Raw genomic sequence first — 114,149 nt, 5'->3', positions numbered from 1 at the left:
CGGCACCTCGAACTGCTGGCGCGGGATGAGCTCTTTGAGCTTGGTGGTCATCTTGTTGCCGTAGGCCGCCGCGCCGTCCTTGTGCACGATCGCGCTGAACGCGTCGACGGGCTCACCCTGCAGCAGGATGTCCACCTTCACCAGGTCGGCCTCCTGCTCACCGGCCTCTTCGTAGTCCAGGCTGGCGTAGCCGCGGGTGCGGGATTTCAGTGAGTCGAAGAAGTCGAAGATGATCTCGCCGAGCGGCATGGTGTAGCGCAGCTCCACCCGCTCCGGGGACAGGTAGTCCATCCCGCCGAGCTCACCGCGGCGCGTCTGACACAGCTCCATGATGGTGCCGATGAACTCGCTGGGCGCGATGACGGTGGTCTTGACCACCGGCTCGTAGACGGCGCGCACCTTGCCTTCGGGCCAGATGGACGGATTCGTCACGATGAGCTCGGTGTTGTCCTCCTTGACCACCCGGTACACCACGTTGGGTGCGGTGGAGATGAGGTCCAGATTGAACTCGCGCTCCAGCCGTTCCCGGGTGATCTCCATGTGCAGCAACCCGAGGAAGCCACACCGGAATCCGAAACCCAGCGCGATCGAGGTCTCCGGCTCATAGGTCAGCGCGGCGTCGTTGAGTTGCAGCTTGTCCAGCGCTTCGCGCAACACCGGATAGTCCGATCCATCCACCGGGTAGAGGCCGGAGTACACCATCGGCCGCGGTTCGCGGTAGCCCGTGAGCGCCTGGGTGGCGCCGTGCCGGGCCGAGGTGACCGTGTCACCGACCTTGGACTGACGGACGTCCTTCACCCCGGTGATCAGGTAGCCCACCTCCCCGACGCCCAGACCGTCGGAGGCCTTGGGCTCGGGCGAGACGATGCCGACCTCCAGCAGCTCGTGGGTGGCGCCGGTGGACATCATCTTGATCTTCTCGCGGGGGCTGAGCTTGCCGTCCACCACGCGCACATAGGTCACCACGCCGCGGTAGATGTCGTAGACCGAGTCGAAGATCATCGCCCGCGCGGGTGCGTCGGCATCGCCCACGGGCGCGGGGATCAGCCGGACCACCTCGTCGAGGAGCTCGCGCACGCCTTCGCCGGTCTTGCCGGAGACGCGCAGCACGTCGGTAGGTTCGCAGCCGATGATGTGGGCGATCTCGCCGGCATAGCGGTCCGGGTCGGCGGCGGGCAGATCGATCTTGTTGAGCACCGGAATGATGGTCAGATCGCGGTCCAGCGCCAGGTAGAGGTTGGCCAGGGTCTGCGCCTCGATGCCCTGGGCGGCGTCGACCAGCAGCACCGCACCCTCACAGGCCTCCAGCGCACGCGACACCTCATAGGTGAAGTCGACGTGGCCGGGTGTGTCGATCAGGTGCAGAACGAATTCTTCCCCGTTGACCTCCCACGGCAGCCGCACGTTCTGCGCCTTGATGGTGATGCCGCGTTCCCGCTCGATGTCCATCCGGTCCAGGTACTGGGCCCGCATGTCGCGGTCTGCGACGACGCCGGTGATGCCCAGCATCCGATCCGCCAGCGTCGACTTTCCGTGGTCGATGTGGGCGATGATGCAGAAGTTCCGAATCTGCGCCGGCGCAGTGAACGTCTTGTCGGCGAAATTGCTGATTGGGTTTCTCCTGGTCGAGGCGCGTTGGGTATCCCCAGCGTATCGAGCAGAGGCCGTCGCGACACAATCGGGCCAGGCCGGCGCTGGCTATGCTTGACCCCTATGGCGTCCCAGTGGAAAGCCTTCCAAAGGTTCGCGGAGCATCTCGTCTTCAACGAGGCACCCAAGCTGATCCGGCAATTGCCCACTCCCGAACGCGTCCTGCAGCAGGGCATCAAGATCGGGTTGGACGTGCTGGCCGGAGCACCGGCCGCCAAGCAACCCCAGGCCATCACCGCGGGACGGCCCGTCACCAGCGCGAGCGTGCCCACCGCGCACCGCGCCCGGCGCGTGGTCTACGCCCCCGATCTGGACGGCCAGGCCGATCCCGGGGAGATCGTGTGGACCTGGGTGGTCTACGAGGACGACCCGACCCGCGGCAAGGACCGCCCGGTGCTGGTCGTGGGCCGGGACGGCAACGTGCTGCTCGGGCTGATGCTGTCCAGCCAGGACTATCACGCAGACAACCGGCAGTGGGTCTCGATCGGCACCGGCGGCTGGGACTACGACGGCCGGCCCAGTTGGGTGCGCCTCGATCGGGTGCTCGACGTTCCCGAGGACGGCATCCGGCGCGAGGGCGCCATCCTGGACCGGGAGCGCTTCGAGGTGATTGCGGCACGGTTGCGCGCCGACTTCTCCTGGTCCTGACTCCCCCGCTCTCACTACGCCCAAACTCACCTTTGGGCCCATTTGTGCGAGTCGTCGCCGGCACAACGTCGATCTCGGCGCGGGGCCGTATACCGGACGGTGGGACGGCCGTCGTCGACGGTGACGCGGCAATCCACCCGGTAGACATCGGCCACCAGACGTTCGGTCAGCACCCGGGCCGGCGTCCCGGCGGCCACCACCCGTCCCGACGACAGCACCACCAGCTGATCGCAGAACATCGCGGCCAGGTTGAGATCGTGCAGCGCAACCACCGTGGTGATGTCGAGATCGCGGATCAGCGTGAGCAGTTCGAGTTGATGGGCGATGTCCAGATGATTGGTCGGTTCGTCGAGCAGCAGCTCATCCGGTTGCTGCGCGAGCGCCCGGGCGATCTGCACCCGCTGGCGCTCGCCGCCGGACAGGGTGTGCCAGTGCCTGTCCGCCATCTCCGCCAGCCCGGTAGCGGCGAGCACCTCGGCCACCGCGCGGTCGGTTTCCCGGCCACCGCCGAGCAGCCCGGCACGGGGAATGCGGCCCAGCCGGACCACCTCTCGCACCGTGATGTGCAACTCGGTGTCGGCGTGCTGGCTGACCATCGCCACCCGGCGGGCCACCGCCCGGCGCGGCAGTCGCGCCATCACCGCGCCGTCGAGTTCGACCACACCCGCATCGGGCCGGTCCACCCCGGCCAGCAGACGCAACAGCGACGACTTCCCCGACCCATTGGGCCCCAACAGTCCCAGCGTGCTGCCGGGCTCGGGTTCCACCGTGACACCATCGAGCACCAAGCGCCCCGACCGGGACCACGAGACGTCCATCGCTCGCAGCGTCATCGGGTCACCCCCTTGCGGCGCAGCAGGATCACCGCGAAGGCGGGCACCCCCAGCAACGCGGTGACCACGCCGGTGGGCAGCTCCTGCGGCGCGAAAACGGTGCGGGCCAACGTGTCCACCCACACCATGAAGACCGCACCCAGCAGCGCCACGGTCGGCAGCAGGCGCAGATGTCCGGGACCGACGAAGAACCGGGCAGCATGCGGCAACACCAGGCCGACGAACCCGATGGCGCCGGCAGCACTGACCAGGGCCGCAGTGATCAGCGCGGTCACCACCAGCAAGACGATTCGTGCCCTGCGCACCGGGACACCGAGAGTGACGGCAGCGTCGTCGCCGAAGGTGAAGGCGTCGAGTGTGCGGCCCAAACCCAGGCAGCACGCCAGGCCGAGGGCAACCACCAGGCCGCATGTCGTCACATCCGACCAGTTCACCCCGGCCAGTGAGCCCAGCAGCCAGAACAGCACACCGCGGGTCTGCTCCGCGTCGGCGGACGACAGCACGATGAAAGAGGTGAGCGCCGAGAACAACTGAGTCGCCGCGACCCCCGCCAGCACCACCCGGTCCGTTCCGCCCCCGGCCGCGTAGGCCAGTACCAGCACCACCGCGAAGGCCAGCAGGGCACCGGCGAATGCGCCCCCGGACAACGACACCGCGCCTGCACCCGCGCCCAGCACGACGATCAGCACCGCGCCGGTCGACGCACCCGAGGAGACCCCGAGGACAAACGGGTCGGCCAGTGGGTTACGCAACAACGACTGCAGAATGGCACCGCACAGGGCCAGGCCGACACCGCAGATCGCGGCCAGCGCCACCCGCGGCAACCGCAACTGCCAGACGATGCCGTCCTGCAGGCGCGTCGCTCCCGACGCGCCCGCGCCCAGGTGCTCGGCGACGATCCGGTACACGTCGGTCACCGACAGCGCGGCCGGTCCGATCGTGATGGCCACCGCCGCCGACACCAGCAACAGCACCACCCCGGCAACCCACAACGCCACCAAAGCCGGCATCCGCAAGGTCAACTGCCCGCCGCCAGTCCGAGTTCACGCAGTCGCTGCGCCACCTTCTCGGCGCCGTCGACGGTGCGGATGGATGGGTTGAGGTCGGCGCCGTTGACCACGATGTAACGCTTCTCCCGAACCGCGGTCAGTCGTGACGTCACCGGATTCGATTCCAGGAAACGGATTTTCGCGTCCAGGGAGTCACCGTCGATGGTGCGCCGGCTCAGGTCGGCCAGCACCAGTGCGTCCGGGTCGCGGTCGGCCACCACCTCCCAGCTCACCTGCGGCCATTCGTCGGTGGTGTCGGCGAACACGTTGCGGGCCCCGACCGTTGCGGCGATGACGCCGGGGGCGCCGCAGCAGCCGGCGAAGTAGGGCGCCCGGATATCGGAGAACCAGAAAGCCAGGTCGACATCCGCGGTGCCGGCAACGGCCGACATCCGCCGGCGCAGTTCGCCGATCAGCTTGTCCCCACGATCGGTGACGTCGAAGATCCGGGCCAGGTCACCGATCTCGCCGTAGACCGCAGACATGTCCAGCGGTTGCGTGCGGGCGCCGTCCGCACTGCCGGCGACCTTGCCCACACAATCGCTTGGCGCCAGATACGTTGGCAAATTCATCTTTTCGAACTCACCACGGTCGGCGACACCACCCGGGCCCAGGGTTCCCGCGAACGAGGCAGAGACGAAATCGGGTTCAGTGTCCAGCACGGTTTCCAGCGACGGTGCGTTCGCCGCCAGTCGGGGCACGCGCGCATTGGCGGCCGCGAGGTCGGCCCGGACCGGGTCGGTCCACGTCGCGGTGCCCACCACCCGGTCGGCCAGGCCCAGCGACAGCAGAATTTCGGTGGAGCCCTGGTTGAGCGACACCGCCCGCGCCGGCGGCGCGTCGATCACCACGTCCCGGCCGCAGTTGTGCACCGTCAGAGGGAAACCCGGGACCGCTACGGGTCCGCTCACCGGCACCGCCTGACCACAACCGGCGACCAGCAACGCCGAGCACACGGCCAGCGACCGCAGGCCGATCATCGCACCGGTCCGACCGACGCGAACCCGGCGGCAAGCCGCTCGACCGCCTGCACCTGCCGAATACCGGGATCCAGTTCGGACCCGGTGAGCACGACGTAGCGCTTGTTGCGTACCGCCGTCAGGTTGCTGGTGACCGGATTGGATTCCAGGAAACGGAGTTTGGCATCCAGTGCGTCACCGTCCACCCGCCGGCGGTTCAGGTCGGCCAACACCAGCACGTCGGGATCGCGGTCGGCCAGTGACTCCCAGCTGACCTCCGGCCAATCCTCCCGCGCGTCGGCGAATACGTTGGTGACGCCGAGTTCCCGCGCGTACATCCCCGGCGCCGAGCAGCAGCCCGCCAGGTACGGCGTGCGCAGACCGGAGAACCAGAACGCCACCGTCGGATGGGGCGCCGTCACCGCGGGCACGGCCGCCACCCGCCGCCTGAGTTCGGCCACCAGTTCCGTCCCGCGTTGCGGCACGTCGAAAATGGCTGCCAGTTCCTCGATCTCACGGAACAATGTGTCCATCTCAAGCGGCGCGGTACGCGTCACGGTCTCACCGTCGACGGTGGTGCCGGTGCACACCGACGGAGACTGATAGGTGGGAATACCCAATTGGGCGAACCGGGTTCGCTCGGCCACCACCGCCGGGGTGAAGGTGTGCGCGCTGGCCGAGGTGACCAGATCCGGTTCGGTGGCCAGCACCGTCTCCAGGGACGGGTCGTTATCGGCGAGCCGGGGCACCCGTGCGTTGTCAGATGCCAGGTTCGGCAACACCGGGTCGAACCACGTGGAGGTACCGACCATCCGATCGGCCAGCCCGAGGGACAACAGGATCTCCGTCGAGGCCTGGTACAGCGACACGGCGCGCTGGGGTGGCTTGTCGAAAGTGACGCGGACGCCGCAGTTCTGCACCGTCAACGGGTAGGTGGTGTGGCCGGCGGCGGCGACCGACGCCGGGATGCGCTCGGCGGAGCCGGCCGGCTGACAGGCGGTGAGCAGAACGATTGCGCAGACAAGCACGGCGAGAAGACGCACGGCGGGATTCCTTCGATGCGGGGCCCGGTCGCGGGGCCGTCAACGGTCGGCGCCGACCGCAGGCATTCGGACTCGAGGCGTACGCCTCATACCGTTGCGCGTCAGCTCCGGATTCTCACCGGATTCCCCTGCTGGTCGACGCCCGCACTCTACCGGAGCCGGGCCTACCGCGGGTCTCTCCACATCGGCCACAGCGACGGTCCACCGTCGGGCAGCGTGATCTCCCCGGTCACCTCGAAGCCGAACCGTTGGTAATAGCCGATATTGGCGGGGTTGCTCGACTCGAGATAAGCCGGGGCATGCTCGTCGTCGCAGCGATCCAGCCGCGACCGCATCAGCGCCTGGCCCTGGCCGGTGCCCCGCACGTCGGGGTCGCTACCGATCACCGCCAGATACCAGTGCGGCTCCTCGGGGTGATGACGCTTCATCAGTTCGGTGACCTGCTGGCCACGGCGCAGGGCCGAACCGAACGTCAGCAGCAGACCCGGCGCGGCGCGCAACTCCTCGACGGCGGAGTGCTGCCACTGCCCCGGCGGATCCCACAGCGCTGAAGCGCCGATTGTCGGCCCCGCCGACGAAGCCCCGATTGTCGGCCCCGCCGACGAAGCCCCGATTGTCGGCCCCGCCGACGCCACCTCCACACCACCCCGGGACAGATGGTGATAGCGGGTCAACGCCGCGAACACGCGGTGCAGTTTGCGCCGCCGGGCGGCCGGGTCGGGCAGCATCCAGGCCATCACCGGGTCGTCGGAGAACGCGCGGCCCAGCACCTTCGACAGGTCGGCGATATCGGCACGGACAGCGGGACGAACCTCGACGTCGGTCACCGATTCAGGATATTCAGCCCTGCGTGATGTAGGCCTGCAGTTGCTCCTGCTGGGCCTCCAGCTCCTGCATCCGCGTCTTCACGACATCGCCGATGCTGACGATTCCGGCCAGCCTGCCGTCCTCGAGCACCGGGATGTGCCGGACCCGGTTGTGCGTCATGGCCGCGCTCAGACTGTCCACCGAGTCACCCGGCGAGCAGTACACGAGATGGGTGGTCATGATGTCGGCGACCGGGCGCTGCAGCAGATCGGCGCCCAGCTCATGGAGCATGCGCACCACATCCCGCTCCGACACGATGCCCACCGGGCCATCCGGTCCGACCACCACCATCGCGCCGATATTGCGCGCGACCAGACCCGCGAGCAGTACCGCAACGGTGGTCTCCGGGGAGATCGTGGCGACTGCGGATCCCTTGTTCTTCAGCACGTCGGAGATGCGCACCGGGCCTCCTGGTGATGTAGGTCACACCAGAGTAAGTCCGTTCGACCGTGCGCGGAAGGTCCCGGCTCAGTCCGAGGTCTGCGAGGCGACCTGCAGCGCGATCGCCGCGTCGTCGAACTGGGCGGCCTGAGCGCTGATCCGGCCGATCTCGCTGGGCCGCTTCAGCAGCCCCCGGACCGCGAATGTCGCCACCTGTTCGCCGACCCGGATCGCCTCCTCCGCGCGGTCGACGGGATCGGGGTGCAGGCGGGTCCGCTTCTGGGCACCCTCGTCGACGTTGAGCAGCAGTCCCGCGGTCTCGTCGCGATCGCAGTCGATGAACTTGCCTTCGCTGACCGCCGCGCCGATGAGGTCCACCACCCACTGCCGCAGCCGCTCGTAATCCGTCCAGAACTGATGGAATTCGCTGCGCTGTTCATGGGCGATGCGCTGGATCTCGTTGAAGTCGATCGGCGACATCGCCAACTGCATGGTGTCGAACCGCAGCAGCCGGTACAGCTTGACGGCGGGCGATCCCGAGCCGGCGCCGACCTCGGCGATGAACTTCAGCGGTGCCCGGTTGACCAGAAGAGTCTCCTGCAGCAGTTGCTCCTTGTTGCGGAACCAGTAGTACATCGACGACTGCTGCAGTCCCGCCGCGCGGGCGATATCGCTGATCGTGGTCTGGGCGTACCCGCGTTCGGAGAACAACTTGGTCGCGGCGTTGATGATGTCGGCGCGGGGCGTGGCCGTCGGTGCGGCGGCATTACGCGGCCGCCCGATGGCGCGGACCTTCGCATCCTGCTCTCGGCTCGGCACGGCATGGATCTTACGGCGCGGGTGCACGACGGTTAGCCCAACGGCGCCCGCTCGGCGTGCGCGCGCGCCACCACCCCTCTGGCCGCGTCGACCACATCTCCCCACAACTCCAGGCCCGCCGCCTTGGACGCCCGTGACGGCAGCCCGGTCACCCCGTTGGTCGAGACATGCTGCACGGCATACCTGAACACCAAACCGTCGGTACGGTCCGGGTCATCGGCCTCCTGAAGCTTGTCGACGTGCACCAACTCGGGTCGCAACGCGAGCATCAGGGAGGTTTCGGCGGCATTCGCGTGCCAGTCCACCGCATCCGCGGTCGCCCGCCGGGCGATATCCGGGGTGAGGTCCCACCACTGCATGACCCCGACACGGGCATCGGGCAGGGCACGCCGGAACTCGTCGCAGGCCATCCACAGCGCCGCGGCGTTGCCGACGTGGCCGTTGACGAACAGCACTCGGCGCAGGCCGGATTCGACACACGACCGAGCCACCCTGGTCGCCGTGCTCGCGACCTCCGCCCCGGCAAACGCGACGGTCCCTGCCAGCGCGGCACCGTGAAAGTAGCTCGCGCCGAATGCAATAGGCGGCAGAACGAGCGCATGCTCGGCGGCGGCCGCCTCGGCCAACGCACACGCGATGATGGTGTCGGTGCCGACCGGCAGGTGCGGCCCGTGCTGCTCGGTGGCACCCACCGGGATGAGCGCGACGCAGTCCGGATCGGCGGCCAACCGCTCTGCCAGCTGGGTGGACGTCAGCTCACTCCACCGGGTGCTCACCAGAACCTCAGATAGCGTTCGGTCTCCCACGCCGAGACGTGAGCGGTGAAGGATTCCCACTCCGCCCGCTTCTCGGTGACGAACGACTCGAACATGGCATCACCGAAGACCTTACGCACCAAGGGGTCCGATTCGAGTGCGTCGATCGCCTCGCCGAGCGAGCGCGGCAGCCAGCCGATACCGCGAGTGGCCAGCTCGAGCTCGGAGACGGAGTACAGGTTGTCGCGATTGGGTTCGCCGGGGTCCAGTCCCTCACGGATGCCCTCCAGGCCCGCCGCGAGCATCAGCGCCGCTCCGAGGTACGGGTTGTTGGCACTGTCGGCTGCGCGGCACTCGACCCGTCCGCCGCCCTTGGGTATCCGCATCATGTTGGTCCGGTTGTTGTCCCCGTAGCAGGCGAAGATCGGCGCCCAGGTCAGCCCGGACATGCTGCCCTGCTTGACTAGTCGTTTGTAGCTGTTGACGGTGGGGGCGATCACCGCGCAGATCGCCGACGCGTGACGCAGGATTCCGGCGGTGAACTGATACCCCAGCGTCGACAATCCGCAGCCGCGGGGGTCGTCGGTCGAGTCGAACAGGTTCGTCCCGTCGACATCGGCCAGCGACATGTTGTAGTGGGCGCCGCTGCCGGTGCGGTCGGCGAACGGCTTGGGCATCCACGACGCGAACAGGCCGTGTTTACGCGCGATCTCGCCGACCATCATCCGGAAGAACACCAGCCGGTCGGACATGGTGACGGCATCGGTGTAGGTGAAGTCCGTCTCGAATTGGCCGTTGCCGTCTTCGTGGTCGAAGGAGTACACGTCCCAGCCGAGATCGTTCATCGCGGTGACGATCTCGTCGACCACCGGATAGTTGTGCAGCAACCCACGCAGGTCGTAGCAGGGTTTGTCCAGATTGTCGTCGGCACTGGCGGGTGCGGGCGTGCCGCCCTCGTCGCTGAGCAGGAAGAACTCCGTCTCGATGCCGAGGTTGAAGGTGTAGCCAAGGGTCGCGGCATCGGCGGTGACCCGTTTGAGGATCTGGCGGCTGCAGGCCTCGAACGGGGTGTCCCCGATCCACAGGTCACCGGGGAACCAGGCCACCTGCTTGTTGAACGGCGCGATGATGGCGCCGCCCAGGTCGGGGTGGGGCGCCACCTCGTCGTCGTTGACGTCCTGCGGAACCCCGTCGAGTGCGGCTCCGGTGAACATCTCCGATCCGCGGGCGGCCTGGCCGAGGTGGTTCAGCGGAACCATCTTGGCTTTCGGCTTGCCGTGCATGTCGACGAAGCTGATCGCGGCGTACTTGACCCCGGCGGCGGCCAGTCGCTCGGCGACCTCGGTGGCAGCGCTGCGCTGGGCGTGTCCGTTCAGTGTGCTGGTCATGTGTGGCCCTTTCAGCCGGCGGAGGCGAGATCTGCGGTGTTACTGACGATTCCGAGCTCACGCCCGAGATAGCGGTAGAACTCCCACAGCGGTTGCTCCAAGTGGGAAAGCCGGCCGATGGAGGTGACCCCGGCGCGGACGGACTTCTGCACTGCGGCACACACGTCGAGGTCCTCGCGGTGGATGTCGCAGATGGACTTGACCAGTTGACTGCGCCGCCCGTCCAGATCGGGCGCCGCCAACGCGGCCGGTGACATCGCGATGTCGAGGTGGATCTCGACCTTGCCCGCGCCGACGGGCATGGTTTTGAGCCAGTACATGAAACCCGGGCCGAGCGAGATCTGCAGCAGCGGATAGGCGATGAAGATCAGCAGTTTGTGGCTGTGCTCGGGTGTCAGTGATGCGGCTCCCGGGGCCAGGAACGGCTCCTCTGCCGGGTATCCGTCGGCCTGCCGCGACCACATCGTGGTGAAGTACGGGCCACCGTCCCCGGCGGAACTGAGTTTGGCGGGGAACTCGTCTTCCAGGCTGCCGCGGTGCGGACCCATGTGGTGATAGCACTCCATGAAGTTGTCCACCATGATCTTCCAGTCCCAGTCGCAGACACCCCAGTCGGTGTGCTCGACGATCTGGTAATTCTCGAAGTCGTACGGGTCGACCATCGGTGACAGCCCGGCCAGCTGCTCGGCCACCGGGGCGGCCCGCCCGTCGAAGTTGACGAAGACAAAGCCCTTCCAGACTTCATGGCGGAACACCTTGAGTCCGTAGTCTTTGCGGTCGAAACCGGCTGACTGCTTCATCTCCGGCGCCCCGGCCAGATGCCCGTCCAACCCGAAGGACCACAGGTGATATGGGCACTGCAGGACCCCGGCCTCACCGGCGCCGCTGCAGACCTCCATCCAGCGATGGGTGCAGTTGCGTGACAGCACCCGGATGTCGTTCTTGCGGTCGCGCGTCACCACCAGCGGGGTACCGAGGATGTCGATGCTGTAATAGCTGCCCGGGTTGGGTAGTTGTTCGATGCGGCACAACGGGATCCAGCCGCGTTTGAAGACCCGGTCCACCTCGGCGGCATACAGCTCGTCGCTGCCGTAGGCCTCGGGTGGCAGGGTGATGGCGTTTTCCGGGGCGTCCACCGCACAGGTCGCGGCGAGCCGTGAGTAGTCGAATGCCATGATCGTTCCTTCCGGGGTCAGGCGGTCGCGGTTGCGGTTGCGATTGCGGTGATCGTCGCCGCGGGCAGGTCGGCATCCTGGGCGGCCGTCGACCGGTTGAGGACATAGTGCAGCGCACCTGCGACGAAAAGTCCGACCACCCAAGCGATGTCGACCCCGCCGAGCGCCGACGCCGCGGGTCCGGTGAACAATGCACAACTCATGAACGGGATCTGGGCCACGACCGCGACGGCGTAGGTGGCGATGACCTTCCAGTTGACCAGGCCGTAACGGCCGCGCATCGTCAGAATTGCCACGACGTCGTAGCGGCCGTGGTGGATCAGGTAGAAGTCCACCAGGTTGATCGCCGTCCATGGCACCAGCATGTACAGCAGCAGCATGATCAGGTTCTCCAGGTTGGCCAGGAAGTCACCCGACAGGAAGATCCCGATGCCGGTGCCCAGCAAGGCGAATGCGCCGGTGGCCGCGGCGCGCACCACCCGCGATACATGCGGTGGTCCACCGGCCTGGGTGACGGTGGACAGGCCCGCCATGTACGGCCCGTAGAGGTTGTCACAATTCGCCCCGATCATGCCGAGCACCAGGATGATCGCAATGACCGGACCGCCCAGCGGCAACAGCCCCGACAGGTAGACGATTGCGTCCCCGCTCAGGCTGTCCAGGGCGTACACACCGACGATCGCACCCAGTGCCATGAACAGGATCGAACCCGTGCAACTCCCGATCAGCGTGTACCAGAACGTCTTTGCCCCACCTTCGCTGGTCGGCAGATAGCGGGAGTAGTCCGACACGTACGGGGCGAAGGTGATCTGCCAACTCGCCGCGATCGACAGGATGAGGAAGAAGTTCGCGAAGCTGGGATGGCTGTCGGCCGGCGCCGCCGAGCCCAGGTGCGCGATCGCGGCGATGAAGAGCAGCACCATGACGATGACGGACACCACGGCCATGGCCCGATCGAAGGCGTGGATGACGCGGTACCCGGCAAAGGCGATGAACCAGGTGATCGCGTTGCAGATGAGGATGCCGGCGGCGGTCGGGATGTTGAAGATGCTGGAGATGGCCTGACCGCCGATGACGCCCGCGCCGGAGAAGTAGCCGATGTACATGATGATGGCCAGCAGGTTCGGCAAGGCCGCACCGAAGAAGCCGAACTGTGCACGGCTCTGGATCATCTGGGGCAGACCGAGCTGCGGGCCTTGCGCCGAGTGGTAGGCCATGAAGACCGATCCGATGAGATTGCCGATGACAATCGCGATCAGCGTCGGCACCAGCCCGGCGCCGACCGAGATGCCGATAGCCCCGGTGGTCGCCGCCATCACCGTGGCGTTGAGCGAGAACCACAGCGGCAGCAGATGCCAGGCACGCCCGTGGCGTTCCGCTTCCGGGATTGCGCCGATCGTCCGTTGTTCGATGAATGTAGCCATGTGAATTCCTGTGACTCGGAAGGCAGTTGGGCCGCCACAGACGTCGTGACCATCTCAAGGTAAGCAGGCTCTGTTGCCGGACTGTTTCGCAACAGTAAATGCCTCATAGAAAGATCTGCTCTCTCGATCCCTCTGAAGTGCCACTTCAATGGTCATTTTTGCGTCCACTATCAATGGATCATTGAAATCAATCCCGTCAGCCGTATCTCGCGATTCCGGTCCCCCGGCTGCGCAACTGGAGTTAGGTGGTGGCCATGATCGAGGTCACTCTGCTCGGCACCGGTAGCCCCATCCCCGACGCCGACCGCGCCGGGCCGTCGACCCTGGTGCGGGCCGGCTCGCAGACCTTCCTGGTGGATTGTGGGCGCGGTGTGCTGCAGCGCCTGGCCGCGGCAGGATCGAGCGCCGGCGCGCTCAGCGCACTGCTACTCACCCACCTGCACAGCGACCACATCGCCGACCTCGGCGATGTCCTCATCACGAGGTGGATCAGCACCTTCGACCCCGATGCGGCGCCACTGCAGATCATCGGCCCGCCGGGCACCGCCGACGTGGTGGAGGCGACGCTGACGGCATTCCGGCATGACATCGGGTACCGGATCGCCCATCACGCCGATATCACCGGGCCACCCCGGGTGCAGGTGCACGAGCACACCGAAGGCGTGGTGTGGCAGCACGACGAGGTGCGAATCCTGGTGGGGCCAACCGATCACCGCCCGGTGACTCCGACCATCGGGTTCCGGATCGAGCATGGCGGCGCGTCGGTGGTGCTGGCAGGCGACACCGTGCCGTGTGCCGGCCTGGACGCGCTGGCCGCCGGGGCCGGGGCGCTGGTGCACACCGCCATCCGGGCCGACCTGGTGGACCAGCTGCCGGTGCAGCGGTTCCGCGATATCTGTGACTACCACTCGTCGGTCGAGCAGGCCGCCGACACCGCCGCCCGCGCGGGGGTCGGCATCCTGATCCTCACCCACTACGTGCCTGCCCTCGTCCGCGGGCAGGAAGACGATTGGAGGGCAAGGGCCGCAGCCCACTTCGGCCGCCAGATCGAACTCGGCGACGATCTGCACCGCGTCGAGGTGCACCCGGGGGTGTGCGCCGCCGGTTAGGCCAGCCTGGTGATCTCCACGACGACGTCGAGGTCGGTCGACCCCTCACCGGAGTAGATCCCTTTCAGCGGTGTCACATCGGCGTAGTCGCGGCCCACACCCACCGTGATGTACTGCTCGTTGATCGACTTGTCGTTGGTGGGGTCGTAATTCCACCAGCCGCCGGTCCAGGACTGGATCCAGGCGTGACTCTGCCCGTCGATGGTGTCCCCGATGACGGCCTCGCGATGGGGATGCAGATAACCCGAGACGTACCGGGACGGAATTCCCATGCTGCGCAACAGAACCAAGGTCAGGTGCGCGAAGTCCTGGCACACGCCCTTGCCTTCCCGCAACGCGTCCAGGCCCGAGGAGTGCACACCCGTGGTGCCCGGCACATAGTCCAGTTCGCTGTGCGCCCAGTTCGCCGCCGCGATCACCGCTTCCTGCGGCGCATACTCCTTGGCGATGCGCTGGCCCACCCGCTGCACCCGCTTACTGGCCGGCGCATACCCGGTGGGGCTGAGCACCTCGTCGAATCGGTCGATCACCGCTTCCGACCGCAATTCGTCCCAACTGACCTTTTCCTCGGGCAGTGCGTCGGGTTCGGTCTCGACCACCGACGAGGAGGTCACCTCGAGTTCGGTGTGCGGGGCATGCAGGTCGAAGGACGTCACCGCGGTGCCCCAGTAGTCGACGTACCGGTAGGAACGGGTGGCCGGGGCGGTCTCGACCCTGTTGAGGATGACGTTCTGGCGGGAATCCGACCGCGGCGTCAACCTGGCTTCGTTGAAGGACGCGGTGACCGGCGACTTGTAGGCGTAACCCGTCGCGTGCACCACCCGCATTCGCCACATCACATTCTCCTGTTCGCGCGAGCACTCATCATCAGATCTCGCCTTCCTCGATCGCGACGGCGCCGTTGCGCCCCGCGTCGGTCCACGCCACCCACGGCGCGGAGTGGAAGAACTGCAAGGCCAGCGCCTCGCCGACCTCACCACAGGTCGCCTGCAGACCCGCGAGGTGTTCTTCCAGGGATTCCAGCAGCACGCCCGGGCGCAGGAACTCCAATTCGCTGCGGGCGCGGCCCAGCAGGCGCTGAGCCTCGACAGTCGAACCGACCCGGTTGTGCGGACGGTTGAGCAACTCGTCGAGGCTGTGCTCGGCCAGCCGCAGCGAGTGGAACACCGACCGCGGGAACAGCCGGTCCAGCAGCATGAACTCGACCACCCGGCCGGCATCCAGGACGCCGCGGTAGGTGCGCAGGTAGGTGTCATGGGCACCCGCCGAGCGCAGCACCGTCACCCAGGCCGGCGAGGAGGCGCTGTCGCCCACCCGGGACAGCAGCAGCCGCACCGTCATATCGACTCGCTCGACGGCCCGGCCCAGCAGCAGGAAGCGGTAGCCGTCGTCGCGGGACAGCGTGGAGTCCGCCAGCCCGGCGAACATCGCGGCGCGCGACTCGACGTAGCCGAGAAACTCATGCGGGCCAAGGCGTTTGGCCGCACGTTCCCGTTCCGGCAGCGCGTTGTAGGTGGTGTTCAGGCATTCCCACATCTCGGTCGAGGTGACCTCGCGTGCGCCGCGCGCGTTCTCACGGGCCGCCGAGATCGAGTCGACGATCGAACAACCGCCGGGCGTGTCGCGGCTGAATGCCACCAGATCGGTCAGCGACCACACATCCAGGGCATGTTTGGGCGAGTCGATCCCCAAGACCCGCAACAACGTTCGGGATTCCTGATCCGGGTCGACACTGGAATCCTCCAACAACTGGTGCACAGTCACATCGAGGATCCGGGCCGTGTCATCGGCTCGCTCGACATAGCGGCCGATCCAGTACAGCGATTCAGCGTTGCGTGCCAGCATCCTCGGTCACCCCCTGCTGCTGTTGCTGATTCTGTTGCTGTTGTTGCGAGGTGGTCGGCTCCGGAGCCCGCTCGGGTTTGGCGGCCTTACCGGCCCGGGCCGTCTTCGGCGGCGGCGCCTTCACCAATTCGGCGGCGGCCAGCTCACGGTCGGCGGCCGAGGTGCGCGACGCCAGCACCCAGGTGTCCTTGGAACCGCCACCCTGGCTGGAGTTCACCACCAGTGAGCCCTCCGGCAGCGCCACCCGCGTCAATCCGCCGGGCAGCACCCAGACGTCGTCGCCGTCGTTGACAGCGAACGGGCGCAGGTCGACGTGCCGAGGTACCAGTTTGTCGCCGATGCGGGTGGGCACGGTGGACAGCTGCACCACCGGCTGGGCGATCCAGCCGCGCGGATCGGTGCGGATCTTCTTGGAGATGGTGGCCAGTTCCTTGGGTGAAGCGTCCGGTCCGAAGACGATGCCGTACCCGCCGGAACCTTCGACCGGTTTGACCACCAATTCATCGACCCGGTCGAGCACCTCCTCGCGCTCGTCGTCCAGCCAGCACCGGAAGGTGTCGACGTTGGCAAGCAACGGCTTCTCACCGAGGTAGTACTCGATGATGGTCGGCACGTAGGTGTAGACGAGTTTGTCGTCACCGACCCCGTTGCCCACCGCACTGGAGATGACGACGTTGCCCGCCCGCGCGGCGTTCAGCACGCCCGCGATTCCCAGCACCGAGTCGGGCTGGAACTGCATCGGGTCCAGGAAGTCGTCGTCGATGCGGCGGTAGATGACGTCGACCTGCCGCTCGCCTTCGGTGGTTCGCATGTAGACGGTGTTGTCGCGACAGAACAGATCGCGCCCCTCGACCAGTTCGACGCCCATCTGACGGGCCAGCAGGGAATGCTCGAAGTACGCCGAGTTGTACACCCCCGGAGTGAGCACCACGACCGTCGGATCGGCTTCATTGGATGCGGCCGCCTTGCGCAGCGCCCGCAGCAGGTGTGACGAGTAGTCGCCCACCGCGCGCACCCGGTGGGTGGCGAAGAGGTTCGGGAACACCCGCGCCATGGTGCGGCGGTTCTCCATGACATAGGACACCCCGGACGGGGACCGCAGGTTGTCCTCGAGCACCCGGAAGGTGCCCTGGCCGTCACGGACCAGATCGATCCCTGCGACATGGATGCGCACCCCGTTGGGCGGGTTGATGCCGACGGCCTCGCGGTGGAAGTGCTCACACGAGGTGATGAGCCGGCGCGGGATGACGCCGTCACGCAGGATCTCCTGGTCGCCGTAGATGTCGTCGAGGTACATCTCCAGGGCTTTGACGCGCTGAGTGATGCCTTTCTCCAGCCGCGACCATTCGGCCGCCGAGATCACCCGGGGCACCAGGTCCAGCGGGAACGGCCGCTCCTGACCGGACAGCGAGAAGGTGATGCCCTGGTCGATGAAGGCACGCCCGAGCGCTTCGGTCCGCGCCTCCAACTCGGAGGCGTCCGAGGGCGAGAGTTCGGCGAAGATGCCCTTGTACGGCCCGCGCACGTTGCCCTGCGCATCGAACATCTCGTCGAACGCCTCGGAGTAACCACCCCGGCCGTTGTAACCGTCGAAGATCCCCACCTGGCGTTTCGCGCCGCCGTTGGGGCTGCGCGACGTCCGCGCCGATTCGTTGGGCAGTGTTCGTAGGGTCACGGTTGTCAATGCTGCACCAGATGTGCATTTTCGGCAGGCCAGTCGCTCTCGCTTTGGGAGTTCGGGCCATGCGCTGGTAACCTGAACAACCGCTGCCCAGCCACGTCACTCGGCCGGGCAATCAGACTTCGTAACCCAACCGACGTTCAGAAGGATTCACACGCGTGGCCAACATCAAGTCGCAGGAAAAGCGCATCAAGACCAACGAGCGCCGTCGTCTGCGCAACCAGTCCGTCAAGTCCGGACTGCGCACGGCTGTCCGCGGCCTGCGCGAGGCCATCGAGACCGGCGACAAGGACAAGGCCGGCGAGCTGCTGGCCGCCACCAACCGCAAGCTCGACAAGGCTGCCAGCGCCGGTGTGATCCACAAGAACCAGGCCGCGAACAAGAAGTCCGCCCTGTCGCTCGCCGTCAACAAGATCTGACGGCTCCTCCGACGCGATCGAATACGCGCGTGCGGCCCTTTGGCCGACGCGCGTTTCGTCGTCTTCGGGGCTATCGGTCCGTCGCGAGTTCGGCGACCCGGCGAACGGCGCGTTCCAGCGCGTAGTCGGCGTCCGCAGCGGCACCCTTCACGTCCGCGTTGAGCGCCGCGACCACCCGCATCGCCTGCGCCACCCTGTCCCGCGACCAGCGCCGCGACTGCTTCTGGGCTTTCTGCACCCGCCACGGCGGCATCCCGAGCTCACCGGCCAGCCGGTACGGGTCCCCCGACAGCGGGCCCACGCGCGCGATGGTGTGCACCGCCTCGGCGAGCGCGTCGGCCAGCACCACATGCGGCTCCCCGCTGAGCATGGCCCACCGCAACGCCTCGGCCGCGCCGGCCACGTCACCGAGCACCGCCTTGTCGGCGATGTCGAAGCCCTTCACCTCGGCCTTGCCGCTGTGATAGCGGCGCACCGCCGCGGCGGTGACCTGACCGTCGGTGTCAGCGACCAGTTGGGAGCAGGCCGCCGCCAGCTCGCGCAGATCCGAGCCGATCGCATCGATGATCGCGCTCACCGTGTCGTCATCGACCTTGACCTTCAGCGTGCGGAACTCGCGCCGGATGAAGTCGGCCCGGTCGGCGGGCTTGGTCAGACGCGCACATGGATGTACCCGGGCGCCGATCTTCTTCAGTTGATCGGCCATCGCCTTGGCACGCCCACCGCCCGAATGCACCACCACGAGCATGGTGCCCGGCGGCAGATCCCCGGCCGCCGTCACGATCAGGGTGACGGCGTCCTTACCCGCCTCGGCGGCCGCCTCCAGCACCACCACGCGCTCATCGGCGAACAGCGACGGACTGAGCAACTCGGCAAGCTCGCTGGTGCTCACCTCGCCGGCACGCAGCCGGTCGACCGGGACATCGGTGTTACCGGCCCGGGACCGGGCCACGCCCAGCACCTCGGCGACCGCGCGTTCCACGAGCAGTTCCTCATCACCGAGTACCAGGTGCAGTCCCGCGGTCTCATCGCTCACGCGACGATGGTGTCACGACGACCCGACAACGCCGGACACGGTCCACGCCGACAGGCCTGCGGCGGCCGCGGCCACCAGCAGACGCACCCAGCGCCAGCGCCACCCGAGCACCAGCGCAAGACACCCGAGCGCGACGACCACCGCACCGAGTGGGCCGGCGGGCACCGGCACCGAGGCACCGGGTACCGCGGCCACCCGGTGCGCTACCTGCAGCAACCACCACAGTTGCGGCCCGGTGAACCGGATGAGCAGCCCTGCGCCGGTCGGCCACCAGGCGGCCAGCACCGCCGCCGCCGTGCCGACCACCGTGATGGGTGGGATCACCGCCGCCACCGCCAGGTTCGCCAACACCGACAGCACGCTGAACCGCCCGGAGATCGCGGCGACCAGTGGCGCAGTCACCAGCTGGGCGGCCACCGCCACACTGACCGCGGCCGCCAGCGGCCGGGGCCAGCCCCGATCGGTCAGGCGCGTCGCCCACACCGGCGCGATCAACACCAGCGCGGTGGTGGCCACCACCGACAATGCAAATCCAACGTCGACGGCGAGCTGCGGAGCGCCCACCATCAGCGCGATGACGCTGGCCGCCAGCACGGGGATGGCGTGCCGGCGCCGGTGAGCCAGCACCGCCAGCAGCCCGATCCCGCCCATCACCGCGGCGCGCAGCACACTGGCCGACGGCTCCACCACGATGACGAACGCGATCAGCACGAGGAAGGCGAACACCGCGGCGATCCTCGGACCGATCAGCGCCGCCGACAGCAGCGCCACCCCGCACACGATCGTCACGTTGGCACCGGACACCGCGGTGAGATGGGTCAGGCCGGCCGTACGAAAATCTGAGGCGGCCGGTGCGGTCACCGCCGAGGTGTCCCCCAGTACCAGCGCCGGCAGCATTGCCGCCTGATCTGCGGGCAACACCAGCCGCGCCGTCGCGGCGAAGGCCGACCGGATGTGGCCGGCCAGCCGTTGCACGGCCGGCGTCTCACCCAGCGTCGGGTCGCCCGCCGCGGTGAGCACCGCGACGGTGAGATCCGGCCGGGTGGGCCGCCCGATGCGGGCCCGAAAGGTGATGCGGCGGCCCGCGGTCACTTGACCGGCACCCCAGCCGGGCGCGAACACCGTCACCGCACCGTCGGCCGGAACTCCGGCCACCTCGCGCAGCACAGCCCGGAACAGCAGCCGCCCGCCGGTGAGCACCCGCGGGCTCTCGGTGGGCGTGACCGTGGCCGTGACCGTTCGCCCTGCCAGTCCGCTGATCGGATGGTGGCGCACGTCGTGCACCCGCAGCCCGATCGACACCGCGAAAGCCAGACCCACCATCGCCACCGCCAGTACCGCGGCCGTCCCGAAGACCGGGCCGTCGCGATCGGTTGCCGCCGCGCGGATGGCCCACCACCGCAACAGAATCGATACCGCGACCGCAGCAACCGCAGCAAGGACCGCCCCACCGGACCAGATGATGCCGGCGCCCGTCACCGCCCAGCTGGTGAGGGCGGCCGGTACCAACCTCAGATCCAGCTGCGGTCGTTCGGTGCTCACACATGGACCAGGTCGCGCAGTTTCTCCAGGCGGGCCGGCCCGATACCGTCGACTTCACCCAGTTGGTCCACGGAGGTGAATCGCCCGTTGCCCTCGCGCCACGCGATGATGGCCGCCGCGGTCACCGGCCCCACTCCCGGCAGCGCGTCGAGATCCCCGGCGGTGGCGGTGTTGAGATCCACGGGGGCGGCGGCGCCGGCCCCCGCCGCCCCCGGCCGCGCCGGCGCCGCACTGGAGCTCGGGCTCACCGAACTACCCATCGGCGACGGCGCACCCGGCAAAGCGGTGATACCGACGATGATCTGCTCACCGTCGGTGACCCGCCGTGCCATGTTCAGTCCCACCAGGTCTGCTCCGTCCAGCGCGCCGCCTGCGGCTCCGAGGGCGTCGGCGATCCGGGCACCCGTGGTGAGCGTCACCAGACCCGGCTTGTGCACCAGGCCCACCACGCTGACCACCACCGGACCGTCGACCGGTGCCGGTGTCGACGGTGCCGACGAAACCATCTGCACCTCAGGAAGATTGGCCGAAGCGACCGGAGGAGTGCGATCACGCATCACGGTGAAGACCGTGACCAGTACCGCCAGCACCCCCACCACGATCAGGGCGATCACTCCGGCCCGGCCCGGGTCGGCGCGCAGCGCGGCGATCCAGTCACCCGAAGCACGCGATTGGTCGGGCAGCCATCGGGACAGCGAGGTGTCGGTCTCCTGCTCGGGTTCACCCTCCCGGTCGGCTTCCGGCGCCATGCCGATGCGCCGGGTCAGCCGCTGCGCCGGTGATTCGGTGTCCATGCCCCGACGGTAGGCAACGGCACCAACGGAATTGGGTGCGGCGGGGCCGCCGGAGCTTCACCTGTGGATGAATCCGGCACTGTGCATAACCGGTCAGTCACCGTGGGAGGCGAGTACCACGATCTGCACACCGTCGGAGCCATCTGCTACGAGGTAGGTGACCGCCACGCGGCCCAGCTCGGCACCGTCGGTGTCGTGCCGCACGAACGCTCCCCGGTACAGCGCCGAGGACGCGTTGAGCACCGTCACTTCCGCGTTGAGCAGCGAGCTGTGGTGATACCGCTGGGCCCGCAGGCTGTCGACCTGACCCTGGATCACCGATGCAACCTGGTCGGCGGTGGCCAGCGGCACCACCCCGTCATCGGTGGTGATGAGCAGCGGCACCGCGTACCGGCGCAGCAGGTCTGACAACTCCTGGTCACCGCGTACTGCCGCGGCGAAGACCGCGAGATAGTCGTCGAACCAGCGGCGCACCGCGGCGGAATCCATGGCCATCTCTGGATACTAGGGCGATTCCCAACCGTCGTTTCGCCAACATACCCAGTCGATCTCGACGCGCGCTCCCACGGCCAACCCGGTCACGCCCACACAGGTACGCGACGGCAGCCGGCCGGGAAACCACGCCGCGTAGGCGGAGTTGAACGCGTCGTATTCGGACCAGTCGGTGAGGTATGCCCGGACGGACACCACATCGGCCAATAGTCCGCCGCACAACTCGGTGACCTTGAGCAGGTTGGCCAGCACCTGATCGGTTTGGGCGGCGATGTCCTCGCTCACCACGGCGCAGGTCGTGTCGGTGGGCATCTGGCCGGTCACGTAGAGCGTCTGGCCTGCGGCGGTGGCGTGCGCGAACGGCGCGACCGACGGCGGCACCCCGTCGGCCGGAGTGAAGGTGAACCCGCGGATCCCGCACCATGCATCACCCGTCACGCCGCTCCCCATTCGCCTTCGAAACACCGTTTGTCGATCCGGGCGTGCACACCCTGGCGCTGATCGACGACCTGGGTGACGGTGAAGTCGACCGCCACCGACATCAATGAGTATGCGTCGGCGCGGGACAGACCGAAGAGCCGCTGCAGGAGGTCCAGTGTGCGCAGCGCCGCCGCCCGCATGGCGGCGTCGAGATCGTCACCGAAACCGTGCACCAGCAGCTCGGTCGCCGTCTCCAGCACCGGCACGGTGAACGGAAGGTCGCGGCGAACGGTCAGCCGCAGGATCCCGTTCAACGAGGCCTCCAGTGCGGTACCACTGATCTCACCGTCGCCCTGGGATACGTGCGGGTCACCGATCGACAGTAAGGCACCGGCGACGTGGATCGGGTAGAACATCCGCCCACCGGTTCCGATCCGCCAGTTGTCGATGTTTCCGCCGTGATCGCCCGGAGGCACCGAGGACACCCGTCCGGCACCGGCCGGAGCCACGCCCATGGTGCCGAAATGCGGCCGCAACGGGACGGTGACGCCGGGTAGCGCCGGCTGACGCGCCGCGGCGTCGGGGGTGACGATGGTGCCCGGCTGATCGGCCAGCGGGGTGGTCGTCCAGTCGTAGCCGAACACCGCCCGCCCGCGCAGCGCGTCCGCGTCCAGCTCGTAGATGGTGACGCGTTCGGAGCCGGTGATGTCGTAGAGATATCCCCAGTGCGCGGCCAGATTGGAGCCGTACCGCAGCCGCGGTGTCGCCTCCAGGATGTCGACCTGCAGCACATCACCCGGACGGGCGCCCTCGACCGCGATCGGCCCGGTGAGCAGGTGTGGGCCCGGTCCCCGGTCGGATACCTGCTCGAAAACGGCACGGATTCCGTTGTCCATCAGCAGGTCCGGCGCATCACCGGCGTGGTGGGTGAGCGCCTCGACGGCCACCAGGTCACCCGAGGCCACGGTAAGCACGGGACTCAGCGACGGGTCGAAGTAGCCCCAGTGCACGGTCGACGGGGTGGCCGGCAAGACGTGATACATCGGGTGATCATGCCAGCGCTTCGGGGTGCCCGCGCGCCGAGTCGTCACACGTTGGCGAACCCGGGGACAAGGTCTTTGATCTTCTGCGCCGCGGATTCGTCTGAGACACCCTGGAAGTCGTAACGCGGCGTGTACGGACGCTGCAGAGCGTCGCGCTCCGCGCGATCGAGGTCGACGTCCAACGAAGCCACCGCGTCATCGATCTGGGCGACGGTGTTCGCCCCGACGAGTGGCGCGGTCACCACCGGTTGACTTCGCAGCCAGGCCAGGGCGACCTGCGCTCTACTGATCCCGCGGTCGGCCGCGATCGCGCCGACGGCTTCGACGATCGCGCGATTGGCCGCTTCTTCCGCCGGCGTATAGAGCAGATCGGCGAAGACGCCGTCGGTCTCGGCACGTGTGGTCGACTTGGCGTCATCCCATCCCCGCGCGAGTCGTCCGCGCGCCAACGGACTCCAGACCAGGGTGCCGACACCCTCATCGAGGCACAGCGGGATCATCTCCCGCTCCTCCTCCCGGGCGAGCAGGTTGTAGTGATGCTGCATGGTGGCGAATCGGGCCCAGCCGTGCCTGGCCTGGATGTGCAGTGCCTTGGCGAATTCCCACGCGGGCATCGACGAGGCACCGAGGTAGCGGACTTTGCCGTCCTTGACCAGGTCGTGCAGCGCCTCCAGGGTTTCCGCCAAGGGCGTGCTGTGATCATTGCGGTGAATCTGATAGAGGTCGATGTAGTCGGTGCCCAACCGTCGTAGGCTGTGCTCGACCTCGCTGATGATCGCCTTGCGCGACAAGCCTTTTCCGTTCGGACCCGGCCGCATCTGGTGACGAAGCTTCGTGGCGATGACGATGTCGTCACGGTTGGCGAAGTCTTTGAGCGCACGGCCCAGGATCTCCTCGCTGGAGCCGTAGGAATACATGTTGGCGGTGTCGAAGAAATTGATACCGGCGTCCAGGGCGTGCTTGATCAGCGGGCGGCTGGCGTCCTCCGCCAGCGACCAGACCGGGTGTCCGCGGTTCGGGTCGCCGTAGGTCATCGCTCCGATCGCGATAGGCGAGACGTCCAGGCCCGTCGTGCCGAGCTTGATGTAGCGCATGATGCTCCTATAGGGTTTCCGGAGAGGTCTCCACATAAGGTAGTGGAGAGCTCTCCAGATAGCAAGGAAGACGCTCATGGTGCGTTCGGACGCGCGCGAGAACCGCGCAAGGATCATCGACGCGGCGCGTGCGGCATTCGCCGAGAGCGGCGATATCTCGATGAATCAGATCGCGCAGCGGGCCGGTGTCGGGCCGGGCACCTTGTACCGCAATTTCGCCACCCGCGAGGTGCTGGTGCTGGCCGTGTACCAAGCCGAGGTGGCGCGACTCGTCGACTCGGTGCCGGAGCTCCTGGACAGATTGCAGCCACTGGAAGCGTTGCGGCACTGGACCACCGACCTGGTCGAGGCGATGCGCAAGAAGCACGGGCTCGGCGACGCCTTGAGCGCCGGAGCCCATCAAGCGATGGCCGATCAGTCGTACGGCCCGGTCATCGGTGCCATCACACAGTTGCTCGGCGCCGGAAAGGAGAACGGCACCATCCGCACCGATGCGGATCCTGGCGATTTCCTGCAGCTGACCGGCGCGTTGTGGCGAGCCGCAGCCGGTCCGACGGACCGGTCCCAGGCCATGCTCGGTTTGATCCTGGACGGGCTGCGCACGCAGTGAAGATCTCGCCGCAACGCTGGTGTGCCATCGGCACTGCGTTGCTCGCCCTCGTCGTCCTGCCGTCATGTGGGCATGTCGCGCACAAGTGGGTCCCGGATACCGCCGAAGCCGTTGCGCCGACGGTGATTCCCGACGGCCCGTTCGCCTCGGTCATCCGATTGGTCAACGACGCGATTGCCGCGCACCGGATGCCGGGCGCGGTGGTGCAGATCGGCCACGCCGGCACCGTGGTGTTCGAGCAGGCCTTCGGCTGGCGCAAGCTGCCCGACGAACCCGGGCTGGACGGTCTGCCCGCACCCGGTGAGCCGATGACCGCGGACACGATCTTCGACCTGGCGTCGTTGACCAAGCCGCTGGCGACGACGGTGGCGCTGCTCCAACTCCACGAAAAGGGCTTGGTGCGCATCGACGATCCGGTTCAGGCGTATCTGCCGGAGTTCAACGCCGACAACGATCCGCGGCGGGCCCAGGTGACGCTGCGGATGATGCTCACCCACACCTCGGGCACCGGCGGCGACCTGAGCAGGCAGGGGCCATGGGGGTTGGCGGCGCCGGACAAGGCCGAGGGCCTTCGCCGCGCCCTGACCGCGCCGCTGGAGTTCGACCCCGGCCAGGGATTCCACTACTCCGACATCAACTTCCTGATTCTCGGAGCGCTCGTCGAGAAGCTCACCGGTCAGCCGTTGGACTCCTACGTGCAAGACCACGTGTTCGCACCGCTGGGGTTGACCGACACCCGCTACCTTCCGGTGGCCAAGGCCTGCGGACCGCACCAGATCCGGGGTACGGCAATCGTTTTCGACCCAAAGGCGGATCCGGCCGGCCGCTGCCCGCCCGGCACGTGGCGCACCGATCTGCTGGCCCGCGTCGCGCCGACCGCGCACGACGACGACACTGCGGGCATCAACCCCGACTTCGATCACCTGCTGCGCGGCACGGTGCACGACCCGACGGCGCGCCGGATGGGTGGCGGGGCCGGCAGTGCCGGAGTGTTCTCGACCGTGGCCGACATCGGTACCTACGCTCAGGCCCTGCTCGACCGGTTGGCCGGCCGGCCGAGCGCCTTCCCGCTGAACCGAGCGACCGCGCAGCTCATGACGACCCCGCAACAGCCTGGCCACGCTGCCGGGCAACTCGACGCGGCCCGAACCGCCGATCGGCAAGCCATCGAAAAGAACCCCAACACAACGGATCCGCTACTGGCACCCAATCATCCCGCCATCGCTGGACAGGACCTGCGAGGTTTCGGCTGGGATATCGACACCGAACTGTCCAAACCCCGCGGCATCGTCTTTCCCGTCGGCGGCTTCGGTCATACCGGCTTCACCGGCGTATCGCTGTGGATCGACCCCGGGTCGGACACCTACATCGCGGTGCTGGCCAACGTGATTCACCAGCGGGGCGGCCCGCCGATCGTCAGACTCAGCGGCGAACTGGCCACCCTGGCCGCGCGGGCGCTGCATCTGTACGGCACATAGCCGCGCGCCGGACGCACTCAGGGTAGGGCGCGCAGGCCGGGCGACACCTGGTCTGCCTCGTCGAGCGCAGCCAGTGATTCTGCCGACGGCGTCGACTCCAGATAGCAGACGATGCCGTCCAAGAGATCACTGACATGCAGTGCATAGCTGGGCATCGGGGTGCCGAACAGCCGCGCACGGTGACGGTCGGCGCAGACGTGCACGCACAGTGCAGACACCTGGTGAATCCGATGGTCTCGAAGTGGCTGCGGCACATGGGGAATGAGCGAACCAATGAGTTCGACGTAAGCCCGGTTGGCTTCCAGATGCGTGTCTGGAAGCGCGGCCAGCGGATTGGCGACAGGTGCGTGGCGCAGCAGCTGTTCGAGAAATGGCAGATAGAAGCAGGTTTCGTCTTCGGCCAATTCGATCAGCGGAAGCTGGTGAGCCTCGATCGCCGCACGCAGGTTTCCCGGGGTGGCCCGCGCTTCGAGCAGTTGACGCCGGCGCACCAGGACTTCGACGCGGTTCAGCAGAATCGCTTCGACAAGAGCTTGTTTGGAACCGAAGTGGTAGTGCACAGCAGATTTGTTGGCCATCCCGGCCTCGGTGCCGATCTGCCGCAACGAGACTCCATCGAGCCCGTGCAGGGCGAAAAGACGCTCAGCGGTCAGCACCAGCTGATGCTTGGCCGACAGACCCACGGGTGCATACGGCGGATTCGGCATGGCCATGGGAGCCTATCCTAGACCCATTAAGGCATGTACCTTAATATTGAGTCTCTCGACTTGATGGGAGCGCGCAGTGACCGAGCAGATCACGGATTTCGGCATCAGATCGACAGCGGAGTTGCCCTATGACCTGCTGGTGATCGGCCGAAACGTCACCGACGTGGTGCAGTCGGCGGGTGGCTGGATATCGGACCGGGTCCGAACGGGCTGGCGGGTTCAGGTCTTGGTGCCCGACGAATACGACGACATGCCGCTGAAGATTCTCGGGGCCACTCCCCTCCCGTGGAGCGACGGTTTCGCCGCTCTCGGCGCATCGACGAAAGCATTGGCCGTGGCATCGAGCGCGGTCGTGGAGTTCGACAAGGTGCATGACGATGTCCGACGGGCGCTTGCCGATGTCGATGCGGAGGTCACGCTCTGGGGCGAGGGGGCTCCTGTCGATGTCGACCAAGCCGTCGAGCCGGTCCGGCACGTCCTCAGCGAGTACGCCCGCGCCTTCAAGTCGCGGGCACTGTTCGCTCTGTCCTTGCCCGCCCGGGCGCTGCCGTATGAGTACTTCCGTAGCGCGTTGGTGGAGTACCCCGCCAACGCGATCACGGACTTGGCACCGATCGGTTGACCGCCCGTCAACTGACCGCGGCGGCGTGCGGGTAGGGCAGCTCGTTCAGCGTCAGTCCGCCGATGCCGGCGTCGCGGTCTCGTATCGTGATGGCTTGCATGTCGGTCCTCCGATGAGCAGTCGGTCAGCTCGGCCAGGGCGCGCCGATTATGCGATCCACGGTCGTCGTGCGCCGGTAACCGCCCAGGAAATGTTCGATGACGTCGGCATTCACCGTGCCGTTGGTCGTCTCCGGGCGGTCCTTCAATCCGTCGAAGTAGGCCTTGAGAAACTCGGTCTTGAAATCGCCCCGCGGATGGGCGGCCAGGATCTCGCTCACCTGATCGTCATGCAGCCCGTCGAGGCCGAAACCGACCACGTCGGTGAGCACACCGAAATGGGTGGATGCGATCTCCGGACCCATCCGGCCCGGGATTCCCGGTGTGGTGTGCAGCGCAATGGCCGTCCATACGATGTCGGCGGCCGCGACGGAGAAGCCGCGCGCGAGCAGAAACTTGCGTCCATGGTCGGCGCCGTCGACCTCGAATCGCTGTTCCTGCTCGGAGAACGGTGTCGTCAGCCCGCTGTCGTGAAACATGGCGGCCAGATAGAGCAGTTCGGGATCCGGTTGCATGCCCAGTCGGAGGGCGTGGATCTGGCCGAACACGAAGACCCGCCGCGAGTGGTGGTAGAGCAGCGGGCTCATCGTCTCCCTCAGCGCAGCAGTGGATTCGGCGACCGCAGCGGTCTCGGGAATCTGCACACCCGCGATGGTTTCTGACATGGCGTGAGCGCTTTCTGCTTGGTGATGCCGGACGGTGTCTGACATCCATGCTGGCCTCACCACACGTTTTGCGCCGCCATCTTTCGGACGGGAATCCCTCAGATGCGGACGTTCATCCCCGCAGGGTCGCCGCCGTCATTGCTGCGCCGCGTAGTGCTCGGGGCCGACGTCGGTTGCTTGGGGATCCATCCAGAAGATCTGCCAGGAGTGGCCGTCCAGGTCGTCGTAGCTGCGGCCGTACATGAAGCCGTGATCCTCGGTGTCGCCGGGGCTGCCGCCCACCGCGATGGCGCGATCCACCAGCGCGTCCACGGCGTCACGGCTGTCGGCGCTCAGGCAGAGCACACACTCCTTCGCCTTGCTGGCGTCGGTGGTCTCGGCCGGATGGAAGCTGTCGAACACATCGGTCTGGGTCAGCATGGCGAACTGGTTTTCGCCCAGCACCAATGCGAGAGCTCCTCCATCGCAGTACTTCTCACTGAACGTGTAGCCGAGATCGGCGAAGAACGTCCACGAGCGCTCGATGTCGGCGACGGGCAGGTGAACAAAAATTGTGGCGTGCATCGGTTGCTCCTGTGGTCCGCGGCGCCGGCTTCAGTACGCCGTCACACAGTCAGACCGGCCGGGTGACCGGAAGTCATCGGTTCCGGCTGGGCCATCGCGCAGTCATGGCGGGGCCGTCCTCATGAGCCGGGCAGTTTGATGGCCGACATGTACATCTCCAAGACCGGCCGGAACAGGTCGACGTCGTCGAGCTGGCTGCCCAACGCCACCGCATCGGTCGTCGCAATGAGCACTTGGGCGAAGGTCGCCGCGGGTATCACGAGTGTGGCGCCGAGGCGCGCCATGCCTTCTTCGATGAATTTCTCGAAGTCGGCCACCACCTCAGCTCTCTTGGCCGCGACCATCTCGCGCGCTTGCGGGTTGCGGATGAGATAGAGCGTGAACTCGTGCCCTAGCGCCGCGTGCTCCGCGCCGCGGTTGCGGCTGAGATCGCGCCAGCGTTTGGCGATCTCGTCCAGCTCGTAGGACCCGATCTGACTGGCCGTCGACATGATCTCCGCGAAATTGTCGAAATACCGTCGCCAGTACCGATCGGTCACCGCCAGGAACAGTCCCTCTTTGGTCGAGAAGTGCTGATAGATGGCGCCTTTCGTGTATCCGGCGGCACGGGCGATGTCGTCGAGGGACGCGGCCATGAAGCCGCGTTCGGCGAACACCTCCTCGGCCGCGTCGAGCAGCAGTGAACGCGTGCGTTCCAGCCGACGTTCCCGTGTCCACTGCTCGACCATGCCCGCGATTCTGCCACAGATTTTTGCATTCCTATTGGTTTGGCAGATACCGACTGGTATGTTCACACCGCAGGGGGACGGCCACAGTTGCGGCCACCCAGGCGACCACAGCCCGGCCGGCCCCGGAACGAGCTCGAACAGGTTCACCGTCGACGTCGCGTGCCCTACTGCCAAATCTCCCGGAGGAACCAGCGCAATGACTGAGCTGTCCAACAAGAAGAACGCTCCCTATACCGAATCACTGAGCGGCGCAGGCACTCTGGGCACGCATCCAACGAAGTCACCGAAGGCGATCAAGATCTGGGCCGCCGTGGGCGGCGTGATACTGGCCTTCCAGCTGTACGTGTGGATACGCTGGATCAGCGGCCCGAACTTCGAACGGGTACCCGCCGGCGCCACCGATCCACCGACCTTCATGAAGGCGATCCTGTTCACCTGGACCGCGGTCATCATCGTCGGATATCCGGTCGCCATCTACTACTTCATCATCAGGCCCTGGCGGCGCGAGCGGCGGATCACGCTGGACGGCATGCTGTTCGCCGCGTGCGGGCTGCTCTTCTTCCAAGACCCGCTGCTCAACTACTTCAACACCTGGAGCACGTACAACACCTGGATGTGGAACCGCGGCTCATGGGTCCAGGACATTCCGGGCTGGGTGTCATTCGGAAAACCGGGCGCCATGATGGCCGAGCCGTTCTTGATGAATGCCCCGGGATACTCGTTCGTCCTACTGTGCACCATGCTCGGCTGCTGGATCATGCGTAAGGCCAAGCAGCGCTGGCCGAGTATCAACACCCTCGGTCTGATCGGCATCGTCATTGCCTGGACCTTCTTCTTCGATCTGGTCATCGAAGGGTTGTTCCTCATGCCGATGGGCCTGTTCACCTATCCCGGTGCCATCCAGGCCCTGTCGATCAATGCCGGAACCTACTATCAGTGGCCCATCTACGAAGGACTGATGTGGGGCGGAGTGCAGGCAGGTCTGTGCTGTCTGCGGTACTTCACCGACGATCACGGCCGGACCTTCGTCGAACGCGGACTCGACAGTGTCCGTGGCGGATTCGTGACACAGCAGCTGGTCCGTTTCCTGGCCATCTTCGCCGCCTGCAGCGCGTTCTTCTTCGTGCTCTACAACCTTCCCGCGCAATGGTTTGCCATGCACCAAGATCCGTGGCCGGCGGACGTACTCAAGCGTTCATATTTCCTCATGGGCATCTGCGGCGAAGACACCGACCGGCCCTGCCCCGATCCGGCACTTCCCGTACCGCTGCGGAACTCCGGTTACATCAATCACGACGGCCAGCTGGTCCTGCCCAACGGCGTCAAACTTCCCACAATGGTCCCCCTGGAACGAGGAAACTGAGTGCTCGACAACCGATCTGCCGCGGACACCATCAACGGCGACCCCGCCGGCGGCCTGCACCTCGATCAGGCCGCATCGGCCCCACCGTTCTACCGCGCGGTGGGTACCGAGGTCGAAGTTTTCCGGGCGGCGGCCCGCCGTGGCCTTCCGGTTCTGCTTAAGGGACCGACCGGGTGCGGCAAGACCCGCTTCGTCGAGGCCATGGCGCATCAACTGGGTCGTGAACTCATCACCGTCGCCGGTCACGAGGACATGACCTCGGCCGACCTGGTCGGCCGATTTCTGCTCCAGGGCGGCGAGACGGTCTGGGTGGACGGACCGTTGACGCGGGCCGTCCGGGAGGGCGCCATCTGCTATCTCGACGAGATCGTGGAAGCCCGTCAGGACACCACGGTGGTGATCCATCCGCTCGCCGATCACCGTCGTCAGCTCCCGGTCGACCGGCTCGGCGTGACGTTGGCCGCAGCCCCGGGATTTCAGCTGGTGATCTCCTACAATCCCGGCTACCAGAGCGTGCTGAAGAACATCAAAGAGTCCACCCGACAACGCTTTGTGGCCATCGAGCTCGACTTCCCGCCACCCGAGGTCGAGACGGATGTCGTCGCGCACGAGGCGGGCGTCGACATCGACACGGCACGCACACTTGTCAAGCTGGGCAACGCCATTCGCCACCTGGAGGGATCACCACTGCGGGAGGCGTCCTCCACCAGGATGCTCATCCTGGCCGGTGGCCTGGCGGCCGAGGGCCTGAGCCTGCGCACCGCGGTGCAGTCCGCGATCGTCCAAGCCCTCACCGATGACCGCGATATCGTGCGCGCCCTCGGCGAATTGGTCGATGCCGTGCTGCCTCAGAAGTGAACGCTCCCGACACCGGCGGTCCCCAACGATTTCGGCTGCTCGCGACATTCGTGGCCGGCCGGGCGGTCGATATCGGCGAGGCGGCCGCCGGTGAAGCCGCCTTCACCACCGGCCAGGTCATCTTCGTTGCCACCGATCGATCAGCCGCCGATCAACAACGGGAGATATTGCTGCAGAGCGCCCTGCTCGGCGGGGGAAGCCTGGACAGCCAGTGGATCAAGGCACTGCGGGCCCGTCCGGCGGTCGCACAGCGCTATCTCGCGCTGGAGGGCCGACGGGTACTCACCGACCTCGCCGACCGACTGCCGCTGGCGGCCGACCTGGCCGCCGGCTTGACACCGGCAGGCGGGCAGGACACCGCGAATCCCCGAGAATCGCTGGATCGTGCGCGCAGCCGCGCCCGAATCATCGAACCGCCCGAATGGTTCGGCATCATCAAGCCGTCCAGGTTGACCACACCGAAAACCGAATCCGGCACGCCGGCGGCCGACAACGATCTCCGGTTGCAGTTCGATCCCGTCGACCTCGCCGATTCCGACGAAGACGATGACTCGGAAACCGAAGGTGAGAGCAAGATCCTGAAGTTGTTCGAAAGTCCGCTGTTCAGTTCGCAGTCGCTCTCGGACTACTTCCGCAAGGTGTTCGGCAGCTCGAAATCCCCCGGGGAGGGCGCTGCCGGCTCAGAGATGAAAGTCCGTTCCATGCGGCGGGCGCGGCAGGCCGGGCCGAACGCCCGCCCGTTGCCCACCCAGATCCGGTTCACCGATGACCGCCACCCCGGCGCCGCAATCGGCGTCAACGGCGCCCTCCATCCGGAATGGGACGTGCACAACAACCGGTACCGGCCGGACTGGTGCCGGGTGATCGACTTCCCGCTCAAGCCGGACCCACAGGTCACTGCCGCAGGTGTCCCCCGTGACGACGTGCTGCGGCGACGGCTGTCACGTATCGGATTGGGCCCCAAAGTGCTTCGCGGCCGGCCCGACGGTGATGACCTCGACACCGAAGCGCTCATCGACCTTTTCGTCGACCTTCGTTCCGGTTTCTCTCCTCCCGAGCACGTCTACCTCGAACACCGCAAGATCGCCCGCAATCTCGGCGTGCTCATCTTGGTGGACGCCTCCGGTTCGGCCACCGACGCGGACACCAGTGGCCTTGCCGTGCACGATCATCAGCGTCGGGCCGCCGCCACGATGGCCGCAACGCTCGAGGAGCTCGGTGACCGTGTCGCCGTGTACGGCTTCCGGTCTCAGGGCCGGCATGCAGTGCATCTGATGGCTATCAAGACGTTCGCCCAGCGTTTCGGTGCCGTCGGGCGGGCCGGACTGAATCAATTGCAGCCGTCCGGCTACACCAGGCTGGGCGCCGGGATTCGCGGCGCAGGCGAGATTCTGAAGACCGAGGCCGGCACACCCAACCGGCTGCTGGTGGTGCTGTCGGACGGCTTTCCCTACGACGACGGCTATGAAGGTCGATACGCCGAAGCCGATGCGCACAAGGCTCTTGAGGAGCTACGCATGGACGGTGTGGCCTGCCTGTGCCTGTCCATCGGAGCGGCCACGACGACCGAAGCCCTGCTGCGCGTGTTCGGATCCGCGGGCTGTGCCAGTGCACCCACGCTCTCGGAGCTGAGCCCGCAGATGGACGAACTGTTCATGACGTCCCTACGGGAGCTTGCCGCCCCGAGGTCGCGGTAGATCGGATCACGATGGCCGAAATCGTGGCAGACCCACCGCCGATCGCCTTACGTTTTCCAGACAGCGGCCGACGTGCCATCCCGCGGGTCGTCACGGGGCCGCGGCCCGACCTGCGCTTCGGCGGGTGTCCGGAAACGAAGGAAGGTCGACGTGACGACGGTAGCCGCCGACTCGCAGTCCCCGGCGACCGACGAGGTGGTCGCAGTCGAGGAACTGCGCCGGGTGCCGCGTCCCCATCCATGGCGGTGGGTGGTCAGTGTCGTCACGCTGCTCGTGGTGGCGCAGTTCATCCACGGATTGTTCACCAATCCGGGTTGGGGCTGGGCGACGTTCGCGCAGTACTTCACCGCCAAATCCGTGATCGCCGCGCTGTGGCTGACCATCCAGCTGACCTTCTGGGGCACGCTGATCGGCTTCACGCTCGGCATTCTGCTTGCCGCCGCGCGGCTTTCGCACAACCCTGTCCTACAGGTGATCTCGTGGTTCTACGTGTGGGCGTTCCGGTCGATACCGCTGATCGTGCAGCTGTTGTTCTGGTTCAACATCGGCTACCTGTACCAGACGTTGACCATCGGGGTCCCGTTCGGTCCCGCCGTCCACGAGTTCAACGTCAACAGCGTGATCAGCGGTTCGATGGCCGCGGTCATCGGGCTGGCACTGCACCAGGCCGCCTACTCGGCTGAGATAGTCCGGGCCGGCATCATCTCGATCGACGAGGGCCAGTCCGAAGCCGCAGCCGCGCTGGGCATCCCGAAGCGGCGGGAATTCGTCAAGATCATCCTCCCGCAAGCCATGCGCAGCATCCTGCCCAACGCCACCAACGAGGTCATCTCGCTGTTCAAGGGAACCTCGATCGTGTCGGTGATGGCGATCGCCGAACTGTTCTACCAGGTGCAGATCATCTACGGCCGCAGCGGACGCGTGGTGCCGATGCTCATGGTGGCGACCGTCTGGTACGTCGTGCTGACCGCCCTGCTCTCCGTCGTGCAGTACTACATCGAACGCCATTACGCCAAAGGCGCGCTCCGCAATCCGCCCCTGACACCACTACAACAGATACGTCGCAAGGTCTCGGACATCGCGCTCGCTCCCCGCGGTGCCACCCGGTGACCACCGTCGCCCCGCGCCGCCCGGCGATCGAAGCCCGAGGTGTCCGCAAGTCGTTCGGGCACCACGAAGTGCTCAAAGGTGTCGACCTGGTCGTCGCCCCAGGCGAGGTGGTGGCGATCCTCGGCCCCTCCGGCTCGGGCAAATCCACCCTGCTGCGCACGCTCAACCAGCTGGAGCGAATCGACGCCGGACTGGTCCGGGTGGACGGCGAGATCATCGGGTATCGCCTCAAGGGGCGTCGCCTGCAGGAACTCTCCAGCCGGGAAGTCCGGCGCCAACGCGCACACATCGGTTTCGTGTTCCAGAACTTCAACCTGTTCCCACACCTCACGGTGCTGGAGAACGTGATCGAGGCCCCGATTTCCGCACAGGGACGGGATCGCCGGGACGTGACCGCCGAGGCCCTGACGCTGCTCGACCGGGTAGGTGTCGGCGACAAAGCCCAGGAGTACCCGCGCCGTCTCTCCGGTGGGCAGCAGCAACGCGTCGCGATTGCCCGCGCACTGGCCCTGCACCCGAAGGTGATCCTCTTCGACGAACCCACCTCGGCGCTGGACCCGGAACTGGTCGGTGAGGTGCTCGACGTCATCCGCAGGCTCGCCGACGGCGGAACGACGTTGGTGATCGTCACCCATGAAGTCGGATTCGCCAGAGAAGTGGCTGACCGGGTCGTCTTCATGGACGACGGTGTGGTGGTCGAAGAAGGCACCCCGACAGACGTTTTCGACCACACCACGCATCCCCGCACCAGAGACTTCTTGTCCCACGTGCTCTGACCGAACGCGAGAAAGTAGCGCCGTGCACACCCGAACCCGACGACTGACCGCCGTGTCCCTGATCGCCGCCGCGCTGATGCTGACCTCGTGCAGCGAACCCGACTCCGGAAACTCGGTGACCGCCGACACCGGTCAGACCTTCGATCTCACCGCCCAGCAGTCGGGGCGGGTCAAGACCGAGAAGGTCGCCGAGATCGCCGCGCTGGTCCCCGAGGCCATCCGCGATCGCGGCACCATCCGGATCAGCGGATCGGTCGATTCGGTGCCGCCGCTGGACTTCTACGCCACCGACAACGCGACACCGATCGGCAGCGAAGTCGATTTCGCCTACCTCATCGGTGATGTGCTCGGCCTCAAGGTGGAGAGGTCGAGTTATGACTGGGCGCAGAACTTCGTCAAGATCGACTCCGGCGAGACCGACCTGTTCGTCTCCAACGTGACCGTCACCGAGGAGCGCAAAGAGAAGTACGACTTCGCCACCTACCGGCTGGACAACTTGGCGCTCGAGGTCCCGGTGACGTCGACCTGGCAGTACAAGGACCGTAAAGATCTGGCAGGCAAGCGGATCGGCGTGGACTCGGGCACCAACCAGGAACAGCTCCTCGTCGACTGGAACGCCCAGAACATCGCCGACGGGCTCAAGCCTGCCGACATCGCCTACTACCAGCACGCCTCCGATTACTACCTCGCGTTGTCCTCCGGACGGCTCGACGGTTACCTCGGGCCCAACCCCACCGCGGTCTACCACTCGGCGGCCTCCAAAGAGACAAAGATTCTGACCACCTTCTCCGGCGCCGGTGACAAACTGCAGGGTGAGATCGCCGTGCTCACCAAGAAGGACAACGGCTTGATCCGGGCCGTCGAGCAGGCCATCGACCACACCATCGAGAACGGGTCCTACCGCAAATGGCTGGACCGCTGGGGCCTCGGTGGCGAAGCGGTCAAGTCCTCTGTGATCAACCCTCCCGGTCTCCCGAAGACCTCCTGACTAGTCCAGGAGCTTCTCGAAGGGGTGCGGACCGATCTCTTCGGGCGGCAGGGACCGGTCGTAGAGCGCGGTGTATCCCGACGACAGATACAGCGCCACCGCCTCCGGCTGACGTGGCCCGGTGGTCAGATATATCCTGCGGTAACCACGTTCGCGCGCAATGCGTTCCAGCTCGGCCACCACGAGTTTTCCGTACCCGCGCTTGCGGTGCACCGATGACGTCCAGATCCGTTTCAGCTCGGCAGTGGTCTCGTCATAGCGGCGGAACGCGCCGCCGGCGACGGGTGTCTGACCGGACAGTGCGACGATCAACACACCGGCGGGTGGTGCGAACTCCTCGGCCGGATAGCCCCGCAGATCCCGATATTCGGCGCCGACCGACGTGCCATACCTGGTCCCGTACTCCCAGCCGAGCTCTTCGAGCAGCGGTACGGCCAGCGGGTCGTTCTGGTGCACGGCCGCGAACCTGATCGGCTCCAGTTGATCGCCTACCGCCGTCGTCATCTACCTACCCCTCGGTGTTCGGCAACGATCTCTCGGACGTTACAACGCACCTGGCCGCCGGATATTCGTCTAAAACCACCTTGGTTCAAACGCTTACGCCGGACCGCCATCGCCCGGGCGATACACACGGTCCAGTGAAATGGCGCGCTCCGCTTGTGGATACCAGCCCTGCGGAGCGTGTTGACCGGTGTGCAGATAGCACTGCACCCGCACCTGGCGGCTACCCGGAGTGAAGGTGAGTAGCCGGCTGACCGGCAACGTGGTGATCGGCATGTGGTGGCGACTCAGTGACGCCACGTTGAGGAACCAGGTCCCCCAGCGGTTTTCGATATGCGTCTTGCTGCCGTGATCATCGTCGGGGTGTGTGTGGGTGTGCCCGGCCAGCCAGAGCGCCACCCGCCCCGGGTTTTCGGCCAGGAACGACTCGAACAGGCCTGAATCCGGCCGGCTGTCCACCCAGTACAGGTAGGAAGCCGCGTTCGGGGTGCCGTGCTCGAACGGTCGGTGGTAGTGCTCGACCAGTTGCCCATCGGCGGTTCGGCGCACTCCTTCCCATTCACCCGAGGCCACCGTCGTGTCCTTGAGCACGTAATGGTGCACCGTGACGATGATGTCGTCCGGGTGATCGAGCACCATGTTCTTCCACCACCGGAACGTCTCGCCGGTGACGACTCCCCCCGGGTTGCCGCCCAGTGTTCCGCGGCCCAGACGCTGTGATGGCTCGTTTCGATCACTGAGCATCAGGAACAAGACATTTCCCACCCGGAACGCGTAATGCGACCAGACCCCCTGGACGGGGTACTGCCGGGCGGCGGGGTCGACACCGGAGAATTCGGTGTGCTCGCCGAGTGGGTCCACCCACTTTTGCCACCACCACGCCTCCGGCTCCCCCAAACCGCTGCGGTCATGGTTACCGCACACGCTGTAGACGTCTTCGCGCCGGTGCTTGCGCAGGCTCGCGAACTGGCTGCGCAGCTCCCGTCCCTCGGCGTCATCGGGTAGCTGATGGTGAGCGCCGGACATGTCACCGACATCGATCGCGATATCCCAATCGAATGCGGGTCCCCCTTCGGACCCACCGAACTCCGACTGCGAGATCGCCTCGGCGAGACTGCTTCTGCTGTACGCCCGGTCGGTACCGACGTGCGCGTCACCGAAGGCCCACAACCGCAGCGGGGGGTCCCGATCCTCGGTGCTCATAGATCGCCCTTCTGCGCCCGGGCGTCCACCAGCCCCCAACAGTCGCGGATACGCCGGTCGGCGAATCCGAAGACGGTGTCGACGACGACGCCGATCACCAAGATGACGATCATGATGGCGATCGCCGCGGGCATATCGGTCAGGTTCTGGGCATTCTCCAGCAGGATGCCGATCGATGCCGTGTCGGTCACCAGGACCACCAGCTCGCCGGCCATCAAACTCCGCCAGGCGAAGGCCCAACCTTGGCGCAGACCGCTGATGAACATCGGCAGTGACGCCGGCAGGATGACATGTCGATACAACGCAATACCGCGTAGTCCCATGGTCTGTGCCGCACGCATCAGCAGCGGCGGAATGTGGTCGATTCCGGCGATTACGCCAACAGCGATCGACGGCGCGGCACCGATCACGATGACGAACAGGATCGCCGAGGTCTGCAGGCCGAAGAAGATGATGGCGAACGGGAACCACGCGATGGCAGGCATGGTTTGCAAGCCGGTGATGATGGGTCCGAAAGCGCTGCGTGCCAGTGCACTGGCCGCGATGCACGCACCGACCAGGGCGCCGATCAACAGTGCCAGACCGAACCCCATGACGGCACGGCCCATGGTGGTCGAGATGGCCTCCCACAACAGCGGTTCGTTGAGCTGCTGCCAGAGGCTGGTGGCCACCGTCGCCGGGCTGGGCAAAACCACTGCCGACTTCCAGCCGCTGATATACAGCACCTGCCACACGCCGATCACCAGCGCAATCGCCAGCACCTTGGCGGCCAGTGATGCCAACGGGCCCCCGGGTCGGCGCCGATCCCGCAGTCGGCCCAATGGTCCACCGGCTCGGCTCGCCTCGGTGCCGACGGTGCTAGCGACCGCCATGGCCATCCCTTTCGTCCTGGAGAAAGGTGGTGATCCGCGCGGCGGCCGCGGCCACCGCGGCGGTGTTGATGTCTCGCGGACGGGGAATCGTCACCGGTACCTCCCGCTCGACGCGGCCGGGCCGGGAGCTGAGCACCACCACGCGGTCTGCCAGTCGCACCGCTTCTCGCACATTGTGCGTGACGAAGACGACGGTGATGCCCCGTGCCGCGACGATGGTCTCCAGTGCGTCATGCAGCCGGTCGCGGGTCATCGCGTCGAGCGCCCCGAAAGGCTCGTCCATCAGGAGGACATCGGCATCTTGAGCCAGCGCCCGGGCCAGGGCCACGCGCTGGCGCATACCACCGGACAGTTGATGTGGACGGGCACCGATGAATTCCGCCAAACCCACCGACGCCAGTAATTCTTCGGCGCGGGCGCGGCGCTGCCCCCTGGCCATCCCGCGGGCGCGCAGCGCCAGCTCGACGTTGCCGCCGGCCGTCAGCCACGGGAACAACGCCGGCTCCTGGAACATCAGCGCGACCCGGCCCTGTACGTCAAGGGCACCTGTGGAGGGCCGGTCGAGTCCGGCGATCATCGACAGCAGCGTGCTCTTGCCGCAGCCGGAAGTTCCGACGATGCAGACGAACTCGCCGCGCAGTACCGTCAGCGAAACCGCGTCCAGCGCGGTGATCACCGCATTGTCGGCTCGGTACTTTTTGGTGACATCGCGAAGCGACACTGCGCAGTCGTGCACCGGCGCCTCGTCAGGCACTGTCGTGGGCCCGAGCAGCTCGCCGGTCGCAGGTGACGGGCTCATGGCGCGATCGGTGATTTCCCTGCGGCCGCCAGCGCTCGGTTCAGCGGGCCGGGATCGAAGAGCCCGGTGATATCGAGCGGTTTGAGCAGGCCCACGGCGACGGCCTTGTCGACCTGATCGCGCAGCGACGCGACCCCGGGATCGTTGGTGAAGGTGGTCTCCTGGAACGAGGCGGTCAGGACGTCAGAATCGAGGCCCTTTCCCAGCGCCTTGGCCAAAGTAGTGTTGGCGGCCGCCGCGGCGGCGGCGGGATCGTCGGCGATCCGGTCGTTGGCGGCGACCTGCCCGGCCACCAATGCCGCGACCGTGTCGGGGTGGGCGTCGAGGAAGTCTCGGCGCACCACCAGCACGGTGATGGTGTTGGGATCGGACCACAGCCGGACGCCGCCGGCTTTGATCATCTGCACGTCAAAAGGCGCCGAGTCGATGGCACCGGCGATCTGGTCGGTGATGAACTGCTGCACGATCGCCGACTCCGGGCTGGTGGGCTTGATCGAAACATCCCCGCCGCCTTGGGTATTGGTTTTGAGCCCGGCACGGGCCAGCCAGTCCCGCAGGCTGACGTCCTGGGTGCCGCCGAGCGCAGGGTCAGCCACCGTTTTTCCGCGCAGGTCCTGAGCTGACCGGATGCCGGGTTTGACCACCAGCGAGGTGCCACCGCTGGCCGAACCCGACACGATCTTGATGGCATTGCCGCCGGATTTCTGCCAGGCGTTGAAGGCGGGATTCGGTCCCACATAGGCGGCGTCGAGTTGACCGGAGAGCAGCGCGGTGATCTCCTCGGTGCCCTGGCTGAACGGGTGGGTGACCAGGTTCACGCCCGGTCCGAGCTTCTGGGTGAACAGCCCGTCGTTGATGCCGACCAATGCGGAGGCATGCGTGATACGGGTGAGGTATCCCAAGCGCAACGGCAGTGCCGCCGTTGCGGCGCCGGTGTTCTGGTGGGAGCAGCCGGACAGCGCGACGGCGGTCACGGCGGCGGCAAGGGCGGCGGCCTTGACGATGAATCGGTGAGAGGGCACGGTTTTTCCTCGGTATCGAGCGGGGTGACGCCGGCAGGCGTCGGTGAGCGGGAGCGTCATTTGCGAACGACGCACGGCACGGTCGGGTCAGTTGTGCGATATCGCGCGGCAACCCGGACAGGCCGCACGGGTGGCCCGCTGCAGGTCGATGTGCAGACGCCGGGTCAGGTAGATGCCGCGGCGGCTCATCAGGTGGTGGCCCTTGTGCGAGTGACGAACAACGGGCTCGTCCACACCTGGTGGCCGTCGAACTGCCGGGCACGCAGATACGTGGCGCTGTCACCCTCGGGCAGCGCCAGATCGACGGTACCGGTGACGGTGGCCGGAAGGGCGTCCGGTTCTGCGATGCGCTCCAGTTGGATGCCGAGATTCAGGCCGCCGATGTGGTGGCGGGCATCCCCGTCAGCGATCAGCTGAGCCCCACTGACCGCGAACGTGGCGTGCAGACCGTCTTCTCGAACGGTCGTATCGATCTCGAAGAGCGCACCCGCGAGATCGCTGACCCGTACCACCACACCGATGTCCGAACCGTAGGTGGTGGTATCCCAGCGCACCCCCTGGCCTTCGGCGCGGATGCGCTGCTCGGGATGCGTTGCGGCCCAGGGTGTCACCGACTCCAGTGCCGATCCGGAGACCTGCAGGCCGCCGGACCAGCTGGCCCACCGATAGCGGTCGCGGTGGCGCGCCCCGCCCCACCGGATCCGCACCAGTTGTGCGGACAACCCCACCTCTGCGTGCAGATCACGGCGCCACACCTGACCGGAGCTGTCGTACAGCGCGACTTCGTCCCATCCGGTGGTCCCGTAAACGCCGTAGCCGGCCCGCAGTTCGGCCGCGGCGGTGTGGACGTCGTCGCCCATCCAGTGCTCGTCGCTGCGCAGCAGTGCAACGGCGCGGGCGCCGGTGGTGGCCCAGGTGCGGCGGGCGCGTAACCCACGGCCGACCTCGACCGCGCTGAGCGCCGGGGCCAGAACACCGGTCAGTCCCCCGACGCCGCCGAAGATGTTGGCGCCGGGGGCACCCGATCCGGGGCGACCACGATGTTCGTCACTGGCAGCGCTGACGCCGAGACGAAGTCCGCGAGCCAGCGCCTCTTCGAAGAACCACGGACTCGAACCCCAGCTGGAGTGGACTTCGATGAGCCGCTCCAGCTCGGGGTGATGCCAGTCCAGGATCGCCCGGCGGCCCCCTACGTGGGGGATGAGCAGATACGACTCCGGGTCCTGTTCGTGCGCCTCGTAGAGGCGGGTGATGGGCCACGTCTGCGGTACCGGGCTGGTACTGGCCATCCCCTGGTGCCACTGCAGGGAACGAGCAACGGTGGTGTCCGCACCGAGGAACACCACATTGTGGTCACCGCCCACCCCGGCCGTACCGCACCATTCCACGCCCGGGAAGCACACGAATTCGCCTTCCACAGACACCGCTCGGCAGGCGTCCACGACATCACCCCAGGCGTCGTCGGTGATCTGGAAATCGTTGGCGGTATAGCCCAGCACGTCCAGCCCGCCGATTTCGCGGCCGTATCGCAGGTTCCAGTCGGTGTCCTGAGTGCCCACCGTGTCGTTGGAGTGGACGTGCAGGTCGGCGAAACAGGCTCGGGCTCCCGGTAAGTCGTCGACCGTATCCAGAATCGCCCTGGCCCGGCCGAGCTCCCCCTGGTCGGTGTCGACGATCAGGTCGACGACGGCGGTCGACACCGGCACCGGCAACACCGCGGATGCCCAGCCGGTAGCCGGGGTGTACGCGCGGGCAACCTCGGCTCCCCCGATCACCGCGCGCACCGTCGCCGGGAGCTCGGTGCAGGTGTTGCCCCACCGATCGGCGATATGGGCACGCAGCGCCACGGCGCGGGTGTCGGCACGCACCACCCGCGGACCGTGCACCACGACGCTGTCGGGCCGGCCCGGCACCACGGCCATCCGCACCCCGGCAGCCCGCGCCATGCGCGACGTGCCCAGCGGGTCGACGAACAACAGCACTTCGAAGTCGTCTTCGACGAAGGTCTGCACGCGCGTCCCGGGGCCGCCGAACCGGCGATCACCGAACCGTATCTCGATGACGTCACCCGGACGCAGGAAACCGTCGGTGGCATGCACGAGCAGCGACTTCTGAAACGGCCGCTCGCCGCCTTTGACGTCGTAGCGTGTGGTCAATTTCTGGACCGTCGCCACGCCGTCTGGGGAGGCACCGCCGATCAGCGAGCGGCTGACCAACTCGGCCGTCGCATAGTCGCGTGCCCGGGGATCGGTGGTCTGCAGGTCCCAGTCGGAGTAGTACCGGAAACACAGCTTCAGCCATCCGCTGTCGGCGATCCCGGACGCGCCCACGGTGTAGGTGAACACCACCTCCGCGACCTCGCCGGCGACGAGTTCGGTGTGCGAGCAACGCAATTCGCCCAGGAACGGCAAGGCGTCCACTGCGGCGCTGACGGCATCACGAACACCGGGCACCGAACAGTCATTGGTGCGGAGGCCGGGCAGAGCGCGCACCGCTACGCGCGACGGCGCCACGGTGCCGGTCGGGTTCCCCGTCGGCGACATCCCACCATCTTCCAGGCTGCGTAACCTAGGAGTCCAGTACATAGATATGATGCGAACTATCACTTACAGTAATTAATGCAATGAATCTTCAGCAGCTGCGCTACGTCGTCGCCTTGGCCGACACCAGGAGCTTCACCCGTGCCGCCGAGGCGACCTTCGTCGTGCAGTCCGGATTGAGTCAGCAGGTACGGCGCCTCGAGGAAGAGTTGGGCGTGACGATGTTCGACCGGACCACCCGGTCGGTGACACCCACCCCGGCCGGAGAGGCCCTGCTACCACTGCTGCGGCAGGTCGTCGCCGGCGTCGATCGGATAAAGATCGACGCCCAGGCGCTCAGCGGCACCGTCACCGGGCGGCTCAATGTCGGGATGATGGAGATTCCGTCGCTGGGACTCGACGTCGCCACGTTGATGGCGACGTTTCACTCCCGGTACCCCGATGTCAGCGTCACCCTCCGCAGCGGCGGCAGCGACGTACTCGTCGACGCGGTCCGCGACCGCAAGCTCGACGTGGCGATCGTCGGCTCCTACAAGCCCGGCCCCGAAGAATCCTTGACCTACACCCACCTGTTCACCGAATCCCTGGTCGCGGTCATGCCTGCCGATCATCCCCTCGCCGCCAAAGCCTCGGTGTCCGTCACCGAATTGGCGGCCATACCGTTCATCGACTTCCCGGCGGGATACGGCCTGCGGCACGAGACCGATCGCGGATTCGCCGATGTCGAGCGACGGGTCGTCTTCGAAGTCACCCGCGTCGACGAGGTGATCCACTTCGTCCAGGCCAAGTTGGGCGTGGCGTTGCTCCCGGAATCGGTGGCACGAGGCCGTGCCGACACCGATCACCGCCTCGCGCTGCGGCCGGTCGATGGGAAGGACATGCATCGTCAGGTCCACCTCGTCACGCCGCGTCCACACCTGCGGTCGGCGGCCTGCCGAGCGTTCATCGGTTGTGTCGACGAGCACGTCGGCGCTGGAGCGTCACACCGTCCCTGACAGAACCGAGGACGGCCGTCGATCGCGGGTGAGCGGGTTCACGTCAGCAACGGCAGCCGCCACAACGACTGGCCCGGCTCCAGCATCCACAGTCGGCTGGCGTTGAACCGCACCAGACTCATCGACCCACCGATGAGCACCGCAGCCAATAGGGCACCGAGGGCCGCGGTCAGCAGCGACGCGGGCAACGCGCCGGGGTCCACAGTCGTGAGGTCGAACCAGGCGTCGCACAACAGCAGGACGCCGGTGGTGAAGGCGGGAAACACCAGCGCTTGCCGGTGCAGCCACGTCAGGACCGCGGTGGCCACCATGAACGCCACCAGTACGCTGTCGAAGCCGATCCAGGTCAGCGGCCAATTACGGACCGTGTAGTTCTGCGGCAGCGTGAATCCCAGATAGACGATCCAGGGAATCATGAAAACCGCGCCGCCGGTCATCAGGCCCAGGTGCGTCTGCCGCAGCGCCGACATGAAACCGCGCGGCCTGACCTCGGCCACCGGCCGCTCGAGACGGTGGATGAGCTCGCGGCGCTGCTGCGGTGTCAGCGCGCCGATCTGCGCATCCGAGAGCACGTCGTGTGTCGTCGCGTCCACGGGCAGATCACCTCCAGAATCACGTTCGTTCTCCGGTCGATAATGCCCTCAACCCCTGTGAGCTCGATGTGGCCAGAATTCGAAGGACAGCAGCACCACCAAAGAGCTCACCAGCCGTACCGCCGGGAACAACACGTAGCGGCGCGGACCCAGCGCATGGAACTTGCGCAGATACCGGTAGAGAGACTCCAGCTTGATCAGCGGGTCACCCAGCCTGATCAGCGAGTAGTACAGCCGCTGCAGTCCTGATCGGCTCTGCTCGTCGAACAGTTCAGGGAAAGCCGCGAACGCCAAGGACAACCGGCTCGCGCCGCGACCACGCCGGCCGGCCCGAGGGTCGCCAATCGGCGGCGATATGGTCGCGGGCGACCAAGTAAGCCACCGTTGCGTAGCCGACCGCCAGACCCACGGCCCCTACTCGGTGCGCCGCCCGATATGACGTGGCCACGAACAACTCCCGGCGATCGAGCGCCCCCTGCACACCGGTGCGTGCCGACGCTTGTGTGGGCATCGGTGCTCCCTTCCGTGGCTGCGCTCCGTTGACCGACGACATCGCCGCCACACCAGCAGGATGACGGAATCCCCGGTTTTGCCGACATGAAACTGGATTGCAATTCGGCACCAATCACGCGGGCACGACGAAGCCGACGCCGGCCGAGAAACTGGATCAACGGCCTAGGAAATCAGGCATCCTTGGGTGCGCTGGTGGTGCCAACACCCGCCCGGTATTTGCATCGCCAGCCCGGCCGGACCCGACTCACGAGGAGACACCATGCCCGACAGTCCGATCGATGTCGCTGAGACCTTCGTGGCACATTGGAACGCCAATCGTGTCGAAGAGGCCCTTGCCATGCTGTCCGAGGACATCCTGTACGACAACGTGCCATACCCCGACATCACCGGCCGAGAGGCCGTTCGCAATTTCCACCTCGACTTCGGAATGGGCACGACCTTCCGGGCGGACTGGAAGATCCTGAACATCTGCGCCGCCGGCAATGTCGTCCTCAATGAACGGGTCGACAATTTCCACCACTCCAGCGGCGCCGTGATCTCCCTGCCGGTCATGGGCACCCTGACCGTCGTCGACGGGAAGATCACCGTCTGGCGGGATTACTTCGACTCCGCTGCGATGGAGCGCCAGCTCGACCAGCTGCGAGGGTAGTCCCACGCCGGTGGTCCGTCGGCGCGCCAAGAATCAACCAAGCCATCGGGCGCATGCGTCAGCAGCCAGTGGCGCACGGTCAGGCGAGGCCTTCTCCGTGAGGGGCGTCGCCCTCTGAGCCGGTCGGCGCGGCGGGCGCCTTGACCGCCTCCACGCACACGGTGACGTCGACGGTGTCTCCGAGCATCGGGCCGCCTCCGGCCAGCACGGGAGTGTCGGTCAGGACGCCGAAATCACTACGCTTCAGTGTGATCACGCCTTCGAACCCGGCGACCTCACCGTGACCCATGCCGGCGCTCACGCCGAGAAATGAGAACGCCAGTGGTAGGCGTTTGGTGATTCCGCGCAGGGTGAAGTCGATCAGGAGCACCCTGTCGTTCTGCCCGGTGCCGTGCATGTCGACCGAAACGAGGGTCGCGGTGGGAAACTCGTCGGCGGCGAAGATGTCGGGTGCCCGCAGATGCTCGTCGCGGGTTGGGTTGCCGGTATCCACCGACCCGACCGCGATGGTGGCCGCAATGCTCGGAGTTCCGTTCTCGGGCATCGTGATAGCCCCGGAGAAGTCGCCGAACCGCCCACGTACCCTGCCGACCATCAGGTGGCGAACCGAGAACGTGATGGACGAGTGGACGGGGTCGATCGTCCACGTGCCGGGGGCGAGATCCCGTCCAACCGCCGCCGTCTGCTGAATGCTCTTCTCGAGCTCGGACGGAAGCTCGTAGAGTTCGCGCAGGACCAGGGCGTTGCGGGCTTGGATGAGCGCGCCGCCCTCATCGAGACGTCCGAGTTCGATTGGGGCGAAGCCGAGATCGGTGCACAGTTCGGCTACCGCCGCGCTTGCCGTGGCATCGTTGCTGGCCACGAAGACCACCCGTTTCCCGAATTCGGGCGGGCGCTTCTCGGCGAGCTGCCTGGCTGCGGTTTGGTTGAACGACTTGACCACCGAGGCGCCCGGAAACGCCTCGGCGTTGTATTCGGTCGACAGGCGCCCGCCGAGGATTTGCTCGGAATCGGGTACCAGAAACGCGTTCGTCGCGTCGACCACGATCTTGCCCGACCAGTCTGCCCGGCGCCCACCCAACTCGCGGACCCGGAGGAACGGAATGGCCAAGATGATCACGTCCGCATCCAGGGCCGTGTCGAGGGCGGCCGGCATGATCGAGGCGGACATTGCGGTGACGTCGATGGTCTCCGGACCTCGCGTGTTGGCCCAGAGTGCTGGGACCCGGTGCTCGGAGAACCGTTGCGCCAGAACCGTGCCAACGGCGCCGGTGCCCACGACGGCGTACTTCAGAGCGCTGCTCATCGCACAATCTCCGCGATCCGCGCGGCCGCGACGAAGATCGCCAGCGCCAGGAACACGGCGTTCACCGGCCACTGCTTGTACTCCGCGCGTCGACCGTGGAACACCGCGGCGCCCACCTGCAGAAGCGCAAGCCCCACGGCAGCGGCAGGCGTCAAAATCGGCGCAATGCCGGTGAGCCACGGCAGGATCAAACCGAGAGCGCCGGCCACCTCGACGCCGCCGATGAGCTTGATCGACGTCGCCGACAACGCCTCAGCGGCGCCGGCCGTGGAGGGGTTCTCCGCCAGGCGCTCCTTGGACTTCACCAGTTTCGCGCCACCGATGAAAAGATATGCGGCGGCGAGTAATCCGGACGCGATCCATACCGCGATGTTCACGTGAGCTCCTCGAAGACGTGTGCGTACGAACGGGTTGGCCCGACCGGTTGCGCGTGCGGATTGCACATCCACGCCGATAGGTCAATTGGTTGATGCTTCTACTAAGCTAGCTCGTATTAACGTGATGCGTCAACTAAATGATCGCACCAGATGCACTGCCCCGTGATGCGGAGTGCCACCACGGAGCCGACTCCGGCCGGCGGCTCACGTTCAATGGTCGACGATGGAACTATCCTTCAGACGCAGGAGGAGGTCCGGATGACAGCTGTGCGATGGGACACCGTCAGGTCGTCGCCATGACGCGCCCCAAGCGTGATCGTCGTCGACACGAAACGGTCTGGCTCGACGACGATCAGCAGCGTGCGTGGCGTCAGGTCCTGTCGATGATCATGGAGCTTCCGGCGGCCCTGGAAAGCGACCTGCAGCGCACCACCGGACTGACGACGTTCGAGTACCTGGTGTTGGCGAATCTGTCGGAAGCCGATGACAGGACACTGCGGATGTCGGAGCTCGCCGCCCGTGCCAACTCGTCGTTGTCGCGGTTATCGCACGTAGTCAGGCGCCTCGCGGCCGACGGGTTGGTGATCAAGCGTGTCTGCGCCGATGACGCCAGGGTGAGCGTGGTCGAGCTCACGAAGGCCGGAATGAGGCGGGTCGCCGCCGCGGCTCCGTTGCACGTCGCGAAGGTGCGCGAACTGGTGGTGGAACCGTTGACGAAGACGGACCTGATCAAGCTCGGCAGAGCGGCCCAGGCCATCACCGACCGGATCGCCGAGTCTGATTGATTGCGGCCAGGAATCACTCATCGGCGGACCACCGCGACAGGTCGCGACCGGCGTGCGCTTCCAACACATCGATTGCCCTGCGCCTCACGCAGACGACCCCGTGCTCCCCTACTCTCACTTTCATGTCATCTCTGACATCGCGACACTGAGACGACGACACTGCGTTCGAGAACTGACATTCATTGTCGATTCCCAGATCCGATGTCATATGGCACGCCCCCCAACCTGCGACTGAACTAGGCGTGTCTCACGGATGTCATACATGATCTGTCTCAAATCGGTGTCACTTTTCGATCGCGCTGCACTAACGTGTTTGGCGGCTCGTACGACCTTCCTTCACCGCACCACCGAGGTGTACGTGGAGGTTCGCCATTCGTTATGTGACACCAATTGGCGGTGTCGCTGCGGAGATTTCAGCCTCTTCACCGCCTTTTTCTTCTGCTCCAACAGGAGTGTGGGCAAGTTGATCGACTCCCGAAGGGAGTCACCACTCCCGGTGGCCGCGGCGGATTACGCCATGGTGTTGCGCTCAGCCGCCGCGGCGTTCGTTTCATTCGGGAACAGCCAGTTCAGGCCGCAAAAGTTCGTCCAAGCGTTATCACACAACGGGTTACACTTGCTCGACGGGTTGCGTCGGCGTGTACGGTGGCAGCACCGCCACGACGTCGTTCTTCGTCCTTCTGCAACGCTGCGTTGTTGCCCGGCGACGTTCTTCGGCAAGATCGCCCCGATCTAGTGCGAACTGCTCCGAGCACTCGTTCGCGACCGCGGCCTGAAAATCGCATGCCGCGAGTCAGCTGAACTCGGGGCACTCGCTGCATAACTCGCGCAAGTGTCACGGGCGTGGGCGCCGGATGTTGACTAGCATGAGCGAGATTGATCTCGGCGCTCAGTCGCCACGGGTGAATCGCAGTGAGGTGGGTGAGAGCGTGCCTTTACCGACAGGGACGGTGACGTTGCTGCTTGCCGACGTCGAGGGATCGACAGGCTTGTGGGAGATCCATTCCGATGAGATGGCGGCCGCGGCCGGGCTGCTGGAGCGCACGGTGCGTGAGGTGATCGGTCCCCGCGGCGGGGTAAGGCCGGTCGAACAGGGTGAAGGTGACGGCTTCGTGGTCGCCTTCGCCCGTGCCTCCGACGCTGTGGTGTGCGCGGTGGAGCTGCAGCGGGCTTCGTTGGCGCCGATCCGGCTGCGTATCGGCGTGCACACCGGTGAGGTGCAGTTGCGCGATGAGGGCAATTACATGGGTTCGACGATGAACCGGGCGGCGCGGCTGCGTGATCTCGCGCATGGTGGTCAGACGGTGTTATCGGGCACTGCCGGCGATCTGGTCTCCGACCGGCTCTCGCCCGACACGTGGTTGATCGATCTGGGCATCCACCGGCTTCATGGCCTGCCACGCCCCGAACGGGTGATGCAGTTATGTCATTCCGGGCTTCCCAACGAATTCCCGCCGCTGCGCACGACTGCCGGTGCCCTCCAGTACCTTCCGGTACAGCTCACCAGTTTCGTGGGCCGTGAAGCTGAGGTGGCCGAGGTGCGCCACATTGTGGCCGATAACCGGCTGGTAACCCTGACCGGGGCCGGCGGTGCGGGCAAGACACGCCTGGCGGTGCAGATCGCTGCCCGGACGGCCGGTGAGTACGGCGATGGTGTGTGGTTCGTCGACTTCGCGCCGATCACCGACCCCGAGGTGGTGCCCGTCACGCTGGCGCGCGCTCTGGGCTTGTCTGATCAGCCAGGCCGCTCGACGATGGACACCATCACCGGCTTCATCGCCGACCGCCGAATGTTGCTGGTGCTGGACAACTGTGAGCACCTGATCGATGCTTGCGCCGTCCTGGTTGTGGAGCTCTTGAGTACCTGCGGGGTGTTGACGCTGCTGGCCACCAGCCGTGAGCGGATCGGAGTGCCCGCCGAGGTGACCTGGCAGGTCCCTTCGTTGTCGCTGGCCGACGAGGCCATCGAGCTGTTCATTGACCGGGCCCATCGGGTTCGACCTGATTTCCGCCTCACCGACGACAATGCCGCCGCCGTGACCGAAATCTGCCGACGCCTTGATGGGATGCCGCTAGCGATCGAGCTTGCGGCAGCGCGGATGCGGGCTTTGTCTGCGACCGAACTTCTTGACAGCCTGCACGATCGCTTCCGGGTGTTGACCAGCGGTGGGCGTACCGCGGTGCATCGCCAGCAGACCCTGCGGGCCTCAGTCGATTGGTCACACGCACTGTTGACCGAGCCCGAACGCGTCTTGTTCCGCCGACTGGCAGTGTTCATGGGCAGCTTTGACCTCGACGCAGCGCAATTCGTGTGCGGCGACCACGAAGTGCAGCGCCATCAGGTGCTCGACCAGCTCACCCTGCTCATCGACAAATCACTCGTCGTGGCCGAAAACATCAGTGCCCGAACGCGATACCGCCTGCTGGAAACAGTACGACAATACGCACACGAAAGACTGAGCGAGTCCGACGAGGCCGACACCATCCGCACCCGCCACCGCAACCACTACTCGGCGATGGCCGCCCTGCTCGAGGGCGCAGCCCGAGCCGACCACGAACTGCGCCTGGCGCGCGCCGAAACCGAGATCGACAACCTGCGTGCCGCGTTCGCCTGGTGCCGGGAGAATTCCGACTTCGAGCTCGCACTGCAGCTCGTATCCTCGCTGCAGCCGTTGTGGCAAGAACGGAACCGCATCCAAGAAGGACTGGCGTGGTTCGACGCCCTCCTCGGCGACGAGACCGCACATCAGCCGGCCGTACCGGCTGAGCTGCGAGCGCGGGCGCTGGCCGACAAAACCATGCTCGATGGCCTTCTCGCCGCCGCCCACAGCATGAGTCAGGCCGAAGAAGCCGTGGCCATCGCACGGGGCACTGGCGACCCGGCCCTGCTGGCCCGGGCGCTGACCGCCTGCGGCATCGTCGCCGCCTACCACCCCGAACTTGCGGGGCGCTGCCTCGCCGAGGCGAATGCCCTCGCCCGGGCTCTAGGCGACCAAGCAATGTTGGGTCAGATCCTCAACTTTCAAGCCTACGGCGGGTACATCGTAGGTGACCCGATCGCGGCGCGCGCTGCCGGTGAAGAGGGACGCGACCTCGCCGAGGCGATCGGTGACCGACCAAGCTCGCGGCGCTGTCGCTGGACCATCAGCTTGGCCCAGTGGATGCAGGGCGAGCTCGCCGGAGCCCTCACGCAGCTGCGGGACGTGGTTGCTGAGGCCGATGCCGACAAAGACGAGCACGGGAGAACAATGGCCTTGCCCGTTCAAGCCCAGGTTCTGGCGTACTACGGTGACACGCCGGCGGCGCGTGCCGCAGCCAACGCGGCGATCGAGGCCTCCGCGCTCGGCGGATTCCTCGAGGGCTTTAGCCATGCGGCGCTGGCGACCGCGACGCTGGCCGCCGGGGACCTCACCGCTGCGGCCAAGGCCAGTGAGGCGGCCTCGCCGTGGCTCAATGCCCAGCAAGCGCTGGTGCAAGTGAACCCACGAGCGCAGATTGCGCTGGCCCGCGGCGACCTCGTCGCGGCCCGCCGCTGGGCCGACGATGCCGTCTCGACGATGAAAGGCTGGCACTTAGCGGTGGCACTGACGACACGTGCACGCGTTGCGCTCGCCCAAGGTGACTCAGAGCAGGCTGATCGCGACGCCCACCAGGCGCTTGCCTGCGCTACCGACGTCAAGGCGCATCAAGCTCTCCCCGATATTCTCGACTGCCTAGCCGCACTCGCCGGTGCCGCCGACAGCCATCGCGAAGCGGCGCGGTTATTCGGCGCGGCGAACACACTACGGGAACGCACCGGCGCAGTCCGATTCAAGATCTATGATGACGACTACGCAGACTCAGTCACGGCACTGCGTAATGCCTTGGGCGAAACCGACTTCGAGTCCGCATGGGCCGACGGCGCAGAACTGTCCACAGACGAAGCGATCGCCTACGCCCAGCGCGGTCGCGGCGAACGCAAACGACCCACCAACGGATGGGCATCGCTGACCCCCACCGAACGTGACGTCGTGCGGCTGGTCAGCGAAGGGCTCACCAACAAGGACATCGCCACACGGCTCTTCATCTCACCACGCACGGTGCAAACCCACCTAACCCACGTCTACACGAAGCTCGAGCTGACCTCGCGGGTACAACTGGCCCAAGAAGCAGCCCGCCACCCCTGACGAGCGCTGGGACCGTCGCCTTCACGCCGGACGACATACGGGTAGATGCCGACTTCGTCTCCGCCGCACGGCGCGGACGTAAACCCGAGGCACACTTCCGGTTCGCCGGTCCATGCCGCCGAGCAGCGTGTGCGCAGTGGAGTGGTGAACGCTGCGGAGTCATCGATACATTGATGAATCAAGTTAGCAGTACCGAGATCGCCACTAATCCCGCCTTGTCCGACTGCGCAATTCGCCCCCGTTGCCGCTGGTTTCATCAAGAGCGCGCAGACGCTTGTCGTCTTTGCAAATTCGTGGTCACGGCGGTCGACGACGACGCGCATTCGCCCTAAGGCCCCCGCCCAACCAGTGCTCTCGTTGGGTGAGCGAAAGCTGAGAACAACATGGTCAAGGCGATAGATTCTGCAAAGGGTTTGCGCGGACACAGTTCTGATGACTGATGAGACTTCGTAGACTGTGGCAGGTGGTGCCCCGCAATGCGCGGCGAGTCCGCATTTTTGAGTCCACCCGGTTCTAGCGTCGGACTGTCTTATCCCGGCGTTCAGTTGACTCACGGGGTGTGAACTTCAAGCCGTGGTTGTTGAACGCAAGACCAAAGTCAAGAAGCTGCTGCGGCTTCCTAGCCTCAGATAGTCCTTCAGTGTTGCATTGACTAGAACCCACCCAGTCCCGACTGGCCGGGTCTTCAACCGTCGTCGACATCTTCTCCTGCTCTGGGTCCGATTTAGGACCCTTCGTGCTCGAACGTACGACCCTTGCGCGTCGGATCTACGCGTTCTGGCTGACGATCTTGCACCCCGAGAACCAGATCCTGATTCAGGAGCATCGTGCCCTGGACGTCAAGTCGATGGCGAGATGCCCTCGTTGGCATCGAAAGCCCCTACGCAACAGAGTCAAAACCACGGCAGAGCATACGGAAGAAGGCGCTACACCATGAGAAAAGTCAGATTCGCCACGGCTACGGCGCTCGGCGCGGTCAGCTTCGGCATGTTCGCCAGTGTCGGCACCGCAGCCGCCGACGGCCACAATGTCGTGAACCCAGACGCAACCTGGGGATCAGCCGACGGCCCCGAGCAGCGTGGGCAAGACATCGTGCCCGCAATTCAATCCATCGACACCTCGGCTACGGTGCTCGGGAACAACACTCCAGTCTCGTCGTACCCGGCGGCCCCCAACAATCTGCCGGTCTCGTCGTATCCCGCCGACCCGTCGTGGCCAGGAGTCGGGTTCGGCGCTGCAGACGACTGACGGTCAAAACGAGATGGACGGGAATGAAGAACCGCATTAGGTCACCTTTGTCGGAGGTCCTGTCATTACCGGAACGTGTTGCTACGTCTCTGGGAGCCAGTCCATCTGCCACCCCACACACAAGGGACGGGACTGCCCCGGGTTCAGTTGACTCGCTGATGTGCCCTGGGGTTGGTGGTGTCGCCATGCTTGGTTTCAGGCCGCGGTTGCGACTGGTGTGTGGAGCAGTTCGCACTCTGTCGGGGTGAGTCGCTCGAGTGCGCGTTGCCGACTGCGTCGGTGGTAGGTCCGCTCGATCCAGGTCACGATTGCCAGGCATAGTTCGGCTCGGGTGGACCAGCGTCGCCGGTCCAGGACGTTGCGTTGCAGAAGCGCGAAGAATGATTCCATGGCTGCGTTCTCCCCGCATGCACCGGCGCGGCCCACTGATCCGTGTAGCCCGTTGTGCGACAGTGCGTGGAAGAACTTTCGGGACCGAAATTGATCGGATTCAACCGGTCTGAGTGAACGATCGTTGCGACAGGTCAGCGCAGGGCCACTGCGTGGTCCAGGGCGGCCACCGCGAACGTGGGCTTCATCCGCGAGTCGATCGGGTAGCCCAACGCATCGGCCCACTTCGCCAATGTGCTGCGGGGTATCCATCGACAGTGGCGGTGCACACGGTGGCACCGGGGTGGTGATGGACGCCGTGCTCAAGAATGCTGCTGACCGTCAAGTCGGCATCAGACATGGTGCTCTTCATGCCCGCTCCCTGGTGTGATCCCTGACGGCGGGCACCGTTCGGGGGTGCACGATTGCCAGGCCACCACGCCGTGGTGTGAACGCAACACCGCGGTTGTACTGTTTCTCTCCGGGCGAACTCGTCGTTTCCAGACGATACCGACCAAGAATGGTGCGCAAGACGATCATCATCTCGAGGTTGGCGAATGCTGCACCGAGACAGCGACGGTCACCCCCACCAAAAGGCACCCAGGCATACATGTCGGGAGTGTTTCCGAGGAATCGATGGGGGTTGAACCGATACGGATCGGCGTACACCGAGGATTGGTGATGGGTCATCGGCGCGTCGACGATCACCGTGTAGCCCTTCGGAATCACCCACGGCCCCAGTGTGATCGAGGGCACAAGCACTTTCCGGGCCGTCGAATCGATGACCGATCGGGTCCGTTGGGTCTCGAAGATGGTTGCCTGCAGCAACGCCGATTCGCGTGCATCGACCTGCGCGACCAGCTCCTGTAGTACATCCGGATGGCGGCGCAGACGTTCGATGGCCCAAGCCAGTGTCGTTGCCGTCGTCTCGTGCCCGGCAGCGATCAGCGTGAGTAGTTCGTCGGCCAGATCACCACGCGACATCGCAGAACCGTCGTCGTAGCGCGCCCGCAACATCAGCGACAGCACGTCATCGCGGTCATCGAGATGCGGGTCGGCCTCTATCCGGTCGATGAGCCTTCCGACCACTGTGTCGTAGGCGCGGCGCATCCTCTGGTATCGGCCCCACGGGCTGAACCTGCCCAGGTCGTGGTGCAGCCAGGGCATCAACGCCAACCGTGAACCTGACTCCACCATCGGCGGCATCAGCGCACGCAATTCATCCAATTCTGCACCCTCGGCGCCGAACACCGCCCGCAAGATGATGTTCAGGGTGATCCGCATGGTCGAGGGCATCACCGCGAACTCCCGTCCCTGCGGCCAGGCGCCGATCTCGGTCAGCGTTTCTTGTTCGATGAGGTCTTCGTAGGCACGCATCCGTTTACCGTGGAACGGCGGCACCAACAGTTTGCGGCGGCGGCGGTGAGCAGCACCGGTCAGCCCGAAGATCGAGCCCGTGCCGAGCACGAGTTCCAGACTGGGTTCGGAGTTGCCGACGGTATCGGCCGGGGCTAGGTAGAGCTGCTTGGCCCACACGGGGTCACTGATGACCACTGCTCGCCGGTAAAACGGGACGTTGATGGTGAACGCGGTTCCGTAGCGGCGGCCCAGCCCCTCCATGAATCCGCGCTGGTCGAGTAGGAACCATGCACCTTGGATCGCCTTGGGCAGCTTGGGTCCCGGTGGCACATGCACAGTTGTCGTCACGCTCATCGGTGCACTTCCGATGGGGCGCCGGCCGGGTTGGATCGCTTGCTCAGCCAGCCTTCGACCTTGCCCAGCACCGAGTAGTAGTGCGAGGGTGCCAGTCTGGTCACGATGTCGACGAGCACGGCGTCGGGGCCGACCAGGATCCGCGGTTTCCCACGCTCCACACCGCGGTGGATGATCTCTGCGGCCTTATGCGGTTGTGTCAACGTCATCGCCGCGAATTGGACAGCGACTTCGTCTTGGGTGCGGCCAAGTCCTTCGGGGTCGCTGTGGAATCGGGCGTTGCGCGCGATATTGGTGTTGATCCCGCCGGGGTGGACGGTGATCGCGGCGACCCCTGTGCCGGACAACTCCTGACGCAGGGACTCGGTGAAGCCGCGGACGGCGAACTTCGATGAACAGTAGGCGCTTTCGTTCGGCACGCCGGCCAGGCCGTACACACTCGACACGTTGACGATCGCGCCGCTGTTCTGCTGCACCAGTGTCGGCAGAAAGGCTCGGGTGCCGTTGACGACACCATGGAAGTTGATGTCCCACAACCATTGGTCATCCTCGGGGATGGCATCGAGAACGCTTGATGACACGGCCACCCCTGCGTTGTTGAAGACGGCGCCGACCGGCGTGGGCGCCCACTGGCGCACCTCCTCGGCCAGCTCGCGCCACGCCGCGGCGTCGCGGACGTCGAGCCGACGAGTCAACACCTGGCCACGCAGCGTGTCTGCGGTGGCCTCCAGACCCGTTGCGTCGATGTCGGTGATCACCACCGGGCATCGGTGTGCGGACAGTCGCTGTGCCAGCGACTTCCCGATCCCTGATGCGGCGCCACTGATGACGACGGTTTGTCCGACGAGTGAGCGGTGCTGGCGGGTCATAAATGCCTCTCCGATACGCGGTTCGTGTCTAGGTGTGTCACGAGAAGGTCGAGCAGTGCTGGGCGAGCACCGACGGCTAGGTCGTGTCCCATTCCGGTGATGGTCATCAGTCGAGCTGAACGGATTGCCGCGGCGGTGGCCGCGCCACCGCTGGGATGCACCATCCGGTCGCGGTCGCCGTGGATGACCAACGTAGGTGCCGCGATGGTGCGCAGTTCGGCGGTGCGATCTGCCGAGGCGAAGATGGCGGCCAGTTGGCGGGTGGCCCCTTCGGCGCTGCGATTGTCGCGGTCCCATTCGACAGCGGCGACACGTGCCGCATCACCGGCATCAAAGGGGTAGCCGTGCGATCCGATGTGACGGTTCATCGCCACTGCCTGAGCGACGGCTTCCTCGCGCGTGCGCGGCGGTCGGGTCGTGAGCATCCGCGCCCAGGTCGACCACGCGGGCCTGCCCAGGCGCGGTGCGCCCGTGGTCGACATGATCGAGGTGAGCGTGCGGGTACGCAGCGGGAAACGCGCCGCGACGGTTTGGGCGATCATCGCGCCCATCGACATTCCGACAAGATGAGCGGCACTCACATCGAGGGTGTCGAGTAGGCCGGCCACGTCTTGGGCCATGTCGGCGAGGCGATACTGCAGTCGGCGGTCCCCACCCCGGAACATGGCGATCGGGTTGGGCGGCGGGTATTCCATGTGGGTGGAACGCCCGGCGTCACGGTTGTCGAAGCGCACGACCGAGAACCTCCGGTCAGCGAGGACCTCAACCAATGGTGTCGGCCAGGAGTGCAGTTGCTGGCCGAGACCGGCAATGAGGACGACGGTGGGGTGGTGTGGGTCTCCGAAACGCTGATAGCACAGTCGAATACCCGCGCCGACGCTGGTGAATTGCTCCGCAGGTGTCATACGCGGCTGCCCCCGTCCCGAGAGGCGGTGGGGTGTTGCGCCGTGCCGTGGGTGGTGTCTGACGATGCTGGGTGGGCAGAGCTGACCGGGGTTGTCGTGTAGGTGACTTCGTCATCGAGTGGGCCCCTGCGCAGAACCTGTATGTCTTTGACATAGTTCTGGTGCAGCCGCCACGGTGGGCGCTCACCTTGCTTGGGCAGTTCGGCGGCGCTTCGCGTCACATACCCTGACGCGAGGTCGATGAACGGTGTCGTGCCGGTCGTCGCGGTCGGATCAGGCGTTACGGCACTGTAGCGATGTGCGTCCATGTGCTTCAGCAGGCGGCAGACGTATTCGGCGACGAGATCGGCCTTCAGCGTCCAGGACGCGTTGGTGTAGCCGACCGTCCAGACGAAGTTCGGCACCGCGGAGAGCATCATGCCTTTGTAGGACACCGTTTCTGAGAGGTCGACCTGACGGCCATCCACCGTCAGCGTGATGCCGCCAATGGCGGAGAGATTCAAACCCGTTGCGGTGACGATCACGTCGGCGTCCAGTACGGCCCCCGACCGTAGCTTGATGCCGGTACCGCTGACGTGATCGATGTGGTCGGTCATGATCGAAGCGCGGCCTTCGCGCAGGGCAGCGAACACGTCACCGTCGGGGGCCAGACATATGCGTTGGTCCCACGGGTTGTATCTGGGCGCGAAATGCGTATCCACGGGATATCCCGGTGGGAGTTGCTTTCGGACACCGGACCGCAGAAGGTGTTTCATCAAACCCGGATAGCGTCTGCTGAGGCGATACGTGACCAGGTCTTGCAACGCGTTCTTCCAACGCACGACGGCGTAAGCCATCTGCGACGGTAACCAAGCGCGTGCGCGGTCGGCGAACCGATTGCGCGATGGCGCGGAGGCTAGATAGGTCGGCGAGCGTTGCAGCATGGTCACGTGAGCCGCGGTCTTGGCTAGGTTGGGCACCAGGGTGATCGCTGTGGCCCCGCTACCGATGACCACGACCCGCTTATTGGCGTAGTCCAGGTCCTCGGGCCAGTGCTGTGGATGAACGACGGGGCCCGCGAACTGGTCGATCCCTGGCAATTGGGGCGTGAATCCCTCGTCGTAGCGGTAGTAGCCCGAACAGACGTACAGAAAGCCGCAACTTATTGTCGTGCAGTTTTTGCTGTCGCCAAGCTCCACCTCGACGCTCCACCGGGCCGTGGCACTGTCCCATTCCGCGGCCCGCACACGATGTTGGAACCGGATATGTTCCGACACGCCGAATTCGGTAGCGGTGTCATGAATGTACTGCAGGATGTCGGGCCCGTCCGCGATGGCCTTGGCCTCGGTCCAGGGTCGAAACCGATACCCCAGGGTGAACATGTCGGAGTCCGAGCGCACGCCAGGGTAGCGGAATAGATCCCAGGTGCCACCCAAGTCGTTGCGCGCTTCGAGGACCACCACCGACTTGCCCGGGCATTCGGTCAAAAGCTGGGCGGCCGCACCCACACCGGATAGCCCGGCACCAACGATGAGCACATCGCAGGTATCGGTTGAAGTACTCACCACGGAATCACCACTTTCTTGAGTCTGCCTGTACCTGGATGCGATCGGACGGGCGTCGCCCAACTTCGCGGCCCGGCCTGCGTGCGCAGCATTCAACTGCGTCGCTTCGGCTGCTCCACATCGGCCGACCATATCTAGACATTTGACTAAGTCGTATGAACAACTCGATGTTGCTATGTTCCGCTCAACCCATCGCCGTGTCAACCCCTCATAGGTATCGCCCCTCACCCGCACCTCCAGCGTCGCCGAATGTGCTTGAGGGGCCACCGATCAATACGCGCCAGGCGCCTACTTGACCGCCATCGACACAAGTAGCCAGCGACCCCTCCGGCTCGGAGCGCCGCGATAGGCGCCGAAAGGTGGCTGTTGGACGAACTCATCGCGGGCCGTGGTCACAACTACAGACGTGGAGCCATCCCGGCGCGCAGTCCTCGGCGCCGGGACGAGAGCGCCGTCACGGCGTCCGCGGCACCAGCAAGGCCTCCCGCGTCAGTGTTCTGCCGACTGCGTCGCCGGCCGAGGAGCCGACCCCGGCCGCCGCATAGCTGAAACACGTTTCCCTCAAGCATCTCTCACCTGGTGAGAACGCAGCGCTTGGCTGGCGCGAGGTCGCGGGCAAGTGAAGGCACGTGAGGGCACGCGACACTGCACTGATGGCGTTGGACGCACCGTCCGCGCGAACCCAATGTCGTCGAACTGGTTGACACGTTCGGCGACGCAGAGCACGATGAGCTCAATTCGAGATCTTTGTCACTTGACTCAGGCGAATGACCTAATCGGTGATATCCGCAGGACCCCTTCCCTTTTCGAGAGGACGCAACACATCATGAACCTCCGCCCCTCCTCGGTACCGCCTGCAGCCTGCGTGGCCGCCGCCGCGTGCCTGTTCGCAAGTACGCCCAGCGCAACTGCCGAACCGGTCGCGATGCCGCCACAGGTATATGAGAAAGTGTCTCGGGACGGATGGCACCTGACCATCAAGATCGATGACGAAACCGTCAACTCGGTGCCAAATCTTGCCGCTGCAGCCAACTCTCGTGAAGGATTCGTGACCGCGTCGGCAAGTGCTGAGGCCACGGGCGGATCCAGCCTCATCGTGGATAGCCTGTTCATCCTCGGCTATGAACTCGGGTGTCAGTCAGACGTATCGGCGGGCCTGAACATCGGCGGTGCAGGCGGCATCGCCCCACAAGCCGGTTTAGGAGTCGGCGTCGGAACGCCACCACAGGTCAGCGTCGGAGCTTCTGGTGGTGTCGCAGGATTTGTGCAGACTGTCATACAACCGGGCGTCATCGTCGATATCCCAATGACGAACATGACACTCAACGACAGCGGGCGGGCCATGCTTGATATCGACAACCTGCACATCAAGGCCGACGCTTGCGGCGGCGACGTGAGCGTGCGCTCCTATGCCTACTTGCGCATCTCCACAGCCGAAGCCCACACCCAGTTCGCCATCTACGGCGAACCCGCCAAGATCTGATGCCCGTCCTTGGATTGCGAGTCAACCTCATGCGCCGACGCCCATTGGGACAGCAGATCTACACGGTGATAGTCGCCACCGCATTGTTGGTAGCAACTCCAATGCCCTCCGCGACAGCCGATCCCATCGACATCCAGCCCTACCCCGCACCCTACGTTCCTGGCGAGTCGTTACTATTGCCCGGCGCCTATACCTACCTGCCCTACTATCCGTATCTCACCGCGCCGAAAACCACGGACACCCGTGGGGTACGCGCATCGACCAATGCCGACCCCGCGCAAACAGGCAGCGGCTTGCCCGGCAGCAAGCTCGGCCAGAGCTCGGGGCAGCCGAATATCCTCACCTCAGCCAGCGCCAGGTACGGCATCTCCGGGGGTATCACGCCGCCGGTACCGCCGATTCCGAGCGTCAACGCTCAGGCCGGACCCACCCCAGCCCAACTGGAGGACCCCACCGGCGCGCCACCGACAACCCCGTCACCGGCTGAAGCGTCAGCACCCGAACCAGTCATCCCGGTGATCATGGAAGACCCAGCGCCGGGGTATTCGGGGGCGCCGCAGAACCCGCAAGCGCCACCGGGGTGATCTCTCGGCGCACCCGGACCCCGTGTCATCGCTTCATGCAGCGACACAGCCGATCCCGGCATGCGGCCGGCCCTACCCTGTTTTCACCAGACGAGCCAGCGCGACTCGCGAGCACTTCGATGAACACGACAGTGACAAGCCGGGGTGCAGAGATCACAATGAAGCAATCACCGGCGCATCCAGCGCCCCGGCGCACTTCACAGGCGGACATCACATCGATTCTCTGCCTCCGTCGATGAAGCGAAGACAGCCCGGAAATCGAAACCGAGGAAGCAATGAGTACTACCGACGAATCGACACCCTGGGCGGGGCATGCCGCCGCCAGCAGCACACCTGAACCGACTGGGCCGGAACCACATCCGGTTTTCGTGATCGGGTGCGTACTGGCGACACTGGGTGTGTGGGTGGCAACGCTGACACCGAACGTGATGACCTTGGCGCTTCGCGTCGCACAGGTAGTCCCACACAATACGACGACGGCGTATTCGACGATCGCGGCCGCCGGTGCGGCGTTGTCGCTGCCGGCCGGGCCGGTGTTTGGCAGCCTCAGCGATCGGACGAAACGAACCAGGCTTGGACGCCGGCCGTGGCTCATGCTCAGCACCGCCGGACTCGCGGGCGGCTCGGTGATGATTGCCGAATTGAATTCCATCACCGGTCTATTCACCGGTTGGGCGGTCGTGTCGATCGCCAGCGCCATCGGCCTCAGCTCGCTGTGGGCGATGATCACCGACTACATCCCACCTTCGCGGCAGGGCTTCGTATCCGGACTGGCAGGCATGGCACAAGGTGCGGGCTTGCTCATCGGCGCGTTCCTCGCGCAGCTCACCACATCGATGACCGCGATGTTGTTGATACCTGCAGCATTGGGCTGCACGCTGCTACTGTGCTTCGCCCTCACCCCTCATGGCCGCCCTACATCAACAACGTCGCGCACCGCAACGAGTTTCGCCAGCAGCCTCTACTTCAACCCGAGAACGTCTCCCCAGTTCGCGTGGTGCCTGCTGGTCCTGTTCTCCGCCTATCTCGGTACCGCGGTCGTCGGCGCCTACACGGTGTACTTCATGGAGCACATGCTGCGAATAGCGCCGGCCGCCATGCCCGTGCTGATATTCAAGGTCATGCTGGTGGTCAACCTCATCGCGGTACTCAGTAGCCCACTAGCGGGAAAACTGTCCGATCGACTCGGCCGGCGGAAGCCGGTGTTCGCGGCCGGCTCGCTCATGGTCGGCGCCGGCATCGCCGTCATGGATATCTTCGTCACTCTACCTGGATTCTTCACCGGCGCAGTCATCTTCGGGGTAGGCTACGGGTTCATTCTGGGACAGACTATCGCCTTGGCGTCTGCGACGATGACCGACCCAGTCAACAGCGCTCGTGATCTGGGGCTGGTCACCCTGACACAGTCATTACCGGTGACGATCGTCCCGATCGTGGCCCCCCTGCTACTGGGAATCGGTGGTGGAGACAACTATCACGCGCTCTACACCATTGGCATCGTGGGAGCGGTTCTCGCCGTGTTCTTCATCCGCAAGATCCGCCCAGATTGCTGAATCCGGTGCCACGAATATTGCGAACGCTACCTACCGCTCAATGCGCTGCCGGCCATCTCAGTACCCGCCGACGACCTACACGCTATCCGCGACCAGCATCTGTTTCTGCTCAACGGATCTCGACGCAACTATTCATCGTTCTCGCAGAATATCCGCGGTGACTCACCCTCGAAAAGGCATCCACGTCAGCGATCCCCATCAATCGATGACTGGAGCACAACGCCGGTGCGGAGCGATACTTCGTTCGGGAATCACCACGGCCATCGCGTGCCCGCGTCCGCAAGCGACTGCGCGAGGCGAGAAAGTCCCCCCGTCATCCGAGCCGGCGCGGGCGGTGCACGGTCATGCCAGCCGCCGCAGGCGGTGACGCCTATCCCCGAGGTACGTAATCCCACGGGCACGAGACCAGGTCCGCGTCAGTGCGCGCTGAACGCGATCGTGAGTACGCCGGCGACGATGAACACCATGCCGATGCTCATCACCCAGGTCAGGGGTTCTTGGAAAAGCACGCGGGCCACCACGGCCACCAACGCCACGCCGCACGCCGTCCAGATACCGTATGCGATTCCCACAGGGATTCCGTGCCACAAAGAGACCCACAGAAGCAGGAACGACACGGCGTAGCCCGCGATTGCGACAGGTATCCATTTGCGGATCCGCAATCCGTTGGAGGCACGCATCGCCAAGGTGGCCAACACTTCGACCAGGATCGCGGATCCAAGTATCCCCCACATCAGCTGAACGTCCCCGCCGGTCGTGACCCGACTTCGACAAGGACGACACCGACGATGATCATGGCAATACCGGCGACGACGAGCCAGGTGAACGGGTCTCCGAAGAGGGCAGCGCCCAGCATCGCCGTGGCCGCAGTCCCGCAAGCCCCCCACAGTCCGTACACCACACTGACTGACATCCCGCCACGTAAAAGCAGAGTCAACAAGATGAAGCCGACGGTGTAGCCGGCGACGACCGCGATGATCCATGCCTGGTGATCCTGAGAGGCCCGCAGCGACAGTGTGGCACCCACTTCAGCGGCGATGGCAGCGGCCAACACCACGAATCGTCCGAGTGTCGTTGCCGCGAAGGACGTCTGGATGCCGTGGTCGGTCATCACGCACTCATCCTGGCCGTACTAGATTGGGTGAACGACGTCATGTGCCGCTCGGCGTCGCGCGCACGCAGGTAACCGACGGCAAAAACGTCGGAGACGTATTCGGCGACAGAGCAATGGCTTTGGCCATCAACGAGATCACGCAGTACGACAAATTGGATGACCGCGCAACCTAGGCCGCGCCGATCACGCACAATCGCTCCACGCAGACTCTGGCCGATAGGGCGATCCAGTGACGACGACTCCCGAGCAATCAGATCGTGATCACGGTCGGTCAGGGCATAGTGTGCGGGCCGCCATTGACTCCAGCCCGTTGGACCGTGCACTCGCCACATCACACGTGCGCCGTAGTCCAGAACCGGGTTGATGAGTCCGCTCAAGGCACTGATGACCGCCCCGAGCAACACCGCAGCCAGCACCAGGACGTCAAGTCCACTCGACATTGCTTCCTCCAACAGCTCTGGGCGTAGATGCGATGCGACGAGTGGCAAACGCTCTACCCGGAGCGCGTCACCCCAGCGCTCGTGGTCGACACTCGACAGTCGCCTCACCGTAGCGCACATTTGGTCATGCGACAATGTCGGTCGACCCGGCCAGTCCTGTCTGCGCCCTGCTTGCACGGAGGATGCGCACCAGGGGGCTTACGATGGCGGCGTGGCTCATGTTTCCGTCGCCGAGCGTCGACCGCAGCTGATTCGTGCAGCGATTGATCTGATGACGCGAGAGGGTGTCGCGGCAGGCACCACGCGCGCGATCGCCGCAGAAGCCGGGGTGGCGCAGGCCAACGTGCACTACGTGTTCGGAAGCAAGGAACAGTTATATCGGGCGGTGATCGAGCAACTGACCGACGAACTGATCGAGCACGTGCGTGGTGTGGCGCCGCAATCCACCGACTTCGCCACCACGGTCGGGGAACTCGTCGCCGACCTATGGAGGTCGGTCGAGGAAGAGCCCGATCGCCACCAGCTGCTCATCGAACTTCAGGTATACGGCCTTCGGGTTCCTCAGCTCAAACCCACCGTGGTGGACAACCAGGTGACCGTGATCGCGACCACGGCAACGATCATTCAGGATGCCGCCGACCGATGCGACTGCGTCCTGCTACGGCCAGCAACCACTCTGGCGCGTCATTTCCTCGCAGGTTTCGATGGGCTGACGCTCCAACACATCAGCGCTGCCGATGTCGACGCCGAGCAAGCTTACCTGGCCGAACTGGTGTCCGCGCTCGTCGCCTTGGCTACCGGGCAATTGGTGCCCGCTGGGCTGATAGGCATACCCGCGATCGGCGGCTGAGCTGCACGCGGGCGCGCCCGACCCCACGCCCCAAGCCCGCCCTGCAACGAGGTGACCCCGCCTCCCAACACCTTCGGCCGCCAAGCAGTCGAGGTTAGTGCGGCGTACCCTCCCCGCACGGTCAAACGCGAGCGAGGAATTCCATTGCCCGACTGGTCCGATACACGATTCAACCGCCCCTTGCCTTGCCTTCGAATGGCCACAGGGCCCGCCCATACCGACGCCATAGCCGCCTACCACACAAGCCGAAGGGTATGCTGCACGATCAGGTGACAGTTTAACCTGCCCTACCTGTTGGGTTCCAGTCGTGGTGGCTAACTGACGGCGGTGAGGGTGTCGTTGGTGAAGGATTGTTCGTACTCGATCGGGGTGCGGTAGTTGAGCGCCGAGTGGCGGCGGTGGCGGTTGTGGAAGATCTCCAGGTAGTCGAAGATGGCGTTGGCCAGCTCGACGCGCGTCTTCCACTTTCGGCGGTCGAGTAGCTCGATCTGCATGGAGGACCAGAAGCTTTCCATCATGGCGTTGTCCAGGCCGTCGCCGATTGAGCCGAACGACGGAAGCAGTCCTGCCGACCGGATCGTCTCCCCGAAAACCCAAGAGGTGAACTGAGTTCCGTGATCGGCATGCACAATGCCGCCAGAAGTGGGTCGGCGGTTGCGGATGGCCATATCCAACGCATTGACCACCAACGTCGCATCGGACTTCGAGTCCATCGACCAACCCACAATCCGGCGGCTGAACGCATCGAGCACCGCACAGCAGTACAGCCATCCTTCCCGAGTCCTATGTTGCGTGATATCAGTGACCCACAACTCATTTGGAGCCAGTCGGCGAAACTTGCGATGGACCAGATCATCAGCAGTGACCACCCCGCGCAGGCGTTTCACCCGTACTGGACCCGGCAAACCGTAGATGCCGGCCAGGGTCATCAGGACCGACACCGTGCGTGGGCAGACCGTGATTCCCATACCGAGGGTGAGTTCAGCGTGGACGCGGCGATAGCCGTAGGTGCCCCGTGAGGCGACGTGAATCTCTCGGATCAGTCCAGTCAACCATTGCCGACGCAACTGGGTGGCCGTGGTCGGTTTTCGCTTGTGCTTGTAGTAGTTCTGACGTGTCACACCAAGAATGACGCAGCAGCGATCCACACGCGCCCCGGCGCCGACCAGTCGGTCGATCACCGGGTAGATCCTTTTGGGCGGGGCTTGTCCTCACCGAGGAACGTGGCGGCCTGGCGCACGATGGCCAACTCGGTTTCCAGCTCGCGGATCCTTCGCCGCGCTGCTCGCAACTCTGTTGATTCGCTCGTCGGGACACCGGGACGCACCCCGAGGTCGATATCGTCCTGCTTGATCCACTTCGACAGCGTGACGGGATGGATGTCGAGGTCGTCGGCGGTCTGTTTCTGCGGCTTGCCGGCGCGCACGAGCGCGATCGCGCGGGCACGGAACTCGGCCGGATACGGTCGTGGCATGACGGTCAGCCTTTCGTACAGGCCGTCACTTAGTCACCGAATCTGGAACCCAAACGGTGGGTCAGGTCAAGATGTCACCTATGCGTGCAGCAGACCCCATCGATCGACGGACACGGGTAAGCCACGCGTCCAGAACATGCGACGGCTGCGCTAGCGCGATACCGCGAACACAAGAGAGTCGGTCGAGGAACCAGCCGAGGGCGATCGGCGCCCGCGCCCCCGGCGGTGTTCAAGTTGTTGACGACGTAAATGGGATGTGGCCTGATCATGCTTACATCAGCCAAAGTTGTTGGGGCGGGCAGCTATGCCCCGCCGCAAAGCATGTCCAATCACCAGCTCACCGAAACGTTGGACACCAACGACGAGTGGATCCCGACCCCCACCGGAATCCGTCACCGGCACATCGCCGCCGACGGGATGTCCACCATCGACCTGACCGTCATGGCCGGCGCCGGTCCGCTTGGAGGAACCGCTGGATCGATCCGGCCAGGACAACCCGCCGAACCATTGCGTGTCGGCAGTTCTGCTATGAATGGCACAAGGCGTTTGCCGGCCGAAGAGCTACAGTCATCCACGCTGGCGGCCGTCGGCGGTCGGGAGTGATACCGATGCGGCAATTACGACAGTTCCCGGGCAGTTTTGTCGTAACCGCCGCCACGTACCTGCTTTTGGAGCTGCGCGCGTACGACGCGTTGAATGACCCGTCCTCTGATCCGTCCGACTGTTCCTGGTGACCGGAGACGAGCGATGAGGCGGGAGCCCGACTGGCGCACTTGGTCTTTGATGTCGTCGATACTGTCGTCGATGAGCGTGTGATGGCGTTTGCGCCAGGTTCCGCCAATCATGACCGCTTCGATGTTGCCGGGGTGGGCGTGCAGTGCCGCGGCGATGGGGTCGTGTACTGGCCACAAGTTGAGCCCGCGGGCATCGATGACGATGAGATCGGCTTGCATGCCGGGCTTTAGTGACCCAATCTGGTCCGCCAAGCCAAGTGCGCGAGCGCCTTCGGTGGTCACCCACGACAAGGCCTGCTTCGCCGTGAGAGTAGTCCTTTCCTCGCCGAGGCCGCTGCGTTCAAAGGCTCGGTCGTGCACCGCACCGCGCTGCAGCGCCAGAGTCATCCTCGCTGCAACGAGTATGTCACCGGGTGAGACGATCTCGGTGTCGGTCCCCAATGATGGTGCACTTCCGACGTTCAGCAGTTGGCGGCTGACCTGCGTACAATGCCCTTGGCCGAGTTCGTTTTCCGGCGTGGAGGTAAAGCTGACTCCTGCATCGACAAGGCGTTTGATCCAGGTGTCGTCGAGGCCGGTGCCATGGACGATATTCGTCATCGGACCCCATAGACCAGCCCTACCGACGGCTTGCCAGCCCGGGCCCGGTGCTCCTGCGCTTTGATGCATCGAAGCCAGGACACCCCGTACGGCGGCCGCACGCAGATCGGCAATCACTATCTCAGGTTTAGAGAGCTGCGGCCCCTCGACGGCCATTCCCAACGACACCAACTCGTTCGCTGCGATCGGTCCGGCCAATAAGCGATCGATCTCGGCGGTGTCGTGTGGCCGGTCGCGGAGGCCGTGAGGTGTGCCGTGCAAGAACACCGCACGGACGCCTGCGCGGATTAGGGCATCGATGGCTGCATCCGCATGCTCGGGTGTCACACAGTTGTGGCACCAGTCCCCAATGGTCGTGACGCCGCCGTCGATCTGATTGAGGGCGCCGGCCAAGGTGCCTAGGTGCATGTCCTCTGGGCAGTAGCGGTGCGCCACCGCCCCGTGGACGCTAGCGAGGTATTGGGGCAATGACCAATCCGTCCCGGCGAACCTGAGCGCCGACTGCCAGGTGTGCAGATGGGCGTTGATCAGCCCAGGCACCACGATCCGCCCGCCGAGGTCGACGATGCCAACGCCTGCAGGATCCAGATGGTCCCCAACAGCGGCGATCCGGGCACCATCGATGAGGACGTCGACGATCTCGACGTCGTGACGACTCGGATCCATCGTCACGACGTGCGCTCCTCGCAGCAGGGTGCGGCTCACTGATTGCCATTCCGATCTCCCGTCGGCGACGGGCCAAGGTCCTGCGGTTGAATTAGATGCGCGAAGGGGTGCGCCCTGCTGGACAAGCACGGAACGACCCGGCCAAACGATGCGGCCAGCGGTCACCTCTGATGTGACATTTCCGCATCTATATACGGATACAGTGTGTCCGATAATATGCTGTCGGTCAACCGCCCGACAACGACGAACCGGCATCTCAGGGAGCACCCAGGCTGCAAGGATCAGCCAGAGGGCCCGCGCTCGATGACGTCAGTGGCGATTTAGCCGCCGCTCCAAGCCTGCGATGAGTAGCTCCAGACCGAAGGTAAACTCACTCTCCAGCGGGACCGGCGCGTACTTGGAGACGGCCACGCTCGCCGGGAACTGGGCCGGGTCGACCGTCACCCACGCAGCCGGCATCTCTGGGGTGCCACCGTCTGGGCCGAACTGACTTCCGAAACCCAGCACGAAGCGCGCCAGTGTCGCCCACGCCTGCAATGCCAATCGCGGGGGGAAGCCGGAGGCCAACAGTTGCGCGAGCGCCCGCTCGCGCAGGGCAAGCATGTTGGGACCCACGGGAATGCGGTCGATCATCACCAAGGCGATGTGCGGATGCTGGCCAAGCACGTCGAACATGCGTTGCGCCACCGTCTCACACGTTCGTTGCCAGGACAGATCGTGGAGGTCGTCGGCGGCGATGTCGACTTCGCCGATGGCGGCGTCGACCACGCGGGCTAGCAGGTGGTTACGGCTTGGGAAGTGTCTGTACAGCGTGGCGGTGCCCGAATCGAGCTTCTGGGCCAACGTTCGCATCGACAATGCGTCCGCGCCGTGCTCGTCCAGGATTGCCGTCGCCGCGTCGATGATGCGTTCTAGCGGGATCGGCGGGCGTCCACGGGACCGCGAAGGCGTGCTCACGGGCTCAGTATGACTGTCCTTGACAGCATCGCCCAATAATGGACACACTGTATCCATTATGACAACGCGACCCGATCCCGACATTCGACCCGACTCGCGGTTCGCCGCGGTGGACGGCATGAACGTGCACTACAAACGATCCGGGACGGGTCCGCCCGTGTTACTCCTGCACGGCAGCGCATCGTCGATCTACGGCGTGGAAGATGTGGCGCAACGGCTATGGGGTGGTTTCGACGTCATCCGCCCGGATCTGCCCGGCTTCGGCGTCACCGGCCCGCGCCCAGACCGCGACTACCGAGTGCAGACCTACGCCGTGACATTGTCGCGGTTCCTCGATGCGATCGATGTATCTCGATGCGTGGTTGCCGGAAACTCGTTGGGCGGCAACATCGCATGGAACATGGCAGTCACTGAGCCTGACCGGCTAGACGGCTTAGTGTTGATCAACGCCACTGGATACCCCGAGAAGGAACTGCCCGCCGGAATGGCCCTGGCCCGCAATCCCCTCGTAGGCCAAGTGCTTCGCAGGGTGATGCCGCGGCGCGGCGTCGAACGCAGCTTGCGCCAAGCCGCAGGCAAGAACGCCGCAGTGATCGACGACGCGACGATCGACCGGGCGCACCGGTTGTGGAACCGGCCCGGCAACCCGGCAGCATTCGTGGATTTTGTCAGCACCGACCAGCCCGACCGTAGCGCTAAGATCCCGGCCATCACGGTGCCCACACTTGTACTGCGCAGCGCTGGCATGCAAGGGCAACACTTCGCCCGCGACATTCCCGGCAGTATCGAGAAGACCCACCCTGAGGGCGGTCACCTACTCCCTCAGGAGGACGCACCGTGGGTCGCCGACGCGATGATCGGCTTCCTGAACGCCCTCGCCGGGAACGAACGTCGATGAGGTACTTCATAGCCTCCGCCGAAGACCGCCGGCTCGACGCGACCGCACGGATATCGTTGCGCGGGAACTATATCCGGCTATCGAAGGGCATCACGCACTACGAATTGTGCGGACCCGACACCGGTGATGTCGTGGTGCTGACCGGCGGCCTCACTGTTCCGCTCTTTTATTGGGACGCCACCGTGGAAGCTCTACACGACCACGGGTTTCGCACCCTAACCTACAGCGCCTACGGCCGCGGCTACTCCGACCGCATCCGTGGACGCTATGACGAAGCGCTCTTCGTCGGGCAACTCGCCGAACTCATCGATGCCCTCGACCTACCGCCTCGGCGTCACCTCACTGGCGCATCCATGGGCGCCCTGGTCGCGATGTCCTACCTCCGCCAGGGTGCATCGGCGAGCACGCTGACTTTGCTAGGCCCCGCTGGCCTGAGCCCCAGGCCGATCGCGCAGAAACTGTTGTTGGGCAACGATCTCACCGGCGGCGTCATCGCTCGCCACCTCGGACAGCAGATCTTCGATCGTCACCAGCGCCACAACGTCGCTGACCCTGAGCGGGCCGCCGACCTGGCCGCCATGGTCGGCGACTCCTACCGCTATGAAGGGTCGCTGTACGCATTCTTCGACACCTTGCAACATTTCGGTCTATTCGGTCGTGATGGTCTCTACCGGCAGACCGGCACCACTGCGCTGCCCACCCTCTTGATGTGGGGTACCGAGGACCAAGTCACCCCAATCAGCAGTCTAGGCCGAGTCCAGAGCCTGTTGGCGCCTAAGCGAACACATGTGGTCGACGACTGTGGCCACATGATCCCTTTCGAACGCCCCGCCCTCGTTGCCGAGAATTTGGCGGCGTTCACGAACTCTCACACAGATCGGTAACCAACCATATGATCGCGCAATCGACCACCGACGTCCTGATCGTCGGGGCCGGACCCACCGGCACAGCCCTGGCCATCGACCTGATCCGCCGCAAAGTCGCGGTCCGCCTCATCGATAAGGAACCCAACGCATTTCACGGCTCCCGCGCGAAGGGCTTGCAGCCACGCACCCTGGAAGTCTTCGAAGACCTCGGCGTCCTCCCCGATGTCCTCAATCAGGGCAGCCTGTATCCGAAGATGGGGATCCACCTTGGCCCGGTGACACTCCCGTGGCGGATGATAGACCAAGGCCAGCAGGGCCCCGACGTGCCGTACCCCGATACTTGGCTGATCCCGCAAAATGCCACGGTGCGCGCACTGCACGACCGGCTCGAGAGGTTAGGCGGGCGCGTTGAACTCGACATCGAACTCACCGAATTCAGCGTCGACCTCCCCGGGGTCACCGCACGCGTAGCCGGCCCAGACGGGGTCGAGCAGATCACCGCCCGTTACCTGGTCGGTGCTGATGGCGGTAGCAGCCAGGTCCGCAAAACCGTCGGTATCGACTTCGGAGGCTCCACCGATGAAGCCGACCGGATCCTCATCGTTGACGCAGCCGTCGACGGCGATCTGTCCCGCACATATTGGCACGTCTGGCCCGGGCCCGGTGGACGGTTCGCAGGCGCGTGCCCGCTGCCCTACTCACCCCTGTTTCAATGGATGATCCGACTGGCACCTGGCGAAGAACCTCCCACCACAGCGGCCGAGATCACCGCCAAGGTACGCTCACTGACCCGAAACAAGAAGCTGACGCTGCGAGACATTGTGTGGCAGTCGGTATTTCGACCCAATATCCGCTTGGCGCAACAGTATCGCCGAGGATCGGTTCTGCTGGCCGGGGATGCCGCCCACGTCCATACACCTGCTGGAGCGCAAGGCTTGAACACTGGTGTCGGTGACGCCTACAACCTCGGCTGGAAACTCGCGCAAGTGCTCGCCGGCGCCGACGATGCCCTGCTCGACTCCTACGAGTCCGAACGACAGCCCATAGCCGCCGGAGTGCTGGGACTGTCGACGAAGAAATACGACGGCCTGGGCAAACTCGATCCCAAGAGCGTGCGGCGCGGCAAGGATGAAAAACAGCTCACGTTGACCTACCACGGCGGACCGTTGGCACCGCTGTCGACGGACAAGACCGCGACCCTGCGAGTCGGCGACCGCGCCCCCGACGCCGATCTCGTCACAGGCGATGGGACACGGTTGCGGTTGTTCGAGGCCTACGCCGGCCCGCAGTTCACCGCGATCGCCTACGGAGAGCACGCCGCCTCGGCGCTTTCCGAACTTGACTGGCCCAGCACCGGCGCTGGCCTGACCCGTCTCACCGTCGACGCGGCAACTACCGAAACCACCAGCGATTCCGATACATTCGATCACGTGCTCAGCGACCCGACTGCCGAGTTCGCACGCATCTACGGCCTGACCCGCGACGCGCTGCTTCTAATCCGGCCGGACGGCTACATCGGCCACATCGCCACCCACGACATCACCCGATCAACCCGCGTCGCAGTACTGGCAGTGACACCCCACACCTGAACGCCCCGCCCCATCGCCGATGCCCCACGGTGATGACAAGGCTCGCCAACCACTGCGGTCGGGCCTCGCGTTCCTCGCCAACGAGAACTTTGTGACCGATGGAGTCGACTCCGAAACCCCGGACGGGTCCTACCCGACAATATGTATGTGGGGCACAGCTTGCGGGTGGCCCGAGTTACTGCGGCTCAAACCCCTGCGCGAGTTCGGACCCGCCGGTTCGCTTCGGGATTACACCTGCAGCGCCGCCCTGCGATCGCGCAAGTGACGGCACGGATGCCACTCCTGGTCAGCGCCGGTAGAGTGATGCGATGCCTCATGAGGACATCGGCGTGATCGCGGTAGTAGATCGCTTTAGGCCGCCGAGTCCGGCCTAAAGATCGCATCCAGGTCGGGCAGCGGGCGCGAGCATACGGCCGAAGCTTCACGGGCAGTCATGCCGAACGTTCGTAACACGCTTGCAGTGACGGAGTCGGCAGCCTGAGCATCGTCGCGCTCGGGTTCTTGGTTCAGCAGCGCACCCAGGCCCAAGATGGCTCCGGCCGCCATAGCCAACGCTAGGTGCGGATCATCAACCTTGAACCGACCCGCGAAGACGGCCGCTTCGATATCACGTAAGGCACGCGGCGCTAGACCTCGGTCCGAGGACATTAACTGCACGCCGTTGGCCAGCAGGATCTGACTCTCGCGCGGACGGCGGCGGAACAGGCGACCCGTGAGCCGGAACCTGGTCGCGAAAGTCTCGGCGGGATCCTTGATGTCGGAGGTCAAAGCGTCGAGGACCGCACCGTGCGCATCGAGTGCTTCAGCGACCAGGTCCACCCTCTCTGAACTTCATTGCAGTGACAGAAACATCATTCATGACATAGATCATCGTTCATGACGATATCGTCAGTACTGGCGGTACGGTATGCATATGACGTCGCTATGTACCTTCGCTCCCGCCCGCGCGTCCTACCTACAAAGTGGCGACCGCCGACAGGCGGCACCACACCTCCAAAGAACCCAGCGGACCGAACTATGACGGAGGAAACACCATGACCACGCCAAGCGACCCTTTGGTACCAGCCGATTCCAGCGCAGAGGTATTCGACGTAATGGTCGTCGGGTTGGGTCCCTCCGGGGCCGCTGCCGCCAATGCTGCCGGCCAGCTGGGATTGCGCACGCTGGTTGTCGAACGCGATCTGGCCATCTTCGCCCGGCAACGTGCAATCGCGCTTGACGACGAGGCACTGCGTGCGATCGACAATCTGGGGCTCTATGACATGGTCACTGGTCACATGCACCTCGGCGTCACAGCACGCTTCATCGGACTCAACGGAAAGCCGTTCATCACCGGACCCACCCGTTACACCGGATACCCGGTGGCCAACTTCTTCCACCAACCGTCGCTGGAAGAGGCCCTGCGCGAGGGACTTAAACGGTGGCCCCTTGTAGAGGTGATGGCCGGCTGGAGCGCCGAATTCGTACACCAAGACGATCACGGGGTCACTATGCGGCTCGTCGGTCCCGACGGCAACGACCGTCTGCTGCGGTCGCGCTACGTGCTGGCCTGCGACGGCGGTAGCAGCCCGCTCCGCAAACAGTTGGGTATTGAGTTCGCGGGCAAGTCTTACTCCGAGCAGTGGATGGATGTGCAAGCCCGTACCAAGCGGACCCTGCACCGGGATCCACACTTCGACTTCGTATGTTCGCCAACCCGCCCCGGTGTCCGATGCCCCTGCCCTGGCGGCTACTACCGCTGGGAGTGGCGCATCAATCCTGGCGAAGACGCTGAGGCCATGCTTGAGCCTTCGAATGTCTGGCGCATGCTCGCAGCGGAGGGAATCACTTCCGACGACGTCGAGATCGCCCGCACGTGGTCCTACACTTTCCATGTCCGCAAAGCCCGGCACTGGCGCAAGGGACGCGTGTTGCTACTCGGTGACGCTGCCCATGTCATGCCGCCGTTCGCCGGTCAAGGCATCTCTGGCGCATTCCGCGACGCCGCCAACGTCGTGTGGAAGGTGCACGCCGTGGTACGCGGCTACGCCGGCGATGAACTCCTCGACAGTTACCAAGCCGAACGCGAACCGCACCACGACTCCATGACCAAGCGAGCCGTACTCCTTGGTCGACTGGTCATGCCGCCCAATCGAGCAATTGCCCGCTTGCGCGACATCGCGTTTCGAGTCGCCGCGAAAGTACCTGGTGTTGCCGATGGCATCACACGCAAAGTCGTCGAACCGACGCCTCTGGGCTCCGGCTGCCTGTCAGAGCCGCCGCGCAGACGTTCCCCCGTCGGCTATCTGCTCGCTCCAGCGCGGGTGGCAGCGGCGCAGGCACAGCAGACGGGCATCGATCACGTGCTGGGTCTGGGTTGGAGCATATTAGGTTTGGACATCGATCCATGTGCGGGTATGTCTGCTGAAAACAGAACCGCCTGGCAGCGGCTCGGGACTCGGTTCCTGACACTGCGCCCCGGCACGTCGGTGGTGAGCGACGGCGAACTGGGCGACCCCACCGGCCAGCTCTGGAATGCTATGACCGCCAACGGTGCCCGCTACCTGGTGGTGCGACCTGATCGCTACGTCTATCAAACCACTGACGACGTTACCACCATCGGGCCACCCAGGTTTTACTTTCCGTCCCCTTCCCGCCACATCAAAGAACAGGCCTCCGCATGAATTGGTTATTTATCGCGATATCGATCATCTATGCCCTAATGTGTCTGGCGCCGGCGACGATGAAACTCAGCGGCACCGCACAAATGAGAGCCGCCGCTGAGCACGCTGGGCTGCCCTGGACCCGCTTCCGCGCCATCGGCCTCCTCGAATTGGCGGCTGCGGCCGGCCTACTGATCGGAATCTACTGGCGCCCAATCGGACTCGCCGCAGCGCTCGGAATGACGGCGCTGCTTACTGGCGCGCTGATATTCCACAAGCGCGCCAGTGACAAGTTCGGCGACTACGTGGCCGCCCTCGTGTTCTTAGTCGTATCCATTATTTACCTTGCCTTCTGGCTATCAGTGTGAGGCTTTGGACCTAGCTCTCATCCATCAGCATGAACTGATAGAAACGAGGAACCGCATGCCTCAGACAGTGCGCGGTGTGATTTCCCGGAGTAAGAAGCAGCCCGTCGATTTGGTCGACATCGTGATCCCCGATCCGGGCCCCAGTGAAGTGGTGGTCGACATCATCGCGTGCGGTGTGTGTCATACCGACCTGGACCTACCGTGAGGGCGGGATCAACGACGAGTACCCGTTCCTGCTGGGCCACGAGGCCGCCGGCACCGTGGAAACCATCGGCGACGGTGTCACCCACGTCGAGGTCGGCGACTTCGTCATCCTGAACTGGCGCGCGGTGTGCGGCGAATGCCGGGCCTGCAAGCGCGGCCGCCCGCACCTGTGCTTCGACACCTACAACGCCACCCAGAAGATGACGCTGACCGACGGCACCGAGCTGTCCCCCGCACTCGGCATCGGCGCCTTCGCCGACAAGACGCTCGTACACCAGGGCCAGTGCACCAAAGTTGATTCCGAGGCCGACCCCGCCGTCGCCGGGCTCCTGGGTTGCGGTGTGATGGCCGGCCTGGGCGCGGTGGTCAACACCGGCGCGGTCGGGCGTGATGACACGGTGGCCGTCATCGGCTGCGGCGGTGTCGGTGACGCCGCGATCGCCGGCGCTGCCCTGGTCGGGGCCAAGAAGATCATCGCGGTGGACACCGACAACCGGAAGCTGGAGTGGGCGCGCGGGTTCGGGGCCACCCACACCATCAATGCCAAAGAGTTCGACGTCGTCGAGACCATCCAGGACCTCACCGACGGCTTCGGCGCCGACGTGGTGATCGACGCCGTCGGACGCCCCGAGACCTGGAAGCAGGCCTTCTACGCCCGCGACCTGGCAGGCACCGTCGTCCTGGTCGGCGTACCGACCCCGGACATGACACTGGAGATGCCGCTGGTCGACTTCTTCTCCCGAGGCGGCTCCCTGAAATCGTCCTGGTACGGCGACTGCCTGCCCGAACGCGACTTCCCCACCCTGATCAGCCTTTACCGCCAGGGCCGGTTGCCGTTGGAGAAGTTCGTCTCCGAACGCATCGGCCTGGACGCCATCGAGGACGCATTCCACAAGATGCACGCCGGCGAGGTACTTCGATCGGTGGTGATCCTCTGATCGCAAATCTGTGGAAGGACCCAGCAATTACTTGCCGTGAACGGCGCATTGTGGCGAATGAGCTTGCGAAAGGACCCCTCTCGTCAAGCGACCCAACCATGTCGAACGTGGTTCATCGGCCTTGCATCGGTCACGGTACGAACATCGCCGTCATGAATGGCATGCCTTGTGTGCAGACTGATGAACATCTGTTCGGCATGTATCCCGCGCGGGTGGGCCATTGATTACCGCAGAGGCACGGGCGTGAAAGGAACGCTCAGCGTGACCGGTCGCGCAGCCCCGCTCATGCACTGTGAAGTAATCCCGGCGCATTCCGATGTCGGCTGACATCCGCCTTCTTGCCAGTCTGTTCGTCGGCAAAGCAGAAGCCGGTGCGATGTCGACTGAGGGCATGATAACGGACGACTCCGCGCCGACACTAAAGTTCATCCGCACTGAAACCCGACTTAGCGACCATTGACCGCCGCTACCGCCTCCTGACGCCCTATTCCACCGCCAGCTCCCGCAGCTCCCTCGTTCGGCCCTATCGCCGATTGGCGGGTCAGAATGGCCGCCGCCCTGCCCGCGTCACTTGTACGCACTGCTGCGGCGGTCGAGTTTGGCCCTGCTTCCGACGAAGTTGGGCGACCGCGGCGGTTTCCGGGTACCGGAGATGTAGACCATCGTCGGTGGGCCTTATAGAGCTCTCGGCGCAGATGGCCGGGCTCTCGCGTCGAGGCGGCGGTTCCCCCGGACCAGGGAGGGTCGGCTCCGACCCTCGACTACCTCCCGCTTGTGGGAGATATCGGCAACCTGCTCGTAGAGTGGTTTTGCCCCTAAGCGAAGGGCGTGATGGTGACGGAGATAGAGGTGGCGGCACCGTCTGAGACGATGACGAGTTTAGGCGCGTTGCGTGCAGAGACCGCGTGTCCGCCTTCGATGGTCACGTCGTACCCGTTGGGGTAGTGCGCACTGGGTACCGACAGAATCGTGCGTGAACCGGTGGCGAAACGGCCATGGCCGTCGGCTCTCGTAGTGGTATAGCTGAAATGAAAGACGCCGTTCTCACCGAGCGACATTGCGGTGGGGGTGCCGGCAACGACCTGAGCGTACGGTCTGGTCAGGATCACCAGGTTAGTCGAGTTGACATTGTCGCCGATCAACGGTTTACGGGGATCATCAACGAGCCATTCGACGGTTCCGTCGATGCCGCGGTACCCGGTGTTCGCATATGACCATTCGGTCCAGCTGAGCAGGTATTGGTCGGCCGGGCGCAGGGTTTGGTTGAGTGAGGAGAGGCTGCTCGAGGATCCGAACTCGGTCATGGCCGCAGGTATGTTGTGCGCTTTGGCGTAAGCGTAGGCCGTGTTGGCGATGCCCTTGACGTCGGGCATCACGAGGCCGTTAAGGTTCAAAAAGGCGTAGTCGTGAAACGACAGTGCGGTGTTGGGGTCGTGGACTGTACCCAACCGTATCGGCACTGTGGCGCTAGCCAGGACGCTGGGTTCGAAAAAGATCGTCACGTCCGGGTTGACGCTGCGGATCGCCGCAGCTACCTGATCGTAGAATGGGGTCAGTTGTTGGGCTTCGTGGTACGAGCTACCCAAGATCGAGGGTAGGAACTGGTTGCCCGGTAAGGGTTCGTTCATAATCTCGATGCCCAAGATGTCAGGATTGCCGTTGAAGTGGTCGGCTAGGTACTGGACCATTTTCGCGTACTCGTTAAGTTGCCCGGCCCCGGTCGGGCCCTTGTCGTTGGCCCAGAACCGGTCGATTGCAGCGTTTTTCGCTGAGTCGAAAAACACACTCGCGGGGAAAGGCATGCTCGATGGGGGCAGGCCGCCCGTGACGTAACTGGGCGGCACGTTTTGATGGAGATCGAGCAAGCTGAGAACGCCATGAGCGGCCAGCAGCTGCACCGTCTGGTCCAGTGACTTCAGGTAAGCGGCATCGTAGACGCCGGGCTTGGGCTGCAGAAGCTCCCAATCGACCCCCAATCGCACCACGTTGAAACCATTGGCGGCCAGAAAGGCGGCGTCGTCGTCATCGAACCCTTCTACTGACGGCGGTCTGATCGGATCCCGGATGTCGACGACATTCATCCCGCGCAAGAAAATGACCTTGCCGGCGTTGTCGGTGAACCACTTTCCCGCGGGCTTGACCTTGTTCTGTCCGGGCCTCAGTGTCACACCAGTCTGATTGCCGGCAAGGCCAAATACTCCGTGGCTGCCGAACCACTGCGTGGTGGTCCCACCCGCACCGCCCAACGCAGGTAGCCGACCGGTCTGGCTGCCATCACCGCCATTTCCTCCGCGACCGCCGTCGCCGAACAATCCGGTCACGTTGCCTCCATCACCACCGACACCGCCAAGCCCGCCATCATTTCCGTTGCCGCCACGCCCGCCGATACCGAACAACCACCCGTGCGCGGCACCACCGGATCCGCCGGCCCCACCGACACCCAGCCCGATCCCCGCGCCGCCATTGCCGCCGGCACCACCAACGGGCCACACCAGTCCTTCGGAGTCACCACCTGCACCGCCGTCACCACCGGCTCGCTCAGCTGTTCCGCCGCCCCCGTCACCTCCGGGACCGCCGATCCCGGTGAATGCGCCACCCGCGCCGCCGCTGCCACCAACAGCACCGGCACCCCCCACGCCGCCGGCTCCACCATTGCCGAAAAACCCTCCAGCCCCGCCATTTCCACCGGCAACGCCACTCGCGGTGCTATTCCAGCCCGCTCCGCCAGTACCGAACAACCACCCCGCATCGGTCCCATTCGGACGAGAACCGTCAGTTCCTGCTGCGCCATCGCCAACCGCGTAGGACCACAGAAGCGTGTTGACCACAGCCGCGAACACCTGACCCGTCGAGGACCTCAGCCAGGCACTGGCAGCGTCGTAAATCGGAGTATGGGCGCAAGCGTTTCGTCGGTCCTCGGTGCCGTGCATTGCGCTCGATGAACCATGTTCAGCCATGCGCACGTCCGCAGCCGCCTGTGCCTCACCGGGTCCGCTCGCATAGGTCGAATCCCATGTGGTGTTCGTACCTGTGGTGGCCGCCGCACGGGGTGCAGGCCAGATGGATGTGGGACTCGGATTCGCGAGCATCGCAACGACCATAACCAGCGCTACCGCGCGCCTACCGACACGGCTGTTGAACGGCGAAGTGCCCAAGGGACCATCTCCTCTATGTGGGACAAACGACGCACGACATCGGCCGACACAGTGGCCTTTTCCGTCGACACGCGCATGGGCGGGATGTTGTGGGCTCCGATACGGCGTATGTGAAGTCCGGGATGCCTGACTATTTGGCGGCAGAACTGGCGCGGCGTGGTTGCCGCTTAGGGCGGTCAGCATCGACGAGTAGGCTTATGAGCGAACGCAGTTCGCCCTGCACATCGACACTGCGATTGTCGAGCAACCACTGCAGCAGCAAGCCTTCCCATGCGGCGATAGTCAGAATTGCTGCGCTGCCGGGACTGACACCTGGTTGCAACCGCCCTTCATTATCGAGGTCTGTGAAGGCCTCCGTGAGGTCCCGCCGTACGGTGTCGTATCGGCGAACGACGAATTCATGAGCTGGATGCCCCGAGTCGGTTGCTTCGGCAGCGAGGCGGCTGAACAGCTCTGCGTAGATCCTCGTTTGATCGTCCACGAGGTCGACGGCCTGAAGTAGTGCTTCAAGCGCGTCGGTCGCGGACCTCAGGCTGGCGCGGGTCCGCAACTCACGTTGCTCGAACAAAGCAAGAAGCAGCGCGGTCTTGCTCGGAAAATGATGTAGCACCGTGGCTTCAGCCATACCTGCGTGATTGGCGATCGCCCGTACCGTGCCTGAGGTGAAGCCCATGCGTGTGAAAACGTGCAACGCCGCAGCCAGTATTCGGTCTCTGCGCACCGCCGATTTGGCGTACGCCCCACGAGAGCCGCTGCGGGGTGCCCGTCGGTCGTCATCGGAAATCTCTGTGCGCACGCCGCGCTCCTCGCTCACAAAACCAAGTATACATTCGAGTTTCGCGGTTCCGTCAATACGACGATGTGGTCACTGATGGTCAGGTGGGTGCAACCTGGCTACTGCGACGACGAAGTCGATGTAGTGGTGCGGGATCTCGTCTAGCAGACAGTGGGTTCCGATTCATGCGCTGCAACGGGTAGAACTGCAGCCGTGCGGCTCGGAGAATCAAGACCGGTGAACGTACAGTACCGCCGTCGCGTGTGCTCGGGAACGGCCGGGGCAGTTGTCCCGACGCGAGATGCTGGGATCTACTGTCCACCTTAAGGTTTCTTAGCATTGATCTGTGTCGACGGCGACGCGCACTCACGTGTACTCCCCTAGGCATGCGGCGTCGACGAGGATGCGAGGGTGACACCAAGTACAAGTACACGTTGCCTGAGGACAGGCTCGACGACAATCACTGTCCGCGACGAGTTGATCGGGTTTAGGCCTCGCAGCGGCGCCCCGCCCGACTCACGGCGCGTCGGCGGCAGCGTGTGACGGCGCGTTTAGATGTGATGGCCGCGGATGACGCGGCGCTGACAGCGAAATACATTGTGCCCATGCGCAAACCGTGTATCCCGGGATCTTTGCCATCGGCGACGCGACCACGGTCACCTCCCCATCCGGGCGCCCACTACCGAAAGCCGCAATCTTCGCCAAAAACGGAGCCGCGGCCGCAACCGCGAACATCTTGCGCTACCTCAACAAGACCAACCACGCGAGCTCACTGTCAGGTGACGGGTACTACTTCATCGACACCGGCGCGCACACCTCCGCTCAAGGCAAAGGCGACTTCTTCGCCCTCCCCCACCCCGCGAGTCACCTCACCGCCCTCTCGACGGAGCTACACAAGAGCAAACAGCAGGAAGAAGAAGACTGGCGCACCCTCTTGGGAGTGCGTAAACTCCGCCGCCGACTAGCTCACCTCCAGCCCCCGGTCACAACGTCGACCCGTGCTGCCTCGCACTTCTCCGAAGGGGTGGGTCGTTCGTGGTGGGCGACCTTGTCCGACAGACCGTGCCGCTACGCGCGTGTGCAGCATTTTCCACCGACACGTCGGCACCGCCACGTTCAACAATGAACGATGACAGCATCTGTGCACGGTGCTGGGCGCGGACGACCATCTGGTGTGCGGTCACCGACAACCGTGCGGAAGGGCTCATCAAACGCTCGCAGTGATACCCGGAATGTCGGATTTCCCGTAGCACCGTGATTGCAATGTCGCGCGGCACGTCGAAGTTGCAGCGTCACCGTGATCGGCATCTTTGTCACACCGCGAGGTCAGGCTACCGAGCACTACGCATCGCGGTGGGGTCTCACCGGTTTGCCATGCCAGCCGACGCGGCATGTGGAGATTCTTACCTCGAGCGCGAAAGGTGCTCTGCACCGGATTCTGCTTGACATCGCGAGCCGACGACGCGCGAGAGCTGTGGGACGCACCCGCCGCGCGTCGAGAACACGTGTCCACAAGTGACGCCACAATGGCGAAACGGGCTTCCCGTCTGCCGGCAACAGGCCCGGCAGACGGGAAGCGATCGTCATGCTGTCAGTGCTGCGCTGACCGTGACCACGACGGTGTTCGCCCCGCCGTCCGAGGCGATCACGAGTTGTGAGGCGTTGGGTGCCGAGACGACGTGTCCACCGGTGACTGTCACCCGGTAGCCGTTCGGATACTGCACCGCTGGCACCGCGATGACCGTTTGGGAACCAGCGGCGAATTGACCGAGGCCGTCGACTCTTTCGGTGGAGTAGCTGAATTGGAAGGTTCCTTTATCAAAGGAGAACCCGCCGGGGGTGCCGGCGACAAGTTGGGGATATGGCTTTGACAGCGTCGCCAAGGTCGCCGTGTTCACGTTGTCGCCCACCAGCGGCTGGCTGGGATCGTTCACCAGCCACTCTGGGGTGCCGTCGATGCCGCCGAAGCCCGTGTTGCTGTAGCTCCACTCCGTCCAGCCGATCAAGTCGTGGTCAGCCGGCGTCACTGTCCGATTGATGGAGGATTGGTTGATGCTCGATCCGAATTCGGTCATGAAGGCCGGGATTCCATGTGCCCGTGCATATTTGGCTGCGTTGTTCTCGATCGTGCGGACAAACGGCAGCACACCCAAGGGGCCGAGGTTGACGTACGCGTAGTTGTGGAACGAGAAGACGCTGTTCGAATCGTTCACCGTTCCCAGGCGTATGGGCACCATGGCGGTGGCCAGAAAGCTGGGCTCGTAAAAGATCGTGGCCGTCGTGTTGACGCTCCGGATCGCCGCTGCGACCTGGTTGTAGAACGGGGTGAGCTGTTGTCCTTCGAAGTAGCCGCTGCCGAAGATGCTCGGCAAGGTCTGGTTTCCTGGTAGCGGCTCGTTCATGATTTCGATGCCCAGCACGCCGGGGTTGCCGTTGAAGTAGCCCGCAAGGTGCTGCATCATTTGCGCGTAATTATTCTGCAGTCCAACGCCGTTGGATGCATCTTGGTTCTTCCAGAACATGTCTAAGGCGTGGTTCTGCGCAGGATCGAAGAACAGGCTGATCGGGAAGGGCAACTTCGAGGGAGGCAGTGGGCCGCCGGTCGCCCAGTCGGGCCCTACGTTTTGGTGCATGTCGAGCAGGGTGACGATGCCGTGATCGGACAGGGTTTGCACTGTCTGCTGAATCGACGCCAAGTAAGCGTCGTCATAGACGCCGGGATGGGGCTGCAAACGCGACCAGTCAACACCCACTCGCACCACGTTGAAACCGTTGGCCGCAAGGAACGCCGCGTCGTCGTCGCCGAACCCGGCCTCCTCCGGTGTGGAAAGCGGCGGGTTGATGTCCACCTGGTTTGTCCCGTGCAGAATGACGGCGTTGCCGTTGACGTCGGTCAGCCAGGTACCGGTCGTCCCGAGCGGGAGCACTGATCCGCCCGGGATCGTGGTCCCCGCCGGTGGGGTGAGCGTGATTCCGGCCTGGGTGCCGGCGCTGCCGACCGCACCGTGGCTGCCGAATCCGGGCGCGGTTTGTCCCCCGGCCCCGCCCAAGGCGGGCAAGTGTCCGGTCTGATCGCCGTTGCCGCCGTCGCCACCTCGGCCGCCATTGCCGAGCAACCCCGTCGCGTTCCCACCGTCGCCACCGGCTCCGCCGACGCCGCCGTCATGGCCGTCGCCGCCGGTGCCACCGACTCCGAAGAACACCCCTGGCGCGTTTCCGCCGTGACCGCCGGCACCCCCGGCGCCATCGGCCACAGCGACACCCCCGTCGCCACCGGTGCCACCGATGCCCATGAATCTTCCTCCGGCACCGCCGCTGCCACCGGCCGCACCAGCGCCACCGGCGCCACCGTCTCCGAAGATCCCTGCAGAGCCACCTTTGCCTCCGGCAACACCAGCCGCGGTGCTGGTCCAGCCGCGCCCGCCATCGCCGAAGATCCACCCTGCGGCAGTGCCATTAGGGTCGGCTGCACTCGTGCCGTCTGAGCCGTCACCGATAGCGTAGGACCTGAGCACAGTGTTGACCACGGCAGCGAACCGTTGGCCAGCGGCGGTGTTGATCCAGTGCTCAAGTGCGGCATGGATCGGCGCGTAAAGGTAGAGGTGAACCAGTTCCGGGAGGTTTGCGGGCGCCGGTCGAGGCGCTGCAGGTGCGAACTGCGCCGCAGCCGTGGCCATGTTGGCCGACGCCAGCGCCTGGCTGGCAACGATCTGCGTTGTCGGTTGCGCGGTCGTTGCGGGGCCTGATAGTTCGCGCCGCGCCGCCGCCGCCACCACCCATGACGTGGGCGACTCCGCCGGCACTTTCGGCGAAGTTCCGCCCAGCGGATCCATCGCCTGGGTGATCAGCTTTGTCATCGTCGTTGTGACGTGCACTGAGCCGACCGCAGGCTTGACCGGCTCGGGCTTGTTCGTCACAGCCGACGGCAAATTCGTCCCGGAAGCCTCGGATGTCGGCGATGCCCCCTCGACGGTGGGTGCGTCGACGCTACCGGATGCGGGAGTCTCGACGGTGCCTGACGGAGTGTTCGACGGCGGCGCGCCACTGTCCCCGGACGGGGAGGGCTCGTTGCCCTGCGATTTGGATGGCTCAATGCCTTGCGACGAGGAACCATCCGCAACGGACGAGGACTTCCCGATCTTGCTGCGGGGCAAGGGCTTTGGATGATTTGACTTCGAGGCATTCCCCGATGCCGAACCGGAATCGTGCTTTTTGCCTGACGAGGCTGGCGAGGTGTGCGGCGCTTCAGAACCTTCCGACGCACCGTTGGCCAACCCTCCCCCCGGTGTTCCGCCATGCGTCGACTCGCCACCGTTCGCACTGCTACCAGCTGACGACGATGAACCCGATCCCGATCCACCGGATGCGGGTTCGGCCCAGGCGATCCCGCTGCCAGTGAAGATGGCAGCGCCGACGCCCAAGGCGGCCGCCAAACCTCCAACACGACCTATGTAGCGTGTAGCGCTCATGCATCCTCCTCATCATTGACAAGTGACGCACGACACACTGGCAGCGGCGCCACTCGGGAGCCACCGCTACGTCCACTGAACGGGAGGTTCCCCTCAGAGAGGGTGCCGCACGGTATCCCGCTCACCGGACGGCTGAACGGCAGGCGTAGACATCGGCTGCCAGAGTTCCCATGGCTCAATGCGTCAGGGGCCGGTGTGGAAAGGGCGACATGAAAGTACTGCTGCTGAGTATCGCAGTCGTGTGTGGGTTGGCGGGGGCACCTGGGGCCTTTGCGGAGACACCGTATGGCAACTTCGAGCTACGTATCCAAGGTCGGTACGACTTTCACACCTGGATTTGGGCGCTATCCGGATGCGGGGGTGACTGTGTTCATGTTCAGGCGATACCCCAACCCGTCGGCAGGGCCTTCCCCTACCAGGGGTACGCCCAGTTGATGGACGGCCGGTATACCCTTGTCGTCGACATACCCGACGGATTACGCTGCGGCAATGTCTATTACGGATCGACGATAGCCACTCGCGACGCCTATTCTTGGGATGCCTTCACCCACAGCGGGACGCTGTCTTCATCGTTCGCTGCAGGGTGTGACGGTTCGCCGGGTGGAACCTTCACCTACCCGTTCGACCTGACCCTGATGTGACGTCGGAGCCGTTGGCCGGTTGCCGGGTTGGTATTTCGAGGCAAGGCCGCCGGACTCACCCCCGGACTCATGGGGTGCTGATACATCTGGCCGGGATGGCGTGAATCATGGCACGCACCCGAGGTTCGTCCCGATTGCCCCGATATCCGTTTAGCCATCCATGCAGTTCGCAGATGACACCGGGGATGACGGACTCGTGGTAATCGATGACCAATTGGATGATGTCTGCCAGGGCGTCAAAGGTGTCACCGCAACCCAGCGAGCAGTACATCGCTGCCCGGTCTTGCGCTGAGATGCGTTCAGCGAGTTGCTCGGCCAGCTGCCATGCGACGCGATCCGCCCTCGTGCTTCTCACGGCCGATCACCCGGCGTCGGTGGTCTGAGCTGCCATTGTTTTGGCATCCATCCCGCCGAGTGATCCCGTTCCGATCTCCGCGTTGTGCGCGTGGGCGAAGTGATGCAGCCCAAAGACGCCTTCCATTCCGTTCCGCAAACCCATCTGATCTTCACACTGATTGACGGCACGCTTCGTCAGTGCGAGTCCGAACGACGGCATCTGCCCAATCCGCTCGGCAAACTTGAGCGTCGCCTGCTCCAGATGCTGCCGGGGCACAACCTGATTGACCATGCCCACTTCGTACGCCCGCTGAGCGGTGAAACGGTCGGCGGTGAAAAGGATCTCCTTGGCGAACCGCGTCCCGAGGACCCACGGATGCGCAAAATACTCGACGCCGGGGATACCCATGCGCACTACCGGGTCTGCAAAGAATGCGTCGTCGGCGGCAACCACGAGGTCGCACACCCAGGCCAGCATCAGGCCGCCGGCAATGCACGCGCCCTGCACCATTGCGATCATCGGTTTAGGTATCTCACGCCAGCGACGGCACATGCCGAGATAGACCTCCATCTCGCGTGCGTAACGCTGATCGCCACCGTGCTTATCCACGTGGTCCCACCACAGCGCGGCCTTGTTGTCATAGGACACGTGATGGTCGCGTTCCGGGGTACCGATGTCGTGACCGGCGCTGAAATGGTCTCCGCTGCCGGCGAGAACGATTGCACCAACGGCATCGTCGGCGATGGCACGTTGAAAGGCAGCGTCCAACGCGTAGGTCATGACCGAGTTTTGCGCGTTTCGGTACCGGGGTCGGTTCATCGTCACCACTGCGACACGCCCTTTGACCTTATAGGTCACAACGTCGCCCTCAAAAGTCGTCATGTCAGCCCTCCGCCGCATCCTCGCATCCGCATTCAGGATGCGTAGCTCCACTCCCACGACCGCGTCCGATTTCCACTCACCGGGAGTCGGACGGATCACATACGGATGGCTGTCACACCGGATCAAAAGACGAGATACGCCACATGCCATCGACTTTGGTAAGTCCCACCTTGATGCTGCTAGCGGTCTGCGCGGGCACCGGGTTGTCGCGGCTGGTGGTGTTCTGGTTCAGAAAGATCAGGACCTGGGCGGTATCCTGACGCGCTTCGATGGTGGCTGCCCGGACCACCGTTGCGCTGGCATGGACGTCCTTCTGTCGGGCGGCCGGCACCAAGATCTCCTCGGCGAAGTTGCTGTAGTAGGTCAGGAACTCCCCGGTCAAATGGGCTCGGGCGGCCGCGAGATCCTGGTCCAAACTGTTGGGTGCATAGGACAACAACGCCACAGAAGCTTCCGCTGCGGCGTCGGCCGCCTGAGTGGCCGCAGCGGTGACATCCCGGTCCTCACGATGCGGACCGAAATATGTGGCCGCCGCGACGCCGACGGAACACAGCAGGAAGCTGATGACGATCAGAGCGCGCCATCGCCCTGCTACTGCACGGAGCAGCGTCCACACGCCTCGGGCGGGAGGCTTGGCGCAGTCGACGACAGCCATGAGCTCGTCTACATCGGTGCTCACGGGACGAACTCCACCTTCGTCAGCTTGATTTGCTCGCCGTCCTGGACCATGTCGACACTGAGACGCCAGTTTCGTGGTTGCTGGTTTGCACCGGCGGAGTTGCTGACCGTCGTAGCAGCCGCGACAAGAACGGTCGCCGAGTTCGCAGCCATCACTTGCACGGCTTCTGCCTGTGCCGTCGCCTTCGTGACTGCTTTGGACGCCTGCGCCGTTTTGACGAAGTCTTCGGCCTCAACCTGAAAATCATCGCGGAACTGCCCAGCGGAGTTGTCGATGATCTGGCGGACATTCTCCTGAGCCTTGGCGCTGTCGATCGACATCAAGGTAATCACTGCTTGCGCAGCGGCCGCAGCGAACTCGTCGCGGCGCTGCCTCTCCAACTCTGCCGCACGATGGCCCCACCACATGTACCCGCTGGCCGCGAACAACGCGGTGCCCGCGAGCATGGCGACGAGCGCAACGACCGTCGAGCGCGAGAGCCGCCACCACCGCTTGACCGGCGACGTCCCGTCGGCGGAGTCTGGGGTTTGGTCGTCGGTTTCGCGACGCAGGCTCGCCGCGCGAGCACGCACCGCGGCTACATCCTCGGTCGCCTGCGTGGATGACACCAGGGCATCTCCTTCGAGAGTGCCTGTCGTACAGGCCGTCTGCGTGGCACGGCGGAGGAGCCGCATGATTTACCTCCAGAGCAGGGTGCCGTAGGTCGGATGCAATCACCACCGTCGCCAGGCCGATGATGTGACCGCTGCCACACGCTAACCGCGCACCGTCCGGCCGCTGGATCCCTGTCCCGCCCAGCGGTCATTGCCGAAGTCGCCGCTGCGAAGTATCACCAGTGTCTCAGTGAACATAGTGCGCCGCGAGGACCTTCAGCGCGGTCGACTGCCACGCCGTCGACGGATAATCGACAGCGAAAAGTCTGTCCGTCACGTACTGCCGGACCCGCCGCGCTGACCGTGACCATCGCCCACTGCGCGGGGTCGTCCAGCATCGTTTCGTGTACCCACAGTGTGCCCGGCGTGAGGCGGACGTCGTCCTTTGGACTGAACGGGTATGGGTTGTGGCTGTATTCGACCCAATTGGGTGGGTCGACGTCGCGGTAGTAGATGTCGGCGTCGGCGGGCTGATCGGACGACACGGTATAGGTCACCCGATGCATCGAAACCTCGTCGTCGGCCCGAACGACGGCGATCGGGCCGGCTCCCAAGGCCACGCCGACCGCGATGCAACTCACTCCACGGCGGCAGATCGTTCTCACCGCAACACCGTTGCGGTCACGCATCGCCACGAACCCACCGCGTCATACCGTCGACGGCCACACAGCTCAGAAAGAGTCCGTCAAGTCCCTGCGCGACGGCGTTGAGGGAACCTTCGCACGACGTGTTCTCTACTCGAACGCCTTTCAGTGGCGGGGATCGGAAATATCGAGGCTCATACCGGCGCGGTGATCCGCAGAACACCAATCGGCCCCAGGACGTCGTCCCGAACACGTAGTGCTCGGTGTCTGTGCAGGTGGCCCCGAGGGTGACGCCACCGGAGATGCCAGGTACACAGGAAGGGTCGTTGCACTCCTCGGGCGCCGCGGCGGCGCCGGCCGGGCTGAGAACGCCCGCAATGAGAACCGCTATCGCTGCTGCCGCCGATAACCGCATGCGCGACACCATGCCACCGCCTACGTAATTCTCCATCCTGTTGCCCGCTAGGTGGGAGATCGACCGCCAGCGAGCCGCGTGCGGGTCACAGTGAACTGCCGCCGGCAGGCAGAAGCATCTGCTGGCAAGTTCGCGCGGACGAAGGAGCAGCGATGTGGCTGTCTAGGACCTCGGTTTTCGTGGGCGTGCTGTCTGCCTCGACGCTTGGAGCGTCTCACCAGCCGGTGGCTGAAGCAGCGCCTCAGTGGGGCCTCAACGGTACGTATCTCGCCACCTCGAACGGAGAGTGGGCGAAGACCAACGACATCTACCACGACGAGACCAGCATCCGCAGTACCTGGACCATCGCTACGACGTGCAGTTACCCCGGGGAATGCACCGGCTCCGTGAACAGTGAATTTGGTTGGAGTGCAGCGATATACCAGAAAAGCGGCGTCTGGTATGTCAAGAAAATGGTGAACAAGTGGCAACCGTGTCCCGATGGGAGCGCCGGCCCGGGCCTCCAGGTGTTCCGATTCTATCCGGCGACCACCGATGGCAGTGGGATGGACCCGGCGTCGACCACCTTGTTGGGTGAGGACTCGACGACCGGCATCAGTGGTTCGTGCGGCAGCAGCAAGGTGGTATTCATCACCATGCCGTTCAAGCTGGTCAAGACCGCCTGAGCCGCTGCGTTCATCGCCGCCGTTGCATGTCGGATCAGCTGGGAAACAGGTCTTTCCAAGTCCTCTCGCCCGTGTGCGCTACCAAGTCGGATTGGCGGTACACCGCTCCATCAGGGGTGGCGTACTGGCCGGTACCCGGATCGTAGGTGGCGACCGCCACTGACGGTCCCGCAGATCGATTGGGCTGGAACGCACTCGGTGCGGCTGGGACGGCGCCCGGGTCAGGTAGCAGTCCAGGTTCGGCGGGCGGTGTCGGCTCGGGGGGCAACGGCACCTCCGCAGGTGCTCGCGGTGCCCCGTCGCCCGGCGGGAGCGGTGTGCCTTGCGAGGGTCCGTAGATCTCTGCGTCGTGATCGACGCGGGAATCCGGCGGCACGCCCTGGGCGAGCAGGTTCGGGTCAATCGGGTAGGGACCGAGCGCGTGCTGACGCATGGCCAGGGGTTCGTAGGGCTTGTCGCTGTCACAGATTTCGACGGTAGGCGCACGTTTACCGGGATTGCCCATGCACGGATAGTTGCGCGCACCGCGCACCCCGATCGGGGAGTCTTGGGGCAGCTTGCAATACAGGCCGTCCGGCGTGTCAACGTCGCTGGTGTCTTCGGGTGAGCGCCACTGCGACGGCGGCAGGAATCCGACGGTGCAGGCAGGCGGGTCACCGATGTTCAGGGTAAAGTCGCCCAACGACATTCCCGAGGGGTTGTTCTTCGGTGCACCGTAAGCCTGCGTGGAGGCGACGACGGGGGGCAGCAGCACCAGCAGCTGCTCCAACGAAGGGTGATAGGTGACCGCCACCTGGCCGATACTGGCCAGGTTGGCCAACAGCACCGGCAGGGTGGGCTTGACCTGATTGAACAGCCGACTGGCCTCGTCCGCGGCACCCGGTCCATCTTTGAGTAGCGTCCGTACCTGTGGGTCGTTGGTGACCAGTTGCTTGCTGATGCCGGCGACGCTGCGCGCCCATGCGCGGATGGCGTCAGCCGATTCGGCCTGTCCGTCGAGTAGAGGGCCGCTGTCGTCGATGAGCGTGCGGGTTTGGTCGGCGGCGGCGTTGGCGTCGGTGATCAGCCGTGACGAGGAGTCCAGCAGGGAGCCGATGTCCGGCCCGGCACCGTTGAAGCCCTTGAATGTTTCGTCGAGCAGTGGACGGATCTTGTCTTTCGGGATGCTGCCGATCAGCGCACTGACCTGATCGAGCATCGGCCCGACGGCTTGCGGGATCGAGGTTCGGGAAGCCGGGATGGTCGACCCGTCGTGCAGGAAAGGTCCCGATTCGTTGCGTGGCTGCAGATCCACGTACTGCTCACCGACCGCTGACACGCTCAGAACGGCAGCGTGCAAGTCAGCCGGGACTTTCGGGGAAGTGTTCAACGACAAGGTGGCTTCCGCACCGTCACGGGTAGGTCGCACATCGGTGACCTTCCCGACCTGCACACCGCGGTAGGTGACGTTCGAGAACTGGTACAGCCCACCGGTGCCGGGCAGTTGCAGGGTCACCGTCATCCGTCCGATGCCCAACAAGGTGGGCGCCTGCAGGTACACCACGACCATCACGGCCAAGCCGATGACGGAGGCGACCGAGAAGATGACCAGCTGGGTGCGGATCAATCGGGTGAGCATTAGTTGCCTCCTGCTTGTGCAGCTTGAAACCCCGGCGCCGGTGCCGGCGACGGATCCTGCGCATTTGTGGAAGGGTCCTGTGCTGCAGGCGAGTCGACCAGCGCCGGCATCGTCGCGACGGCGGTCGGCGCGGGAGTCAGCGGCATGTTCAGTGGATCTTTGGTGTAGTTCGCATACCAGGGATCCCCCGGAGCGGGAACAAGTGGAGCACCTTCCTGGCCCCACCGGGTCCCCAGGAAGAGGCCTCTCTTGAGTCGCGGAATGGTGAAGTCGAACGTGATGAACTCGTTCAGATAGTCACCACGGATGGCCCGGTCGATGAAATTCTGCGGGTAGGGATAAGTCGGCACGAACGCCAGATCGGCCCCCAGATTAGGGCCTACGTCGGCGAGCGCCCGCACGGTCGGTTCGAGGTTGCGCAGATTGGTCACCAGATCGTCCTGGGTGGCCGTGATCAGCTTCGTCGCCGTGTCGCTGAAGTGGCCGAACTTTTGCAGCGCCGTAGTGATCCGGGGCCGCTCCCTGACGAGCACTTCTAGTGCCGGTGGAATGCGTTGCAAGGCTTGGCTGATGACGTCACTCTGCCCGGCTAGCGTGCCCGACAACCGGTTCAGTGCGGCGATGGAGGCGTTGATGTCCTCGCGCTGGTCGGCGAACACGCTCACGATCTTGTCCAGGCGGGTGAGCAGATCGCGAATCTTGCCCTGGCGTCCGTCGAGTGCGGCGCTGAATTCGCCGACCAATTCCCCCACCTTGCCCAACCCGCCGCCGTTGACGAGCACTGACAACGAAGACAGCGTTTGCTCCGTCGACGGGTAGGTCGAGGTGCGGTTCAGGCTGAGGGTTGCCCCTGGGGAGAGCTGTCCGGTCGGTGGCTGGCCCACCACCGGGTCCAAGGCAATGTGCATAGAACCCAGCAGACTGGTCTGGCCCACCCTCGCCACTGCGTTCGCCGGGATGACGACGTCCGGCTTGACGGAGATCTCGACGTCGGCGTGCCAGTCTCGGACCCGCATCCGAGACACGCTGCCCACGACTACGTCACTCACCATCACCGGTGAGTTCGCTTCCAAGGTGCCGACATTCGTCAGCTCGAGGTGATAGATCGTGGCGTCGGAACCGCGTCCCACGGTGCCCGGCAATGGCAACGAATTGAGGCCGTTGAACGTGCACCCGGTCAGGGCCAGCACCGCGCAACCGCCGATCGCGCTCAGCTGGCTCACGACTCGACGGGTGCTCATGGCATGCCTCCTGGCTGCGGCGACGTGGTCGGCGGCCCGGCTTCGGCGGGAAGCAGCATGTCGCGCAACGTGCGTGGCGACTGGTCGGGCACGCCGGGCGCGACCGGTGCGCCGGGGAATAGCGCCGGGGACGGATTGGCCGGAGCACCGTTGGGAGCGTATGCCCCGGGGGGTCCGGGAGGAGCGCCCCACCCAGCAGGCGGCGGCACATCGCCGGCACCCGTGTAGGCAGATACGGCCGGGGCCGCTGACACGGGCTGGGGCCTTCCACCGGGTCCGCCGGGCGCGATGTTGGGATCGGTGTACACCAGGTTCTCCGGACTCGGAGCCTTGCGCAGATAGGCGTTGAACGGCATGGGTAGATAATTGAAGTTGACCAATGACAGTGCAGGGCCCAGGTATTGGGCACACAGCTTGGACGTCTCGGCTGCGGTGGCGTTCTTGACTGCGGCGATCGCGGAACACACGACGGCTACAGGGTCGGCGAAATTCGACAACGCGAACGCACCGACGGCGGTTCCACTGTCAGGGTTGTAGATGTTGTAGCCGTTGGCGATCGCGTTAGGCGCCACGTGCAGCACGTTTTCGAGTTTGACCTTGTTGTCGACCAAGTTTTGGGTGACATTGTTGAGCCGCTGCAACTGCTCGGCGGTCTGGTCGTGGCTGCCGGCGATGAATCGCCGCACGTCACCCACGGCGGTCGCCAGGTTGGTCAAGGCCGAATCCAGGTCGGAACGGCTGCCGTCGATGACGCTGGTGACGCTGGCCAGTCGATGCTGGAATTCGACGATCTGGGTGTTGCTGTCGCGCAGAGCGGTGACGAAGATCTGCAGGTTCTTGATGATGTCGACGATGTTGCCGCTGCCGTTGGCCAGAATGCGGCCGACCCCGGAAAGCTGGCTGATGGCTTCGTGCAGCTTGGCGCCGTTGCCGTCCATGGCGGACGCCGCACTGTCGATGAATCGGCTCAATGAGGTGGCCGAGGCTCCGCGCACCGGTCCCAGATCGGTGGCCAACCTCATCAACTGGTCTTTGACGGCATCCCATTCGACGGGTACTGCGGTGCGGTGGACGCCGATCTGGGCCCCGTCGGCCAGGACCGGGCCGCTATCCGCGTAAGCCGGCGTCAGTTGAACGTAGCGGGCTGAAACGAGGTTCTGCGCCATGATGATCGCTTTGGCATCAGCCGGTATGGCCACGCCGTGATCGATGGCCATGGCCAGTCTGGCCTGGCCACCGGCAGGTTGAATGTCGGTGATGGTGCCGACCTTGACCCCGGCGACGCGAACCTCGTCGCCGGGATAGATGGCCGTGGCCGAGGTGAAGTCGGCGGTGATGGTAGTCGGGCCGAAGACACTGTGCCGCACGAGTACCGCGGCACCAGCCAGGCCGGCGACCACCAGCACCACGACCGCCGCCCCGCTGATTCGCGTCCGGTATCGGGTGATCATCGGCTTCCTCCCGGAATGCCGTTGTGCGGCCACGGGAATTCCGCTCGCGGCCCGGCGTTGTCCGGCGGCTGACCCGCGTTCGAACCGCGCCGGACGCCGAACGCGTAGTCAAGGAACGGTTGCAGGGTCTGCGATGGCAGCAGGTTACCAACGAAGGCGTTGTAGTAGAAACCGTTGTTCACTGACTCACCCTGTGTCACTTGGTATTTAGCCAGGCCAGCCAACGCGCTGGCAATGTTGTCACGGTTCTTCTCCAGCATCGCGGTCACCGAGTTCATCTTCTGCAGCGTGGGGCCCAATTCTTGTTCGTTGTCACGGACCAGACCGGACAACTGCTGCGACAGTGCCGAAGTGTTGGCCAGCAGGTTGACGATGGCGTATCGACGTTCGTCGAGCACTTCGGTCAGCGCGTTCGCATCAAGCAGCAAGGTGTTGACCTGTTGGCTGCGTTCGGAGAGGATCCCGGTCACATCGGCGGCATTCTTGAGGAGGTTCGCCAGAGACTCGTTGCGACCGTTGATGGTTTGCGACAGATGCGTCAGACCGTCGAAGGTCGGACCGAGTTGCGGAGCCATCCTGTCGATGGTGTCCGACAGAGTGTCCAATGACTGGGTCAGCGCTCCGGTGTCGGTGGCCGCAGTGTTGCCGGTGAAGTCACTGACGGCGTCGGTCAGCGAGTACGGCGACGAGGTGTGGGTCAGCGGGATCGTGTCAGCGGCGTGCAGGGTGCCCCCGCCAGCAGGCTCCAGCGCAAGCATGCGGGCTCCGAGCACCGTCCCGGTGCGGATGTGGGCGGTGGTGTCGGTCCCCAGCCGCACGGTGCTATCGAGGGTGAAGGTCACCAACGCTTTCCCATGGCTGAGGCTGACGTCGGTGACCGTACCTTTGGTCACCCCGGACACCTTGACATCGTTGCCTGGGGTCAGTCCGCCGGCTTCGGCGAACAATGCCCCGTACTTGATCGAGGTGGCCCACGACAGCAGCGCTTGCGGCTGAAGTCCGACGGCGACGATCAGCACGATCAGCACGATGCCGATCAGTCCACTGCGAACCAGTTGCGATCCGCGGTATTTCAGCATCAGGGCTCCCCGCAACGGCCGGTGGTCTGCATTATCCAGGGGAAGTAGGCGGTCCGCCCTTGGAGGTCGGTGACGCGCACATTCATTCCGCAGAGGTACTGGTTGATGAAGCTGCCGTAGGAGCCCAGCCGTACCAGTTTGCGATAGTTCGCGGGTGCCTTCTGCAGTGAAAGGTCGATCCGGGCTTTTGCGTCGTCGTTGTCCAACAGTGGCGCCAGTCTGGTGAGTTGGTCGACGGTGCCGGACAACGGGGGCCGCGCTCGGGTCATCAAGTCAGCCAGGGACGCGGTACCGGTGTCCAGGGCGGTGATGGCCTGCCCGATGGGGTCGCGTTGCTCGGACAGACCGGTGATCAACTCTTGCAGGTGCTGCACCGCGCCGGAGAACTGCTCACCGTTCTTGGCCACTGTCCCAACCACCGTTTGCAGGTTGTCGATCAGTTGCTGCACGGTCTGGCCGTTGTCAGCAAGCGCCTGGGTGAACGACGAGGTCTGCGACAGGAGCGATTCGACGGTCCCGCCCTGACCCTGCAGGATCTGGATGAGCGAGTTGGTCAGGGCATTGACGTTTTGGGCGTTGAGGCCTTGGATGACAGGTTTGAGCCCGCCCAGCAGCATGTCGAGATCAAGCGCGGGCTCGGTGCGTTCGCGGGGAATCCGAGATCCGGGCGGTTGCAGTCGAGTGGAACCGGGGCTGTCGAGCAGTTCGAGATAGCGGTTGCCGACCAGATCCAGATAGCGCACGGCGATCTTGGTGGAGGTGGTCAGCATCACGTCACGATCGGCATCGAAACTCACCAGTACGGTGTTATCGGGTTGCAGCGCAACATCATCGACGGTTCCGATACGAACGCCCGCCACGCGCACCGAGTCGCCGGCCCGCAGGCTGGAGGCGTCCGCAAAGACAGCGGTGTACCCGTTGGTCGATCCCGTACGGAACTGGCCCATGATCACGAACAGCGCGCCGGTCAGTAGCGCCATCGTCACACCGAACACACCGAACTTGATCGCGGTCCCGTAGCGGCCGGTCATCCGGGTTGTCCTATCTGGGCGGTGTTGCGGGGCGGGCCGTCCAGCGGCCCGAACAAGGCCTGCTTGAGTCCTTCGGAGTTCAACAGGATCCCTTGATTCCCGTATTGCGCTGGGTTGGCGTCGATGTCGGTAACCACGAACGGGGGACGTTGTCCGAATCCGACATTCGGCAGATCCATGCACTGAGGCCCGCCGGTCGCGGCCACCTTCGGCAAATTCTTCGGGTAGCGATAGCGTTCGGTTCCCAGCAGGAAGGAATCGAGCAGCATGACCCCTGGCAGCGGCTGGGGCGCGCCCATGGCCAATGGCTCCACGCCTTTGAGCGCGCACGTGAGTGCCGGGTTGTACTGGTTGGTCAGCTCGGTCGTGGGCACCAGCAGGTGCATCACATTAGTCAGGGAGTCGCTGTTGGTCGCCACGACATCATTGCCGATATCGGCCAAACCGATCGCACTGATCAGCAGGGTGTCGAGATCGTGCTGCCGGTCCACGATCGTGTCGCTGAGCTGTGTTGCGTTGCGCACGGTGTTCGTCAGATCGGATGCGGCGTCGGCGTACGCGCCAAATACTTCAGGGGTAGCGGCAATTTCGCGGCTCAGCGTGGACAGGCTCGGATCGATCTTGGCCAACAGAGTGTCGAGATCGACCATGGTCTGGCCCAGCTTGTCACCGCGCCCGTCAAACGCCTGCGCCAGTGCGCCGAGTGTTTCATTGAGCTTTTCAGGCTGAATCTCGGTCAGTACCATCACCAGTTGCTCGAAGACCGTGTTGATCTCCACCGTGACATGCTGGGCATCGAGGACCTGCCCGGGCCGCATCGAGTCCTGTGAGGGTTTCACCGGAGGAACCATGTCGATGTACTTCGCGCCGAATACGGTGCTGGAGGCGATCTGGGCACGTGTATTGGCCGGAATGAGCGACAGTTCATCGGGATTCATCGCCAGTCGAATGGCGGCTTGACCATCGGGGAGGGCATCGATGGCGACGACCTTGCCCACCTGCGCTCCATGCAGCTTGACCTTGGCTTCGGGATTGAGCACCAGACCGGCGCGCGGCGAGATCACCGTAACCGGCACCGTCGCGACCGCACCGCCGCGGAACAGCACGACCGCGCAGGTGATGACGACCGCGGCCACCGCCAGGGCCAACGAACCGGTCAAGAGTCGAACAGCATCACGCGACATCACATGCCTGCTAACCGGAGAGGTTGAAGTTGCCGTTGGAGCCATACACAGCCAGCGAGGTAAGCAGCGTGATGGACACGACGACGATCAGCGATGTGCGCACCGCGTTGCCTACTGCCACTCCGACTCCTGCCGGACCGCCGCTCGCGAAGAAGCCGTAATAGGTGTGAATCAGCAGGATGGCCAACGCCATCAACAGCGCCTGGAGAAATGACCACAACAGATCGATCGGGTTGAGAAAGGTGTTGAAATAGTGGTCATAGAGGCCACCGGACTGGCCCAACAGCACCACCGTGGTGAACTGGCTGGCCACAAACGACAGGATCACCGCAATTGAGTACAGCGGCGTGATCGCCAGCATGCCGGCCACCAGGCGCGTGCTCACCAGGTACTCGACGGCACGGATCCCCATCGATTCGAGGGCATCGATCTCCTCGTTGATCCGCATCGCGCCCAATTGCGCGGTGACCCCGGCCCCGAATGTCGCCGCCAGTCCGATTCCCGCGACTATGGGGGCAGAGATGCGCACATTGATGAATGCGGCCAGAAAGCCGGTGAGCGCCTCGATGCCGATATTGCCCAGCGAGCTGTAGCCCTGGATCGCCAGTACACCACCGGTGGCCAGGGTGAGAAACCCGACGATGACCACGGTCCCACCGATCATCGCCAAAGTGCCCGCGCCCATGCTGATCTCGGCGATAAGGCGGATGACTTCATGCCGGTAGTGCGTGGCTGCGTACGGCACAGCTGCCAGTGCCCGGCCGTAGAACAGGATGTGGTCACCGATGCCGCCCACCACGGTCACAGGTCGTCGTACCACGCGGGACAAGCGCGGATAGGTCGATTCAAGGGTCAACGGGGATCCTGTCATCGGGTCGTCATCTGGATACCGATGGCGGTGACCACCACGTTGATCACAAAGAGCGCCATGAAGGCGTAGACGACGGTTTCGTTGACGGCGTTGCCGACCGCCTTAGCTCCCCCGCCGGTGATATTCAGACCGCGGTAGCAGGCGACAAGTCCCGCAATCAATCCGAACAGCGCCGCTTTCACACAGGAGATGATGACTTCGGGCACGCCGGTCAGCAGGGTGATGCCGGCGGCGAAGGCGCCTGGGTTCACGTCTTGGACAAAGACGGAGAAGAAGTAGCCGCCGAGGATGCCGATGATCACCACGAGGCTGTTCAGCAGCAGGGCCACCAGGCCCGAGGCCAGCATCCGGGGCGTCACGAGGCGCTGCACCGGATTGATGCCCAGCACCTCCATCGCGTCGATCTCCTCGCGGATGGTGCGCGAGCCCAGATCGGCGCACATGGCCGTGGCCCCGGCGCCGGCCACGATCAGCACCGTCACCATCGGGCCCACCTGGGTGACCGCACCGAACGCCGCACCGGCCCCGGACAGGTCAGCTGCGCCGAGTTCGCGAAGCAGGATGTTCAGCGTGAAGCTCACGAGCACGGTGAACGGAATCGCCACCAGCAGTGTCGGCGCCAACGAGACCCGGGCGACGAACCAGGACTGGTCGAGAAGTTCCCGCCACTGAAACGGCCTGACCAGCACGAACTTGGCGGCGTCGACCGACATGGCGAACATCCCGCCTACCGCCTGCAGCGGCACTGCGAGCTGTCGTCGCGGCATGGGTTGGTCTCCGTCCTCATTTCGCGCCCTGTGACCCGGGACACTCGACGGGGAACCATCGCAGTTCGGCGAAAGCCCGGACATGCCGCGTCCCACCCATCGGGAAGTCGAAGTCGCACCGATCGACGGCGCTCGCAGTCACCGGTCAGCGGAATACCCCGTTGCTCACGGGCAGCGAGGTGGCGAAGCTGACCTGTACAAGTCAGTGACCATGAGGGAGGTTCGCGTGTCCAACTCCATTTCCGTGGCGGATCAGGCTGAGCTGGCCGGTGGCGTGCGTGAAATCGTCACGACCGCAGGGGCTTTGCGCTACTACGATGTCGGCTCCGGCCCAACGGTGCTCTTTCTGCACGGATCGGGGCCCGGAGTAACCGGCTGGCGCAACTTCCGAGGGGTGCTTCCGGTGTTCGCACAACGCCATCGCTGCCTCGTGTTGGAGTTCCCGGGCTTCGGCGTCTCCGACGACTGGGGCGGTCACCCGATGGTCACCGCGCAAAGCACCGTCGTACCGTTCCTGGATGCGCTCGACGTCGACCGTGTCGACATCGTCGGCAACTCGATGGGCGGCGGAGTCGGGATCAGCGTCGCGATCAACGCGCCGGAGCGGGTGGGGCGACTTGTCAGCATCGGGGGAATCGGCACCAATGTGTTCTCGCCCGGGCCGAGCGAAGGGATTCGGCTGCTCCAGGAATTCACCGAGAACCCCAGCCGTGACACGCTCGTCCGATGGTTGCACTCCATGGTCTTTGATCCCGCGTTGGTGACCGAGGACCTCATCGCGGAGCGTTGGGCGCTTGCGACCGATCCCGAGACGTTCGCCGCGGCGCGGCGCATGTACGGCAAGGCCGCCTTCGCGGCGATGATGGCCGCGCTGGCGTCCTCTGACCTGCCATTGCCCTGGGCGCAGATGCACAAGGTTGCCGCGCCCACCCTGCTGGCCTGGGGGCGTGATGACCGAGTCAGTCCGCTCGATATGGCCCTCGTGCCGATGCGGACCATTCCCGACGCCGAATTGCACGTGTTCCCCCGATGCGGGCACTGGGCCATGATCGAAGCCAAGGAGGCTTTCGAATCTGTGGTCCTCGGCTTCTTGAATCGCCCTGGCGTGGCCTAGGCCACGTCCGCTGGGCGGACGGTCGACGCCGACGCAGTCGTGCAGGCCAATAGGTTGATGCGACAGCTGTGTGAGGAGATCTTATGTTGGACACCGAGAGTCGAGACCGCGCCGCGTGGCAGCTACGCGACGCCGAGCAGATGACCGAGCCCGTCGCTCCCCTGTCTCAGGTCTATCCCGACATCGACGTCCTCGACGCCTACGCGATCCAGCGAACCAACGTCGACGAGCGAATCAGAGCAGGCGCACGGGTATGTGGTCACAAAATCGGCCTGTCCTCCCCGGTGATACAGCAAATGATGGGTGTGCACGAACCCGATTTCGGTCATCTGCTCTCCGATATGCATCTGCAGCAGGGGACGGCGTTCGACGTGTCCTCGCTGTGTCATCCGCGCATCGAAGTGGAAGTGGCCTTCGTGCTGGGTGCCGCGCTGCCCGGCGCGGACTGCTCAACCGCTGATGTGTTGGCCGCCACCGATTACATCGCGGTCGCGATCGAGCTGATCGACAGCCGAATCATGAACTGGGAGATCGGGATCACCGACACGATCGCCGACAATGCTTCGTCTGGCTTTTTCGCGCTGGGCCCGAGCAGGATTCGCCCTCACGAGCTAAACCTCGCCGATCTCGAAGCGACACTGTTCACCGGATTCGGCGGCCGCGATGTTCCCGTCGCTCGGGGCAACACCAGCGATGTGCTCGGCAACCCGGTCCGCGGCGTCGTCTGGCTGGCGCGGAAGCTGGCCACTTTCGGAGTGGTGTTGGAGGCCGGGCACATCGTGTTGTCGGGGTCATGTACCCGAGCCGTCGACGTCGCCAAAGGCGACCACTACCGCGCCGCCATCGTGGGTCTGGGCGAAGTCTGCCTCGGATTCATCTGATTAGAGGACTTTCAAGAGAGGGCACGATGGCTGATAAGGCGTCAGTGGCGATTGTCGGGTCGGGCAATATCAGTACCGATCTGTTGTACAAGTTGTTGCGCTCGCAGTGGCTGGAACCGCGGTGGATGATCGGGATCGATCCGGAGTCCGAGGGCTTGGCCAGGGCCCGCAAGTTGGGCCTGGAGACCAGCCATGAGGGCGTGGATTGGCTTCTGGCGCAAAGCGAATTGCCGGATCTGGTGTTCGAGGCCACCAGCGCCTACGTGCATCGCGATGCCGCGCCGCGTTACGCCGAAGCCGGGATCCGGGCGATCGATTTGACCCCGGCCGCCGTCGGGCCCGGGGTGATCCCGCCGGCGAATCTGCGTGCCCATCTGGATGCGCCGAACGTCAACATGGTCACCTGCGGTGGGCAGGCCACCATCCCGATGGTCTACGCCGTCTCCCGGGTGGTGGATGTGCCCTACGCCGAGATCGTGGCCTCGGTGTCCAGCGCGTCGGCCGGTCCGGGCACCCGGGCCAACATCGACGAGTTCACCAAGACCACCAGTGCCGGTGTGCAGCACATCGGTGGCGCCGCCAAGGGTAAGGCGATCATCATCCTCAACCCGGCCGAGCCGCCGATGATCATGCGCGACACCATCTTCTGCGCCATCCCCGAGGACGCCGACCACGATGCCATCACCGCCTCGATCAAGGAGGTCGTGGCGCAGGTGCAAACCTACGTGCCGGGCTACCGGCTGCTCAACGAGCCCCAGTTCGACGGTCCGTCGGTGTACAACGGCGGCCACCACCTGGTCACCACATTCGTCGAAGTGGAGGGTGCCGGGGACTACCTGCCGCCGTACGCTGGAAATCTGGACATCATGACCGCCGCGGCCACCAAGGTGGGCGAAGAGATCGCCAAAGAACGCGTGACCGCCGCGGCCGGAGGAGCACAGGCATGAGTACCGCAGACATCTTCTTCAACCCGATCTGGGACGTCCGGATGACCGACACGTCACTGCGCGACGGGTCCCATCACAAACGCCACCAGTTCACCAAAGACGAGGTCGGCTCGATCGTCGCGGCCTTGGATGCTGCCGGGGTGCCGGTCATCGAGGTCACCCACGGCGACGGACTGGGCGGCTCGTCGTTCAATTACGGGTTCTCCAAAACCCCCGAGCAGGAACTGATCAAGCTCGCGGCCGAGACGGCCAAAGAGGCCAAGATCGCCTTCCTCATGCTGCCCGGGGTGGGCACCAAGGAAGACATCAAGGAAGCCCAGAACAACGGTGGCTCCATCTGCCGGATCGCCACCCACTGCACCGAGGCCGACGTCTCGATCCAGCACTTCGGGCTGGCCCGCGAACTCGGTCTGGAGACCGTCGGGTTCCTGATGATGAGCCACACCATCTCCCCGGAGAAGCTCGCCGCCCAAGCCCGCATCATGGCCGATGCCGGCTGCCAGTGCGTCTATGTCGTGGATTCGGCGGGCGCACTGGTGCTCGACGCGGTCGCCGACCGGGTCGCCGCACTGGTCGCCGAACTCGGCGATGACGCCCAGGTGGGCTTTCACGGCCACGAGAACCTGGGCCTGGGGGTCGCCAATTCCATCGAGGCGGTGCGTGCCGGGGCCAAGCAGATCGACGGCTCCTGCCGCCGGTTCGGTGCCGGTGCCGGTAACGCCCCGGTCGAGGCGCTCATCGGGGTGTTCGACAAGATCGGTGTGAAGACCGGTATCGATTTCTTCGATATCGCCGACGCCGCCGAAGAGGTGGTCGCCCCCGCCATGCCCGCCGAGTGCCTGCTCGACCGCAACGCCCTGATCATGGGCTACTCCGGGGTGTACTCCAGCTTTCTCAAGCACGCCATCCGCCAATCCGAACGCTACGGCGTGCCCGCACACCAACTGCTGCACCGCGCCGGCCAACGCAAACTGATCGGCGGCCAAGAAGACCAACTCATCGACATCGCGTTGGAGATCAAACGCGAACAAGAAACGGCGAACACCTAGAACGTCCGACGGCGTGACTTGAATGCCGCGAGTCGATACAGATACCGAGGTATTCGGGTCGTCGGCACCCGGCACGGCCAGTGGTCGGCACGGAAATACGCATCCGATCCGCCGTCGACGAAGACCACACTTCCACAGAGGAAATTGGCAGCGTCGGAGAGCATGAAGGTCATCCACTCCCCCAGATGATCGGGATCTCCGTAGCCGCCGACGGGCACGGGGAACGAGCGGATGGCTTTCGCCTCACGTGGTGTCGCGAGCTGTTCGCTGAGCAACGGGGTGTCGATTGCCCCGGGGGCAATCGCGTTCAATCTGATTCCTGCGCCCGCCCACGCTTCTGACACCGCGGTGCGCCGCAGCCAGCGCATGAGTGCGATTTTTGAGGTCCCGTAGGCCATCGCCGGAGCCGCTGAACGGAACATCCGCACTGAGCGGACGGCACGCCGCAGGTCGCCGCGCAGCAGCGCACGCACTGCGCGAGGCGGAACCATCGGCATGGTTGTGGCCGAATTGCTGCCCACCACGACGACTTTCGCGGCGGAAGTGGTCGCCATCGCGGCTCGCCACGCGAGCGCCAACTCGACCACGCCGAAGTAGTTGACCGACAAGATGGTGGATACGTGGTGCATGCCGGGGCGTGGTCCCATCCCGGCAGCGAAGACAGCACCATCGAGCCGGCCGTCCGCCTGTGCAAGTACCTCAGCAGCCGCGTGGGAGCGGCCGTGCTCGGTGGCCAGGTCGGCGATGACCTCCGCATCGCGCAAGTCGACACCGATCACCCGGTGCCCGTCGGCGCGCAGCCGTTGTGCGGCCGCTCGTCCCATCCCGGACGCCGCGCCGGTCACCGCGTACACCTTCGTTTCTGTCACCTGCCTCACGTCTGTCACCTGCTTCACGGTGGGTTGGATCCGTACCCGCGGGCGGGTGCAGCTATGCCGGCCAGCCCGGCGGTCAACAACCCATGCGCGTAACTGTCGCCGTTGAGCACACGGCTGGTCCGCGTGGTGATCTGCCACCGGCCGTCGACACGGTCTAGCACGAAATGGTTGGCGGTGGCCCGCCACACGCTGTAGAGGTCGACGTCGTCGGGATCCGCATCGTGGCGGCGCACCAGGACCAGGGATTCACAGACGGCGACGGCGGTGTCGCCGTCGATGGTCACCACCGCCGGTCCGAGGAAGTGGCAGCAGCCGCCGGTCACCAACTTCTGATGTCCGTGCGAGCTGACCATCTCGTGTACGCCGTGCCGCCCGGTCATCCGCCAGCCTTCGACGTCGTATGTTCCGTCGAGCGCCCACAGCCGGGCCGCATTGTCCGCGTCACCCGCATCGACCGACGGGCCATACGACGCGACGACCCTGGCAACGTCTCGTTCGTCCTCCAGGCGCCGCAGTCGATCCAAGATCTCGGTGTCGGTCACTACCACTCCTCAAGGTCACGCAACCGGGCGAGCTGCTCGCAGCAATGCTGGGGGCTGTCCGAACGGACGGCGCAACTGATCGCGGTCGCCCCGGCCTCTCGCAGGGATTTCAACTCATTGCGGGTACCCCGCGGGTCGTTGTCGGGATCGACGACTGCTGACAACACCACCTCGAATCCGACCGGGAGATCGACACCGACGATCATGTCGTGCATTTCACGCGGTGCAAGGCCGAACGGCATCCAACCGTCGGCGAAGTCGAGCGCTCGGCGTAGGGAAGCCACGCTGCGTCCGCCGACCCAGACGGGCACCCGCTTCTGCCGAGCGTGCGGCAGCACGGTGATGTCCTGATAATCGTAGAAAGGGCCGTGATATCGCGGTGTTGCAGTAGACAATGATGCGCGCAGCGCGCGAAGCGCATCATCGGCTCGTGCCGCCCGCTGCTGCCACGGCGCGTGCAACAGCTCGAATTCCTCGGTGAGCGAACCGATGCCGACCCCGAGGGTGAGCCTCCCACCACTGACCTGATCCAGGGTGCCGTAACGTTTGGCGATCTCCAGGGGATGGTGGTAGCCGAGCACCAGGACCGAGGTGACCAGCCGAATGCGCGACGTATGCGCGGCCAGGTAGCCCAGGGTGGCCAATGGGTCCCAGTACACCGCGCCCCGACTGGACGCTACAGCGGTCGGAATCGCCACATGTTCCGAGCAGGTCAGGTAGTCGAATCCCAAGGTGTCCGCGGCCGCGGCGATACGCACCAGGTCATCGATCCCCGCGTCGGCTTCCCAGCTGCCCGCCAGCCCGGGGACCTGCACCACAATCGGTGTCGAAAGGCCAAGTCGCACAATCAGTGCGCTCCTGCAATCAGCGCCTTGATCGTTTCGTGTGATTCCAGCACCACCCGCGCCCGGTCGGGTGCACTGTTGGTGAGGGCGGCCGCCTCGTTGCCGCCCGCCACCCATACCGGGCCGTCGATGAGGTGCGCCAGGCCCTCCGCTGCGACGTCGGCGGGTTCGTTCACCAGGATGCCGGGCGCATCGAAGTTCAGCCCGACACGTTCCATGGCGGGTGTGCGCGTCACACCCAAGACCAATTCCAGGACATCAACCTGATGTTCGCGCAACTCCAGCCAGAGGCTTTCGGCGAACATCCGAGAAAACGCCTTCGCCCCGGCGTAGACGGTGTGTCGCCACGCTCCCATGTACCCGGACAGCGATCCCACGATCATGATGCCGCCGCGTTTGCGGTCGGCCATCGCCCGTCCATAGTGCTGCACCAGTTCCAGCATGCGTGTGACGTTGAGATCGGTGACCTTCTGCAGTTCCCGGAGGTCGGTCTCCAGAAAGAGTTCGTTACACGTACTGGCTCCGGCGTTGTAGATTAGCAGGCCGGCCTCGATATCGTCTGTGCTGCACACGATTTGCCCGACCGATGCCGGATCGAGAAGATCGACGGCAACGGTGCGGACCTCGGCGCCGAGGGCACGGCAGCGTTGCGCGGCACCTTCCAGCGGCCCTGGTTTACGCGCGATGAGCACGAGGTTGAAACCTGCCCCCGCCAGTTGTCGGGCGAACTCCGCGCCGACGCCTTCCGACCCACCGGCGATGACGGCCCACGGTCCGTACTTCTTGAGGTCAACCATGTGTGCTCTCCTTTAGGATAGGTCATCGTTGAGTGGCCCCTGCATCTACGGGCAAGCTGACTGAGGTGATGTAGCGGGCCTCGTCGGAGGCGAGGAACAGACTTGCGTTGGCCACGTCGATGGGATCGACCCATGGCACGGCAAGCATGTTCATCCGTACTGCGGCGCAGGCGAATTCGTCGCGAGTGAGGGGCCGGTCGAGGTCGGGACGGAACGCCTCACGCACGACGTCGTTCTGAATCAGCGGGGTGTCGACATTGGTCGGATGGACACAGTTGACCCGCACGTTGTACGGCGCCAGATCCTGGGCTAGGCTGCGCATCAATCCCACTACACCGTGTTTAGCCGCGGTGTAGTGCGCCACCCCCATCAGACCGCGCAGTCCGGCGATGGAGCTGATCAGGATAATCGACCCGGCGCCACGGTCGATCAGGTGCGGCACCGCGGCGGTGCAGGTGTTCCATACCCCGGTGAGGTTCACGTCCAGCATGGTGCGCCACGCCGCCTCCGACAGCTCGATAGTCCCGCCGCGGGAGGTGATTCCCGCAGTGGCACAGACAATGTCGAGTCCGCCGAACTGTTCGGCACCCCGCTCGGCCGCGCACCGAAGGGCGTCAAGGTCACGCACGTCGAGGACGTCGGTGATGATGCGCCCGCCGGCCTGTTCGACAAGGCGGGCAGTGTCGTGCAGATCCTGCGGTGTGCTGGACGGGACGTGCACGGTTTCAACCGGGCCACACACGTCGAGGGCGATGATGGCGGCGCCCTCTTGGGCGAATCTGATCGCCTGCGCGCGGCCGATACCGCGGGCCGCGCCGGTGATCAGTGCGGTCTTGTTGACTAATCGGCCGGTCATGTCGTCTTCTGGGTCAGTCCGGCGTCGACCACCAATTGGGTTCCGGTGATGTAGCGAGCATGGTCGGAAGACAGAAAGACAACGGCATTCGCCACGTCGATGGGTTCCACCCACGGCACCGGTAAGAGATTCCGGGCGGTGAGAACTTCAGCGGCATCGGCTTCGGTCGGGTTGTCCAGATCTGGCCGCAGCCGCTTATAGGTGGCGGTGTTACGGACCATGGGTGTGGCCACTGCACCGGGGTGCACCGTGTTCACCCGGATCTTTCGCGGTCCCAACTCGTTGGCCAGTGTGCGGGCCAGTCCGACCGCGGCGTGCTTGCTGGCGGTGTAGTGAGCGGTGCCGCCGGTGCCGCGTAAGCCGTTGGTGGAACTGATGATCACCACTGCTCCCCCGCCCGGGCCGATATGCGGGACGCCGGCTTTGACGGTGTGCCACACCCCGGTGAGATTCACATCGAGGGTGCGTTGCCAGTCCTGTGGACTGATCGTCCAGGCGGGTCCTGCGGCAGTGTGGATACCGGCGTTGGCGACGATGACATCGAGCCGACCGAGTTCGTGCACACCCGCATCAACCGCAGCGGTGACTGCATCCAGGTCAGCGATGTCGGCAAGGCCGGTGACACCGCGTCTGCCCCGGCTGTGGACCTGGTCGGCCGTCACACGCAGCTCTCCGGCGGCGTGCTCATGATCGAGCATGATGACGTGAGCGCCTGCATCGGCGAACCGTTCGCAGTGCACCCGGCCGGTACCGCGACCGGCGCCGGTTACCAGGACGACCTTGTTGTGCAAGTCAGGCATCAGGGGGCCTTCAGCAGATCGAATCCCTTGTAGCCGGCTGCAGCGGCCTCGCTGCAGATGTCGAGGTAGACCCCGAATCCGCCAAGAAAGAGCATGAACATTCGGGGCTTGCCTGGCACATTGGCGCCCATGTACCAGGAGTTGGCCTTTGTGAACAGGGTGGCCTCGGCACGCTGGGCACATTCAGCGATCCAGTTGTCCACCGCATCGGCGGTCGGTTCCAGGGCGGCGTAGCCATGGCTGTCGAGGTAGCGGATGGCGTCAGCGATCCAGTTCACGTGCGCCTCGGCGTGCAACACCATGTTCGCCAGCACCGCCGGCGCGCCGGGGCCCGACACCAGGAACAGGTTGGGGAAGCCGTCGGTGCCCAGGCCGAGGTAGGTACGTGGTCCGTCGGCCCAGTCCTCGACCAACCTCTCGCCGCCACGACCGACGATGTCGATTTTGGCCAGGGTGCCCGTCATCGCGTCGAATCCGGTGGCCAGCACCAGAGCGTCGATATCGTAGTGAGCTTCGGAGGTGTTGATCCCGGATTCGTCGATCGATTCGATCGGCGTCTTGCGGACACTGACCAAAGTCACGTTGTCTCGATTGAACGTCTGGAAATAGTTGGTGTCGGTGCAGATCCGCTTCGTGCCGATCGGATGGTCGTTGGGGATCAGCATGTCGGCAAGCGTCGGGTCGTCGATGACGGCACGGATCTTGTCTTCGTAGAACTTGCGGGCTTCGTCGTTGGCTTCCAGAGTGATCATCTGGTCGGCGAACGTCTTGGAGAACAGCACACCGCCGAGCTCCCAACGCTTTTCGTAGGCATCATGGCGTTCCTCGGGACTGGCTTGCAAGGTCAGCTTCGGGTGGGCGACGTGTGGTGATCCCCCACCGCTGCGCCAGGACATCCGGCGGCGTTCGGAGTAGTTGGCCTTGATGTCGGCGACTTCGTCGGCAGTCAGCCGCCGATTGCCTGCGGGTACGCTGTAATTTGGGGTGCGCTGAAACACGTAAAGATGGTCGGCCTGCCCGGCGATGATCGGAATCGATTGGATACCTGAGGATCCGGTGCCGATCACGGCGACGCGCTGACCGGTGAAGTCGACGTTTTCGTGTGGCCAGTGCGCGGTGTGGTAAGTCTGCCCACCGAACGTGTCCAATCCTGGAATGTTCGGGGTCATGGCGGCCGACAGCGGACCGGTGGCCATGACGACAAAGTGTGCGTTGACGGTTTCGCCTGCATCAGTACTGACGTTCCAGCGCAGCGTCTGCTCATCGAGCACCGCGGCGCTCACCTTGGTCTCGAAGGTGATGCCGCCCCGCAGGTCGAGCCTGTCGGCGACCCAGTTGATGTATTCGAGGATCTCGGGCTGTGTGGCGTACTTCTCCTTCCAGGTCCACTCCTGTTGGAGCGCGTCAGAAAACGAGTAGCAGTAGTCGATACTCTCGACGTCGCAGCGCGCTCCGGGATACCGGTTGTAGTACCAGGTTCCGCCGACGTCAGGTGCGGCTTCGAACACCCGCACCGACAACCCGAGTGACCTGAACTTGTGCAACGCGTACAGGCCTCCGAAGCCGGCACCCACCACCACCACATCCACACGGCTGATCGATCCACTGCTCACGTGGCGAAGGTTAGGCGTTCCTCGTGGGCTTGCCTGCCCTGTTTCCCGGTCACCGGACGACGTGTGCTGGCATCCCGGCCATCGGACCGTCTGGGTTGGCACGGCGGGCGGTGCGCGCCAGAATCTCGGCTCATGACCGACCTCGAATGCGACACTGAAACGGTCGGCGTAGGCCCCAAGAAGTCAAAGGGTGTGCGGGTACAGGTATCCGACGTCATCGATGAGAGCCTGGATGCCCGTTCACTGGTGTTCGCCGTACCTGAGAACCAGCGTGACCGATTCACCTACACCCCCGGTCAATTCTTGACACTGCGCGTGCCCAGCGATCAGACCGGATCGGTGGCACGCTGCTATTCGCTGGCCAGCTCCCCGCACACCGACGCTGCACTGAAGGTGACGGTCAAACGGACCGCCGGTGGCTACGGGTCGAATTGGTTGTGCGACAACGTCACCGTCGGTGACACCATCGAGGTACTGCCACCGTCGGGGGTTTTCACTCCGGCAGACCTCGACACCGATTTTCTGCTGTGGGCTGCGGGAAGCGGCATCACACCGGTCATATCGATCTTGAAGTCGGTGTTGTCGGCAGGAACAGGACGCGTCGTGCTGTGTTATGCCAATCGTGACGAAGCATCGGTGATCTTCGCCGCCGAGTTGCGCGAGCTGGCAGCCCGTTACGCCGGTCGGCTGACGGTGCTGCACTGGCTGGAATCGATCCAGGGCCTACCGACCCGCGCCCAGATGAGCGGATTCGCCCACACCGTCTATACGGGTTCGACGGGCTTCGAATCGTTCATCTGCGGTCCCGGGCCCTTCATGACCGTGATCAAGGAGGCTCTCGCCGAGGCGGGAGTGCCGCGGGATCGGGTGCACCTGGAGGTGTTCCAATCTCTGTCAGGTGACCCGTTCGCCGACGACAACTTTTCGGTGACAGGAGGTTCCGAGGACGACGATGCCGCCGCCGTGCGGGTCGACCTGGACGGGACCAGCCATCAGCTGCGCTGGCCACGGCGGGCGACCCTGGTCGACGTCCTCGTCGCCGCCGGTGTCGATGTGCCCCACTCCTGTAAGGAAGGTCAATGCGGATCATGTGCCGCCACCGTTCTGCGCGGCGAAGTGGACATGGCCAGCTGCGACATTCTGGAGCCCGAAGATCTCGCCGAGGGGCTGATCCTGGGATGCCAGGCTCGCCCGGTTTCCGATGACCTGCACGTTGAATTCTGAGTGTGCGAGCGCAACAGATTTCCGCTCAACGGGAACCGCCTCCACCACCGTCAACATCGCGGTAGACCATCAGTGACAGCATTCGAGGATAGGACCAAATAATGACCGAGCGGGTAATCGACCGGGTACGCGAGATCGCCGACCAGCTGCGCAACCAAGGCGCCGAAGCCGAGAAGATCGGCAAGCTCACTGACGAGACGGTCAAGCTCATGAAGTCTGCGGGCAATACCCGGCTACTGCAGCCTAAGGCGCATGGCGGTATGGAAGTTCACCCGCGAGAGTTCGCCGAGACCGTGATGGCGACTGCCGCGCTGGACCCGGCCGCCGGCTGGATCAACGGCGTGGTGGGCGTGCACCCCTATCAGCTGGCCTACGCAGATCCGCGGGTAGCCACCGAGATCTGGGCCGACGACGTGGACACCTGGGTCGCTTCCCCCTACGCCCCGCAGGGCGTGGCCACACCCGTCGACGGCGGATATGTCTTCAACGGCCGCTGGCAATTCAGCTCCGGGACCGACCACTGCGACTGGATCTTCCTGGGCGCGATGATCGGCGACGCCCAAGGCAAACCGCTGATGCCCCCGCAGATGCTGCACATGATCCTGCCGCGCAAAGACTACGAGGTCGTCGAGGATTCGTGGAATGTGGTCGGGTTGCGCGGCACCGGCTCAAAAGATGTCATCGTCAAAGACGCGTTCGTGCCGTCCTACCGAACGATGGATGCGATGAAGGTCATGGACGGCACCGCGCAGCGGGAAGCCGGGATGACCGAGACGCTCTATCTGATGCCGTGGTCGACGATGTTCCCACTCGGGATCAGCTCGGCGACCATCGGCATCGCCGAGGGTGCATTGGCGGCGGCGCTGGATTACCAACGTGGACGGGTGAATTCGAGCGGTGTCGCCATCAAGGACGACCCATATGTCATGTACGCGATCGGTGAGGCTGCCGCGGATATCAACGCCGCCCGCCAGGAGCTGTTGGCCAATGCCGACCGCATCTTCGACATGGTCGACTCGGGCAAAGAGGTGTCCTTCGAGGACCGCGCGGCCGGGCGGCGCACTCAGGTGCGCGCCGTATGGCGCGCGGTGTCCGCCGTCGATGAGATTTTCGCGCGCTGCGGCGGCAACGCGGCCCGGATGGACAAGCCGTTGCAACGGTATTGGCGCGACGTGCATGTCGGCCAAGCGCATGCCATCCATGTGCCCAGCACGGTCTATCACGCCTCGGCACTGAGCTCGCTGGGCGTGGATCCGCAGGGCCCGCTGCGGGCGATGATCTGAGAGGACGACATACGCATGGGACTGATCAAGAGCCTCGGCTACGTCACCGTCGCGACCGCCGATATCGAGCGTTGGCGGCACTTCGCGTTCAACGTGCTCGGTTTCGCACAAGGCAACGGGCCCGACGAGTCCGCGCTGTATCTGCGGATGGATGAACGCGCCGCCCGCATCATCGTGGTGTCCGCAGACGTCGACAAGATCATGACGGTGGGCTGGGAGGTACGCGACCACGCCGACCTGGAGCAGGTCAAAGAGGCCCTCGATGCCGCGGGTGTGCCGTTCAAGCAACTCACGCTGGACGAGTCCGACGCGCGCCGGGTCGAAGAGGTCATCGCCTTCGAGGACCCGGCCGGCACGTCACTCGAGGTGTTTCACGGCGCGGTGCTGGACCACTCCCCCGTCATCACGCCACACGGGGCAAGGTTCCTCACTGGCGAGCAAGGGCTGGGGCATGTCGTCTTGCCTGCATTGGACGTCGATGGTTTGTTCGAGTTCTACACTGACGTGTTGGGATTCAAGTCACGCGGCGCCTTCCGGGTCCCGGCGCCCCCACAGTTCGGACCTGTGCGGGTGCGGTTCATGGGAGTCAACCAGCGCCACCACAGCTTGGCGGTCTGCCCCGCCCAGACCCTGCGCGATCCCGGGCTGATTCATCTCATGGTCGAAGTCGACTCGCTCGACGCGGTCGGTCAAGCGCTGGATCGGGTCAACGCGGAAGGCTTTCCGCTGTCCTCCACCCTGGGCCGCCACACCAACGACAAGATGGTGTCGTTCTATGTGCGCACCCCCGGTGACTGGGACATCGAATTCGGCACCGACGGCATGCGGGTGGATGAATCCTTTTACACCGCTGAGGAAATCACCGCTGATAGTTACTGGGGTCACCAGTGGGTGTCAGATCTCCCCGCGGCCATGCGCCCGTGACGCTCGGTGGTGAAGTTCAGCCGGTCGCAGTACGGACCATCACGGAATGGCACTATGAAGCCGACGTGGTGATCGCCGGATACGGTGTCGCCGGCGCGGCGGCCGCCGTCGAGGCGACGCGTGCCGGTGCTGATGTCTTGGTACTGGAACGCAGCGGAGACTGGGGTGGTGCCGCCTCCATGGCGGGCGGTTTCATCTACCTGGGTGGTGGCACGGATCTTCAGAAGGCCTGCGGCTTCG

The 114,149-nt window shown here is 64.9% G+C and carries 107 protein-coding genes, 9 pseudogenes and 1 riboswitch (2 of these 117 running past the window's edge); of the genes and pseudogenes, 41 read left to right on the top strand and 75 right to left on the bottom strand.

Annotated features, from left to right (window positions below):
* Positions 1–1,661: pseudogene (gene lepA / locus ACXPWS_RS10955) on the bottom strand (translation elongation factor 4) (it extends 231 nt beyond the left edge of the window).
* A gap of 52 nt (positions 1,662–1,713) precedes the next feature.
* On the opposite strand from lepA, the gene ACXPWS_RS10950 reads away from it, so the two are divergent.
* Positions 1,714–2,298 carry a type II toxin-antitoxin system PemK/MazF family toxin gene (locus ACXPWS_RS10950; protein ID WP_458712449.1) on the top strand — a complete coding sequence of 195 codons (585 nt, stop codon included), beginning with the start codon at positions 1,714–1,716 and terminating at the stop codon, positions 2,296–2,298.
* A gap of 26 nt (positions 2,299–2,324) precedes the next feature.
* Here the strand turns inward: ACXPWS_RS10950 and ACXPWS_RS10945 are convergent, their stop codons facing one another.
* From ACXPWS_RS10945 to ACXPWS_RS10895, 11 genes are all read right to left on the bottom strand, one after another.
* Positions 2,325–3,131 (bottom strand): ABC transporter ATP-binding protein, encoded by an 807-nt coding sequence (locus ACXPWS_RS10945; RefSeq protein ID WP_458712448.1) that lies wholly within the window; start codon positions 3,129–3,131, stop codon positions 2,325–2,327.
* Positions 3,128–4,141 carry a FecCD family ABC transporter permease gene (locus ACXPWS_RS10940; RefSeq protein ID WP_458712447.1) on the bottom strand — a complete coding sequence of 338 codons (1,014 nt, stop codon included), beginning with the start codon at positions 4,139–4,141 and terminating at the stop codon, positions 3,128–3,130. The genes ACXPWS_RS10945 and ACXPWS_RS10940 overlap by 4 nt, the downstream gene beginning before the upstream one ends.
* Before the next feature lie 8 nt (positions 4,142–4,149).
* A complete protein-coding gene (locus ACXPWS_RS10935; RefSeq protein WP_458712446.1) occupies positions 4,150–5,160 on the bottom strand; it encodes an ABC transporter substrate-binding protein in 1,011 nt (336 codons plus the stop codon).
* Positions 5,157–6,182: an ABC transporter substrate-binding protein gene (locus tag ACXPWS_RS10930; protein ID WP_458712445.1), complete on the bottom strand. Its 1,026-nt coding sequence runs from the start codon at positions 6,180–6,182 to the stop codon at positions 5,157–5,159. Before ACXPWS_RS10930 ends, ACXPWS_RS10935 begins: the two co-directional genes overlap by 4 nt.
* Before the next feature lie 40 nt (positions 6,183–6,222).
* Positions 6,223–6,351, bottom strand: a riboswitch (cobalamin riboswitch).
* Positions 6,347–7,009, bottom strand: a complete 663-nt coding sequence (locus ACXPWS_RS10925) for a GNAT family N-acetyltransferase (protein WP_458712444.1) — start codon at positions 7,007–7,009, stop codon at positions 6,347–6,349. It overlaps the preceding riboswitch by 5 nt.
* Before the next feature lie 13 nt (positions 7,010–7,022).
* A complete protein-coding gene (locus ACXPWS_RS10920; RefSeq protein ID WP_458712443.1) occupies positions 7,023–7,451 on the bottom strand; it encodes a CBS domain-containing protein in 429 nt (142 codons plus the stop codon).
* Between the two features lie 66 nt (positions 7,452–7,517).
* Positions 7,518–8,249 (bottom strand): TetR/AcrR family transcriptional regulator, encoded by a 732-nt coding sequence (locus ACXPWS_RS10915; protein WP_458712442.1) that lies wholly within the window; start codon positions 8,247–8,249, stop codon positions 7,518–7,520.
* Positions 8,250–8,281: 32 nt separating this feature from the next.
* Positions 8,282–9,025, bottom strand: a complete 744-nt coding sequence (locus ACXPWS_RS10910; protein WP_458712441.1) for a creatininase family protein — start codon at positions 9,023–9,025, stop codon at positions 8,282–8,284.
* Positions 9,022–10,392, bottom strand: a complete 1,371-nt coding sequence (gene glnT, locus ACXPWS_RS10905; RefSeq protein ID WP_458712440.1) for a type III glutamate--ammonia ligase — start codon at positions 10,390–10,392, stop codon at positions 9,022–9,024. The genes ACXPWS_RS10910 and glnT overlap by 4 nt, the downstream gene beginning before the upstream one ends.
* Before the next feature lie 11 nt (positions 10,393–10,403).
* Entirely contained in the window at positions 10,404–11,567 is a 1,164-nt protein-coding gene (locus ACXPWS_RS10900; RefSeq protein WP_458712439.1) for an aromatic ring-hydroxylating oxygenase subunit alpha, read from the bottom strand.
* A gap of 17 nt (positions 11,568–11,584) precedes the next feature.
* Positions 11,585–12,991 carry a purine-cytosine permease family protein gene (locus ACXPWS_RS10895; RefSeq protein WP_458712438.1) on the bottom strand — a complete coding sequence of 469 codons (1,407 nt, stop codon included), beginning with the start codon at positions 12,989–12,991 and terminating at the stop codon, positions 11,585–11,587.
* Positions 12,992–13,245: 254 nt separating this feature from the next.
* On the opposite strand from ACXPWS_RS10895, the gene ACXPWS_RS10890 reads away from it, so the two are divergent.
* Positions 13,246–14,100 (top strand): ribonuclease Z, encoded by an 855-nt coding sequence (locus tag ACXPWS_RS10890; protein WP_458712437.1) that lies wholly within the window; start codon positions 13,246–13,248, stop codon positions 14,098–14,100.
* On the opposite strand, the gene ACXPWS_RS10885 is transcribed toward ACXPWS_RS10890, so the two are convergent.
* Genes ACXPWS_RS10885 through ACXPWS_RS10875 form a run of 3 tightly spaced genes read right to left on the bottom strand, consistent with a single transcriptional unit; the run spans position 14,097 to position 17,629 of the window.
* Positions 14,097–14,936 carry a transglutaminase family protein gene (locus ACXPWS_RS10885; RefSeq protein ID WP_458712436.1) on the bottom strand — a complete coding sequence of 280 codons (840 nt, stop codon included), beginning with the start codon at positions 14,934–14,936 and terminating at the stop codon, positions 14,097–14,099. The genes ACXPWS_RS10890 and ACXPWS_RS10885 overlap by 4 nt on opposite strands.
* A gap of 31 nt (positions 14,937–14,967) precedes the next feature.
* On the bottom strand, positions 14,968–15,945 hold the full coding sequence (locus tag ACXPWS_RS10880) for an alpha-E domain-containing protein (protein WP_458712435.1): 978 nt from the start codon (positions 15,943–15,945) through the stop codon (positions 14,968–14,970).
* Entirely contained in the window at positions 15,926–17,629 is a 1,704-nt protein-coding gene (locus tag ACXPWS_RS10875) for a circularly permuted type 2 ATP-grasp protein (protein ID WP_458712434.1), read from the bottom strand. The genes ACXPWS_RS10880 and ACXPWS_RS10875 overlap by 20 nt, the downstream gene beginning before the upstream one ends.
* A gap of 155 nt (positions 17,630–17,784) precedes the next feature.
* Between ACXPWS_RS10875 and rpsT the strand changes: the two genes are divergently transcribed.
* Positions 17,785–18,045, top strand: coding sequence for a 30S ribosomal protein S20 (gene rpsT, locus ACXPWS_RS10870; RefSeq protein ID WP_458712433.1), 261 nt, complete (start codon positions 17,785–17,787; stop codon positions 18,043–18,045).
* Between the two features lie 70 nt (positions 18,046–18,115).
* Here the strand turns inward: rpsT and holA are convergent, their stop codons facing one another.
* The 7 genes from holA to ACXPWS_RS10835 form a co-directional block, all read right to left on the bottom strand.
* Positions 18,116–19,060: a DNA polymerase III subunit delta gene (gene holA, locus ACXPWS_RS10865; RefSeq protein ID WP_458713493.1), complete on the bottom strand. Its 945-nt coding sequence runs from the start codon at positions 19,058–19,060 to the stop codon at positions 18,116–18,118.
* Positions 19,061–19,093: 33 nt separating this feature from the next.
* Positions 19,094–20,623, bottom strand: coding sequence for a ComEC/Rec2 family competence protein (locus ACXPWS_RS10860; RefSeq protein WP_458712432.1), 1,530 nt, complete (start codon positions 20,621–20,623; stop codon positions 19,094–19,096).
* Positions 20,620–21,417: a ComEA family DNA-binding protein gene (locus tag ACXPWS_RS10855; RefSeq protein WP_458712431.1), complete on the bottom strand. Its 798-nt coding sequence runs from the start codon at positions 21,415–21,417 to the stop codon at positions 20,620–20,622. Before ACXPWS_RS10855 ends, ACXPWS_RS10860 begins: the two co-directional genes overlap by 4 nt.
* Before the next feature lie 93 nt (positions 21,418–21,510).
* Positions 21,511–21,912, bottom strand: a complete 402-nt coding sequence (locus ACXPWS_RS10850) for a DUF6841 family protein (RefSeq protein ID WP_458712430.1) — start codon at positions 21,910–21,912, stop codon at positions 21,511–21,513.
* 9 nt (positions 21,913–21,921) lie between these two features.
* The gene (locus tag ACXPWS_RS10845; protein WP_458712429.1) at positions 21,922–22,347 is read right to left on the bottom strand and encodes a RidA family protein; all 426 of its coding nucleotides are present in this window, start codon (positions 22,345–22,347) and stop codon (positions 21,922–21,924) included.
* On the bottom strand, positions 22,344–23,372 hold the full coding sequence (locus ACXPWS_RS10840; protein ID WP_458712428.1) for an acetamidase/formamidase family protein: 1,029 nt from the start codon (positions 23,370–23,372) through the stop codon (positions 22,344–22,346). The genes ACXPWS_RS10845 and ACXPWS_RS10840 overlap by 4 nt, the downstream gene beginning before the upstream one ends.
* 44 nt (positions 23,373–23,416) lie before the next feature.
* Positions 23,417–24,466 carry an aldo/keto reductase gene (locus ACXPWS_RS10835; RefSeq protein ID WP_458712427.1) on the bottom strand — a complete coding sequence of 350 codons (1,050 nt, stop codon included), beginning with the start codon at positions 24,464–24,466 and terminating at the stop codon, positions 23,417–23,419.
* 76 nt (positions 24,467–24,542) lie between these two features.
* On the opposite strand from ACXPWS_RS10835, the gene ACXPWS_RS10830 reads away from it, so the two are divergent.
* Entirely contained in the window at positions 24,543–25,076 is a 534-nt protein-coding gene (locus ACXPWS_RS10830) for a TetR/AcrR family transcriptional regulator (RefSeq protein ID WP_458712426.1), read from the top strand.
* Complete coding sequence (locus ACXPWS_RS10825; RefSeq protein WP_458712425.1) at positions 25,073–26,554, top strand: serine hydrolase domain-containing protein; 1,482 nt, start codon at positions 25,073–25,075, stop codon at positions 26,552–26,554. The genes ACXPWS_RS10830 and ACXPWS_RS10825 overlap by 4 nt, the downstream gene beginning before the upstream one ends.
* A 17-nt stretch (positions 26,555–26,571) precedes the next feature.
* Here the strand turns inward: ACXPWS_RS10825 and ACXPWS_RS10820 are convergent, their stop codons facing one another.
* Positions 26,572–27,267, bottom strand: coding sequence for a TetR/AcrR family transcriptional regulator (locus tag ACXPWS_RS10820; protein ID WP_458712424.1), 696 nt, complete (start codon positions 27,265–27,267; stop codon positions 26,572–26,574).
* 70 nt (positions 27,268–27,337) lie between these two features.
* On the opposite strand from ACXPWS_RS10820, the gene ACXPWS_RS10815 reads away from it, so the two are divergent.
* Entirely contained in the window at positions 27,338–27,883 is a 546-nt protein-coding gene (locus ACXPWS_RS10815) for a hypothetical protein (RefSeq protein ID WP_458712423.1), read from the top strand.
* 124 nt (positions 27,884–28,007) lie between these two features.
* On the opposite strand, the gene ACXPWS_RS10810 is transcribed toward ACXPWS_RS10815, so the two are convergent.
* The 3 genes from ACXPWS_RS10810 to ACXPWS_RS10800 form a co-directional block, all read right to left on the bottom strand.
* Positions 28,008–28,646 carry an HD domain-containing protein gene (locus tag ACXPWS_RS10810; RefSeq protein ID WP_458712422.1) on the bottom strand — a complete coding sequence of 213 codons (639 nt, stop codon included), beginning with the start codon at positions 28,644–28,646 and terminating at the stop codon, positions 28,008–28,010.
* A gap of 135 nt (positions 28,647–28,781) precedes the next feature.
* A complete protein-coding gene (locus tag ACXPWS_RS10805; protein WP_458712421.1) occupies positions 28,782–29,210 on the bottom strand; it encodes a VOC family protein in 429 nt (142 codons plus the stop codon).
* A gap of 119 nt (positions 29,211–29,329) precedes the next feature.
* Positions 29,330–29,938, bottom strand: a complete 609-nt coding sequence (locus tag ACXPWS_RS10800) for a TetR/AcrR family transcriptional regulator (RefSeq protein ID WP_458712420.1) — start codon at positions 29,936–29,938, stop codon at positions 29,330–29,332.
* A gap of 196 nt (positions 29,939–30,134) precedes the next feature.
* Here ACXPWS_RS10800 and ACXPWS_RS10795 point away from each other — a divergent pair, with 196 nt between their 5' ends.
* The 6 genes from ACXPWS_RS10795 (at position 30,135) to ACXPWS_RS10770 (ending at position 36,730) form a co-directional block, all read left to right on the top strand.
* Positions 30,135–31,301, top strand: coding sequence for a spirocyclase AveC family protein (locus ACXPWS_RS10795; protein WP_458712419.1), 1,167 nt, complete (start codon positions 30,135–30,137; stop codon positions 31,299–31,301).
* 54 nt (positions 31,302–31,355) lie between these two features.
* Positions 31,356–32,159 carry an AAA family ATPase gene (locus ACXPWS_RS10790; RefSeq protein WP_458713492.1) on the top strand — a complete coding sequence of 268 codons (804 nt, stop codon included), beginning with the start codon at positions 31,356–31,358 and terminating at the stop codon, positions 32,157–32,159.
* The gene (locus ACXPWS_RS10785; RefSeq protein ID WP_458712418.1) at positions 32,156–33,856 is read left to right on the top strand and encodes a VWA domain-containing protein; all 1,701 of its coding nucleotides are present in this window, start codon (positions 32,156–32,158) and stop codon (positions 33,854–33,856) included. Before ACXPWS_RS10790 ends, ACXPWS_RS10785 begins: the two co-directional genes overlap by 4 nt.
* A 195-nt stretch (positions 33,857–34,051) precedes the next feature.
* On the top strand, positions 34,052–34,966 hold the full coding sequence (locus ACXPWS_RS10780; protein WP_458713491.1) for an amino acid ABC transporter permease: 915 nt from the start codon (positions 34,052–34,054) through the stop codon (positions 34,964–34,966).
* The gene (locus tag ACXPWS_RS10775; RefSeq protein WP_458712417.1) at positions 34,963–35,742 is read left to right on the top strand and encodes an amino acid ABC transporter ATP-binding protein; all 780 of its coding nucleotides are present in this window, start codon (positions 34,963–34,965) and stop codon (positions 35,740–35,742) included. The genes ACXPWS_RS10780 and ACXPWS_RS10775 overlap by 4 nt, the downstream gene beginning before the upstream one ends.
* 76 nt (positions 35,743–35,818) lie before the next feature.
* Positions 35,819–36,730 carry a transporter substrate-binding domain-containing protein gene (locus ACXPWS_RS10770; protein WP_458713490.1) on the top strand — a complete coding sequence of 304 codons (912 nt, stop codon included), beginning with the start codon at positions 35,819–35,821 and terminating at the stop codon, positions 36,728–36,730.
* On the opposite strand, the gene ACXPWS_RS10765 is transcribed toward ACXPWS_RS10770, so the two are convergent.
* From ACXPWS_RS10765 to ACXPWS_RS10740, 6 genes are all read right to left on the bottom strand, one after another.
* A complete protein-coding gene (locus ACXPWS_RS10765; protein ID WP_458712416.1) occupies positions 36,731–37,234 on the bottom strand; it encodes a GNAT family N-acetyltransferase in 504 nt (167 codons plus the stop codon). It abuts the gene before it with no gap.
* Positions 37,235–37,327: 93 nt separating this feature from the next.
* On the bottom strand, positions 37,328–38,434 hold the full coding sequence (locus ACXPWS_RS10760; RefSeq protein WP_458712415.1) for a hypothetical protein: 1,107 nt from the start codon (positions 38,432–38,434) through the stop codon (positions 37,328–37,330).
* Positions 38,431–39,306 carry an ABC transporter permease gene (locus tag ACXPWS_RS10755; RefSeq protein WP_458712414.1) on the bottom strand — a complete coding sequence of 292 codons (876 nt, stop codon included), beginning with the start codon at positions 39,304–39,306 and terminating at the stop codon, positions 38,431–38,433. The genes ACXPWS_RS10760 and ACXPWS_RS10755 overlap by 4 nt, the downstream gene beginning before the upstream one ends.
* Complete coding sequence (locus tag ACXPWS_RS10750) at positions 39,293–40,027, bottom strand: ABC transporter ATP-binding protein (protein WP_458713489.1); 735 nt, start codon at positions 40,025–40,027, stop codon at positions 39,293–39,295. The genes ACXPWS_RS10755 and ACXPWS_RS10750 overlap by 14 nt, the downstream gene beginning before the upstream one ends.
* A 74-nt stretch (positions 40,028–40,101) precedes the next feature.
* The gene (locus tag ACXPWS_RS10745) at positions 40,102–41,127 is read right to left on the bottom strand and encodes an ABC transporter substrate-binding protein (RefSeq protein WP_458712413.1); all 1,026 of its coding nucleotides are present in this window, start codon (positions 41,125–41,127) and stop codon (positions 40,102–40,104) included.
* A 188-nt stretch (positions 41,128–41,315) separates the two neighbouring features.
* Positions 41,316–43,670 carry a hypothetical protein gene (locus ACXPWS_RS10740; RefSeq protein ID WP_458712412.1) on the bottom strand — a complete coding sequence of 785 codons (2,355 nt, stop codon included), beginning with the start codon at positions 43,668–43,670 and terminating at the stop codon, positions 41,316–41,318.
* Positions 43,671–43,750: 80 nt separating this feature from the next.
* Between ACXPWS_RS10740 and ACXPWS_RS10735 the strand changes: the two genes are divergently transcribed.
* Positions 43,751–44,662 carry a LysR family transcriptional regulator gene (locus ACXPWS_RS10735; protein ID WP_458712411.1) on the top strand — a complete coding sequence of 304 codons (912 nt, stop codon included), beginning with the start codon at positions 43,751–43,753 and terminating at the stop codon, positions 44,660–44,662.
* A 38-nt stretch (positions 44,663–44,700) separates the two neighbouring features.
* Here ACXPWS_RS10735 and ACXPWS_RS10730 read toward each other — a convergent pair whose 3' ends face one another.
* The 3 genes and pseudogenes from ACXPWS_RS10730 to ACXPWS_RS10720 form a co-directional block, all read right to left on the bottom strand.
* Positions 44,701–45,255, bottom strand: coding sequence for a hypothetical protein (locus ACXPWS_RS10730; protein ID WP_458712410.1), 555 nt, complete (start codon positions 45,253–45,255; stop codon positions 44,701–44,703).
* A 48-nt stretch (positions 45,256–45,303) separates the two neighbouring features.
* Positions 45,304–45,576 (bottom strand): annotated as a pseudogene (locus ACXPWS_RS10725) (phosphatidylglycerol lysyltransferase domain-containing protein); the annotation flags it as partial.
* Positions 45,527–45,766, bottom strand: a complete 240-nt coding sequence (locus tag ACXPWS_RS10720) for a hypothetical protein (RefSeq protein ID WP_458712409.1) — start codon at positions 45,764–45,766, stop codon at positions 45,527–45,529. The gene ACXPWS_RS10720 and the pseudogene ACXPWS_RS10725, both read right to left, overlap by 50 nt.
* A 261-nt stretch (positions 45,767–46,027) precedes the next feature.
* On the opposite strand from ACXPWS_RS10720, the gene ACXPWS_RS10715 reads away from it, so the two are divergent.
* A complete protein-coding gene (locus ACXPWS_RS10715; protein ID WP_458712408.1) occupies positions 46,028–46,417 on the top strand; it encodes a limonene-1,2-epoxide hydrolase family protein in 390 nt (129 codons plus the stop codon).
* A gap of 79 nt (positions 46,418–46,496) precedes the next feature.
* Here ACXPWS_RS10715 and ACXPWS_RS10710 read toward each other — a convergent pair whose 3' ends face one another.
* Positions 46,497–47,723, bottom strand: a complete 1,227-nt coding sequence (locus tag ACXPWS_RS10710; protein ID WP_458712407.1) for a YceI family protein — start codon at positions 47,721–47,723, stop codon at positions 46,497–46,499.
* Positions 47,720–48,100 (bottom strand): DoxX family protein, encoded by a 381-nt coding sequence (locus ACXPWS_RS10705; protein WP_458712406.1) that lies wholly within the window; start codon positions 48,098–48,100, stop codon positions 47,720–47,722. Before ACXPWS_RS10705 ends, ACXPWS_RS10710 begins: the two co-directional genes overlap by 4 nt.
* 296 nt (positions 48,101–48,396) lie before the next feature.
* Between ACXPWS_RS10705 and ACXPWS_RS10700 the strand changes: the two genes are divergently transcribed.
* The 3 genes from ACXPWS_RS10700 (at position 48,397) to ACXPWS_RS10690 (ending at position 54,299) form a co-directional block, all read left to right on the top strand.
* Complete coding sequence (locus tag ACXPWS_RS10700) at positions 48,397–48,885, top strand: MarR family winged helix-turn-helix transcriptional regulator (RefSeq protein ID WP_458712405.1); 489 nt, start codon at positions 48,397–48,399, stop codon at positions 48,883–48,885.
* Between the two features lie 854 nt (positions 48,886–49,739).
* Complete coding sequence (locus ACXPWS_RS10695; RefSeq protein WP_458712404.1) at positions 49,740–53,051, top strand: helix-turn-helix transcriptional regulator; 3,312 nt, start codon at positions 49,740–49,742, stop codon at positions 53,049–53,051.
* Positions 53,052–53,984: 933 nt separating this feature from the next.
* Positions 53,985–54,299 carry a hypothetical protein gene (locus ACXPWS_RS10690; protein ID WP_458712403.1) on the top strand — a complete coding sequence of 105 codons (315 nt, stop codon included), beginning with the start codon at positions 53,985–53,987 and terminating at the stop codon, positions 54,297–54,299.
* A 195-nt stretch (positions 54,300–54,494) separates the two neighbouring features.
* On the opposite strand, the pseudogene ACXPWS_RS10685 reads toward ACXPWS_RS10690, so the two are convergent.
* The 5 genes and pseudogenes from ACXPWS_RS10685 to ACXPWS_RS10665 form a co-directional block, all read right to left on the bottom strand.
* Positions 54,495–54,901, bottom strand: a pseudogene (locus ACXPWS_RS10685) (IS3 family transposase); the annotation flags it as partial.
* 136 nt (positions 54,902–55,037) lie between these two features.
* Complete coding sequence (locus ACXPWS_RS10680; protein WP_458712402.1) at positions 55,038–56,381, bottom strand: cytochrome P450; 1,344 nt, start codon at positions 56,379–56,381, stop codon at positions 55,038–55,040.
* Positions 56,378–57,250, bottom strand: coding sequence for an SDR family NAD(P)-dependent oxidoreductase (locus ACXPWS_RS10675; protein ID WP_458712401.1), 873 nt, complete (start codon positions 57,248–57,250; stop codon positions 56,378–56,380). Before ACXPWS_RS10675 ends, ACXPWS_RS10680 begins: the two co-directional genes overlap by 4 nt.
* Positions 57,247–58,155, bottom strand: coding sequence for an alpha/beta fold hydrolase (locus ACXPWS_RS10670; RefSeq protein WP_458712400.1), 909 nt, complete (start codon positions 58,153–58,155; stop codon positions 57,247–57,249). Before ACXPWS_RS10670 ends, ACXPWS_RS10675 begins: the two co-directional genes overlap by 4 nt.
* Positions 58,152–59,699, bottom strand: a complete 1,548-nt coding sequence (locus ACXPWS_RS10665; protein WP_458712399.1) for a flavin-containing monooxygenase — start codon at positions 59,697–59,699, stop codon at positions 58,152–58,154. Before ACXPWS_RS10665 ends, ACXPWS_RS10670 begins: the two co-directional genes overlap by 4 nt.
* 826 nt (positions 59,700–60,525) lie before the next feature.
* Here ACXPWS_RS10665 and ACXPWS_RS10660 point away from each other — a divergent pair.
* The 3 genes from ACXPWS_RS10660 (at position 60,526) to ACXPWS_RS10650 (ending at position 63,319) form a co-directional block, all read left to right on the top strand.
* Complete coding sequence (locus ACXPWS_RS10660) at positions 60,526–61,182, top strand: MspA family porin (protein ID WP_458712398.1); 657 nt, start codon at positions 60,526–60,528, stop codon at positions 61,180–61,182.
* 101 nt (positions 61,183–61,283) lie between these two features.
* Positions 61,284–61,766: a hypothetical protein gene (locus tag ACXPWS_RS10655; protein WP_458712397.1), complete on the top strand. Its 483-nt coding sequence runs from the start codon at positions 61,284–61,286 to the stop codon at positions 61,764–61,766.
* A gap of 275 nt (positions 61,767–62,041) precedes the next feature.
* Positions 62,042–63,319, top strand: coding sequence for an MFS transporter (locus tag ACXPWS_RS10650; protein ID WP_458712396.1), 1,278 nt, complete (start codon positions 62,042–62,044; stop codon positions 63,317–63,319).
* Positions 63,320–63,735: 416 nt separating this feature from the next.
* Here the strand turns inward: ACXPWS_RS10650 and ACXPWS_RS10645 are convergent, their stop codons facing one another.
* From ACXPWS_RS10645 to ACXPWS_RS10635, 3 genes are read right to left on the bottom strand one after another with little or no spacing between them, the layout of a single operon-like run.
* Positions 63,736–64,053, bottom strand: coding sequence for a DMT family transporter (locus ACXPWS_RS10645; RefSeq protein WP_458712395.1), 318 nt, complete (start codon positions 64,051–64,053; stop codon positions 63,736–63,738).
* Complete coding sequence (locus ACXPWS_RS10640; protein WP_458712394.1) at positions 64,053–64,430, bottom strand: DMT family transporter; 378 nt, start codon at positions 64,428–64,430, stop codon at positions 64,053–64,055. Before ACXPWS_RS10640 ends, ACXPWS_RS10645 begins: the two co-directional genes overlap by 1 nt.
* On the bottom strand, positions 64,430–64,981 hold the full coding sequence (locus ACXPWS_RS10635; RefSeq protein WP_458712393.1) for a hypothetical protein: 552 nt from the start codon (positions 64,979–64,981) through the stop codon (positions 64,430–64,432). The genes ACXPWS_RS10640 and ACXPWS_RS10635 overlap by 1 nt, the downstream gene beginning before the upstream one ends.
* Positions 64,982–65,144: 163 nt before the next feature.
* On the opposite strand from ACXPWS_RS10635, the pseudogene ACXPWS_RS10630 reads away from it, so the two are divergent.
* Both ACXPWS_RS10630 and ACXPWS_RS10625 read left to right on the top strand, forming a co-directional pair.
* A pseudogene (locus ACXPWS_RS10630) lies at positions 65,145–65,201 on the top strand (hypothetical protein); the annotation flags it as partial.
* Positions 65,202–65,723 carry a TetR/AcrR family transcriptional regulator gene (locus tag ACXPWS_RS10625; RefSeq protein WP_458713793.1) on the top strand — a complete coding sequence of 174 codons (522 nt, stop codon included), beginning with the start codon at positions 65,202–65,204 and terminating at the stop codon, positions 65,721–65,723.
* Between the two features lie 314 nt (positions 65,724–66,037).
* Here the strand turns inward: ACXPWS_RS10625 and ACXPWS_RS10620 are convergent.
* Positions 66,038–67,197, bottom strand: a pseudogene (locus ACXPWS_RS10620) (IS3 family transposase).
* 267 nt (positions 67,198–67,464) lie between these two features.
* Between ACXPWS_RS10620 and ACXPWS_RS10615 the strand changes: the two are divergent.
* A complete protein-coding gene (locus ACXPWS_RS10615; RefSeq protein ID WP_458712392.1) occupies positions 67,465–67,800 on the top strand; it encodes a hypothetical protein in 336 nt (111 codons plus the stop codon).
* Between the two features lie 14 nt (positions 67,801–67,814).
* On the opposite strand, the gene ACXPWS_RS10610 is transcribed toward ACXPWS_RS10615, so the two are convergent.
* Complete coding sequence (locus ACXPWS_RS10610; RefSeq protein WP_458713488.1) at positions 67,815–69,197, bottom strand: amidohydrolase family protein; 1,383 nt, start codon at positions 69,195–69,197, stop codon at positions 67,815–67,817.
* Positions 69,198–69,506: 309 nt separating this feature from the next.
* A complete protein-coding gene (locus ACXPWS_RS10605; RefSeq protein WP_458712391.1) occupies positions 69,507–70,154 on the bottom strand; it encodes a TetR/AcrR family transcriptional regulator in 648 nt (215 codons plus the stop codon).
* A gap of 118 nt (positions 70,155–70,272) precedes the next feature.
* Here ACXPWS_RS10605 and ACXPWS_RS10600 point away from each other — a divergent pair, with 118 nt between their 5' ends.
* The 3 genes from ACXPWS_RS10600 to ACXPWS_RS10590 are packed head-to-tail and all read left to right on the top strand — an operon-like array spanning position 70,273 to position 73,507.
* Positions 70,273–71,052, top strand: a complete 780-nt coding sequence (locus tag ACXPWS_RS10600; protein WP_458713487.1) for an alpha/beta hydrolase — start codon at positions 70,273–70,275, stop codon at positions 71,050–71,052.
* Complete coding sequence (locus ACXPWS_RS10595; protein WP_458712390.1) at positions 71,049–71,936, top strand: alpha/beta fold hydrolase; 888 nt, start codon at positions 71,049–71,051, stop codon at positions 71,934–71,936. Before ACXPWS_RS10600 ends, ACXPWS_RS10595 begins: the two co-directional genes overlap by 4 nt.
* An 8-nt stretch (positions 71,937–71,944) precedes the next feature.
* Positions 71,945–73,507, top strand: coding sequence for an FAD-dependent monooxygenase (locus ACXPWS_RS10590; protein WP_458712389.1), 1,563 nt, complete (start codon positions 71,945–71,947; stop codon positions 73,505–73,507).
* Positions 73,508–73,858: 351 nt separating this feature from the next.
* Here the strand turns inward: ACXPWS_RS10590 and ACXPWS_RS10585 are convergent.
* A pseudogene (locus ACXPWS_RS10585) lies at positions 73,859–74,317 on the bottom strand (TetR/AcrR family transcriptional regulator); the annotation flags it as partial.
* 224 nt (positions 74,318–74,541) lie between these two features.
* On the opposite strand from ACXPWS_RS10585, the gene ACXPWS_RS10580 reads away from it, so the two are divergent.
* The 3 genes and pseudogenes from ACXPWS_RS10580 (at position 74,542) to ACXPWS_RS10570 (ending at position 77,659) form a co-directional block, all read left to right on the top strand.
* On the top strand, positions 74,542–76,170 hold the full coding sequence (locus tag ACXPWS_RS10580) for an FAD-dependent monooxygenase (protein ID WP_458712388.1): 1,629 nt from the start codon (positions 74,542–74,544) through the stop codon (positions 76,168–76,170).
* On the top strand, positions 76,167–76,517 hold the full coding sequence (locus tag ACXPWS_RS10575) for a DoxX family protein (protein ID WP_458712387.1): 351 nt from the start codon (positions 76,167–76,169) through the stop codon (positions 76,515–76,517). Before ACXPWS_RS10580 ends, ACXPWS_RS10575 begins: the two co-directional genes overlap by 4 nt.
* Positions 76,518–76,572: 55 nt before the next feature.
* Positions 76,573–77,659, top strand: a pseudogene (locus tag ACXPWS_RS10570) (S-(hydroxymethyl)mycothiol dehydrogenase).
* A gap of 815 nt (positions 77,660–78,474) precedes the next feature.
* Here the strand turns inward: ACXPWS_RS10570 and ACXPWS_RS10565 are convergent.
* The 4 genes and pseudogenes from ACXPWS_RS10565 to ACXPWS_RS10550 form a co-directional block, all read right to left on the bottom strand.
* Positions 78,475–79,980 carry a cellulase family glycosylhydrolase gene (locus ACXPWS_RS10565; protein WP_458713486.1) on the bottom strand — a complete coding sequence of 502 codons (1,506 nt, stop codon included), beginning with the start codon at positions 79,978–79,980 and terminating at the stop codon, positions 78,475–78,477.
* Positions 79,977–80,357, bottom strand: a complete 381-nt coding sequence (locus ACXPWS_RS10560; protein ID WP_458713792.1) for a hypothetical protein — start codon at positions 80,355–80,357, stop codon at positions 79,977–79,979. The genes ACXPWS_RS10565 and ACXPWS_RS10560 overlap by 4 nt, the downstream gene beginning before the upstream one ends.
* Positions 80,311–80,589, bottom strand: a pseudogene (locus ACXPWS_RS10555) (PGRS repeat-containing protein); the annotation flags it as partial. The pseudogene ACXPWS_RS10555 and the gene ACXPWS_RS10560, both read right to left, overlap by 47 nt.
* A 355-nt stretch (positions 80,590–80,944) precedes the next feature.
* Positions 80,945–81,628 (bottom strand): TetR/AcrR family transcriptional regulator, encoded by a 684-nt coding sequence (locus ACXPWS_RS10550; RefSeq protein ID WP_458712386.1) that lies wholly within the window; start codon positions 81,626–81,628, stop codon positions 80,945–80,947.
* Positions 81,629–82,199: 571 nt separating this feature from the next.
* On the opposite strand from ACXPWS_RS10550, the pseudogene ACXPWS_RS10545 reads away from it, so the two are divergent.
* Positions 82,200–82,523 (top strand): annotated as a pseudogene (locus ACXPWS_RS10545) (NAD(P)/FAD-dependent oxidoreductase); the annotation flags it as partial.
* Positions 82,524–83,172: 649 nt separating this feature from the next.
* Here the strand turns inward: ACXPWS_RS10545 and ACXPWS_RS10540 are convergent.
* Positions 83,173–85,446: a cellulase family glycosylhydrolase gene (locus tag ACXPWS_RS10540; protein ID WP_458712385.1), complete on the bottom strand. Its 2,274-nt coding sequence runs from the start codon at positions 85,444–85,446 to the stop codon at positions 83,173–83,175.
* On the opposite strand from ACXPWS_RS10540, the gene ACXPWS_RS10535 reads away from it, so the two are divergent.
* Together ACXPWS_RS10535 and ACXPWS_RS10530 are read left to right on the top strand one after the other, a co-directional pair.
* A complete protein-coding gene (locus ACXPWS_RS10535; RefSeq protein WP_458712384.1) occupies positions 85,430–85,756 on the top strand; it encodes a hypothetical protein in 327 nt (108 codons plus the stop codon). The two genes, ACXPWS_RS10540 and ACXPWS_RS10535, sit on opposite strands and share 17 nt — an antisense overlap.
* Positions 85,757–86,267: 511 nt before the next feature.
* Complete coding sequence (locus tag ACXPWS_RS10530; protein WP_458712383.1) at positions 86,268–86,699, top strand: hypothetical protein; 432 nt, start codon at positions 86,268–86,270, stop codon at positions 86,697–86,699.
* Between the two features lie 67 nt (positions 86,700–86,766).
* On the opposite strand, the gene ACXPWS_RS10525 is transcribed toward ACXPWS_RS10530, so the two are convergent.
* From ACXPWS_RS10525 to ACXPWS_RS10500, 6 genes are all read right to left on the bottom strand, one after another.
* Positions 86,767–87,054 (bottom strand): hypothetical protein, encoded by a 288-nt coding sequence (locus ACXPWS_RS10525; RefSeq protein ID WP_458712382.1) that lies wholly within the window; start codon positions 87,052–87,054, stop codon positions 86,767–86,769.
* Between the two features lie 6 nt (positions 87,055–87,060).
* Entirely contained in the window at positions 87,061–87,918 is an 858-nt protein-coding gene (locus ACXPWS_RS10520) for an enoyl-CoA hydratase (RefSeq protein ID WP_458712381.1), read from the bottom strand.
* 112 nt (positions 87,919–88,030) lie between these two features.
* Complete coding sequence (locus ACXPWS_RS10515; protein ID WP_458712380.1) at positions 88,031–88,597, bottom strand: twin-arginine translocation pathway signal; 567 nt, start codon at positions 88,595–88,597, stop codon at positions 88,031–88,033.
* A complete protein-coding gene (locus tag ACXPWS_RS10510) occupies positions 88,594–89,205 on the bottom strand; it encodes a hypothetical protein (RefSeq protein WP_458712379.1) in 612 nt (203 codons plus the stop codon). The genes ACXPWS_RS10515 and ACXPWS_RS10510 overlap by 4 nt, the downstream gene beginning before the upstream one ends.
* 221 nt (positions 89,206–89,426) lie before the next feature.
* Positions 89,427–89,855, bottom strand: coding sequence for a hypothetical protein (locus ACXPWS_RS10505; protein ID WP_458712378.1), 429 nt, complete (start codon positions 89,853–89,855; stop codon positions 89,427–89,429).
* A 16-nt stretch (positions 89,856–89,871) separates the two neighbouring features.
* Positions 89,872–90,249 carry a hypothetical protein gene (locus tag ACXPWS_RS10500; RefSeq protein ID WP_458712377.1) on the bottom strand — a complete coding sequence of 126 codons (378 nt, stop codon included), beginning with the start codon at positions 90,247–90,249 and terminating at the stop codon, positions 89,872–89,874.
* A 152-nt stretch (positions 90,250–90,401) separates the two neighbouring features.
* Here ACXPWS_RS10500 and ACXPWS_RS10495 point away from each other — a divergent pair, with 152 nt between their 5' ends.
* Positions 90,402–90,914: an Rv2253/PknI dimerization domain-containing protein gene (locus ACXPWS_RS10495; protein ID WP_458712376.1), complete on the top strand. Its 513-nt coding sequence runs from the start codon at positions 90,402–90,404 to the stop codon at positions 90,912–90,914.
* A 34-nt stretch (positions 90,915–90,948) separates the two neighbouring features.
* Here the strand turns inward: ACXPWS_RS10495 and ACXPWS_RS10490 are convergent, their stop codons facing one another.
* Genes ACXPWS_RS10490 through ACXPWS_RS10455 form a run of 8 tightly spaced genes read right to left on the bottom strand, consistent with a single transcriptional unit; the run spans position 90,949 to position 100,156 of the window.
* Positions 90,949–92,532, bottom strand: coding sequence for an MCE family protein (locus ACXPWS_RS10490; RefSeq protein WP_458712375.1), 1,584 nt, complete (start codon positions 92,530–92,532; stop codon positions 90,949–90,951).
* Entirely contained in the window at positions 92,532–93,773 is a 1,242-nt protein-coding gene (locus ACXPWS_RS10485) for an MCE family protein (protein ID WP_458712374.1), read from the bottom strand. The genes ACXPWS_RS10490 and ACXPWS_RS10485 overlap by 1 nt, the downstream gene beginning before the upstream one ends.
* Positions 93,770–95,224, bottom strand: a complete 1,455-nt coding sequence (locus tag ACXPWS_RS10480) for an MCE family protein (protein WP_458712373.1) — start codon at positions 95,222–95,224, stop codon at positions 93,770–93,772. The genes ACXPWS_RS10485 and ACXPWS_RS10480 overlap by 4 nt, the downstream gene beginning before the upstream one ends.
* The gene (locus ACXPWS_RS10475; protein WP_458712372.1) at positions 95,221–96,303 is read right to left on the bottom strand and encodes an MCE family protein; all 1,083 of its coding nucleotides are present in this window, start codon (positions 96,301–96,303) and stop codon (positions 95,221–95,223) included. The genes ACXPWS_RS10480 and ACXPWS_RS10475 overlap by 4 nt, the downstream gene beginning before the upstream one ends.
* Positions 96,303–97,334, bottom strand: a complete 1,032-nt coding sequence (locus ACXPWS_RS10470; RefSeq protein WP_458712371.1) for an MCE family protein — start codon at positions 97,332–97,334, stop codon at positions 96,303–96,305. The genes ACXPWS_RS10475 and ACXPWS_RS10470 overlap by 1 nt, the downstream gene beginning before the upstream one ends.
* Entirely contained in the window at positions 97,331–98,518 is a 1,188-nt protein-coding gene (locus ACXPWS_RS10465; protein WP_458712370.1) for an MCE family protein, read from the bottom strand. Before ACXPWS_RS10465 ends, ACXPWS_RS10470 begins: the two co-directional genes overlap by 4 nt.
* Positions 98,519–98,528: 10 nt before the next feature.
* Positions 98,529–99,389 (bottom strand): ABC transporter permease, encoded by an 861-nt coding sequence (locus ACXPWS_RS10460; protein ID WP_458712369.1) that lies wholly within the window; start codon positions 99,387–99,389, stop codon positions 98,529–98,531.
* Positions 99,386–100,156 carry an MlaE family ABC transporter permease gene (locus ACXPWS_RS10455; RefSeq protein ID WP_458712368.1) on the bottom strand — a complete coding sequence of 257 codons (771 nt, stop codon included), beginning with the start codon at positions 100,154–100,156 and terminating at the stop codon, positions 99,386–99,388. The genes ACXPWS_RS10460 and ACXPWS_RS10455 overlap by 4 nt, the downstream gene beginning before the upstream one ends.
* A gap of 211 nt (positions 100,157–100,367) precedes the next feature.
* On the opposite strand from ACXPWS_RS10455, the gene ACXPWS_RS10450 reads away from it, so the two are divergent.
* The 4 genes from ACXPWS_RS10450 to dmpG all read left to right on the top strand — a co-directional run bounded on the left by ACXPWS_RS10450 (position 100,368) and on the right by dmpG (position 104,147).
* Positions 100,368–101,270, top strand: a complete 903-nt coding sequence (locus ACXPWS_RS10450) for an alpha/beta fold hydrolase (protein WP_458712367.1) — start codon at positions 100,368–100,370, stop codon at positions 101,268–101,270.
* A gap of 83 nt (positions 101,271–101,353) precedes the next feature.
* Positions 101,354–102,151 (top strand): 2-keto-4-pentenoate hydratase, encoded by a 798-nt coding sequence (locus ACXPWS_RS10445; RefSeq protein ID WP_458712366.1) that lies wholly within the window; start codon positions 101,354–101,356, stop codon positions 102,149–102,151.
* A 26-nt stretch (positions 102,152–102,177) separates the two neighbouring features.
* Positions 102,178–103,098, top strand: a complete 921-nt coding sequence (locus ACXPWS_RS10440) for an acetaldehyde dehydrogenase (acetylating) (protein ID WP_458710980.1) — start codon at positions 102,178–102,180, stop codon at positions 103,096–103,098.
* Complete coding sequence (gene dmpG / locus ACXPWS_RS10435) at positions 103,095–104,147, top strand: 4-hydroxy-2-oxovalerate aldolase (protein ID WP_458712365.1); 1,053 nt, start codon at positions 103,095–103,097, stop codon at positions 104,145–104,147. Before ACXPWS_RS10440 ends, dmpG begins: the two co-directional genes overlap by 4 nt.
* Here dmpG and ACXPWS_RS10430 read toward each other — a convergent pair.
* The 7 genes from ACXPWS_RS10430 to ACXPWS_RS10400 form a co-directional block, all read right to left on the bottom strand.
* Positions 104,144–104,971 carry an SDR family oxidoreductase gene (locus tag ACXPWS_RS10430; protein WP_458713485.1) on the bottom strand — a complete coding sequence of 276 codons (828 nt, stop codon included), beginning with the start codon at positions 104,969–104,971 and terminating at the stop codon, positions 104,144–104,146. The two genes, dmpG and ACXPWS_RS10430, sit on opposite strands and share 4 nt — an antisense overlap.
* A gap of 68 nt (positions 104,972–105,039) precedes the next feature.
* Positions 105,040–105,567 (bottom strand): nuclear transport factor 2 family protein, encoded by a 528-nt coding sequence (locus ACXPWS_RS10425; RefSeq protein ID WP_458712364.1) that lies wholly within the window; start codon positions 105,565–105,567, stop codon positions 105,040–105,042.
* Entirely contained in the window at positions 105,567–106,412 is an 846-nt protein-coding gene (locus ACXPWS_RS10420; RefSeq protein ID WP_458712363.1) for a TIGR03619 family F420-dependent LLM class oxidoreductase, read from the bottom strand. The genes ACXPWS_RS10425 and ACXPWS_RS10420 overlap by 1 nt, the downstream gene beginning before the upstream one ends.
* Positions 106,413–106,414: 2 nt before the next feature.
* Complete coding sequence (locus ACXPWS_RS10415; RefSeq protein ID WP_458712362.1) at positions 106,415–107,209, bottom strand: SDR family NAD(P)-dependent oxidoreductase; 795 nt, start codon at positions 107,207–107,209, stop codon at positions 106,415–106,417.
* A gap of 22 nt (positions 107,210–107,231) precedes the next feature.
* Positions 107,232–108,065: a mycofactocin-coupled SDR family oxidoreductase gene (locus ACXPWS_RS10410; RefSeq protein ID WP_458712361.1), complete on the bottom strand. Its 834-nt coding sequence runs from the start codon at positions 108,063–108,065 to the stop codon at positions 107,232–107,234.
* On the bottom strand, positions 108,062–108,865 hold the full coding sequence (locus ACXPWS_RS10405; protein ID WP_458712360.1) for a mycofactocin-coupled SDR family oxidoreductase: 804 nt from the start codon (positions 108,863–108,865) through the stop codon (positions 108,062–108,064). The genes ACXPWS_RS10410 and ACXPWS_RS10405 overlap by 4 nt, the downstream gene beginning before the upstream one ends.
* Complete coding sequence (locus ACXPWS_RS10400) at positions 108,865–110,478, bottom strand: flavin-containing monooxygenase (protein ID WP_458712359.1); 1,614 nt, start codon at positions 110,476–110,478, stop codon at positions 108,865–108,867. Before ACXPWS_RS10400 ends, ACXPWS_RS10405 begins: the two co-directional genes overlap by 1 nt.
* A 132-nt stretch (positions 110,479–110,610) precedes the next feature.
* On the opposite strand from ACXPWS_RS10400, the gene ACXPWS_RS10395 reads away from it, so the two are divergent.
* The 4 genes from ACXPWS_RS10395 to ACXPWS_RS10380 all read left to right on the top strand — a co-directional run.
* Positions 110,611–111,702, top strand: coding sequence for a 2Fe-2S iron-sulfur cluster-binding protein (locus tag ACXPWS_RS10395; RefSeq protein WP_458712358.1), 1,092 nt, complete (start codon positions 110,611–110,613; stop codon positions 111,700–111,702).
* Positions 111,703–111,803: 101 nt separating this feature from the next.
* A complete protein-coding gene (locus tag ACXPWS_RS10390) occupies positions 111,804–112,985 on the top strand; it encodes an acyl-CoA dehydrogenase family protein (protein WP_458712357.1) in 1,182 nt (393 codons plus the stop codon).
* A 15-nt stretch (positions 112,986–113,000) separates the two neighbouring features.
* Entirely contained in the window at positions 113,001–113,909 is a 909-nt protein-coding gene (gene bphC, locus ACXPWS_RS10385; protein WP_458712356.1) for a biphenyl-2,3-diol 1,2-dioxygenase, read from the top strand.
* A protein-coding gene (locus ACXPWS_RS10380; protein ID WP_458712355.1) for an FAD-dependent oxidoreductase crosses the window boundary here: on the top strand, positions 113,906–114,149 show its 5' portion. It continues 1,223 nt past the right edge of the window; 244 of the gene's 1,467 nt are visible here — the first part of the coding sequence; it begins with the start codon at positions 113,906–113,908; its stop codon lies beyond the right edge, outside the window. Before bphC ends, ACXPWS_RS10380 begins: the two co-directional genes overlap by 4 nt.

The organism is Mycobacterium sp. BMJ-28 (genome assembly GCF_054404835.1).
Note: the sequence above shows the minus strand (reverse complement) of the source record. Positions and strands in the feature narration are given on the sequence as shown.

Excerpts from the sequence above, each read along its gene's own strand:
- ACXPWS_RS10950 (WP_458712449.1), top strand. The coding sequence starts at position 1,714 with ATGGCGTCCCAGTGGAAAGCCTTCCAAAGGTTCGCGGAGCATCTCGTC.
- ACXPWS_RS10945 (WP_458712448.1), bottom strand. The coding sequence starts at position 3,131 with ATGACGCTGCGAGCGATGGACGTCTCGTGGTCCCGGTCGGGGCGCTTG.
- ACXPWS_RS10940 (WP_458712447.1), bottom strand. The coding sequence starts at position 4,141 with ATGCCGGCTTTGGTGGCGTTGTGGGTTGCCGGGGTGGTGCTGTTGCTG.
- ACXPWS_RS10935 (WP_458712446.1), bottom strand. The coding sequence starts at position 5,160 with ATGATCGGCCTGCGGTCGCTGGCCGTGTGCTCGGCGTTGCTGGTCGCC.
- glnT (WP_458712440.1), bottom strand. The coding sequence starts at position 10,392 with ATGACCAGCACACTGAACGGACACGCCCAGCGCAGCGCTGCCACCGAG.
- ACXPWS_RS10900 (WP_458712439.1), bottom strand. The coding sequence starts at position 11,567 with ATGGCATTCGACTACTCACGGCTCGCCGCGACCTGTGCGGTGGACGCC.
- ACXPWS_RS10895 (WP_458712438.1), bottom strand. The coding sequence starts at position 12,991 with ATGGCTACATTCATCGAACAACGGACGATCGGCGCAATCCCGGAAGCG.
- ACXPWS_RS10890 (WP_458712437.1), top strand. The coding sequence starts at position 13,246 with ATGATCGAGGTCACTCTGCTCGGCACCGGTAGCCCCATCCCCGACGCC.
- ACXPWS_RS10885 (WP_458712436.1), bottom strand. The coding sequence starts at position 14,936 with ATGTGGCGAATGCGGGTGGTGCACGCGACGGGTTACGCCTACAAGTCG.
- ACXPWS_RS10880 (WP_458712435.1), bottom strand. The coding sequence starts at position 15,945 with ATGCTGGCACGCAACGCTGAATCGCTGTACTGGATCGGCCGCTATGTC.
- ACXPWS_RS10855 (WP_458712431.1), bottom strand. The coding sequence starts at position 21,417 with ATGGACACCGAATCACCGGCGCAGCGGCTGACCCGGCGCATCGGCATG.
- ACXPWS_RS10850 (WP_458712430.1), bottom strand. The coding sequence starts at position 21,912 with ATGGCCATGGATTCCGCCGCGGTGCGCCGCTGGTTCGACGACTATCTC.
- ACXPWS_RS10840 (WP_458712428.1), bottom strand. The coding sequence starts at position 23,372 with ATGTATCACGTCTTGCCGGCCACCCCGTCGACCGTGCACTGGGGCTAC.
- ACXPWS_RS10835 (WP_458712427.1), bottom strand. The coding sequence starts at position 24,466 with ATGCGCTACATCAAGCTCGGCACGACGGGCCTGGACGTCTCGCCTATC.
- ACXPWS_RS10830 (WP_458712426.1), top strand. The coding sequence starts at position 24,543 with ATGGTGCGTTCGGACGCGCGCGAGAACCGCGCAAGGATCATCGACGCG.
- ACXPWS_RS10820 (WP_458712424.1), bottom strand. The coding sequence starts at position 27,267 with ATGGCCATGCCGAATCCGCCGTATGCACCCGTGGGTCTGTCGGCCAAG.
- ACXPWS_RS10810 (WP_458712422.1), bottom strand. The coding sequence starts at position 28,646 with ATGTCAGAAACCATCGCGGGTGTGCAGATTCCCGAGACCGCTGCGGTC.
- ACXPWS_RS10805 (WP_458712421.1), bottom strand. The coding sequence starts at position 29,210 with ATGCACGCCACAATTTTTGTTCACCTGCCCGTCGCCGACATCGAGCGC.
- ACXPWS_RS10800 (WP_458712420.1), bottom strand. The coding sequence starts at position 29,938 with ATGGTCGAGCAGTGGACACGGGAACGTCGGCTGGAACGCACGCGTTCA.
- ACXPWS_RS10795 (WP_458712419.1), top strand. The coding sequence starts at position 30,135 with ATGACTGAGCTGTCCAACAAGAAGAACGCTCCCTATACCGAATCACTG.
- ACXPWS_RS10770 (WP_458713490.1), top strand. The coding sequence starts at position 35,819 with ATGCTGACCTCGTGCAGCGAACCCGACTCCGGAAACTCGGTGACCGCC.
- ACXPWS_RS10765 (WP_458712416.1), bottom strand. The coding sequence starts at position 37,234 with ATGACGACGGCGGTAGGCGATCAACTGGAGCCGATCAGGTTCGCGGCC.
- ACXPWS_RS10760 (WP_458712415.1), bottom strand. The coding sequence starts at position 38,434 with ATGAGCACCGAGGATCGGGACCCCCCGCTGCGGTTGTGGGCCTTCGGT.
- ACXPWS_RS10755 (WP_458712414.1), bottom strand. The coding sequence starts at position 39,306 with ATGGCGGTCGCTAGCACCGTCGGCACCGAGGCGAGCCGAGCCGGTGGA.
- ACXPWS_RS10740 (WP_458712412.1), bottom strand. The coding sequence starts at position 43,670 with ATGTCGCCGACGGGGAACCCGACCGGCACCGTGGCGCCGTCGCGCGTA.
- ACXPWS_RS10735 (WP_458712411.1), top strand. The coding sequence starts at position 43,751 with ATGAATCTTCAGCAGCTGCGCTACGTCGTCGCCTTGGCCGACACCAGG.
- ACXPWS_RS10720 (WP_458712409.1), bottom strand. The coding sequence starts at position 45,766 with ATGCCCACACAAGCGTCGGCACGCACCGGTGTGCAGGGGGCGCTCGAT.
- ACXPWS_RS10715 (WP_458712408.1), top strand. The coding sequence starts at position 46,028 with ATGCCCGACAGTCCGATCGATGTCGCTGAGACCTTCGTGGCACATTGG.
- ACXPWS_RS10710 (WP_458712407.1), bottom strand. The coding sequence starts at position 47,723 with ATGAGCAGCGCTCTGAAGTACGCCGTCGTGGGCACCGGCGCCGTTGGC.
- ACXPWS_RS10700 (WP_458712405.1), top strand. The coding sequence starts at position 48,397 with ATGACGCGCCCCAAGCGTGATCGTCGTCGACACGAAACGGTCTGGCTC.
- ACXPWS_RS10695 (WP_458712404.1), top strand. The coding sequence starts at position 49,740 with ATGTTGACTAGCATGAGCGAGATTGATCTCGGCGCTCAGTCGCCACGG.
- ACXPWS_RS10690 (WP_458712403.1), top strand. The coding sequence starts at position 53,985 with ATGAGAAAAGTCAGATTCGCCACGGCTACGGCGCTCGGCGCGGTCAGC.
- ACXPWS_RS10680 (WP_458712402.1), bottom strand. The coding sequence starts at position 56,381 with ATGAGCGTGACGACAACTGTGCATGTGCCACCGGGACCCAAGCTGCCC.
- ACXPWS_RS10675 (WP_458712401.1), bottom strand. The coding sequence starts at position 57,250 with ATGACCCGCCAGCACCGCTCACTCGTCGGACAAACCGTCGTCATCAGT.
- ACXPWS_RS10670 (WP_458712400.1), bottom strand. The coding sequence starts at position 58,155 with ATGACACCTGCGGAGCAATTCACCAGCGTCGGCGCGGGTATTCGACTG.
- ACXPWS_RS10660 (WP_458712398.1), top strand. The coding sequence starts at position 60,526 with ATGAACCTCCGCCCCTCCTCGGTACCGCCTGCAGCCTGCGTGGCCGCC.
- ACXPWS_RS10655 (WP_458712397.1), top strand. The coding sequence starts at position 61,284 with ATGCCCTCCGCGACAGCCGATCCCATCGACATCCAGCCCTACCCCGCA.
- ACXPWS_RS10650 (WP_458712396.1), top strand. The coding sequence starts at position 62,042 with ATGAGTACTACCGACGAATCGACACCCTGGGCGGGGCATGCCGCCGCC.
- ACXPWS_RS10645 (WP_458712395.1), bottom strand. The coding sequence starts at position 64,053 with ATGTGGGGGATACTTGGATCCGCGATCCTGGTCGAAGTGTTGGCCACC.
- ACXPWS_RS10640 (WP_458712394.1), bottom strand. The coding sequence starts at position 64,430 with ATGACCGACCACGGCATCCAGACGTCCTTCGCGGCAACGACACTCGGA.
- ACXPWS_RS10615 (WP_458712392.1), top strand. The coding sequence starts at position 67,465 with ATGCTTACATCAGCCAAAGTTGTTGGGGCGGGCAGCTATGCCCCGCCG.
- ACXPWS_RS10610 (WP_458713488.1), bottom strand. The coding sequence starts at position 69,197 with ATGGATCCGAGTCGTCACGACGTCGAGATCGTCGACGTCCTCATCGAT.
- ACXPWS_RS10600 (WP_458713487.1), top strand. The coding sequence starts at position 70,273 with ATGAACGTGCACTACAAACGATCCGGGACGGGTCCGCCCGTGTTACTC.
- ACXPWS_RS10595 (WP_458712390.1), top strand. The coding sequence starts at position 71,049 with ATGAGGTACTTCATAGCCTCCGCCGAAGACCGCCGGCTCGACGCGACC.
- ACXPWS_RS10590 (WP_458712389.1), top strand. The coding sequence starts at position 71,945 with ATGATCGCGCAATCGACCACCGACGTCCTGATCGTCGGGGCCGGACCC.
- ACXPWS_RS10580 (WP_458712388.1), top strand. The coding sequence starts at position 74,542 with ATGACCACGCCAAGCGACCCTTTGGTACCAGCCGATTCCAGCGCAGAG.
- ACXPWS_RS10575 (WP_458712387.1), top strand. The coding sequence starts at position 76,167 with ATGAATTGGTTATTTATCGCGATATCGATCATCTATGCCCTAATGTGT.
- ACXPWS_RS10540 (WP_458712385.1), bottom strand. The coding sequence starts at position 85,446 with ATGACAAAGCTGATCACCCAGGCGATGGATCCGCTGGGCGGAACTTCG.
- ACXPWS_RS10530 (WP_458712383.1), top strand. The coding sequence starts at position 86,268 with ATGAAAGTACTGCTGCTGAGTATCGCAGTCGTGTGTGGGTTGGCGGGG.
- ACXPWS_RS10520 (WP_458712381.1), bottom strand. The coding sequence starts at position 87,918 with ATGACGACTTTTGAGGGCGACGTTGTGACCTATAAGGTCAAAGGGCGT.
- ACXPWS_RS10500 (WP_458712377.1), bottom strand. The coding sequence starts at position 90,249 with ATGCGGTTATCGGCGGCAGCAGCGATAGCGGTTCTCATTGCGGGCGTT.
- ACXPWS_RS10495 (WP_458712376.1), top strand. The coding sequence starts at position 90,402 with ATGTGGCTGTCTAGGACCTCGGTTTTCGTGGGCGTGCTGTCTGCCTCG.
- ACXPWS_RS10490 (WP_458712375.1), bottom strand. The coding sequence starts at position 92,532 with ATGCTCACCCGATTGATCCGCACCCAGCTGGTCATCTTCTCGGTCGCC.
- ACXPWS_RS10485 (WP_458712374.1), bottom strand. The coding sequence starts at position 93,773 with ATGAGCACCCGTCGAGTCGTGAGCCAGCTGAGCGCGATCGGCGGTTGC.
- ACXPWS_RS10480 (WP_458712373.1), bottom strand. The coding sequence starts at position 95,224 with ATGATCACCCGATACCGGACGCGAATCAGCGGGGCGGCGGTCGTGGTG.
- ACXPWS_RS10475 (WP_458712372.1), bottom strand. The coding sequence starts at position 96,303 with ATGCTGAAATACCGCGGATCGCAACTGGTTCGCAGTGGACTGATCGGC.
- ACXPWS_RS10470 (WP_458712371.1), bottom strand. The coding sequence starts at position 97,334 with ATGACCGGCCGCTACGGGACCGCGATCAAGTTCGGTGTGTTCGGTGTG.
- ACXPWS_RS10465 (WP_458712370.1), bottom strand. The coding sequence starts at position 98,518 with ATGTCGCGTGATGCTGTTCGACTCTTGACCGGTTCGTTGGCCCTGGCG.
- ACXPWS_RS10460 (WP_458712369.1), bottom strand. The coding sequence starts at position 99,389 with ATGACAGGATCCCCGTTGACCCTTGAATCGACCTATCCGCGCTTGTCC.
- ACXPWS_RS10455 (WP_458712368.1), bottom strand. The coding sequence starts at position 100,156 with ATGCCGCGACGACAGCTCGCAGTGCCGCTGCAGGCGGTAGGCGGGATG.
- ACXPWS_RS10450 (WP_458712367.1), top strand. The coding sequence starts at position 100,368 with ATGAGGGAGGTTCGCGTGTCCAACTCCATTTCCGTGGCGGATCAGGCT.
- ACXPWS_RS10445 (WP_458712366.1), top strand. The coding sequence starts at position 101,354 with ATGTTGGACACCGAGAGTCGAGACCGCGCCGCGTGGCAGCTACGCGAC.
- ACXPWS_RS10440 (WP_458710980.1), top strand. The coding sequence starts at position 102,178 with ATGGCTGATAAGGCGTCAGTGGCGATTGTCGGGTCGGGCAATATCAGT.
- dmpG (WP_458712365.1), top strand. The coding sequence starts at position 103,095 with ATGAGTACCGCAGACATCTTCTTCAACCCGATCTGGGACGTCCGGATG.
- ACXPWS_RS10430 (WP_458713485.1), bottom strand. The coding sequence starts at position 104,971 with ATGGGACGAGCGGCCGCACAACGGCTGCGCGCCGACGGGCACCGGGTG.
- ACXPWS_RS10415 (WP_458712362.1), bottom strand. The coding sequence starts at position 107,209 with ATGGTTGACCTCAAGAAGTACGGACCGTGGGCCGTCATCGCCGGTGGG.
- ACXPWS_RS10410 (WP_458712361.1), bottom strand. The coding sequence starts at position 108,065 with ATGACCGGCCGATTAGTCAACAAGACCGCACTGATCACCGGCGCGGCC.
- ACXPWS_RS10405 (WP_458712360.1), bottom strand. The coding sequence starts at position 108,865 with ATGCCTGACTTGCACAACAAGGTCGTCCTGGTAACCGGCGCCGGTCGC.
- ACXPWS_RS10395 (WP_458712358.1), top strand. The coding sequence starts at position 110,611 with ATGACCGACCTCGAATGCGACACTGAAACGGTCGGCGTAGGCCCCAAG.
- ACXPWS_RS10390 (WP_458712357.1), top strand. The coding sequence starts at position 111,804 with ATGACCGAGCGGGTAATCGACCGGGTACGCGAGATCGCCGACCAGCTG.
- bphC (WP_458712356.1), top strand. The coding sequence starts at position 113,001 with ATGGGACTGATCAAGAGCCTCGGCTACGTCACCGTCGCGACCGCCGAT.